This is a genomic window from Lawsonibacter sp. OA9 (assembly GCF_022440585.1).
In genome coordinates, this window is record NZ_JAKNTI010000022.1 from 2053521 (window position 1) to 2168863 (window position 115343).

At 57.7% G+C, this 115343-nt stretch carries 106 protein-coding genes, 1 tRNA gene, 1 pseudogene and 3 riboswitches (2 of these 111 cut by a window edge); of the genes and pseudogenes, 58 read left to right on the forward strand and 50 right to left on the reverse strand.

What is annotated here, in order from left to right:
* From MCG44_RS11160 to MCG44_RS11195, 8 genes are all read left to right on the forward strand, one after another.
* Positions 1-1337 carry the 3' portion of an amidophosphoribosyltransferase gene (locus tag MCG44_RS11160; protein WP_147571569.1) on the forward strand. It extends 88 nt beyond the left edge of the window, so the window shows 1337 of its 1425 coding nt (coding positions 89-1425); the start codon falls outside the window, past its left edge; the stop codon is at positions 1335-1337.
* A gap of 136 nt (positions 1338-1473) precedes the next feature.
* Positions 1474-2520, forward strand: coding sequence for a phosphoribosylformylglycinamidine cyclo-ligase (gene purM, locus MCG44_RS11165; protein WP_240288278.1), 1047 nt, complete (start codon positions 1474-1476; stop codon positions 2518-2520).
* Positions 2517-3173, forward strand: a complete 657-nt coding sequence (purN, locus tag MCG44_RS11170; RefSeq protein ID WP_240288280.1) for a phosphoribosylglycinamide formyltransferase — start codon at positions 2517-2519, stop codon at positions 3171-3173. Before purM ends, purN begins: the two co-directional genes overlap by 4 nt.
* Before the next feature lie 34 nt (positions 3174-3207).
* Positions 3208-3289: riboswitch (ZMP/ZTP riboswitch) on the forward strand.
* A 46-nt stretch (positions 3290-3335) separates the two neighbouring features.
* Entirely contained in the window at positions 3336-4043 is a 708-nt protein-coding gene (locus tag MCG44_RS11175; protein WP_147571576.1) for an IMP cyclohydrolase, read from the forward strand.
* Positions 4044-4070: 27 nt separating this feature from the next.
* On the forward strand, positions 4071-5243 hold the full coding sequence (locus MCG44_RS11180; protein ID WP_240288282.1) for a phosphoribosylaminoimidazolecarboxamide formyltransferase: 1173 nt from the start codon (positions 4071-4073) through the stop codon (positions 5241-5243).
* A gap of 239 nt (positions 5244-5482) precedes the next feature.
* Complete coding sequence (gene purD, locus MCG44_RS11185; protein WP_147571580.1) at positions 5483-6739, forward strand: phosphoribosylamine--glycine ligase; 1257 nt, start codon at positions 5483-5485, stop codon at positions 6737-6739.
* Positions 6736-7401 carry an HAD family hydrolase gene (locus tag MCG44_RS11190; protein WP_240288284.1) on the forward strand — a complete coding sequence of 222 codons (666 nt, stop codon included), beginning with the start codon at positions 6736-6738 and terminating at the stop codon, positions 7399-7401. Before purD ends, MCG44_RS11190 begins: the two co-directional genes overlap by 4 nt.
* Positions 7402-7667: 266 nt before the next feature.
* Positions 7668-8243 carry a DUF4352 domain-containing protein gene (locus tag MCG44_RS11195; protein WP_147571584.1) on the forward strand — a complete coding sequence of 192 codons (576 nt, stop codon included), beginning with the start codon at positions 7668-7670 and terminating at the stop codon, positions 8241-8243.
* Between the two features lie 72 nt (positions 8244-8315).
* Here the strand turns inward: MCG44_RS11195 and nifJ are convergent, their stop codons facing one another.
* Positions 8316-11951, reverse strand: coding sequence for a pyruvate:ferredoxin (flavodoxin) oxidoreductase (gene nifJ / locus MCG44_RS11200; protein ID WP_186851915.1), 3636 nt, complete (start codon positions 11949-11951; stop codon positions 8316-8318).
* A 370-nt stretch (positions 11952-12321) separates the two neighbouring features.
* On the opposite strand from nifJ, the gene MCG44_RS11205 reads away from it, so the two are divergent.
* The 4 genes from MCG44_RS11205 to MCG44_RS11220 all read left to right on the forward strand — a co-directional run bounded on the left by MCG44_RS11205 (position 12322) and on the right by MCG44_RS11220 (position 16219).
* Entirely contained in the window at positions 12322-13830 is a 1509-nt protein-coding gene (locus tag MCG44_RS11205; protein ID WP_240288286.1) for a YifB family Mg chelatase-like AAA ATPase, read from the forward strand.
* Between the two features lie 53 nt (positions 13831-13883).
* Positions 13884-14342, forward strand: coding sequence for a VOC family protein (locus MCG44_RS11210; protein ID WP_240288288.1), 459 nt, complete (start codon positions 13884-13886; stop codon positions 14340-14342).
* A 93-nt stretch (positions 14343-14435) separates the two neighbouring features.
* Positions 14436-15602 carry a tRNA uracil 4-sulfurtransferase ThiI gene (gene thiI / locus MCG44_RS11215; RefSeq protein ID WP_240288290.1) on the forward strand — a complete coding sequence of 389 codons (1167 nt, stop codon included), beginning with the start codon at positions 14436-14438 and terminating at the stop codon, positions 15600-15602.
* Between the two features lie 29 nt (positions 15603-15631).
* On the forward strand, positions 15632-16219 hold the full coding sequence (locus tag MCG44_RS11220; protein ID WP_240288292.1) for a GNAT family N-acetyltransferase: 588 nt from the start codon (positions 15632-15634) through the stop codon (positions 16217-16219).
* Between the two features lie 69 nt (positions 16220-16288).
* Here MCG44_RS11220 and MCG44_RS14940 read toward each other — a convergent pair whose 3' ends face one another.
* The 6 genes from MCG44_RS14940 to MCG44_RS11245 all read right to left on the reverse strand — a co-directional run bounded on the left by MCG44_RS14940 (position 16289) and on the right by MCG44_RS11245 (position 22601).
* A complete protein-coding gene (locus MCG44_RS14940; protein ID WP_263858391.1) occupies positions 16289-16420 on the reverse strand; it encodes a hypothetical protein in 132 nt (43 codons plus the stop codon).
* 127 nt (positions 16421-16547) lie between these two features.
* Positions 16548-17849, reverse strand: a complete 1302-nt coding sequence (gene eno, locus MCG44_RS11225; protein WP_186851911.1) for a phosphopyruvate hydratase — start codon at positions 17847-17849, stop codon at positions 16548-16550.
* Positions 17850-18156: 307 nt separating this feature from the next.
* Entirely contained in the window at positions 18157-19671 is a 1515-nt protein-coding gene (gene gpmI, locus MCG44_RS11230) for a 2,3-bisphosphoglycerate-independent phosphoglycerate mutase (RefSeq protein ID WP_186851910.1), read from the reverse strand.
* Positions 19672-19797: 126 nt separating this feature from the next.
* A complete protein-coding gene (gene tpiA / locus MCG44_RS11235; RefSeq protein WP_147571600.1) occupies positions 19798-20571 on the reverse strand; it encodes a triose-phosphate isomerase in 774 nt (257 codons plus the stop codon).
* Positions 20572-20796: 225 nt separating this feature from the next.
* Positions 20797-22068: a phosphoglycerate kinase gene (locus tag MCG44_RS11240; RefSeq protein ID WP_240288294.1), complete on the reverse strand. Its 1272-nt coding sequence runs from the start codon at positions 22066-22068 to the stop codon at positions 20797-20799.
* A 29-nt stretch (positions 22069-22097) separates the two neighbouring features.
* Positions 22098-22601 carry a tRNA (cytidine(34)-2'-O)-methyltransferase gene (locus MCG44_RS11245; RefSeq protein WP_147571604.1) on the reverse strand — a complete coding sequence of 168 codons (504 nt, stop codon included), beginning with the start codon at positions 22599-22601 and terminating at the stop codon, positions 22098-22100.
* 408 nt (positions 22602-23009) lie between these two features.
* On the opposite strand from MCG44_RS11245, the gene MCG44_RS11250 reads away from it, so the two are divergent.
* Together MCG44_RS11250 and MCG44_RS11255 are read left to right on the forward strand one after the other, a co-directional pair.
* Complete coding sequence (locus MCG44_RS11250) at positions 23010-23627, forward strand: MBL fold metallo-hydrolase (RefSeq protein ID WP_186851908.1); 618 nt, start codon at positions 23010-23012, stop codon at positions 23625-23627.
* A 51-nt stretch (positions 23628-23678) separates the two neighbouring features.
* Positions 23679-24947 carry a competence/damage-inducible protein A gene (locus tag MCG44_RS11255; protein WP_186851907.1) on the forward strand — a complete coding sequence of 423 codons (1269 nt, stop codon included), beginning with the start codon at positions 23679-23681 and terminating at the stop codon, positions 24945-24947.
* Positions 24948-25046: 99 nt separating this feature from the next.
* On the opposite strand, the gene MCG44_RS11260 is transcribed toward MCG44_RS11255, so the two are convergent.
* Positions 25047-26036 (reverse strand): zf-HC2 domain-containing protein, encoded by a 990-nt coding sequence (locus tag MCG44_RS11260; RefSeq protein ID WP_240288296.1) that lies wholly within the window; start codon positions 26034-26036, stop codon positions 25047-25049.
* The gene (locus MCG44_RS11265; protein ID WP_147571612.1) at positions 26014-26526 is read right to left on the reverse strand and encodes an RNA polymerase sigma factor; all 513 of its coding nucleotides are present in this window, start codon (positions 26524-26526) and stop codon (positions 26014-26016) included. Before MCG44_RS11265 ends, MCG44_RS11260 begins: the two co-directional genes overlap by 23 nt.
* Positions 26527-26783: 257 nt before the next feature.
* On the opposite strand from MCG44_RS11265, the gene MCG44_RS11270 reads away from it, so the two are divergent.
* Positions 26784-28184: an MATE family efflux transporter gene (locus MCG44_RS11270; RefSeq protein WP_186851905.1), complete on the forward strand. Its 1401-nt coding sequence runs from the start codon at positions 26784-26786 to the stop codon at positions 28182-28184.
* 48 nt (positions 28185-28232) lie between these two features.
* Here the strand turns inward: MCG44_RS11270 and MCG44_RS11275 are convergent, their stop codons facing one another.
* The 4 genes from MCG44_RS11275 to bioB form a co-directional block, all read right to left on the reverse strand.
* A complete protein-coding gene (locus MCG44_RS11275; RefSeq protein WP_240288298.1) occupies positions 28233-29912 on the reverse strand; it encodes a PepSY domain-containing protein in 1680 nt (559 codons plus the stop codon).
* Positions 29909-30490 (reverse strand): RNA polymerase sigma factor, encoded by a 582-nt coding sequence (locus MCG44_RS11280; protein ID WP_240288300.1) that lies wholly within the window; start codon positions 30488-30490, stop codon positions 29909-29911. Before MCG44_RS11280 ends, MCG44_RS11275 begins: the two co-directional genes overlap by 4 nt.
* Positions 30491-30643: 153 nt before the next feature.
* Entirely contained in the window at positions 30644-31198 is a 555-nt protein-coding gene (locus MCG44_RS11285) for a biotin transporter BioY (protein ID WP_147571619.1), read from the reverse strand.
* A 15-nt stretch (positions 31199-31213) separates the two neighbouring features.
* Positions 31214-32170, reverse strand: a complete 957-nt coding sequence (gene bioB, locus MCG44_RS11290) for a biotin synthase BioB (protein ID WP_240288302.1) — start codon at positions 32168-32170, stop codon at positions 31214-31216.
* Positions 32171-32360: 190 nt separating this feature from the next.
* On the opposite strand from bioB, the gene MCG44_RS11295 reads away from it, so the two are divergent.
* From MCG44_RS11295 to MCG44_RS11330, 8 genes are all read left to right on the forward strand, one after another.
* The gene (locus MCG44_RS11295; protein ID WP_240288304.1) at positions 32361-33521 is read left to right on the forward strand and encodes an S-layer homology domain-containing protein; all 1161 of its coding nucleotides are present in this window, start codon (positions 32361-32363) and stop codon (positions 33519-33521) included.
* A gap of 135 nt (positions 33522-33656) precedes the next feature.
* Positions 33657-33887 carry a DUF2508 family protein gene (locus MCG44_RS11300; RefSeq protein WP_147571622.1) on the forward strand — a complete coding sequence of 77 codons (231 nt, stop codon included), beginning with the start codon at positions 33657-33659 and terminating at the stop codon, positions 33885-33887.
* Entirely contained in the window at positions 33884-34150 is a 267-nt protein-coding gene (locus MCG44_RS11305) for a pro-sigmaK processing inhibitor BofA family protein (protein WP_147571623.1), read from the forward strand. The genes MCG44_RS11300 and MCG44_RS11305 overlap by 4 nt, the downstream gene beginning before the upstream one ends.
* A gap of 188 nt (positions 34151-34338) precedes the next feature.
* Positions 34339-35793 carry a MerR family transcriptional regulator gene (locus tag MCG44_RS11310; protein WP_240288306.1) on the forward strand — a complete coding sequence of 485 codons (1455 nt, stop codon included), beginning with the start codon at positions 34339-34341 and terminating at the stop codon, positions 35791-35793.
* A gap of 133 nt (positions 35794-35926) precedes the next feature.
* Positions 35927-37012 carry a 3-phosphoserine/phosphohydroxythreonine transaminase gene (gene serC, locus MCG44_RS11315; protein WP_240288308.1) on the forward strand — a complete coding sequence of 362 codons (1086 nt, stop codon included), beginning with the start codon at positions 35927-35929 and terminating at the stop codon, positions 37010-37012.
* Positions 37013-37038: 26 nt separating this feature from the next.
* Complete coding sequence (locus MCG44_RS11320; protein WP_147571626.1) at positions 37039-37233, forward strand: hypothetical protein; 195 nt, start codon at positions 37039-37041, stop codon at positions 37231-37233.
* Positions 37234-37242: 9 nt separating this feature from the next.
* Positions 37243-38415 carry a phosphoglycerate dehydrogenase gene (locus MCG44_RS11325; protein ID WP_147571627.1) on the forward strand — a complete coding sequence of 391 codons (1173 nt, stop codon included), beginning with the start codon at positions 37243-37245 and terminating at the stop codon, positions 38413-38415.
* A complete protein-coding gene (locus MCG44_RS11330) occupies positions 38415-38978 on the forward strand; it encodes a rhomboid family intramembrane serine protease (RefSeq protein ID WP_147571628.1) in 564 nt (187 codons plus the stop codon). The genes MCG44_RS11325 and MCG44_RS11330 overlap by 1 nt, the downstream gene beginning before the upstream one ends.
* 52 nt (positions 38979-39030) lie before the next feature.
* Here the strand turns inward: MCG44_RS11330 and MCG44_RS11335 are convergent, their stop codons facing one another.
* A complete protein-coding gene (locus tag MCG44_RS11335) occupies positions 39031-40458 on the reverse strand; it encodes an MATE family efflux transporter (protein WP_147571629.1) in 1428 nt (475 codons plus the stop codon).
* 350 nt (positions 40459-40808) lie between these two features.
* Here MCG44_RS11335 and MCG44_RS11340 point away from each other — a divergent pair, with 350 nt between their 5' ends.
* From MCG44_RS11340 to MCG44_RS14945, 6 genes are read left to right on the forward strand one after another with little or no spacing between them, the layout of a single operon-like run.
* Positions 40809-41189 carry a GntR family transcriptional regulator gene (locus MCG44_RS11340; RefSeq protein WP_186851901.1) on the forward strand — a complete coding sequence of 127 codons (381 nt, stop codon included), beginning with the start codon at positions 40809-40811 and terminating at the stop codon, positions 41187-41189.
* Positions 41186-42046, forward strand: a complete 861-nt coding sequence (locus MCG44_RS11345; RefSeq protein WP_240288310.1) for an ABC transporter ATP-binding protein — start codon at positions 41186-41188, stop codon at positions 42044-42046. Before MCG44_RS11340 ends, MCG44_RS11345 begins: the two co-directional genes overlap by 4 nt.
* On the forward strand, positions 42043-42696 hold the full coding sequence (locus MCG44_RS11350; protein WP_147571632.1) for an ABC-2 transporter permease: 654 nt from the start codon (positions 42043-42045) through the stop codon (positions 42694-42696). Before MCG44_RS11345 ends, MCG44_RS11350 begins: the two co-directional genes overlap by 4 nt.
* A gap of 1 nt (position 42697) precedes the next feature.
* Positions 42698-42853 (forward strand): hypothetical protein, encoded by a 156-nt coding sequence (locus MCG44_RS11355; protein WP_186851899.1) that lies wholly within the window; start codon positions 42698-42700, stop codon positions 42851-42853.
* A gap of 12 nt (positions 42854-42865) precedes the next feature.
* Positions 42866-43033 (forward strand): hypothetical protein, encoded by a 168-nt coding sequence (locus MCG44_RS11360; protein WP_240288312.1) that lies wholly within the window; start codon positions 42866-42868, stop codon positions 43031-43033.
* Positions 43034-43093: 60 nt separating this feature from the next.
* Positions 43094-43219 (forward strand): hypothetical protein, encoded by a 126-nt coding sequence (locus tag MCG44_RS14945; protein ID WP_262669713.1) that lies wholly within the window; start codon positions 43094-43096, stop codon positions 43217-43219.
* Positions 43220-43416: 197 nt separating this feature from the next.
* Here the strand turns inward: MCG44_RS14945 and MCG44_RS11365 are convergent, their stop codons facing one another.
* Complete coding sequence (locus MCG44_RS11365; protein WP_240288314.1) at positions 43417-45180, reverse strand: Na+/H+ antiporter NhaC family protein; 1764 nt, start codon at positions 45178-45180, stop codon at positions 43417-43419.
* Positions 45181-45298: 118 nt separating this feature from the next.
* A riboswitch (Lysine riboswitch) is annotated at positions 45299-45467 on the reverse strand.
* 87 nt (positions 45468-45554) lie between these two features.
* Positions 45555-45959, reverse strand: a complete 405-nt coding sequence (locus tag MCG44_RS11370) for a PaaI family thioesterase (protein WP_240288316.1) — start codon at positions 45957-45959, stop codon at positions 45555-45557.
* A gap of 137 nt (positions 45960-46096) precedes the next feature.
* Here MCG44_RS11370 and MCG44_RS11375 point away from each other — a divergent pair, with 137 nt between their 5' ends.
* Positions 46097-46777, forward strand: a complete 681-nt coding sequence (locus MCG44_RS11375; protein ID WP_240288318.1) for a rubrerythrin — start codon at positions 46097-46099, stop codon at positions 46775-46777.
* A gap of 105 nt (positions 46778-46882) precedes the next feature.
* Positions 46883-47815 (forward strand): alpha/beta hydrolase, encoded by a 933-nt coding sequence (locus MCG44_RS11380; protein ID WP_240288319.1) that lies wholly within the window; start codon positions 46883-46885, stop codon positions 47813-47815.
* A gap of 218 nt (positions 47816-48033) precedes the next feature.
* Here MCG44_RS11380 and MCG44_RS11385 read toward each other — a convergent pair whose 3' ends face one another.
* The 3 genes from MCG44_RS11385 to ftsH form a co-directional block, all read right to left on the reverse strand.
* A complete protein-coding gene (locus MCG44_RS11385) occupies positions 48034-48720 on the reverse strand; it encodes a hypothetical protein (RefSeq protein WP_240288321.1) in 687 nt (228 codons plus the stop codon).
* Positions 48721-48771: 51 nt separating this feature from the next.
* On the reverse strand, positions 48772-49617 hold the full coding sequence (locus MCG44_RS11390) for a hypothetical protein (RefSeq protein WP_240288323.1): 846 nt from the start codon (positions 49615-49617) through the stop codon (positions 48772-48774).
* 71 nt (positions 49618-49688) lie between these two features.
* Complete coding sequence (gene ftsH, locus MCG44_RS11395; protein ID WP_394803824.1) at positions 49689-51899, reverse strand: ATP-dependent zinc metalloprotease FtsH; 2211 nt, start codon at positions 51897-51899, stop codon at positions 49689-49691.
* A 271-nt stretch (positions 51900-52170) separates the two neighbouring features.
* On the opposite strand from ftsH, the gene rlmB reads away from it, so the two are divergent.
* From rlmB to MCG44_RS11415, 4 genes are read left to right on the forward strand one after another with little or no spacing between them, the layout of a single operon-like run.
* Complete coding sequence (gene rlmB, locus MCG44_RS11400; RefSeq protein WP_147571639.1) at positions 52171-52956, forward strand: 23S rRNA (guanosine(2251)-2'-O)-methyltransferase RlmB; 786 nt, start codon at positions 52171-52173, stop codon at positions 52954-52956.
* Positions 52957-52983: 27 nt separating this feature from the next.
* Positions 52984-53154 (forward strand): hypothetical protein, encoded by a 171-nt coding sequence (locus MCG44_RS11405; protein ID WP_186851891.1) that lies wholly within the window; start codon positions 52984-52986, stop codon positions 53152-53154.
* 28 nt (positions 53155-53182) lie between these two features.
* Positions 53183-55423: a hypothetical protein gene (locus MCG44_RS11410; RefSeq protein ID WP_240288326.1), complete on the forward strand. Its 2241-nt coding sequence runs from the start codon at positions 53183-53185 to the stop codon at positions 55421-55423.
* Positions 55424-55456: 33 nt separating this feature from the next.
* The gene (locus MCG44_RS11415) at positions 55457-55978 is read left to right on the forward strand and encodes a GNAT family N-acetyltransferase (protein ID WP_186851889.1); all 522 of its coding nucleotides are present in this window, start codon (positions 55457-55459) and stop codon (positions 55976-55978) included.
* A 54-nt stretch (positions 55979-56032) separates the two neighbouring features.
* On the opposite strand, the gene MCG44_RS11420 is transcribed toward MCG44_RS11415, so the two are convergent.
* Positions 56033-56341 carry a DUF1294 domain-containing protein gene (locus tag MCG44_RS11420; RefSeq protein ID WP_240288328.1) on the reverse strand — a complete coding sequence of 103 codons (309 nt, stop codon included), beginning with the start codon at positions 56339-56341 and terminating at the stop codon, positions 56033-56035.
* Between the two features lie 549 nt (positions 56342-56890).
* On the opposite strand from MCG44_RS11420, the gene ppdK reads away from it, so the two are divergent.
* From ppdK to MCG44_RS11435, 3 genes are all read left to right on the forward strand, one after another.
* On the forward strand, positions 56891-59524 hold the full coding sequence (gene ppdK, locus MCG44_RS11425) for a pyruvate, phosphate dikinase (RefSeq protein WP_147571642.1): 2634 nt from the start codon (positions 56891-56893) through the stop codon (positions 59522-59524).
* 247 nt (positions 59525-59771) lie between these two features.
* Complete coding sequence (locus MCG44_RS11430; protein WP_240288330.1) at positions 59772-61049, forward strand: iron-containing alcohol dehydrogenase; 1278 nt, start codon at positions 59772-59774, stop codon at positions 61047-61049.
* Positions 60983-62353 carry an aldehyde dehydrogenase gene (locus tag MCG44_RS11435; protein WP_240288332.1) on the forward strand — a complete coding sequence of 457 codons (1371 nt, stop codon included), beginning with the start codon at positions 60983-60985 and terminating at the stop codon, positions 62351-62353. Before MCG44_RS11430 ends, MCG44_RS11435 begins: the two co-directional genes overlap by 67 nt.
* Positions 62354-62534: 181 nt before the next feature.
* Here the strand turns inward: MCG44_RS11435 and MCG44_RS11440 are convergent, their stop codons facing one another.
* Positions 62535-62714, reverse strand: coding sequence for a hypothetical protein (locus tag MCG44_RS11440; RefSeq protein ID WP_147571645.1), 180 nt, complete (start codon positions 62712-62714; stop codon positions 62535-62537).
* A gap of 392 nt (positions 62715-63106) precedes the next feature.
* Positions 63107-64300, reverse strand: coding sequence for a coenzyme F420-0:L-glutamate ligase (locus MCG44_RS11445; RefSeq protein ID WP_147571646.1), 1194 nt, complete (start codon positions 64298-64300; stop codon positions 63107-63109).
* A gap of 281 nt (positions 64301-64581) precedes the next feature.
* Here MCG44_RS11445 and MCG44_RS11450 point away from each other — a divergent pair, with 281 nt between their 5' ends.
* Positions 64582-65643, forward strand: coding sequence for a stalk domain-containing protein (locus tag MCG44_RS11450; protein ID WP_186851885.1), 1062 nt, complete (start codon positions 64582-64584; stop codon positions 65641-65643).
* A 165-nt stretch (positions 65644-65808) separates the two neighbouring features.
* Here MCG44_RS11450 and MCG44_RS11455 read toward each other — a convergent pair whose 3' ends face one another.
* The 9 genes from MCG44_RS11455 to MCG44_RS11495 all read right to left on the reverse strand — a co-directional run bounded on the left by MCG44_RS11455 (position 65809) and on the right by MCG44_RS11495 (position 77225).
* Positions 65809-66864, reverse strand: coding sequence for an NADH:flavin oxidoreductase (locus MCG44_RS11455; RefSeq protein ID WP_240288334.1), 1056 nt, complete (start codon positions 66862-66864; stop codon positions 65809-65811).
* Positions 66865-66900: 36 nt separating this feature from the next.
* Entirely contained in the window at positions 66901-69528 is a 2628-nt protein-coding gene (locus tag MCG44_RS11460) for a translation factor GTPase family protein (protein WP_240288336.1), read from the reverse strand.
* Between the two features lie 413 nt (positions 69529-69941).
* The gene (locus tag MCG44_RS11465) at positions 69942-70895 is read right to left on the reverse strand and encodes a C-terminal binding protein (RefSeq protein ID WP_240288338.1); all 954 of its coding nucleotides are present in this window, start codon (positions 70893-70895) and stop codon (positions 69942-69944) included.
* Between the two features lie 167 nt (positions 70896-71062).
* Entirely contained in the window at positions 71063-72346 is a 1284-nt protein-coding gene (locus MCG44_RS11470) for a TRAP transporter large permease (protein WP_240288339.1), read from the reverse strand.
* On the reverse strand, positions 72343-72816 hold the full coding sequence (locus tag MCG44_RS11475) for a TRAP transporter small permease (RefSeq protein ID WP_240288341.1): 474 nt from the start codon (positions 72814-72816) through the stop codon (positions 72343-72345). Before MCG44_RS11475 ends, MCG44_RS11470 begins: the two co-directional genes overlap by 4 nt.
* 70 nt (positions 72817-72886) lie before the next feature.
* Complete coding sequence (gene dctP / locus MCG44_RS11480) at positions 72887-73930, reverse strand: TRAP transporter substrate-binding protein (protein ID WP_240288343.1); 1044 nt, start codon at positions 73928-73930, stop codon at positions 72887-72889.
* Positions 73931-73975: 45 nt separating this feature from the next.
* Entirely contained in the window at positions 73976-75634 is a 1659-nt protein-coding gene (gene ilvD, locus MCG44_RS11485; RefSeq protein WP_240288345.1) for a dihydroxy-acid dehydratase, read from the reverse strand.
* A 12-nt stretch (positions 75635-75646) separates the two neighbouring features.
* Positions 75647-76297: an RraA family protein gene (locus MCG44_RS11490; RefSeq protein ID WP_412531144.1), complete on the reverse strand. Its 651-nt coding sequence runs from the start codon at positions 76295-76297 to the stop codon at positions 75647-75649.
* A gap of 133 nt (positions 76298-76430) precedes the next feature.
* Positions 76431-77225 carry an IclR family transcriptional regulator gene (locus tag MCG44_RS11495; RefSeq protein WP_240288349.1) on the reverse strand — a complete coding sequence of 265 codons (795 nt, stop codon included), beginning with the start codon at positions 77223-77225 and terminating at the stop codon, positions 76431-76433.
* Positions 77226-77787: 562 nt separating this feature from the next.
* Here MCG44_RS11495 and MCG44_RS11500 point away from each other — a divergent pair.
* The 6 genes from MCG44_RS11500 (at position 77788) to MCG44_RS11525 (ending at position 83277) form a co-directional block, all read left to right on the forward strand.
* Positions 77788-78675: a putative ABC transporter permease gene (locus MCG44_RS11500; RefSeq protein WP_240288350.1), complete on the forward strand. Its 888-nt coding sequence runs from the start codon at positions 77788-77790 to the stop codon at positions 78673-78675.
* A gap of 74 nt (positions 78676-78749) precedes the next feature.
* The gene (locus tag MCG44_RS11505) at positions 78750-79286 is read left to right on the forward strand and encodes a DUF1836 domain-containing protein (protein ID WP_186851882.1); all 537 of its coding nucleotides are present in this window, start codon (positions 78750-78752) and stop codon (positions 79284-79286) included.
* 57 nt (positions 79287-79343) lie between these two features.
* A complete protein-coding gene (locus MCG44_RS11510) occupies positions 79344-80216 on the forward strand; it encodes a DegV family protein (RefSeq protein WP_186851881.1) in 873 nt (290 codons plus the stop codon).
* A 51-nt stretch (positions 80217-80267) separates the two neighbouring features.
* Complete coding sequence (prmA, locus tag MCG44_RS11515; RefSeq protein ID WP_147571652.1) at positions 80268-81212, forward strand: 50S ribosomal protein L11 methyltransferase; 945 nt, start codon at positions 80268-80270, stop codon at positions 81210-81212.
* 31 nt (positions 81213-81243) lie between these two features.
* Complete coding sequence (locus MCG44_RS11520; RefSeq protein WP_240288352.1) at positions 81244-82338, forward strand: metallophosphoesterase; 1095 nt, start codon at positions 81244-81246, stop codon at positions 82336-82338.
* 30 nt (positions 82339-82368) lie between these two features.
* Positions 82369-83277 carry a DUF2156 domain-containing protein gene (locus tag MCG44_RS11525; protein ID WP_147571654.1) on the forward strand — a complete coding sequence of 303 codons (909 nt, stop codon included), beginning with the start codon at positions 82369-82371 and terminating at the stop codon, positions 83275-83277.
* A gap of 34 nt (positions 83278-83311) precedes the next feature.
* On the opposite strand, the gene MCG44_RS11530 is transcribed toward MCG44_RS11525, so the two are convergent.
* The 7 genes from MCG44_RS11530 to MCG44_RS11560 all read right to left on the reverse strand — a co-directional run bounded on the left by MCG44_RS11530 (position 83312) and on the right by MCG44_RS11560 (position 88956).
* Positions 83312-83812: a DUF4358 domain-containing protein gene (locus tag MCG44_RS11530; RefSeq protein WP_147571655.1), complete on the reverse strand. Its 501-nt coding sequence runs from the start codon at positions 83810-83812 to the stop codon at positions 83312-83314.
* Positions 83809-84756: a GDSL-type esterase/lipase family protein gene (locus MCG44_RS11535; RefSeq protein ID WP_186851880.1), complete on the reverse strand. Its 948-nt coding sequence runs from the start codon at positions 84754-84756 to the stop codon at positions 83809-83811. The genes MCG44_RS11530 and MCG44_RS11535 overlap by 4 nt, the downstream gene beginning before the upstream one ends.
* 21 nt (positions 84757-84777) lie before the next feature.
* Complete coding sequence (locus MCG44_RS11540) at positions 84778-86004, reverse strand: threonine/serine ThrE exporter family protein (RefSeq protein ID WP_240288354.1); 1227 nt, start codon at positions 86002-86004, stop codon at positions 84778-84780.
* Positions 86005-86237: 233 nt separating this feature from the next.
* Entirely contained in the window at positions 86238-87137 is a 900-nt protein-coding gene (locus MCG44_RS11545) for a DegV family protein (protein WP_240288356.1), read from the reverse strand.
* 535 nt (positions 87138-87672) lie between these two features.
* Positions 87673-87749 (reverse strand) — tRNA-Arg (locus tag MCG44_RS11550).
* 67 nt (positions 87750-87816) lie between these two features.
* Positions 87817-88365 carry a 4'-phosphopantetheinyl transferase family protein gene (locus MCG44_RS11555; protein WP_240288358.1) on the reverse strand — a complete coding sequence of 183 codons (549 nt, stop codon included), beginning with the start codon at positions 88363-88365 and terminating at the stop codon, positions 87817-87819.
* Between the two features lie 75 nt (positions 88366-88440).
* Positions 88441-88956 carry a DUF6512 family protein gene (locus tag MCG44_RS11560; protein ID WP_240288360.1) on the reverse strand — a complete coding sequence of 172 codons (516 nt, stop codon included), beginning with the start codon at positions 88954-88956 and terminating at the stop codon, positions 88441-88443.
* A 117-nt stretch (positions 88957-89073) separates the two neighbouring features.
* On the opposite strand from MCG44_RS11560, the gene spoVAC reads away from it, so the two are divergent.
* Entirely contained in the window at positions 89074-89517 is a 444-nt protein-coding gene (gene spoVAC, locus MCG44_RS11565; RefSeq protein WP_147571660.1) for a stage V sporulation protein AC, read from the forward strand.
* A gap of 51 nt (positions 89518-89568) precedes the next feature.
* On the opposite strand, the gene deoC is transcribed toward spoVAC, so the two are convergent.
* From deoC to MCG44_RS11595, 6 genes are all read right to left on the reverse strand, one after another.
* Positions 89569-90222: a deoxyribose-phosphate aldolase gene (gene deoC / locus MCG44_RS11570; protein WP_147571661.1), complete on the reverse strand. Its 654-nt coding sequence runs from the start codon at positions 90220-90222 to the stop codon at positions 89569-89571.
* 137 nt (positions 90223-90359) lie between these two features.
* Positions 90360-91547, reverse strand: a complete 1188-nt coding sequence (gene metK, locus MCG44_RS11575; protein ID WP_240288362.1) for a methionine adenosyltransferase — start codon at positions 91545-91547, stop codon at positions 90360-90362.
* A 97-nt stretch (positions 91548-91644) separates the two neighbouring features.
* Positions 91645-91743, reverse strand: a riboswitch (SAM riboswitch).
* Positions 91744-91833: 90 nt separating this feature from the next.
* The gene (locus MCG44_RS11580; RefSeq protein WP_240288364.1) at positions 91834-92739 is read right to left on the reverse strand and encodes a 3-hydroxyacyl-CoA dehydrogenase family protein; all 906 of its coding nucleotides are present in this window, start codon (positions 92737-92739) and stop codon (positions 91834-91836) included.
* Between the two features lie 213 nt (positions 92740-92952).
* Positions 92953-93456, reverse strand: a complete 504-nt coding sequence (locus tag MCG44_RS11585; protein ID WP_147571664.1) for a GreA/GreB family elongation factor — start codon at positions 93454-93456, stop codon at positions 92953-92955.
* Positions 93457-93503: 47 nt separating this feature from the next.
* Positions 93504-93665 (reverse strand): hypothetical protein, encoded by a 162-nt coding sequence (locus MCG44_RS11590; protein WP_186851872.1) that lies wholly within the window; start codon positions 93663-93665, stop codon positions 93504-93506.
* Between the two features lie 31 nt (positions 93666-93696).
* The gene (locus MCG44_RS11595; RefSeq protein ID WP_240288366.1) at positions 93697-94941 is read right to left on the reverse strand and encodes an adenosylhomocysteinase; all 1245 of its coding nucleotides are present in this window, start codon (positions 94939-94941) and stop codon (positions 93697-93699) included.
* Positions 94942-95109: 168 nt separating this feature from the next.
* Between MCG44_RS11595 and MCG44_RS11600 the strand changes: the two genes are divergently transcribed.
* On the forward strand, positions 95110-96006 hold the full coding sequence (locus MCG44_RS11600; protein ID WP_240288368.1) for a rhomboid family intramembrane serine protease: 897 nt from the start codon (positions 95110-95112) through the stop codon (positions 96004-96006).
* 59 nt (positions 96007-96065) lie between these two features.
* Here MCG44_RS11600 and MCG44_RS11605 read toward each other — a convergent pair whose 3' ends face one another.
* Complete coding sequence (locus tag MCG44_RS11605; RefSeq protein WP_186851871.1) at positions 96066-96632, reverse strand: hypothetical protein; 567 nt, start codon at positions 96630-96632, stop codon at positions 96066-96068.
* 207 nt (positions 96633-96839) lie between these two features.
* Positions 96840-98420 (reverse strand): NAD(P)/FAD-dependent oxidoreductase, encoded by a 1581-nt coding sequence (locus MCG44_RS11610; protein ID WP_240288370.1) that lies wholly within the window; start codon positions 98418-98420, stop codon positions 96840-96842.
* A 282-nt stretch (positions 98421-98702) separates the two neighbouring features.
* Here MCG44_RS11610 and MCG44_RS11615 point away from each other — a divergent pair, with 282 nt between their 5' ends.
* From MCG44_RS11615 to mtnA, 6 genes are read left to right on the forward strand one after another with little or no spacing between them, the layout of a single operon-like run.
* Positions 98703-99824 carry a tyrosine-type recombinase/integrase gene (locus tag MCG44_RS11615; RefSeq protein ID WP_240288372.1) on the forward strand — a complete coding sequence of 374 codons (1122 nt, stop codon included), beginning with the start codon at positions 98703-98705 and terminating at the stop codon, positions 99822-99824.
* A 55-nt stretch (positions 99825-99879) separates the two neighbouring features.
* A complete protein-coding gene (gene ruvX / locus MCG44_RS11620; RefSeq protein WP_186851869.1) occupies positions 99880-100302 on the forward strand; it encodes a Holliday junction resolvase RuvX in 423 nt (140 codons plus the stop codon).
* Between the two features lie 30 nt (positions 100303-100332).
* Positions 100333-100620 carry a putative quinol monooxygenase gene (locus MCG44_RS11625; RefSeq protein WP_240288374.1) on the forward strand — a complete coding sequence of 96 codons (288 nt, stop codon included), beginning with the start codon at positions 100333-100335 and terminating at the stop codon, positions 100618-100620.
* Positions 100621-100657: 37 nt separating this feature from the next.
* The gene (locus MCG44_RS11630; protein ID WP_240288376.1) at positions 100658-101491 is read left to right on the forward strand and encodes an EFR1 family ferrodoxin; all 834 of its coding nucleotides are present in this window, start codon (positions 100658-100660) and stop codon (positions 101489-101491) included.
* A 5-nt stretch (positions 101492-101496) separates the two neighbouring features.
* Positions 101497-102192, forward strand: a complete 696-nt coding sequence (locus MCG44_RS11635) for a class II aldolase/adducin family protein (protein ID WP_240288377.1) — start codon at positions 101497-101499, stop codon at positions 102190-102192.
* Positions 102189-103271, forward strand: coding sequence for an S-methyl-5-thioribose-1-phosphate isomerase (gene mtnA, locus MCG44_RS11640; RefSeq protein WP_240288379.1), 1083 nt, complete (start codon positions 102189-102191; stop codon positions 103269-103271). Before MCG44_RS11635 ends, mtnA begins: the two co-directional genes overlap by 4 nt.
* A 54-nt stretch (positions 103272-103325) precedes the next feature.
* Here the strand turns inward: mtnA and MCG44_RS11645 are convergent, their stop codons facing one another.
* From MCG44_RS11645 to MCG44_RS11655, 3 genes are all read right to left on the reverse strand, one after another.
* A complete protein-coding gene (locus tag MCG44_RS11645) occupies positions 103326-104639 on the reverse strand; it encodes an alpha-amylase family glycosyl hydrolase (protein WP_240288381.1) in 1314 nt (437 codons plus the stop codon).
* Positions 104640-104720: 81 nt separating this feature from the next.
* Positions 104721-105086, reverse strand: a complete 366-nt coding sequence (locus MCG44_RS11650) for a sulfite exporter TauE/SafE family protein (protein ID WP_147571675.1) — start codon at positions 105084-105086, stop codon at positions 104721-104723.
* Positions 105083-105439 (reverse strand): TSUP family transporter, encoded by a 357-nt coding sequence (locus MCG44_RS11655; protein ID WP_240288382.1) that lies wholly within the window; start codon positions 105437-105439, stop codon positions 105083-105085. Before MCG44_RS11655 ends, MCG44_RS11650 begins: the two co-directional genes overlap by 4 nt.
* Positions 105440-105757: 318 nt before the next feature.
* Between MCG44_RS11655 and MCG44_RS15025 the strand changes: the two genes are divergently transcribed.
* From MCG44_RS15025 to cysK, 3 genes are all read left to right on the forward strand, one after another.
* Positions 105758-110479 carry an S-layer homology domain-containing protein gene (locus MCG44_RS15025; protein ID WP_240288383.1) on the forward strand — a complete coding sequence of 1574 codons (4722 nt, stop codon included), beginning with the start codon at positions 105758-105760 and terminating at the stop codon, positions 110477-110479.
* 484 nt (positions 110480-110963) lie between these two features.
* Complete coding sequence (locus tag MCG44_RS11665) at positions 110964-112247, forward strand: O-acetylhomoserine aminocarboxypropyltransferase/cysteine synthase family protein (RefSeq protein WP_240288385.1); 1284 nt, start codon at positions 110964-110966, stop codon at positions 112245-112247.
* A gap of 14 nt (positions 112248-112261) precedes the next feature.
* On the forward strand, positions 112262-113194 hold the full coding sequence (cysK, locus tag MCG44_RS11670; protein ID WP_240288387.1) for a cysteine synthase A: 933 nt from the start codon (positions 112262-112264) through the stop codon (positions 113192-113194).
* A gap of 74 nt (positions 113195-113268) precedes the next feature.
* On the opposite strand, the gene MCG44_RS11675 is transcribed toward cysK, so the two are convergent.
* Positions 113269-113697, reverse strand: coding sequence for an RrF2 family transcriptional regulator (locus MCG44_RS11675; RefSeq protein ID WP_147573301.1), 429 nt, complete (start codon positions 113695-113697; stop codon positions 113269-113271).
* Positions 113698-113863: 166 nt separating this feature from the next.
* Between MCG44_RS11675 and nifS the strand changes: the two are divergent.
* A pseudogene (gene nifS, locus MCG44_RS11680) lies at positions 113864-115035 on the forward strand (cysteine desulfurase NifS).
* 14 nt (positions 115036-115049) lie between these two features.
* On the forward strand, positions 115050-115343 hold the 5' portion of the coding sequence (gene nifU, locus MCG44_RS11685; protein WP_186851861.1) for a Fe-S cluster assembly scaffold protein NifU. Its footprint extends 120 nt past the window's final position; 294 of the gene's 414 nt are visible here — the first part of the coding sequence; the start codon lies at positions 115050-115052; the stop codon falls past the right edge of the window.

Genomic DNA, 115343 nt, shown 5'->3' on the forward strand with positions numbered 1-115343 from the left:
GCCGGGGCGGTATGTTGATCCATGACCCCCAGGACGGATTCCAGCGCCAGATCCACTCCATCGAGAACACCCCCTTCCGCACCAAGTTCGAGAAGGATCTGTCTGACTTCCACGGTTGCAGCGGCATCGGCTGCATCAGCGATACCGATCCTCAGCCCCTGCTGGTCCGATCCCACTTAGGCCTGTACGCCATCACCACCGTGGGCATCATCAACAATGCCGAGGAGCTGATCCAGCAGTATTTCTCCGACCACGGCCATCAGTTTATGGCCATGAGCTCCGGCAAGGTCAACGCTACCGAGCTGACCGCGGCCCTCATCAACCAGAAAGATGATCTGGTGTCCGGTATCCTCCACGCCCAGGACGAAATCAAGGGCTCCATGACCCTGCTCGTCCTCACCGACAAGGGGGAGATCATCGCCGCCCGGGACAAGTTGGGCCGGCTGCCGGTCCTGGTGGGCCAGAACCAGGAGGGCTGTTGTGTGTCCTTCGAGTCCTTCGCCTACCATAAGCTGGGTTATGCCGACGCCTATGAGCTGGGGCCGAGAGAGATCGTGCGTATTACGGCTGACGGGTATGAAACCCTGTCCCCCGCCGGCGAGGAGATGAAGATCTGCGCCTTTTTGTGGACCTACTACGGCTACCCCAACTCCAACTATGAGGGGAAAAATGTGGAGGTCATGCGCTATCAGAATGGCGAGATTATGGCCCGGGATGAGGTTCTCCACGGTCTTCTCCCCAAGGTGGACTATGTGGCCGGTGTGCCCGACTCCGGCGTGCCCCACGCCATCGGCTATGCCAACCGCAGCGGCAAGCCATTTGCCCGCCCCTTTGTCAAGTATACCCCCACCTGGCCCCGTTCCTTTATGCCCACCAACCAGGACGTTCGGAATCAGGTGGCCAAGATGAAGCAGATTCCGGTACCCGAGCTCATTGAGGGCAAGAAACTGCTCTTCGTGGACGACTCCATCGTCCGGGGAACCCAGCTCCGGGAAACGGTGGAATTTCTCTATGAGTCCGGGGCGGAGGAGGTCCATATGCGCTCCGCCTGCCCCCCCATTATGTACAGCTGCAAATACCTCAACTTCTCCCGTGGCAACTCGGACATGGACCTGTTGGCCCGCCGTACGGTCCAGGAGCTGGAGGGGGACGAGGGCCAGCTCCACCTGGAGGAGTACTCTGACGCCCGCACTGAACGAGGCCAGTGCATGCTCAAGGCCATCTGTGAGAAGCTCGGTTTTGACTCTCTCGGCTACCAGTCTCTGGATGGCCTGCTGGAGGCCATCGGTCTGGACCGGGACAAGGTGTGTACTTACTGCTGGAGCGGCAAAGAATAGGCGTCAGCACGCCATCCCAACCGGAATGTGAAGTCAGAATGGCTCCGGTCCTGCCGGGCTGAACTCCACTGTTCCGTCTGGGGCGCACTCCACAATTCCTGACTTTTAAGTTCTAATTTGATCTGGAGGTCTGAAGATGAAAAACTCCCACTCCGCTTCCTATGCCGCCGCCGGCGTAGACGTCACCGCTGGCTATGAGGCTGTTCAGCGCATCAAGCCTATGGTGGAATCCACTTATATTCCCGGTGTCATGGGTACTCTGGGCGGCTTCGGCGGTATGTTTGCCCCCGACATGGCCGGCATGAAAAAACCAGTGCTGGTGTCTGGCACCGACGGCGTGGGCACCAAACTGCGGCTGGCCATGCTGCTGAACAAGCACGACACCATCGGCATCGACTGCGTGGCTATGTGCGTCAACGACATCATCTGCGGCGGCGCCTCTCCCCTGTTTTTCCTGGACTACATCGCCTGTGGCCGGAATGATCCCGCCCGTATTGCCGAGATCGTCGCCGGCATCGCCGAGGGCTGCCGCCAGTCTGAGTGCGCCCTGGTGGGCGGCGAGACCGCTGAACACCCCGGCGTCATGCCCGACGAGGACTATGACCTGGCCGGCTTCTCTGTGGGCATCGTGGACGAGGAAAATATCATTGACGGCAAGCGCCTATCCACCGGCGACGTACTCATCGGACTTGGCTCCACCGGCGTCCACTCCAACGGGTTCTCTCTGGTCCGCAAGGCTCTGGATGTGGAGCACACTGACCTGACCTCCCCCATGGAGGAGCTGGGCGGCCGGAGCCTGGGCGAGACTTTGTTGGCCCCCACCCGCATCTATGTCAAGGCGGTCAAGGCTCTGCTGAAGGCCGGAGTAGATATTCACGCCATCAGTCATATTACCGGCGGCGGGTTCTACGAGAACGTGCCCCGAATGATGACAGACGGCCTCACCGCCCGCATTGATCTCAAGACCTTCCCCAAGCTGCCCATCTTTGATCTGATCCAGCGGAAGGGAAACATCCCGGAGCGGGATATGTACAACACCTTCAACATGGGCCTGGGCATGATCCTGGCCATCCCCGCTGTTCAGGCGGAGCGGGCTCTCTCCACTCTGACGGATGCGGGCGAGAATGCCTATCAGGTCGGCTCTGTGGTTTCTGGCAGCGACGGTGTGGAGTTAGTCAAATGAAAAATATCGCGGTTTTGGTATCCGGGGGCGGCACCAATCTCCAGGCCCTCATCGACGCCCAGGGGCGGGGTGAGCTGATCAACGGTCGAATCACCGCTGTCATTTCCTCCACCCCCAGCGCCTATGCCCTGGAGCGGGCCAAGGCCGCCGGCATCCCCGGCTATGTGGCGGCCCGAAAGGACTACCCCTCCAGCCAGGCCATGACTGCGGCCCTGGTAGACAAGCTGAAGGGATTGGATATCGACCTGGTGGTATTGGCCGGCTTTATGGTCATTCTGACTGGCGAGATGGTCCGCGCCTTCCCCAACGCCATCCTCAATGTCCATCCCGCCCTCATCCCTTCCTTCGCCGGCCCAGGGTGCTACGGCCTCCATGTCCATGAGAAGGCCCTGGAGTATGGGGTCAAGCTGTCCGGCGCCACTGTCCACTTTGTCAGTGAGGAGTGCGATGGCGGCCCCATCGTCTCTCAAAAGGCGGTGGAGGTCCTCCCCGACGACACGCCGGAGGTACTCCAGCGGCGCATCATGGAGCAGTGCGAGTGGCAGCTGCTCCCCCAAGCCGTGTCCCTGTTCTGTCAGGACCGGCTAAAGGTGGAGGGGCGGACCGTCCGTGTTTTGGAGCATCCAGAACACGGAACGCGGAACGCAGAATGAATTTGCTTTTCTTACCCTTTTTTGCTACAATGTAACTGTGCGATATGACTGACGGTAAGTGGAAATGACCACGGGGAGTATCGCGTAATACAAGGCCGACCGTCTGGGCGCACCAATTCACAGAACTGGTGCGCCCTTTTTTTACAACAAAGGAGGAATACTGTGAAGACACATGATCTGAAGGAGATCCTTTCCAACCATCCCTATCCTGGCCGCGGCATCGTCCTGGGCCGCACCGCCGACAACAGCAAGGCCGCCATCGCCTATTTCATTATGGGCCGCAGTGAGAACAGCCGCAACCGGGTTTTTGAGGAAACCGAGGACGGCATCCGCACCAAGGCATTTGACGAGAGCAAGATGGTGGACCCCTCTCTCATTATCTACCATCCTGTGAGGGTGGTAAACGGGGCCACCGTAGTCACTAACGGGGACCAGACCGACACCATCCAGCGGTTCCTTCTGGATGGCAAGAGCTATATCGAGGCCCTTCGCACCCGCTGCTTTGAGCCCGATCCCCCCAACTACACCCCCCGCATCTCTGGTGTGGTGGAGGCCGACGGCAGTTATCAGCTATCCATCCTGAAGTCGGCTGACGGTGATCCCAGCTGCAACCACCGCTACTTCTATGAGTACGACGCCCCTGTGGCCGGCACCGGCCACTTCATCCACACCTATCAGGAGAACCTGGACCCTCTGCCCTCCTTCGAGGGCGAGCCCCGGAAGGTGGCCATCGAGGCCCCGGACGCTCAGACCTGGGCGGAAGAGCTCTGGGCCAACCTGAACCACGACAATAAAGTATCCCTGTTCGTCCAGTACATCGACCTGGCCAGCGGCGCCAGGGAGACCGTCATCATCAACAAGCATGGCTGAACACCGCCAGAAAGGAAGTACGCTCACATGAATGAACTGGAACTGAAATACGGCTGCAACCCCAACCAGAAGCCCGCCCGCATCTTTATGGAGCAGGGCGATCTGCCCCTCAAGGTGCTCAATGGCAAGCCGGGCTATATCAACTTTATGGATGCTCTCAACTCCTGGCAGTTGGTGAAGGCTCTGAAGAAAGCCACCGGCCTGCCCGCCGCCGCCTCCTTCAAGCACGTCTCTCCCGCCGGAGCCGCCCTGGGCCTGCCCCTGTCCGATACCGAGCGGCACATCTATTTCGCTCCAGAAGGGGACCTGTCCCCTATCGCCTGCGCCTATATCCGGGCCCGAGGTGCCGACCGGCTGTGCTCCTTCGGGGACTGGGCCGCCCTGTCTGATGTGTGTGACGGAGACACCGCCCGCTTCCTGGCCGCCGAGGTGTCCGACGGCGTCATCGCCCCCGGCTATACTGATGAAGCCCTGGAGATCCTGAAAATGAAACGCAAGGGCAGCTATAATGTGGTTCAGATCGACCCGGAGTACCAGCCCGCCCCTATTGAGCGCCGCAACATTTTCGGTATCACCTTTGAGCAGGGCTATAACGACCTGGATATCAGCGAGGAGATGCTCTCTAACCTGGTCACCGCAAACAAGGAGCTGTCCCAGCAGGCCAAAAACGATATGCTCCTGTCCCTCATCACTTTGAAGTACACCCAGTCCAACTCCGTGTGCTATGTCAAGGATGGCATGACCATCGGTGTAGGTGCCGGCCAGCAGAGCCGCATCCACTGCACCCGTCTGGCGGGCAACAAGGCGGATATCTGGTGGCTGCGTCAGCACCCCAAGGTTTTGGGGCTGCAGTTCGTAGACCACATCCGCCGCCCTGACCGGGATAACGCCATCGACATCTATATCTCCGACGAGCACGACGACGTGCTGGCCGAAGGCGTGTGGCAGAACACCTTCAAAGTGAAGCCCGATGTGTTGACAGAGCAGGAAAAGAAAGATTGGATCGCCCAGATGTCCGGCGTCACCGTGGGCTCCGACGCCTTCTTCCCCTTCGGGGACAACGTGGAGCGGGCCAGGAAGTCCGGTGTTCAGTACATTGCCCAGCCCGGCGGTTCCATCCGGGACGATCAGGTCATCGCCACGGCGGACAAGTACGGCATGGTCATGGCATTTACCGGAATCAGACTGTTCCACCATTAAGCACTTTCAGTGGGGGCTTTGCCCCTCTGGATACGGCGTCGGTTCTTAAGGGAGCCGCCGCCGATACCCCCCTTGCCTTTTCAATGAAAAAGATGCTTTTAACCGCCGCACGGCCAGGGGGCATAGTGTCCTGCGGCAAAATAAATTCGCTTTCGGACAGCATTAATATCCTTTCTGCCTTTGGTAGAAACTCCGCTAAACTGGATGGTCTATGGCCGCCCGTATGAAAGGAGCATATTATGAAAGTTTTAGTCGTCGGCGGAGGCGGGCGTGAGCACGCCATCTGCTGGAAGCTGGCCCAGAGCCCTAGGGTCACGGAGTTATACTGCGCCCCCGGCAACGGTGGCATCGCCCAGGTGGCCAAGTGTGTCCCCATCAAAGCCACCGATGTGGAGGGCATGGTCCAATGGGCCAGGGAGAACGCCATGGACTTTGTCATGGTAGCCCCGGATGACCCTCTGGCCCTGGGTATGGTAGACGCCCTGGAGGCGGCGGGCATCCGCGCCTTCGGCCCCCGTGCCAACGCCGCCATCATCGAGGCCAGCAAGGCCTTTTCCAAAGGGCTGATGAAGAAGTACCACATCCCCACCGCCAAATATGAGACCTTTACCGACTTAGACAACGCCCTGTCCTATATTCGGGCGCAGGGGGCTCCCATCGTAGTCAAGGCCGACGGCCTGGCTCTGGGTAAGGGGGTAGTGGTGGCCGCCACTGTGGAGGAGGCCGAGGCCGCCGTCCGAGACATGATGGAGGGCAGAAAGTTCGGTGACTCCGGCTCCACTGTGGTCATCGAGGAGTGTATGGTAGGCCCTGAGGTCACTGTGCTGGCCTTCTGTGACGGGGAGCACCTGGTCCCCATGCTGTCCAGCCAGGACCACAAACGGGCCTATGACGGAAACCAGGGACCCAACACCGGGGGCATGGGCGCCTTCTGTCCCTCTCCCAAGTACACCCCGGAGATTGCGAAGGAGTGCATGGACAAGATTTTTCTACCCACTGTGGCTGCTATGAAGGCGGAAGGGCGTCCCTTTAAGGGGGTCATCTACTTCGGCCTAATGCTCACCAAGGACGGCCCCAGAGTGGTAGAGTACAATGCCCGGTTTGGCGACCCGGAGACCCAGCCCATCCTGTCCATGCTGGACAGCGACCTGCTGGACATCTTCGAGGCCTGTGTGGACGGCACCCTGGACCGGTGCGAAATCAAATGGAAGAAGGGCGCCGCCTGCTGTCTGGTGCTGGCCTCCGGAGGCTACCCGGTGAAATACCAGAGCGGTTACCCTATCTCCGGACTGGATGAGGCGGGCAGGCTGGCCACCGTATTCCACGCCGGCACAAAGATTGGCAAGGACGGCTCGATCCTCACCGCGGGCGGCCGTGTACTGGGGGTCACCACCACCGGGTCCAATCTGGAGGAGGCCATCTCTAGGGCCTATGAGGCGGCCAAGCCCATATCCTTCCGGGATATGCACTTCCGCACCGATATCGGGAAGGTATGAACAAGAAAGAATTGGAGGGCGTAGTATTTGACGCCGACGGCACCCTCTTTGACACCGAGCGTCTGGGTTACTGGGCCTGGGAGGAAGCCGGCCGGCAGATGGGTTGCCCTCAGGCGGCAGACTGCTATCCAGAGGTAGTGGGCCGGGGCCGCGGGGATGTGCTGGCCCTTCTGCCCCGGCTCTTGGGGCCCGACTTTCCTCACGAGCCCTTTATGGAGCTCCGCTCCCGGTTAGCCACCGAGCGGATGGAGCGGGAGGGCGTCCCGGTCAAGGAGGGCGCCCGTGAGGTTCTGGAGTTTCTTCAATCACGGAAGATGCCCTTGGCGTTGGCAACCTCCACCTATTACGACCGGACCATGTACCGGTTGGAGCACTCCGGTCTGGGCCGATACTTCCAGGCCGTTGTGACCGGGGACCAGGTATCCAAGAGCAAGCCGGACCCGGAGATCTATCGGGCGGCCTGCCAGAGGCTGGGCGTCTCTCCGGCCAAGGCGGTTGCTGTTGAGGACTCCCCCAACGGTATCCGCTCCGCCCTCAGTGCGGGGATGACCGCTGTGATGATACCAGACCTGATCCCCTCTTCCCCTGAGTTGGATTCGCTGATCTGGAAAAAATTTGATGATCTGTCCAGCCTACTACACTATTTACAGCGAGAATTGTAAAAAAAACACCCTTCTGTCCTGGTCGCTCCAGGGCAGAAGGGGTATGCATCATAGTTGGAAAGATAAGCAGTATGTTTCTCTCCGGATAGAAATATTTTGAAAAGGTGTACCTTTACAAATTTTTGCTCCACACCTTTCCAGTTCCTAAATATATCACAAGGCACCTGATTGGGCAAGTTTTTTTCAACATTTTTCCATTTCCATCCCCTTTATAAAAGCACACCTTTTTAATTTTAAATCAGAGGATATTGAAAGGACTGTAAAACATGAAAAAACTTATCTCTATCGCGGCGGCACTGGCGCTCTCCCTCACTCTGGCCGCCTGTGGCACAGGCGGCACTCCCTCCACTGGCGGGACCGCTGACAGCAGCGGCAACGTACACGCGGAAGACGGCTATGGCGAGGGACGGATTGCGGACACTGTACACACTTATTTCTTTGATTATACGGTCAACAGCGCCCACATGGCCAAGGAGTACGAGGGATATCTCCCCGCTGAAGGCAATGAGCTTTTGGTGGCTGAGGTGACTGTAAAAAATACCAGCACCTCCAGCATTGAAATGTATGATACCGACTTCCAGGTCCAGTGGAACAGCGATGACGAGAACGCCTTCTGCTATCCCATCACTACTGACCCGGAGACGTTTGAGGAGTTGCCTCCTCTGACTGACGAGCAGCTCCCCGGTACTTACCCTCTGTCGGTGGACGAGGAAGTGACCGGCCTGCTGGTATACGAGGTACCCGCCGGCAACCGGGATTTTTCCATTTCCTATTTGGAGCAGTTTGACGACAACTCTGAGGGCGATACCTTCTTCGTGTTCTTCACAGCGGAAGACCAATAAGTGATATATAAAGAGCCTGTGTCCCGTGGGACACAGGCTCTTTTTGTTGTGGCAAGGATGTGCCGGGGATCTTTATTCCTCGTACATCTTCTGCAGACGGGTCAGCTTCTCGTAGCGCTTCTTGGCGGTCTCCTCGTTCAGGGCGAAGAGCTCCTTGGCGCGGTCGGGGAAGGACCGGGTCAGGCTGGAGTAGCGGGCCTCGTTCATCAGGAACTCCTGATAGCCGCCGGCGGGCGCCTTGCTGTCCAGGGTAAAGGGATTCTTGCCCTCCGCCTTGGCAGCGGGGTTGAAGCGGAACAGGTTCCAGTAGCCGCACTCCACAGCCTTCTTCATCTCAGCCTGGCAGTTGGTCATACCGCCCTTGATAGAGTGCATCTCACAGGGGGCATAGCCGATGATGAGGGAGGGGCCGTGATAGGCCTCGGCCTCGGCAATGGCCTTCAGTGTCTGGTTGGGGTTGGCACCCATGGCCACCTGGGCCACATAAACGTAGCCGTAGGTCATGGCGATCTCAGCCAGGCTCTTCTTGGCCACGGTCTTACCGGCGGCGGCAAACTGGGCCACCTGGCCGATGTTAGAGGCCTTGGACGCCTGTCCGCCGGTGTTGGAGTACACCTCGGTGTCAAAGACGAAGATATTGACATCCTCGCCGGAGGCCAGGACGTGGTCCACGCCGCCGAAGCCGATGTCGTAAGCCCAGCCGTCGCCGCCGAAGATCCAGACGGACTTCTTGGCCAGGTAATCCTTCTCCTGGAGGATTTCCGCCACCAGCTTGCAGGCGTCGCACTGACACAGCTTCTCACCCTTGGCCTGCAGCTCCTTGCCAAACGCCTGGATCTCAGGGTTGGAGTTAGCCAGCAGCTCGTCCACGGTGCACAGGCTGGCCTCCAGAGCGGCCACATAGGCCTTGGCAGCCTCGCCGTTAGCGGTGCCGTCCTCCATGGTATCCAGCCACTTCTGGGCGGCCTCCTTCAGTTCGGGACGGGCCCACTCCACCGCGATCAGAGCCTCGGTCTTAGCGGCCAGCCGGTTGCGGATGGCCTTCTGACCCAGATACATACCCAGGCCATGCTCGGCGTTGTCCTCAAACAGAGAGTTGGCCCAGGCGGGACCCTTGCCCTCAGCGGTAGTGGCATAGGGAGAGGTAGCGGCGGGGCCGCCCCAGATGGAGGAACAGCCGGTGGCGTTGGAGATATACATCCGGTCGCCGAACAGCTGGGTGATCAGGCGGGCATAGGCGGTCTCGGCGCAGCCGGCGCAGGAGCCGGAGAACTCCAGCAGAGGCTTCTTGAACTGGGAGCCCTTAACAGTCAGGTCAGCCACATCCTCCTTGACGGAAACATTGGCCACCATGTAGTTGAAGGCGTCCTGCTGGGGCAGCTCCTCCTCCTGGCCCACCATGGTCAGGGCGCTGGTGGGACAGATGTTGGCGCACACGCCGCAGCCCATACAATCCAGGGGGCTGATGGCGATGGAGAACTTGTACTGACCCTTGCCCTTGCCGGCCTTCACGTCCACGATCTTGGCGGAAGCGGGAGCCTTGGCGGCCTCCTCCTCAGTCAGGGCAAAGGGACGGATAGTGGCGTGGGGGCAGACATAGGAGCACTGGTTACACTGGATACACTTAGAGGAGTCCCAGGTGGGCACGGAGACGGCCACGCCGCGCTTCTCGTAGGCGGCGGCGCCCAGCTCGAAGGTGCCATCCGCATGGGGCACGAAGGCGGAAACAGGCAGGCTGTCGCCATCCATGCGGTCCACGGGGTCCAGAATGCTGTTGACCATGTCCACCAGCTTGGCGGGGCCAGTGTGCTTGCTGACCTTGACCTCGTCCTTGGCGTTCTTCCAGTCGGCGGGCACATCGTACTTCTTGAAAGCGGTGGCGCCCAGGTCGATGGCCTTGTGGTTCATGTCCACGATATCCTGGCCTTTCTTCAGGTAGGACTTGGTGGCGGCATCCTTCATATACTGGATGGCCTCCTCCTGGGGCATGACCTTGGCCAGAGTAAAGAAGGCGGACTGGAGAATGGTATTGGTACGCTTGCCCATGCCGATCTGCTGGGCCAGGTCGATGGCGTTGATGGTATACAGCTGGATATCGTTCTCGGCAATATACCGCTTGGCCTCGGCAGACAGGTGGTGGGCCAGCTCCTCGTCAGACCACTGGCAGTTGATCATAAACACGCCGCCGGGCTTGACGTCACGGACCATGGGGAAGTCCTTGGTCACATAGGAGGGGTTGTGGCAGGCCACAAAGTCGGCCTTATTGATATAGTAGGGGGAGCGGATGGGCTTATCGCCGAAGCGCAGGTGGCTGATGGTCACACCGCCGGTCTTCTTGGAGTCATACTGGAAATAAGCCTGCACGTACTTGTCGGTGTGGTCGCCGATGATCTTGATGGAGTTCTTGTTGGCGCCCACAGTGCCGTCGCCGCCCAGACCCCAGAACTTGCACTCGATGGTGCCTTCCGCGGCGGTGTTGGGCGCCTTGTGCTCCTCCAGGGAGCTGCCGGTCACGTCGTCCACGATGCCCATAGTGAAGTGGTCCTTGGGCTTGTCCTGAGCCAGGTTCTCATACACAGCAAAGACGCTCTTGGGCGGGGTGTCCTTGGAGCCCAAGCCGTAGCGGCCGCCCACGACCACCTTATCGGTGATGCCGGCGCCAGCCAGAGCGGTAATGACATCCAGGTACAGGGGATCGCCCAGGGCTCCGGGCTCCTTGGTGCGGTCCAGAACAGCGATCTTCTTGGCGGTGGCGGGAATGGCGGCGATCAGCTTGTCCGCCTTGAAGGGGCGGTACAGACGGACCTTGATCAGGCCAACCTTCTCACCGTGGGCATTCAGGTAGTCAATGACCTCCTCCGCCACGTCGCAGATGGAGCCCATGGCGATGATGACCCGGTCGGCATCGGGAGCGCCATAGTAGTTGAACAGCTGGTAGTTGGTGCCCAGCTTGGCGTTGATCTTGCCCATGTACTCCTCAACGATCTCAGGAAGAGCGTCATAGTACTTGTTGCAGGCCTCGCGGTGCTGGAAGAAGATATCGCCGTTCTCGTGGGAGCCGCGCATGGTGGGATGCTCAGGGTTCAGCGCACGCTTGCGGAAGTCAGCCACAGCGTCCATGTCCACCATCTCAGCCAGGTCGGCATAGTCCCAGATGGCAACCTTCTGGATCTCGTGGGAAGTACGGAAGCCGTCGAAGAAGTTGATAAAGGGGACGCGGCCCTTGATGGCGGACAGGTGGGCCACAGGAGCCAGGTCCATGACCTCCTGCACGTTGCCCTCAGCCAGCATGGCGAAGCCGGTCTGGCGGCAGGCCATAACGTCGGAGTGGTCGCCAAAGATATTCAGGGACTGAGCGGCCACAGTACGGGCGGATACATGGAACACCGCGGGCAGAAGCTCGCCGGCGATCTTGTACATATTGGGGATCATCAGCAGCAGACCCTGGGAGGCGGTGTAGGTGGTAGTCAGGGCGCCCGCGTTCAGAGAGCCGTGGACAGTACCGGCGGCACCAGCCTCAGACTGCATCTCGATCACCTTGACAGTGGTGCCAAAGATGTTCTTCTGGCCCTGGGCCGCCCACTGATCCACATAGTCGGCCATAGGACTGGACGGGGTAATGGGGTAGATGCCGGCCACTTCGGTGAAGGCGTAGCTGACATATGCCGCAGCATTGTTGCCGTCCATGGTTTTGAATTTTCTTGCCATGAGAGTTCCCTACTTTCTTCATATTTTGGCGGACGGGCGGGGAACGCTCGTCCATGTTCCAGACATTTCTGCCCTAAGCATGCCAATGCCCCGCCCTGTAAAACGCCTATGATAGTTATAGGTGTTTTCTTATGGGAGCACATGACAGTGCCGCCCCCCGGCAGTAGGGGAGCGGAGCAGTATTCTTGACCGCTCCTAGTTTATCATTTTTTCCCCCGTTTGTAAATCCAATGGATGAAATTTTTCTTGCTTTTTTCCTCGACATATATAGAAAAAGCTATACCTTCCATTGAAATTTTTGGGAGAAACAAGTAAAATAGAAATCAAGCAACCCATCCGGGCCTTCGGCCCGGCAACAGGAGGTTTTCCCATGGTCTTCACCATCCGTTCCCTGGGGCTCCATGGAGTGTCCGGCTATTCTGTTTCCGCCGAATGTGATCTGTCCAGCGGACTGCCCGCCTTCAATGTAGTGGGCCTCCCCGACGCTGCTGTCAACGAGGCCAGAGACCGGGTAAGGGCGGCCATCAAAAACTGCGGCTTCACCTTCCCGGTGAGCCGCATCACCGTCAATCTGGCGCCCGCCCATGTGAAAAAGTCCGGCACTCTCTACGACCTCCCCATTTTGGTGGGAATCCTGTGCGCCGGCGGCCAACTGAAGCTGCGCGACCGGGACTGCGCCTTTGTGGGGGAGCTCTCCCTTTCAGGGGAGCTGCGGCCCTGCGCTGGGATGCTGCCTATGGCCCTACAGGCCAAGCGTGAGGGCATCCGCGCCCTCTTCGTCCCAGAGGATAACGCTGCCGAGGCCACTCTGGCCGATGGTCCCGCCGTCTACCCTGTACGGGATGTGGCCCAGCTGGTACGCCACCTGTCCGGCGAGGAAGCCATCATCCCCGCGCCCCCGTGGTCCCCCTCCCCGGAATCCGACTGCTGCCCCGACTTCTCCGAGGTGAAGGGGCAGGACCTGGTAAAGCGGGCTCTGGAGATTGCCGCTACCGGGGGACACAATGTACTCATGTCCGGCCCACCAGGCTCCGGCAAGTCCATGCTGGCCCGCCGACTGCCCTCTATTCTGCCTGCCATGTCCCGGCAGGAAGCGCTGGAGACCACTGAGATTCACTCGGTAATGGGCCTGACCTCCAGAGAGCGGCCCCTGATCGATATCAGACCCTTCCGCTCCCCTCACCACACCGTATCCCCTATGGGAATGGCGGGGGGCGGCTCCAATCCCCGGCCAGGTGAAATTTCTCTTGCACACAACGGCGTGCTTTTTTTGGACGAGCTGCCCGAGTTCCCCAAGGAGGTGCTGGAGGTGCTGCGCCAGCCCCTGGAGGACGGCCAGGTCCAGATCTCCCGGGCCTCCGGCACAGTCACCTATCCCAGCCGGTTCATGCTGGTATGCGCCATGAACCCCTGCAAATGCGGCTGGTACGGCCACCCCTCCGGCCGATGCCGGTGTACGGAGCACGAGGTAAAAAAGTATCTCTCCCGCCTGTCCGGCCCCCTGCTGGACCGTATCGACCTCTTTGTTCAGGTGGATGCCCTGAATTTTGAGGAGCTGTCCCAGCGGGAGCAGGCAGAGCCATCCTCCGCGATCAAGGCCCGGGTGGACCGGGCCAGAGCGGTACAGACCCGCCGAAGCGGCTCCCCCTGCAATTCCCAGCTGGGCCGGGTGGAGCTGGACCGCTTCTGTGCCCTGGATGAAGACTGCCAAAAGCTGATGCGGGGAGCCTTCGACCGCCTTGGGCTCACCGCCCGGAGCTATGACCGAATCCTGCGGGTGGCCCGGACCATCGCCGATCTGGAGAGAAGCGAGACCATCCAGCCCCCACACTTGGCCGAGGCCCTGCAGTTCCGCCCACCGGAGTACCTGCGGCGGTGAGGTAAAACCAGGGCGTTCCCCCGATTACTTGGAAATTTATGGAGGAATATACCATGAAATTAAAAAATCCCATGCTGGTGGTCAGGGACATTGATCAGTCTGTGGAATTTTATAACAGGGTGTTTGGGCTCCATGTAATTATGGATTTTGGCGCGAATAAGACCTTAACAGGCGGTCTGGCCCTCCAGACCGCGGAGACCTATCAGGAATTTATCGGAGACAGGGCCATCTCCTTCGGCGGCAACAGCTTCGAGCTCTACTTTGAAGAAGATGATTTTGACCAGTTTGCTGACCGGCTCAAGGGGTTCCAGGTGGACTATGTACACCCCGTCAAGGAGCATAGGTGGGGACAGCGCGTGGTCCGCTTCTATGACCCTGACCGGCATATCATTGAGGTCGGGGAAAATATGAAGGCGGTCTGCAGGCGCTTTCTGACCAGTGGGATGACGCCAGACCAGGTCGCTGTCCGAATGGACGTACCTATGAAATTCGTAAACGCCTGCCTGCGGTGATCCTACATACCGATGCTCCCCCTTGTCCCCCGGAAAAAAATCTGCTATGATGGTTTAATCACCAGTGTTCAACAGGAAAGGAACCGACCAAATATGAATGAAATGATTTTGCTCAAGCTGGGCGAGCTGGTCCTGAAGGGTCTGAACCGCCGCAGCTTTGAGGATAAGCTCCAGGCCAACATCCACCGCCGCTTAAACGGCCTAGGCCAGTTCCGGGTATATACCCGCCAGTCCACCACCTATGTGGAGCCCATGAATGCGGACTGCGACATGGACGGGGCCTGGGAGGCCATGAAAAAAGTCTTTGGAGTCGTGGGGCTGTCCCGGGCCCGCTCTTGTGAGAAGGACAAGGACGCCATCCTGGCCGCCTGCCGGGAGTATCTGGACAGCCAGCTTCACTCCGCCAAAACCTTTAAGGTAGAGACCAAGCGGGCGGACAAGACCTTTCCCATGACCTCTATCCAGGTAAGCCAGTATGTGGGCGGTGAGCTCCATGAGGCCTATGACAATCTGGAAGTGGACGTCCATCACCCGGAGCTGACCGTCTATGTGGAGATTCGGGACTACGCCGCCTTCGTCCACGCCGACCCGGAGCCAGGCGCGGGCGGCCTGCCGGTGGGCATCAACGGCAGAGCGGTATCCCTGCTGTCCGGCGGCATTGACTCGCCAGTGGCCTCCTGGATGATTGCCAAGCGGGGCGTCGCACTGGAGATGGTCCACTTCTTCTCCTACCCCTATACCTCCCCGGAGGCCAAGGAGAAGGTGCTGGAGCTGGCCCGGCTGCTCACTCCCTGGTGCGGGCGGCTCACGGTCCATGTGGTCCCCTTCACCGCCATCCAGGAGGAGCTGCGCCGCTCCTGCCCGGAGGAGCTGTTCACCATCATCATGCGCCGGTTCATGATGCGCATCTCCCAGGAGGTGGCCAAACGGTGCGGCGCCAAGGCCCTGGTCACTGGTGAGTGTCTGGGCCAGGTGGCCAGCCAGACCATGGAGGCGATGAACGTCACGGGGGCTGTGGCCGCTCTGCCTGTTCTGCGACCGGTTGTGGGGCTGGACAAGGAGGAGATTGTCCAGATTGCCCGGAAGATCGGCACCTTTGAGACCTCCATCCTGCCCTACGAGGACTGCTGCACCGTTTTTACTCCCCGGCACCCCCGGCTCCGCCCCATTCTCACCGAGGTGGAGGCGGCGGAGGAAAAGCTGGACATCGACGCCATGGTCCAGGCGGCGGTGGAGGGCATTGAGCGCGTCCAAGTCTGATGGAAAGAGGGAAAGGAGCACGGTCAGCCATGACGATCCGACTTGCTGTCCCTGGAGATGCTCTGGCTCTGTTGGAGATTTACCGTCAGTATATTCAGACCCCCATTACCTTTGAATATGAGCTGCCCACCTTGGAGGAATTTACCCGGCGCATTTCCGATGCGTTGAAACAATACCCCTATCTGGTGCTGGAGGACCAGGGCAGGCTGTTGGGCTACACCTACGCCCATCCAGAGCGTGAGTGGAAGGCCTATCAGTGGAACGCGGAGCTGTCCATCTATTTGGCCCCTGCCGCTGTTGGAAAGGGCTATGGCAGACGGCTGTACCAAGCTCTGCTGGACCTTTTGTCCCTTCAGGGCGTCCGTACCGTATACGGGGTTGTGACCTCTCCGAACCCGGCCAGCGAGGCCCTCCAAAAATCCCTGGGCTTCCGGTTGATTGGCGTACATAAAAATACCGGCTACAAGGCTGGTCAGTGGCGAGACGTGCTGTGGTTTGAGAAGAGTCTGGCTCCCTACGACGCGGACCCCCAGCCTGTCCTCCCTTTCTGCCAGCTTGACCAGCAGCAGGTAGATCGGGTGCTGGCCGCTTACGGTCACGAGGATCCACCGGCATAGCCGGTGGATCTTTTTGTATACAAAAAGGCAGGACCGCTGAAGCGGTCCTGCCTTTTAACGTAAAATTGCTTACTTCAGGTTGAAGAATGCCTTCATGCCGGGGTACTCGGCGATGTCGCCCAGCACCCAATATGCACCCGGCGCACATTGGGGACCCGAAGGCTTAAAATGCTCGGCGGAAATGAATTCCGCCTGCGCCAAGGTTTTCGCCTTTGCGAAAACGCTTGTACGCGCTGCGCGCGCCCCATCTGCGATGGGGCCCCGAGGAGCTGGGCGACGGGAAAAGCAAAGCCGCCCGTTGGGCGGCTTTGCTCGGAAGCTTGGAAGCTTACTTCAGATTGAAGAAGGCCTTCATGCCGGGGTACTCGGCGATGTCGCCCAGCTCCTCCTCAATGCGCAGGAGCTGGTTGTACTTGGCCACGCGGTCGGTGCGGCTGGGGGCGCCGGTCTTGATCTGGCCGGCGTTGAGGGCCACGGCGATGTCGGCGATAGTGGCGTCCTCGGTCTCGCCGGAGCGGTGGGACACGATGGCGGTGTAGCCGGCCCGGTTGGCCATCTGGATGGCATCCAAAGTCTCGGTCAGGGTGCCGATCTGATTGACCTTGATGAGGATGGCGTTGCCCACCTTCTTCTCAATGCCGGTGGACAGGCGCTCCACGTTGGTGACGAACAGGTCGTCGCCCACCAGCTGGACCCGGTCGCCGATGGCCTTGGTGAGCATGGCCCAGCCCTCCCAGTCTGTCTCGGCCATACCGTCCTCCAGGGAAATAATGGGGTAGGTGTCGGCAAACTTCTTCCACATATTGACCAGCTGCTGCTGGGTCAGCTTCTTGCCGGACTTGGGCTGGACATAGCACTTCTGCTCCTCGTCCCACCACTCGGAGGAGGCAGCGTCGATGGCGATCTTGAAGTCCTCGCCGGGCTTGTAGCCAGCCTTCTCAATGGCGGCCACAATGACCTTCAGGGCGTCCTCATCCTTCTTCAGATTGGGGGCGTAGCCGCCCTCGTCGCCCACGCCGGCAGCGGGGGTGCCATTCTCCTTCAGAACGGTCTTCAGGGTGTGGAACACCTCGGCACAGCGGCGGAGGGCCTCACGGAAAGAGGGGGCGGAGACGGGCATAATCATGAACTCCTGGATCTCCACGTTGTTGGTGGCGTGGGCGCCGCCGTTCAAAATGTTCATCATGGGGACAGGAAGCTGTTTAGCGTTCACTCCACCAATATAGTTATACAGGCTGGTGCCCAGGCTCTCAGCGGCGGCCTTGGCGCAGGCCAGGGAGGCGCCAAGAATGGCGTTTGCGCCCAAGCGGCTCTTGTTGGGGGTGCCGTCCAGGTCGATGAGCATTTTGTCGATAGCCACCTGGTCCAGCACGTTGGTGCCAATCAGGGCCTCGGCAATCTCAGTATTCACGTTCTTCACAGCGTTCTCCACGCCCTTGCCCATGTAGCGGCCCTTGTCGCCGTCACGGAGCTCACAGGCCTCATAGATGCCGGTAGATGCGCCGGAGGGCACGGCGGCACGGCCCATGGTACCATCCTCCAGATACACCTCTACCTCAACAGTGGGGTTACCGCGGCTGTCCAGGATCTCGCGGCCGACTACGTCCACAATTTCGATCATCTGCTTCATATGATTTTATCTCCTTTCATTTTTCCGGCAGCACGCCAGGCGGTACAGGCCGCCCCTGCTATTGAACGCCGCCGGTATCCGTAGGGGCGGCCTGTGGCCGCCCGAATACGCTCAGGTCACAATCAGGGTCTCCCCATCCATCTCTGCTGGCTTTTCCAGCTTTCCCAAACGGGCAGGCCCGTTTGGGGGCCCTTTGATTTTGAGTCCTCGGGGCAAATAAATTGCCCCTCCGGAAATTCCTCGCTCCGCTCAGAATTTAACCGGCCTGGAAAAGCCCCTTTGACTTGGAACTTCAACTTCCCCGGGATCAGGTCACAATCAGGGTCTCCCCATCCATCTCTGCTGGCTTTTCCAGGCCCATGAGGTCCAGCATAGTGGGGGCGATATCGGCCAGCCGTCCATCCCGCAGCCGCACGTTGGCACCCACGATATAGAAGGGCACGGGGTTAGTGGTGTGGGCAGTGAAGGGCTCACCATCTGTATCCACCATCCGTTCCGCGTTTCCGTGGTCGGCGGTGATTAGGGAAATGCCCCCCATTTTAGAGGTGGCCTCCACCACCTTAGCCACACATTCATCCACCGTAGTCACCGCTTTGCAGGCGGCCTCATAAATCCCGGTGTGGCCCACCATGTCGCAGTTGGCGAAGTTGAGGATGATGACGTCATAGGCTCCGCTTAGGATTCGGCGCACCGCCTCCTCCATCACCTCGTAGGCGGACATCTCCGGCTTCAGGTCATAGGTGGCTACCTTGGGAGAGGCGATGAGCACCCGGTCCTCCCCTGGGAATACCTGCTCCACACCTCCATTGAAGAAGAAGGTGACATGGGCGTACTTCTCCGTCTCCGCGATGCGCAGCTGGGTCAGTCCCAGCTTTGAGATATACTCTCCAAAAATATTCTCCAGCTTCTGGCGGGGATAGGCCACTGTGACATTGGGCATGGTGGCGTCATACTCGGTGGTACAGACGAAGTGGACCGGTACAAAGCCGGTCGTACGCTGGACATCTGTAAAGTCCTCGTCCACCATAGTGCGGGTGATCTCCCTGGCCCGGTCAGGGCGGAAATTGAAAAAGATCACCGAATCATTGTCCTGGAACTGGGCCCCCTTGGCGCAAACCACGGGCTCCATGAACTCATCTGTGACGCCGGCGTCATAGGACTTTTGAACCGCAGCCGCGGGGTCCGGCTCATAGGGAGCCTGCCCGCAGACCATGGCGTCATAGGCCCGCTGGAGCCGATCCCATCGCTTATCCCGGTCCATGGCGTAGTACCGGCCCATCACCGTGGCGATCTGTCCCACGCCCAGCTGCTGAAGCTTGGCCTGGAGCTGCTCGACAAAGTGCTTGCCGGAGGTGGGAGGCACGTCCCGTCCGTCCAGAAAACAGTGGACATAAACCTTTTCAATTCCCTGCTCCCTGGCCATCTGGAGCAGGGCAAAAAGATGGGTGATGTGGCTGTGGACACCGCCGTCAGACAGCAGGCCCATCAGGTGCAGGGCAGAACCCCATTCCCGGCAGTTCTCCATCGCCTCTGTATAGGCGGTGTTTTTAAAAAATTCGCCGCTCTGAATATCACGGCTGATGTGGGGCAGGTCCTGGAACACCACCCGGCCCGCGCCGATGTTGGTATGTCCCACCTCACTGTTGCCCATCTGCCCCTCAGGCAGACCTACATCCAGCCCGGAGGCAGACAGACGGCAGCCGGGGCACTCGGCAAAAATACGGTCCAGATTAGGGGTAGGGGCATTGGCTATGGCGTTGCCGGCGGACTGGGCCCCGGTGCCAAAGCCATCCATAATGATAAGAGTCGTAGGTGTTTTCATAACAAACCTTTCTTTTCAGGGTACTCATGGTCACACCGCCTTTGGCGGCCTCCCATTCTAGGGCAGCTTTGCCGCCCGCCTTACACTCACGTTCACGCTGGTCCGGTATGGGCAGCGGCCGCAAGATTACTCCTGATTCGCCGCGTTGATGATCTGCACGAAATCGGCGGGCTTCAGAGAGGCTCCACCGATCAGGCCGCCGTCCACGTCGGGCTGGGCCAGCAGCTCGGCGGCGTTCTTGGCGTTCATAGAGCCGCCGTACTGGATGGTGACGGACCGGGCCACATGGGCGCCATACAGCTTGCGGATGACGGCACGGATCGCCTGGCAGACCTCACCGGCCTGCTCGGCGGTAGCGGTCTTGCCAGTGCCGATGGCCCACAGGGGCTCGTAGGCGATGACCACATGGCGCATTTTTTCAGCGGGCACATTGGCCAGAGCGCACTTGACCTGATAGGCGATCAGCTCCATGGTGACGCCCAGTTCCCGCTGCTCTAGGCTCTCGCCCACGCAGATGATGGGGGTAAGGCCGGCATTGATGGCGGCGTGGACCTTCTTGTTCACAGTAAAGTCAGTTTCGTTATAATACTGGCGGCGCTCGGAGTGGCCGATGATGACATACTTGGCGCCGGCCTCCTTAATCATCTCGGCGGTGATCTCTCCGGTATAGGCGCCGTGGTCCTCATAGTGGCAGGTCTCGGCGCCGATGGCGATATGGCAGTCTTTGAACAGACGGACAGCCGCCTGGATGTTGGTGGCGGGGACACAGAGCACCACGTTGCACCACTTGCCCTTGGGCATAATCGGCTTGATCTCCTCAGCAAATGCCTTGGTCTGGGAGAGGGTGTTGTTCATCTTCCAGTTGCCGGCGATGATAGTCTTACGATAACGACGATTCATGGCGATTACTCCTATCTTTTCCTTTTGTATATTTTGTAATAGAGCAAAGCAGCAGAGAGAGGAAAACAAAAGTACAGGCGTCTCCTGTGTCTCTCTGTTTTCCGCCGTTCACGCTCCTGACTTCGCTCTTTGTTCAGCGTCACCTGCGGGCAAGCCGCTTTGGAGGACTCCGCCTCCCTTTTTTATGACAGATCTCTCTGGTCTGTCGTGGGACGGGACAAAGCCTTACTTGTCCAGCAGGCAGGCCACTCCTGGAAGTTCCTTCCCTTCCATAAACTCCAGGCTGGCACCGCCGCCGGTGCTGATATGGGTCATCTTGTCGGCATAGCCCAGCTGCTGCACTGCGGCCGCGGAGTCGCCTCCACCGATAATGGTAATGGCGCTGGTCTTGGACAGGGCCTCGGCCACCGCCTCGGTTCCCTTAGCGAAAGCGGGGAACTCAAACACGCCCATAGGCCCGTTCCAGATGACGGTGCCCGCGTCAGCTACAGCGTCACAGTAGAGCTTGACCGTTTCCGGGCCGATATCCAGTCCCTGCCAGCCGTCCGGGATCGCCCCGGCCTTCACCACCTGGGTGTTGGCGTCTGGAGCAAATTTGTCCGCGCACACTGTGTCCACAGGGAGGAGCAGCTTAACGCCCTTGTCCTTTGCCTTCTGGACCATCTCCTTGGAGTAGTCCATCCAGTCGGCCTCCAGCAGGGAGTCGCCCACCTTACCGCCCTGGGCGGCGGAGAAGGTGTAGGCCATGCCGCCGCCGATGATGATGGTATCGGCGATCTCCAGCAGGTTGTTGATGACGCCGATCTTGGAGGACACCTTAGACCCGCCCAGAATAGCCACCAGAGGCCGCTTGGGGTTGGCCAGGGCGCCGCCAATGATCTCCAGCTCCTTCTGGATCAGAAAGCCGGACACGGCGGGCAGATAGCCGGCCACCCCGGCGGTGGAGGCGTGGGCCCGGTGGACGGCGCCAAAGGCGTCGGACACATAGACATCTGCCAGGGAGGCCATGGCTTTAGCCAGGGCGGGGTCATTCTTGGTCTCCCCCTTCTCAAAGCGGGTGTTCTCTAGCAGCAGCACCTGGCCAGGCTGGAGCGCGGCGGCCTTAGCCTGGGCGTCGGGCCCTACTACGTCCTCCGCCATGAGCACCGGCCTGCCCAGCAGTTCGCTCAGGCGGGCGGCCACCGGCTTCAGAGACAGCTCTGCCAGGGACTTTTTCCACTTCTCCTCGGTCAGAGAGGCGGGGTCTTTCCCCTTCTCAGTCTGCTTCTTCACATAGGAATCAAAGGTAGCCGCCGGCTTACCCATGTGGGAGCAGGCAATCACCGCCGCCCCCTGGTCCAGCAGATACTGGATCGTGGGCAGGGCGGCCCGGATGCGCTTGTCATCGGTGATAACGCCGCTTCCGTCCTTCGCCATCGGCACATTGAAATCACAGCGCAACAGGACCTTTTTCCCCTTGATATTGATGTCCTTCACCGTCTTTTTATTGTAGTTCATCTCTTGGCTCCTTTCTTAAAACAAAAGGGTTATAGAACTTGGGATCTCCCTTTCTCCGCCATCTCGCCTTCGCCCGACAGCCCCGGAAAGTCGAGCTGCCGCAGCGCCTCATAGGTGAGGACGGCCACTGAATTGGCCAGATTCAGGCTTCTGGCGTCCGGCCGCATCGGGATGCGGATACACCGGTCCGGGTACTGCCGGCGAAATCCCTCCGGCAGCCCCGCAGTTTCCTTCCCAAAGAACAGCCAGCAATTATCTCGAAAGACTGCCTGGGTATAGTCCCGTGGCGCTTTCGTCGTGGCCAGCCACAAATCCGGGGCAGGATTGACTTCAAAGAAGTGGTCCAACCCCTCATAGACCTGAAGATCCACCATATTCCAGTAATCCAGCCCGGCCCGACGCACGGCTTTTTCACTGATATCAAAACCCAGAGGCTTGATCAGATGGAGGCGGCTGCGGGTAGCGGCGCAGGTCCGTGCGATATTCCCGGTATTCTGCGGGATCTCTGGTTCTACCAGCACGATATTCAGCACAGCAGGACCCCCCTTGATTTCGCGGGTATCATTGTATTCCATTTTATCGGGAATTTCAACTGTAATTTGGTCGAAAAATTGCAAAAAATCAAAAAACAGGGCCATTTTTCATTCTGCCCCCAAAAAGCGGGGTTCCTATTTTTTTATTTCTTATTAAACTATTCTTTTCCCGTCCTTGCTCTCATCTTAATGTCCGGTTTTTCTCTTTAATACAGTTCCTATCCTTCTTCTTCCAACCCCATACCCAGTTTTTTCCGCCGCTCACTTAAAAATTTTGGCTCTTTTTTGCTCCTCCTATTCCCCTTTCTTTCAAACTCGTGCTATAATGGTGCCAGGTCTAAAAGATATGGGCATTTTCCACAAATCTATGCTTGCGGGAGCTCTGCTCCCCAAAAGGAGGCGGCATTTATGAAGCTTATCTGGAACGGGCATTCCTGTTTCACCATTCAATCAGAGGATGGCACCCTGGTACTGGACCCCTATCAGGACGGCTCTGTGCCCGGTCTGAGCCCCCTGTCTCTGACGGCCGACCTGGTGCTGTGCAGCCATGAACACCGGGACCACGGGGCCAGGGAGACGGTAGCGCTCACCGGCCGCACCGCCGCTTTTCAAGTGGATCGGCTGGACACCTTCCACGACGATTCCCAAGGCAGCCAACGGGGGAAAAACACCATCCACATCCTCTCCTCCCAGGGACTGCGGGTGGCCCATCTAGGTGATTTGGGCTGCTTCCCCACTCCGGAGCAGATGGACCGGCTGATGGGGCTGGACGCTCTACTCCTCCCTGTGGGGGGCTATTACACCATCGACGCCCAGCAGGCCCATGAACTGGTCCGCGCGTTGAGGCCCCGTGTGGTGGTGCCTATGCATTACCGCTCCGACTCCTTTGGCTTTGATGTCATCGCCCGGCTGGAGGATTTTCTGGACCTGTGTGACCACGTGGTCCGCTATGATGGCAACACCCTGGAGCTGACCTGTGACACCCCCGCCCAGACCGCTGTGCTGACCTATCAGGCGGGAAAATAGACCGGCTCCCATTCCCCGCATACCATAAACCAATGACTGGAGGTCTTTCCCATGTCTCACACTGTCGAGATCCTTTCCGTAGGCACCGAGCTGCTTCTCGGCAACATCGCCAACACCGACGCCCAGACGCTCTCTCAAGGGTTAAGCGAGTTAGGGCTTAACGTCTACTACCACACAGTAGTGGGCGACAATCCTCAGCGGGCCCGGGAGGCGGTGGCTATCGCCAAGAAGCGGGCGGATATCATCATCACCACCGGCGGGCTGGGCCCCACCTGCGACGACTTGACTAAGAACGTGCTGGCCGAGGCGTTTGGTAAAAAGCTCGTCTTTGACGAGCCCTCTGCGGAGCGTATCCGCTCCTACTTTGCCAAGACGAAACGGCCCATGACGGACAACAATCTGCAGCAGGCCATGCTGCCAGAGGGCTGCACCGTCCTGGCCAACGACTGGGGGACTGCCCCCGGCTGCGCCTTTCAGGCCGAAGGGGTCCATGTCATCATGCTCCCTGGCCCCCCCAGCGAGTGCCGCCCCATGTTTCAATACCGGGCAAAGCCCTATCTCCAATCCCTGTCCGAGGGCGTCATCGCCTCCCACACGCTGAAGCTGTTTGGCATCGGTGAGTCAGCGATGGAGGCCCAGCTCCGGGATCAGATGAACGCGATGTCCAACCCCACCCTGGCCCCCTACGCCAAGGAGGGGGAGTGCGAGCTCCGGGTCACCGCCAAGGCCCCCACCGACGCCGAGGCACAGGCCCTGCTGAAGCCTACGGTGGAACAGGTGAAGGCCCTCTTCGGCTCTAAGGTCTACGGGGTGGATGTGTCCTCTTTGGAGGAGGTGGTCGAGGGGCTGCTGCGGGAGAAGGGAATGACCATCGGCGTGGCCGAGAGCTGCACCGGCGGGCTGATGGCCAAACGGCTGACCGATGTGGCTGGAGCCTCCCAAGTCTTTCTGGGTGGCATCGTGTCCTACACCAACCAGGTGAAGGCAGGGATGCTCCATGTGCCCCAGCACCTGTTGGACCAGTTTGGGGCCGTGTCCCCCGAGGTGGCGCTGGCCATGGCAGAGGGGGCCCGGAAAGCCCTGGGGTGCGACATCGCTCTTGCCACCACCGGAGTTGCCGGGCCGGACAAGGACGATTGGGACAACGAGGTGGGCACCATGTTCGTGGCCATCGCCACCCCGGACGGCACCCATGTGCGTCCCTTGAAGCTGGGCAGCCGCCCGGTCCGGGCCCGGCTGCGTACCCAGACCGCCCATCACGCCTTCGATCTGGCCCGGCGGTATCTCACCGGCCTGCCCTATGAGGACGGAGCGGTCTGACAGAAAACGGGACAACAATGGACTGTCGAAAAAGTGGCTATGCCACTTTTTCGACAAACTGGGACGGGGCCTCTGTCTATGACAGAGGCCCCGTTTTCTTTAATCCTTCCGCAGGAAATACCGGACCATGGTCAGCCCCAGCAGGGCTATGATCCCCATATACACATAGAGCAAAAACTGCTCTGCTGTACCGATACCGCCGCCCCAGCTTTCTGTCACCGATCCGTCCCGGTACCGGCCGGTAATGTCATTTCCTTCCCTGTCCAGAAGGCGTATTTCCCGGACATCCAGCCAAAACACCTGATCCTGACCATCCCCGAATTCCCAGCCCAAGTCCCGGATCAATTCTTCCTGGTCATAAAGCCACAGGAAGTCAGGCTCCTCCAGGTCATAGGTCCGGGTGGTGGTCCACCGCTGGATCCCGTCCCAGCTTCCGCCCCAGAATTCCAGCTGGGCGGACAATATCTCCCGGCACCCATACCCGGCAATCATAAACTGTGTCCGGTCCGTCCCCAATCTACCGCAATATACTCCGGCGGTGTAAGGGGATGGAGAATAGGAGGCGCTGACCGGGCGGTATTTGCCAAATATCCCCCGCTTGAGCAGTACAATCCCATTTACATTATTCCTATTGTCCGCCTTGAAAAAAATTGCCAGTTGTCCTTCTATTTCCTGCCAGCCGCCCACATGGATCGGCGTTCCCTCCTGGACTCCCTTTGTATCCCGGCTGTCTGATGGACGGGATACATAATCCTCCACAGCGGCCAGCCGGCCGGCCTCGGTATTGGGATAGTGGAACTCCTGGTCATAGAGCCACCACATACACCACAGGGCCACCACCACTGACAGCGCGGCGGCCAGCAGCCTGGTCCGCTTCACCCGTTTCAGAAACTTCAGCGTCCCCTTTGGCGCCTTCTCCAGCGGCACCTGCGCCCGCATATCCTTCTCCAGCTCCCTGCAATTCTCACAGTCCTCCAGGTGCGCCCGCACCTGAGCGGAAGTTTCCTCCTCCGTCAGTCCCTCCAAATAGGCGGGCAGCAGGTCCCGCACCACACAGCAGTCCAAATTATTGCGACCGTTTTCCACCATATCCACCTCCCATCAGTTTGGCCAGTTCCTCCTTACCCCGGTAAAAGCGCACCCTGGCCCACACCTCGCTCTTTCCCAAAATGTCCCCGATCTCACGGAAGGAGAAATCGCCGGCCAGCCGAAGGTGGATCACCTCCCGTGTATCCCCGTCCAGCCGCTGCATGGCCCGGTACAGTGCCATACGGTCCTCCCTCCGCTCTGTCTCCTCCACTGGATCGTCAGAGGCAGCCAGGGTAGACAGCCGCTCCTCCTCCAGCGGAGCCGTCCTCTTCCGGCGCTCCAGTTCCTTGTACCACAGGCGCTTGGCGATGGCGCACAGCCAGACCTGGGGCGTGCTGTCCCCCCGAAAGGCATCCAGGTTCTTCAGTGCCTGATAGAAGGTCTCTTGGGTCAGTTCCTCCGCGGTATCCTGCTCCCCGGTGATGGAGAACAGATATCGGAACACCTGCCGGGCGTGCTGCTCGTACAGGTCCTCCCCCCTGTGTGCCATGGCCTTCACCTCCCTCTCTCTGACCGTTAGTTCCTTGTCAGGCCCTTTCGTTACAACATTTTACCCGTCTATAAAAAATACTTATTTTTCCATCTATTCGCGCAAAAGGTCGATTCCATCTTGCCTTTTGCCATGTCTATTGCTATAATCTAAAATATAACAATAAAAAACGCAACTGCTTTTTACAAGGTCGTACAGAGCCTCCCTCTGTGCGGCCTTCTATTCCCCAAACCAGTCTGGAAGGATGTGACAGTAAAATGCATCGGCTCGGGACCCGTCCCAAGCGGAGGGGCGATGTGGACATGACGCAGGGAAATGTGGCCCACCATTTAGTCATGTTCGCCCTCCCCCTTCTGGCGGGCAACATCTTTCAGCAATTTTACAACACCGTAGACACATGGGTAGTGGGCAACTTCGTCAGTAATGAGGCCTTCTCCGCCGTTGGTACCGTCACCCCCATCGTCAATATGCTCATCGGCTCCTTTATGGGCCTTGCCAGCGGGGCTGGCGTGGTCATCTCCCAATATTACGGCGCCAAACAGATGGAGCGGGTCAAGCAGGCCGTCCACACCTCCCTTGTCATGACTCTGGTGCTGGGCGTAATCATGACGGCTGCCGGCATCCTGCTCACCCCCTTCCTCCTGGGGCTGATGAAAACGCCCGCGGATGTCTTTCCAGAGGCCACGGCCTACCTCACCATCTATTTCTCAGGGGTGATGGGCCTGATGCTCTACAATATGGGAGCGGGCATCCTCCGGGCGGTGGGTGATTCCAAGCGCCCATTCTATTTTCTGGTGGCGGCGGCCGTGCTCAACATCGGCCTGGACCTACTGCTGGTCATTGTGTTCCATATGGGAGTAGAGGGCGTGGCCTACGCCACCATTATCTCCCAGGGCGTTTCCGCCCTGCTCACTCTGCTGCTCCTGGTCCGCACCAGCTCCTGCGTCAAGCTGGACTGGCGGGCCCTGCGGGCTACCCCCTTCATTTTGAAGCAGATTGCCCGCGTCGGCATCCCCGCTGCCCTGCAGATGGCCATAACCGCCTTTTCCAACGTATTCGTTCAGTCCTATATCAACTTCTTCCAGGCTGACTGCATGTCCGGCTGGACCGCTTATACGAAGATCGATCAGATCATGTTCCTGCCCATGCAGTCCCTGGCCCTGGCCGCCACCACCTTTGTGGGCCAGAATCTGGGCACCGGCCAACTGGACCGGGCCAAGGAGGGCACCCGGACCGCCTTTTGTCTCTCTTTGGGCATCACCGTAGCCCTCTCTGTTGTGACGTTCTGCGCCGCGCCCGCTCTGGTGGCCTTTTTCAACGATAAGCCGGAAGTGGTCTCTTACGGCACCCTCTTCCTGCGGGCCCTGGGTCCCTGCTATGTGCTGTGCTGTGTCAATCAGATCTATGCCGGCGCCCTTCGGGGGGCGGGCAAGAGTCAGGTCCCTATGTACATCATGCTCTTTTCCTTTGTGGTGTTCCGTCAGATCTATCTGTACGTCACAGCGAACTTCATCTCCAACACCGTCCTTCCTATCGCCATGAGTTATCCGGCTGGCTGGCTGATGTGCAGTGTGGTTACTCTGGTCTACTACCACCGGGTAGGTTTGGGCGGCAACCGTCTGGTAGACGACTCCGCCTCCATGCCGTCCCGTCCCTAGACCGCCAAAAGGCCCCGGCGCTCAACGAGCGCCGGGGCCTTTTCTTTTTTAGTCGTCCCAGTCCTTTTCGTATTCCAGGATCGCTCCGGAGGCTCCGTCGATGGTGTACTCATACTCCATGCCGCCGGACCGAAATTCCACCTCATACTCCAGCCGGCCGTCGTCATAGTCCCGCTCAGACCGCAAGCCGGCGACCTGGCTCTCGGACAGGCCGGCGTGCCCCAAGGCGGCAGACTTAGCCGCTTCCGAGCCGATATCCGTACTGGAGGCACTGGCGTGCTTCTCCGTATCATAGGCGACCACGGAGCCATCGACAGCGTCGATGGTATAGTCATATTCGGTGCTGCCTACCCAGAACTCCACCTCGTATTCCAGCCGCCCATCGTCCCAGTCCTGCTTCACCTTTACATCGGTGGCCTGGGACTCGCTGACACCGGCGTGTTTCAGCGCGGCGGACTTGGCCGCTTCTGCGCCCACATCTTGGGTGCCAGAGCCACCAGTGCCGGAACCGCTGTAATTCGGCGCCCGGTGGGTCTCCCGCTCCTGCTTCAGTACAGAGCCGTCGGCGGCGGCAATAGTATAGTCGTACTCGGTGGTATCCACCCAGAACTCCACTTCGTATTCCAACCGGCCATCATCCCAGTCCTGCTGGACCCGCAGCCCGCTGACCTGGCTCTCAGACACGCCGGCATGTTTCAGCGCCGCCTCCTTGGCCTTCTCCTGGCCAATATCACTGGAGCCGCTGCTGGGTTTCGTCCCGGCATCGCCGCTCTGCCCGCTGGCCAGAATATCCTTCTGGCCGCTCAGAACTTCTCCTGTCCAAGCGTCGATATGGTACTCAAACTCTCCCCTGGCTGTCTTAAGCTCCACCTCATAGTGGGGTACGCGGTCGTCCAACTCAGGATCTACATCGGCCACCACAGAGCTCACCGCCATCGTGCCCGCATATTCCTCCGCAGCGATGAACGCCGCCTCTTTTCCAATCGGCATCGCGGGGGCGCCGATCTTGGCCAGGTCCTTCAGCTCCTCCACAGAGAGCTGGGCCAGTTCTTCAAACTTTAAATCGCTGTTCAGCGCGATCACCTGGTTGACCAGACTGGCCTTTCCGGTGGAGATGTTATTTGCCTTCGCCTGCTGGTCCAGCTCCACACTGGCGTCCACTGTCTGGCTAAGGATAGACGCATTGGATGCCTGGGCCTGGAGGACTGCGTCCACGGCACCTGTCAGCTCCTGCTGGAGCTTGACCGCCCGTGCCTGGTCCTTATCCTCCACAGAAATCATGATGGCGGAGGAGATGCTGTCCAGATAACCGTTGCTCACCAGGGCACCGACGATGGCGTTCACCGCCACGTCCAGCTTTGTCCCCTTCAGGTCTGCCCCACCCCCCATACTGGACAGGACTGTACGGGCCTCCTCATTCAGGGGGGTGCAGGAGAGGACTTTCTCCCTTTTATTTACCTTCAACTCAATACTTGGATTCACATCCAGAGAAACAACAGAGGCCACAGCGTTTGCCTGATAATAAAACGCGCCGCCTCCGCCGCCAACCAGCGCCAGGGCCAGACAGGCAGCCATCAGATTGCGTATGGTCCTGCTTGGACGTTTCTTCGTCATAGGGATCACGGTTCCTTTCCGCGCCTCACAGCGGGAGAGCACCCCTTCCAGATCATCGGGGGCGGCAACGGACAGGGCCAGCTCCAGCCGGCGTTCCAGTTCCTTATCTGTCATCGGGCGTCATCTCCTTCCAGCCGTACTTTCAGCTTTTTCAGCGCTCTGTGATATTTGGACAGGACCGTGGCCAGAGGCAGCTCCAACAGCTGCGCGATCTCCCGGTGCTTCAGCCCAGTGACGGCGTGGAGCACCACGATCCGCCGCTCCTGCTCCTCCAGCGCCGCCAGGGCCGTCTGGAGCAGCTCCCGCTCCTCCGGGGAGAGGGCCGGACCCTCGGCCGGAATGGCGTCCCACTCCTCCTCGCTCAGATCCGCCTGACGTTCTCTCTGCCGCAAAGCCATCAGCGCCAGGTTCCGGGCCACCGCCAGGATCCACGCCATGGGCGAGCCCTGGGGGCGGTATTGGGGCGCCTTCTCCCAGATCCGAACAAAGGCGTCCTGGGTGAGATCCTGGGCGTCATGGGCGTTTTTCACATAGGACAAAGTGATACCATATACCGCCGTACGGGTACGGTGGTACAGCTCTGCCAGAGCCTCCCGGCTGCCGGCGGCTATCTCGATCAGCAGCCTGTCCAGCGCCTCCCGGTCCTCTTTGCCCGTTCCTTCCGTTGTCTGTGCCATAAGCAGCATCAGCATGGGCCATTTCTCCTGTCATTCAAGTAATGCACAAGCCGCTCGTTTTATTGCGCGGTGGAAAAAGTTTTTTTGACACCTACCTAGCGTTTGAGTTTAAACCTTTTTTCTAAAAAAAACAAGAGCCGCTTCGGCGGCTCTTGGCCAATTTTTATTTTATCCCTCCGGCTGGAGCCCAGCTTTTTTCAGCCGGTTCCGGAGCATCGGTCCTACCGCAATAGCCACTACCATCTTGACCAGGTCCCCGGGGATAAAGGGGAATACGCACATGGTCAGGGCGGGCAGCAGATCGCTTTCCGCCTGGAAGCAGAACCAGGCCGTGCCAAAGGCATAGCACAGGGCGGTGGCTCCAATCATTCCGGCCAGCTGTACGCCCCGGTTCCGGAATTTATCGATCACAAGGCCGGCGATCACCGCCATGGGGATGAAACCGACGATATAGCCGCCCGTTGGGCCGGCCAGCTTGGCCAGGCCGCCGGAGTACCCGGAGAACACAGGCATTCCCACCATGCCGATGAGCACATAGACCAAATAGCTGACGGTACCCCGTTTCCAGCCCAGAACATACAGCGTGATGTAAATGGCAAAATTCGTAAAGGAGATGGGCACCGGCCCCACGGGAATGGAAAGGGGGCCCAGGACGCAGATGACGGCAGCCATAACCGCGGTCATCGCCAGCGGATAAACTTTATTCCTTGTTTTGGTTTCCATATTTTCTCTCCCTATCTACCGTTCTAATTGATAGCCAAGCCGGATAGCCATTTCCATATCTCCCGCCACGCTGGTGCCAGTGGTGGTCAGCATATCCCCGGTAATCGCGGCATTGGCCCCAGAGCGAAACAGCGCCTCGCCCCCATCGGGAAATCGACCCCGGCCGGCCGCCATACGGATCCAGGCGGTGGGATTTATGTACCGGAACAGGGCCACCGCCCGCAGCACATCCTCCTGGGAGATCGGCTCGACCTGCTCCAGTGGAGTGCCTGGGATGGGGGTGAGCAGATTCAGCGGGATGGAGTCTACCTCCAGCTCCGCCAGGCTCAACGCCATATCGATGCGGTCCTCCCAGCTCTCTCCCATTCCTAAGATCCCCCCGGAGCACACCTGAAGTCCCGCCTCCTTGGCTCGGAGGATGTTGTCTATCTTATCCTGATAAGTATGGCTGGTGCATATCATGGGGAAATATCTACGGGAGGTCTCCAGATTGGCGTGGAAGCGGGTCACACCGGCCTCCTTCAGCGCCTTGAGCTCCTCCAGGGTCTGTAGACCGTGGGAGGCGCACAGGGCCAGACCCGTCTCCTTCCGCAGCCGGCGGTAGGCCGCCAGACCGCGCTCCAGCTCCTGGCCGTGGAGGTCCCGGCCGGCCGTCACAATGGAGTACCAGTGGACGCCGGCAGCCTCGTTTCGCTTTCCCTCGGCCAAAATATCCTCTTCCGGCAGGAAGGGGTACTCCTTCACATGGGTGTTATGGTGGCAGGATTGGGCGCAGAATTTGCAGTCCTCCCCGCACCGGCCGCTTCGGCCATTGATGATCGTACAAAAATCAAAGCGGTCGCCGCACAGCTCTCTCCGAATGGTGTCCGCTCCCGCCCGCAGTTCTTCCAGGTCCGCTGTCAAGAGTTGGGACAGATCGTCCGACCAGTTCAGGCGGCGGCCTGATCGGATCTCCTCAGCTAGTTTTTTCACTTTGATCCCCCCAGATTGTAAACCATTTTCATTGTTTAGTATACGTCTTTCCCCCGCAGTCTGTCAACCGAAAATTTTTTTAGTTGACGATTTGCGTATTTCGCCTTTCGACAACATCCGCCCTTGTAAATCTATTCTCTTTTGGGTATAATTTCTTTCACGTGTTTTCCATGGATGAAAGGAGTCTCCTATGATCAAACAAAACCGATGGTTGTGCCTGTTTCTGGCCTTCCTTCTATTCGCCGGACCGGCTCTGCCTGCTCAGGCCGCGGAAGCGGACTTTGCCTCCTTCCTGATCGACGGGGATGAGATGGACTTTCCCCAGCGCCCCCTGCATATCCAGCTCTACCAGAGAGATCAAACCGGGACGTTTGTTCCCTCCGACCAGGTAGTCGGAAGTTTCCCCCTTAATCGCACCGCAGGGAACACCACCTTTTATATCCAGCTCCATGCTGACGGGGTACAGGTGACAGTGGACTACCTGACCGACGCGAACAGTGATGGTGTCTATGAACTGTTAGACGGACAGGATGATCCCATCTGTGACGTAGTCACCGCCGACGGCCGGCTGACCGCCTGGGACGGGGTGGATCACAGGCTGGAGGAGGGCCAGATCTTTGCCCTCCCCGCCGATCTGCTGGCCAGCCGGGGGCAGGCTGTCCTCCAAGGCCGGCTGGCGGCAGGTCAGGAGGATGTGGACCCGGACCATCTGATCTACCTGCTCTCCCTTTCCTATGTTCCTGCCGGCGGGGGCGAGCCCCAGACGCTCCACTATTACCTCCAGCTGTTCCAGTCGGTGATCATCCCCTCCGATGTGCCCGTTGGCTCCTGGTACTACGAGGCTGTGGAATATGGTCTGGCCCAGGGCTTTTTCTCCGGCACCGGCGAGGACTCCTTCTCCCCCCAGGGCACGGTCACACGGGCCCAACTGGCCCAGATTCTGTGGCGCTTGGGCGGCTCTGAAGAAGGGCGGGAAGTTTCCTTCACCGACGTTTCCTCCGGAGATTGGTTCCTTGACGCCGCCTGCTGGTGCGCCCAGGAGGGAGTCATGTCCGGTGTAGGCGACCAGCGGTTTGGCCCGAACCAGGTACTCAGCCGGGAGCAGTTAGCCCTGATCCTGTACCAATACGCCCGCAGGACCGGGCTCCAGATGGAGGGTGGGCAGTCTTTGGCGCTCTTTACCGACGGTCCCTCTACCTCCTCCTGGGCACGGGAGGCCCTGGGCTGGGCTGTGGACCATCAGCTGCTGTCCGGTTATGAGGATGGTTCCCTCCATCCCGGACAGGGCGTCACCCGTGCGGAACTGGCTGTGGCTCTGTATCGCTTCTGTCAGGATCTCCTGGAGCTTTGACCTTTCCCATAACGGACCTGGCCGGTTTTCCGGCCGGGTCCGTGCTCTTTTTTCCCTGTGTGGTTAAAGGCTGGAATATTTGTCCAAACTATCCATACAATGGTCCACAGGAAGAAATGAAAGGAGCGTGGCTATATGGCGTTTTCTCTGTCCCGCCGCCGGTGTGATAGCGCACAGGAGTTGGAGCGGCAGGAGCTGGTGGCCTCCTTGGCCCATACCCGCACCCTCATCAATCAGGCCTACGGGGGGTTTAATACAGCCAGCGACGGGGACCTCATCGAGTCCTATGTTTTTGAGATCAATGCCCTCCAGGCGCGGTACAACTACCTGCTGCGCCGGGTCAAGCAGCTGGAGGGGGTTTCATGACAGGATTGCCGGGATTCGCAGCCTGGGGGCTGGCCGGACTGCTGGTCTGCACCGCCCTGTTGATCCTCCGCCGCCCTGTGGCCCAGCTGATCCGTCTGATTCTGCGCTCCTCAGTGGGACTGGCCGCCCTGGCCCTGTTTTCCCAGGTTGGTCAGGCATTGGGCGTGACTTTGGGGGTCAACCTGGTCAATGCCCTGGTGCTGGGGCTGCTGGGCGTACCTGGCTTCGGCCTGCTGCTGATGCTCCAGTGGGTGCTAAAATAGATGGCCTGACCAGGCTTTATATAGCCGCCTTTCACACTGCCGCCCGGCTTTTCTGGGCGGCAGTTCTTGTCGTTTTCAGAAAATATTTATATAATTGATTATATTCTTCTTTTTCTCTTGACTGTAAAGGGACTTCATACTTTACACTGGTCCCATCTAAGCCATTCATTTTCAGGAAGGAGACAGCTATGACCATCAAAGAAATAGAAGACCGCACCGGGCTGCCTCGGGCCAATATCCGGTTCTATGAGTCCCAGGGCCTGATCGCCCCAAGCCGTGGGGAAAACGGTTATCGGGACTACTCCCAGGAGGACTGTCAGACTCTGCTGAAAATCAAGCTGCTGCGGAAGCTGGACTGCTCCCTGGAGGACATCCGGTCCCTCCAAGCGGGAGAACGATCCCTGGATCAGCTCCTGGAGCAGAGGCTGGCCCAGCTGGAGGGCAGATACGCCGAGCTGGAACAGGCCAAGGCCCTGTGCCAGAAGCTGCGGGAGGACCGGGCGGACTGGTCCTCCATGGACCCGGCCCGCTATCTCTCCTGGGCCCCTTCCACCCCAGCGGATGAGGTGGCCGACATCCGCTTCCGCATCCCCTGGCGGCGGTATTTCGCACGTTCCCTGGACCTGCTGCTGTATGGCACTCTGTGGAGCGTACTGCTTGCTCTGGTCTTTCGGATCAACATCCTCTGGCGGGGCCCTTTGGGGGATCTGCTGGATACGGCGGCCACCCTGACCCTTATGGCGGCGCTGGAGCCCCTGTTCCTCCACCGCTGGGGGACCACCCCAGGCAAGGCCCTTTTCCGGCTGAAGCTCACCCGGTCAGACGGCAGCTATCTCTCCCTCCAGGAGGGCTTTCGGCGGACCTTGTCGGTAATCATTATGGGGCTGGGTCTGACCATCACGCTTTCCATTCTCGCCCTCATCCCTCTTGTGACTCTGATCCTGGGCTACGTCCGCTGCAAAAAGGGGCGGGAGCAGCCCTGGGCCCTGGAGGACGAGGCCTGGTCCGACGGTACCGACGGCACTCAGGGCTTCTGGGATCAGCCCCGCTCCGGACGCCGCGCGGCAGCCTATCCGGGCATCTACGCGCTCTGTGTGGCCCTCCTTATGGGCGCCGCTCTGTTTGCCGCTATCCCCCGGCACCATGGCGCCCTGACCCCGGAGGAATTTGCCGCCAACTACAACCATCTAGCCACCTTTGCCTCCGCCCCCGAGGAGCCCGGCTATATGCTCCAGCCAGACGGCTCCTGGCTCCGGACGGACCCAAACAGCTTCCCCATCTTTCTCTTTGGCTCCGGCCCTCTGGATATGGACATCCAAAGCCAGCAGGGGGCGGTCACCGGTCTGTCCTTCTCCATGGAGAACCGGGAGCAGGGCGGCGTCCGTTCCCTTTCCACCACTCAGGTATGGCACACGGTGAACGCCCTGCTGGGTCACGGCGAACTGCTGGCCCACCCCTCCCTGAAACCGGTGCTGTCCGCCCTGAAGGAACCCCGTCCCGGCACCCAGAGCTGGACTGTGGACGGCTGGCAGCTCACCCTGGAGCTAGAATTGAAGGGGTATGACAGCCACAAGGGCCAGTTGGTTTCCCTGCCGGGCCAGGAGCAGTATGTCCGATATGACTTCTCCATTCGGCAAATCTAAGAAAAGAGATCGTTTCCTGGCCCCTTTTCCCTGTTCAGCCATTGACACTCCCTTTTCAGTTGTCTATAATTAAAAGTTGCCCCGGTCCCTTCTGCGGAGCGGGGCAATTTTTTATAGGAAAGGGGCTCTTCAAATGAGCGACCAGCGTGTTTACAACTTCTCCGCCGGCCCGTCTATGCTTCCACTGTCCGCACTGGAGCGCGCCGGGTCAGAAATCACCAACTACCGGGGGTCCGGTATGTCTGTGATGGAGATGAGTCACCGGTCAAAAGTTTTCATCCAGATCTTTGAGGAGACCCAGGAGAAACTGCGCCGGATCATGAACGTCCCCCAGGGATATAAGGTCCTGTTTCTCCAGACAGGCGCCTCCGGCCAGTTCTCCATGATCCCCTTGAACCTCATTGGAAAGACGGGAAAGGCCGACTACGCCGTCACCGGCAACTTCTCCAACCTGGCTTACAAGGAAGCCCAGAAGTACGGCCAGATCCATCTGGCCGCCTCCAGCGAGGACCGGGACCACAGCTACATCCCCGCCCAGAGCCAGTTGAAGCTGGACCCAGAGGCCAGCTATTTTTACTACTGCGCCAACAACACCATTTATGGCACCGAGTGGCAATATGTCCCTGACACCGGCAGCGTGCCCCTGGTGTGTGATATGTCCTCCGACATCCTGTCCATGCCGGTGGATGTATCCAAATTCGGCCTTATCTATGCTGGGGCACAGAAAAACATGGCCCCTGCCGGCCTCACTGTGGTCATCATCAAGGAGGAGTTAGCCGGGCATGAGTTGCCCTATACCCCCCTTATCATGAACTACAAGACCATGATCGACAAGGATTCCATGTACAATACACCCCCCTGCTGGTGCATCTATATGCTGGGCCTCACTCTGGACTGGGTGGAGGAGAACGGCGGACTGGCCGGTATGGAGAAGCTGAAGTGGCAGCGGGCCAATATGCTCTATGACACGCTGGACAACTCCAAGCTGTTCCGGTGTCACGGGGAAAAGGGCTCCCGCTCCGGCATGAACGTCACCTTCCGCACCGGCAGCGAGGAACTGGACGCCAAGTTCGTTTCCCAGGCGGCCCAGGCCGGCTTTGTCAATCTGAAGGGCCACCGGAAGACCGGCGGGATGCGGGCTTCTATCTATAACGCTATGCCCGTCGAAGGCGTGGAAAAGCTCTGCGACTTTATCAAGGCCTTCGATAAAGCGAACTGACGGGGCCCCCATAGGAGCCCCGCGCAGTGGGTCCCATGGGGAGAGGAGGCGCAAGGAATCGCAGCGAGGAATACCTGCCAGAGCGTCCCGAGCGAAGCGAACTTTGCGCCAACCACAACGCCAAGCCTGTGGAGGGCGTTGAAAAGCTGTGCGATTTTATCCAGGCGTTTGACCGGAAGGACCGACGCGGCCGACATGGCCGCTCCTATAACATAAAATAAGGTGATCGTATGTACCGTATTAAGACTTTGAACAAAATCTCTTCCGCCGGGCTGGACCAGCTGGACAAAAGCCGCTTCCAGATTGGAACGGAAGTGGAGAACGAGGATGGCATCCTGGTCCGCTCCGCCCCCATGCAGGACTATTCCTTCCCCCCCGCCCTCCGGGCCATCGCCCGGGCGGGCGCCGGGACCAATAACATCCCCATCGACCGCTGCTCCGAGAACGGCATCGTGGTGTTCAACACCCCCGGCGCAAACGCCAACGCGGTGAAAGAGCTGGTCATCGCCGCCATGCTCATCGCCTCCCGGGATATTCTGGGAGGGGCGGACTGGGTCCAGGAGCAGGCCCACACCCCTAAGGTGGATGTGGCCGCCGCTGTGGAGAAGGGCAAATCCGCCTTTGTGGGGCCAGAGCTCTACCGCAAGACCCTGGGCGTTATCGGCTTGGGCGCCATCGGCGCCCTGGTGTGCAACATCGCCCTGGACCTGGGGATGGATGTATACGGCTATGACCCCTTCCTATCTGTGGACGCGGCCCTCCGGCTGGACCGCCATGTCCATGTGGTCAAGGACGTGAATGAGTTGTACCGGGTGTCTGACTACATCACCATTCACGTCCCCTATAACAACAACACCAAGGACTTTATCAACGCCGAGGCCATTTCCAAAATGAAGGGCCAGGTGCGCGTCCTCAATCTGGCCCGCGGCGGCCTGGTCAATGACGAGGATATGATCGCCGCCCTGGAATCCGGCCGGGTCGCCAAATATGTCACAGACTTCCCGGACGAGCGGATTACCACGGTAAAGAACGTCATCGCCCTGCCCCACCTGGGGGCTTCCACCCCAGAGAGCGAGGAGAACTGCGCTGTCATGGCCGCCCGCCAACTCCAGGATTATCTGGTCAACGGCAACATCACCAACTCGGTGAACCTGCCCAACGTGTCACAGGAGTGGAGCGGCATCGCCCGGCTGTGCCTGATCCATAAGAACGTGCCCGCCATGCTGACCCAGATCATGTCCACCCTTTCTGACGACCGCATCAACGTGGAAAACATGACGAATAAGTCCAGAAAGGACTATGCCTACACCATCGTAGATGTGAACACCCGGCTGACTGACGAAGTGGCGGATGAGCTGCGGGCCATCCCCAATATGATCCGTGTCCGGGTGCTGAACCACTGATGCGGCCCCATATCCAGTACAACTCCCCGGTGGTCCTCACCTTCGCCCTCCTCTCCCTCGGCGCTCTGGCCCTGGGGTGGGCCACCGGTGGCTGGACCACCCTGCATCTGTTCTGTGTCTATCGTTCTCCCCTGTCTGACCCCCTGACCTATGTGCGTCTGGTGGGCCATGTGCTGGGCCATTCCGGCTATGCCCACTACTTGAGCAACATGATGCTCCTGCTGGTGGTGGGCCCTCCCCTGGAGGAAAAGTACGGCTCCCGCCGCCTGCTCCTGTGCATCCTGGTCACGGCCCTTATCTCCGGGCTGGTCCAGTTTTTGTGTTTTCCTAAGACAGCTCTGCTTGGGGCCAGCGGCATCGTATTCATGCTGATCCTGCTCTCCTCCCTGTCCGGTATGCGGGCGGGGGCTATCCCTCTGACCCTTATTCTGGTGGCCGTCCTCTATTTGGGAGGCGAGGTGGTTGACGCCATCACCCTCCGGGACAACGTATCCCAGCTCACCCATGTGGTGGGCGGGCTGTGCGGGGCCTGCCTAGGCTTTGCCATGAGCCGGAGGCCATAACGATATCCATAAAAAAGCTCTCTGTCAGATAGGTTTGACAGAGAGCTTCTTTTTATATGGCCTGAGCCTGACCCAATGCCGCTGGCTGCTGCACTGCGGTCTGGGCGTCACTCTCCAGGCGGCGGTGGCTAGCCGCCTCCTGGATAATCCAGTTCCGCCGCTTCCAGTAGACCACCATGGTGACCAGGGGCGGAAACAGGTCGGACACCGTCTCCGCGAAGAAAGCGGCGGTAGCGCCAAAGACTGCTGGCAGCAGGAACAGGGCGGTGAAGTACACGCCCTTGCGGAGCAGAGACAGGGGCAGAGACCACTGCATCATCCCCATGCCGGTGAACCCGTCGATCAAGGTGTACTGGAAGGCCAGTGGGATGAGGCCAATGGTGCATATCTTGATGGCCTGGACCGCCAGAGCGGACACCTGGAGGTCGGGAGTGAAAATGTGGGTAAAGGGGGCGCACAGGAACTGGCCCACCAGGAACAGCACGGTGGTAAAGGCCAGACAGAGGGCCAGGATGTACTTCTGGGCCTCCAGAATGCGGTCGGGGCGGCCAGCTCCAAAGTTATAGCCCAGAATGGAGCCGGTAGAGCCGGTGATCCCCGCCATGGGCATGGTGATAATAAGCATGAAGGACTGGGCGATGGTAGCGGCGGCTACCAGCATATCTCCCTGCTCCGGTCCGCCGTAGTTCTGGAGAACAGCGTTCAGCGCGATAATCATCACATTGTCCAGCGCAATGATGAGGAAGGGAGCCAGCCCAGTGAGCAGGACCCTGGAGATGATCTTCCGGCTGTATCCCCCGAAGGTGATGCGCACCTGGGGTACAGGGCCAAAGAGAAAATGGAGGACAAACAGGCAACTGCCCAGTTGGCTGATTACAGTGGCGATGGCCGCTCCACGTACCCCCATGTTCAGCCCAAAGATGAACACTGGGTCCAGGGCGATGTTGAGCACCGCCCCAAGCATCACCGACTGCATCCCCTTCTTGGCAAAGCCCTGGCAGATGACAAACTGGTTCATTCCGTTGGCCAGCAAGGCGAATACCGTGCCGAACAGGTAGTAGGTGTAATAGTCCAGAGCATAGGGCAGGGTGGTCTCACTGGCTCCGAAAAGCAGGAGCAGAGGCCGCCTGGTCAACAGGGCACCGGCCATCAGGAGCACCGCCAGCACGTTAAGCAGGAGAAAGCAGTTTGCCAGTATCTTTCTGGCCTGGGCCAGGTTACCCTCGCCCATTCGAATGGACATCAGGGGGGAACCGCCGACCCCTACCAAAAAGGCCACGGAGCCGATCATGGTGACCACGGGACCACAGACGCCGGCCCCCGCCAGGGCCAGGTTGCCGATCTCCGGGATATTCCCGATGTAGATGCGGTCCACAATGCTGTACAGCACACTGACAAATTGGGCCAGCATACTGGGAATCGCAATATTCAGGACCAGCTTTCGGATGGGATCGCGGCCCAGATCATTTTCCAGTTTCACGTTCTTCGCCTCTCCACACACTTTTTCTAAGTCTTCTCTAGGCGCTGGCAATTATAGCACCGGCCTCTCTCCTTGTAAATTAGGCAAAACCATAGCATTTCCCGCTTTTTTTCCAGAAAACTGGCCAAAATGCTTAATGGCGGAGGCCGGATGTCTCCCATGCTCCGCCTTCCGCCATACCACTGCCAAAAAATTTTTTACCCGCCCTATTGACAACAGCTTTCTATTGTTATATTGTATATGTAGTATATATACAGAAAACACAAAATAACAGTGCGTCAGAGGGCGGGCGCTGGACCTGGTACCGGCCGGCAGCTCTCCCCTCTCTCCACTGTTAGAAGGGGCATGAGATGGACATCATTCTAAGTAATTCCAGCGTCAAACCCATTTACGAGCAGATCACCGACCAGGTGAAGGAGCAAATCATGGCCGGAACCCTGTCGGCGGGGGATGCCCTGCCCTCTATGCGCCTGCTGGCTAAGGAGCTCCGTATCTCCGTCATCACCACCAAGCGGGCCTACGAGGAGCTGGAACGAGATGGCTTTTTGGAGAACGTCCCAGGCAAGGGCTGCTTCGTGGCGCCCCAAAACCGGGAGCTGCTGCGGGAGGCCCAGCTCCGCCGGGTGGAGGAGAAGCTTACCCAGGCGGTGGAGGAGGCCCGGAAGGGAGCCTTCTCTCTCGATGAGCTCCATGAGCTATTGAATATTCTGTATAAAGGTGACGAATTATGACAAATAGTATTGAAGTGCAAGGGCTCCGCAAGTCCTATGGCGATTTTTCTCTGCGGGATATCAACCTGACCGTTCCCGGAGGGGCCATCATGGGCCTCATTGGCGAGAATGGGGCAGGCAAGACCACTACCATCAAATGTATTTTGAACCTGATCCGCCGGGACGAGGGGACCATCACCCTCCTGGGCCACGACAACCAGAGGGAGGAGCGGGCCGCCAAGCTGGAGATTGGCGTGGTGCTGGACGAATGCTTTTTCCACGACTCCCTCCGCCCCCGGGACATCGATTTGATCCTCTCCCGGATATATCAAGGTTGGGACAGCGCCCTCTACCAGCGTTATCTGTCCAAATTCCAGCTGCCGGAGCGCAAATTCGTCAAGGAATTCTCCCGCGGGATGAAGATGAAGCTGTCCCTGGCTGCCGCCCTGTCCCACCGCCCCAAGCTGCTGATCTTGGATGAGGCCACCTCCGGTCTGGATCCCATTGTCCGGGATGAAATTCTGGACGAGTTTCTCGGATTTATCCAGGACGATGACCATGCCATCCTCATCTCCAGCCACATCACCAGCGACCTGGAGAAGGCAGCTGATTACATCACCTATATCCACCAGGGGCAGGTGGTCCTGTCCGACGCCAAGGATCGTATTCTGGACAATTACGGTCGTCTGGCCTGCACCGCCGCACAGCTGAACTCTGTGGCCCCAGACGATTTGATCCGGGTACGCCGCAGCTCCTACGGCTGCGAGGGCCTGGTGGCCGACCGGGCCGCCTTCCGCCGCCGGTATCCAGAACTGCTGGTGGAGCGGACCACGCTGGAAGACATCATGCTATTCATCGCAAAGGGGGAAGCACAATGACCGGACTGGTTCTAAAAGATATGCTCGTGATGCGAAAGACCCTTAAGACTTATGTGCTGTTTCTGGCCTTTTACCTGCTGCTGGCCGTGATTGGACTCTTTCCCATCTCCACCATCACCGCCGTCACTCAAATCATTATCATGATGCTGCCCCTGTCCGCCTTCTCCTTCGACGAACTGGCCAAGTGGGACCGGTACGCCCTCACTTTCCCCACTGGCCGGAGGAGTCTGGTGGGCGCGCGCTACCTGTTCACCCTGGTGATGGCCGCCGCCGCAACCCTCTACTCCCTGGTGGCCTGCGTGGTCCTGTCCATTGGGAAAGGGCAGAGCGCCATGGCCGAAAACCTGTTGAGCCTGATGGTATCTCTGGGGCTGGGACTCATCATCGCTGATATTCTCCTCCCCCTGTGCTATAAATTGGGGGTGGAACGGGCCCGCCCCTATATGTATATCGTCATTTTCGCCCCCCTGCTCCTGTTCTTCGGCGCCTACAAGTTGGGGCTCTTCGAGGGCATCGACCTCTCCTCTCTGGACCGGATGCCGGAGAGCACTGTTCTGGCCGTGGGCTCCCTACTCCCTCTGATCCCACTCCTGGGACTTGGGCTATCCTACCTCATCTCCTGCCGTATCATGGAACAGAAGGAGTTTTGATATGAAAACCGGGGTCCTGATGGTATGGACGGGCTGCCTGGTATCCATCACCCTGTCTGTCCTGCATTTCGCCTGGATCGCTACCGCCGTGGAGCGGGTGCTGGTCCTGGCACTGCTGGCTCTGGCCGGAGCTTTCGCTCTGGCCCATCGGAGATAAGGAGGAACCTCTATGCCAAAAATTATGCCCCTGATCTGGGCTGGCCGCGCCGTAGCTGTCACCCTGGTGGCGCTCGCCTTTACGGACACCATCCCCAGTGGAAGTTTTCTGTTCTGGCTCCTCTTTGCCCTGGCCGCCGGCCTTGTCCTCCTTGGCGGCGGCTGGCGAAAGCGCCGGTGATTTACATTTTCTCCCTCCCATGCTATAATAGTAAAAAATGATTGAGGGAGTGTGACCGCTATGACCACTAAAGAAGCCATCCGGGAATTGGAGCACATGAAGCAGTATGCCACCGCCAAGTCTATCCCTGCTCTAGACCTTGCCATCAAGGCACTGCAGGAAAAGCTGGAGTGTGAAAAGGTCTAGCTCCCCAGATGTGAAGGCCGGACAGGAATCGGGAAAGGCAAAATCGGGAACGCACAACGTCCCCAGCAGGATTTGAAATCATTGAGAATCTTTCTTCTCCTGCCGCATCTAAACAAAGACGGAGCAGAAGCGACGCTTCTGCTCCGTCTTTGTTTATTTTATTTCTGCTTTCGGTCTGGATATCCCGCCGTTTTACCTCAGGCGCTCCTCCGAGCATTCTTTACGAAAAACAGGAAGCCCAGCATTAGGACGATGCCAACCGGCAGAGCGATGATACCGGGTAGGCCGAAGTAAGCCAACGCACCGGCTACCACATAGGAAATGCCGGCAATAACCGCGCAGGAGATTGCATAAGGCAACTGGGTGGACACATGGTTGACATGGTCACACTGGGCACCGGCGGAGGCCATGATGGTGGTGTCGGAGATGGGGGAACAGTGGTCTCCGCACACCGCGCCGGCCATACAGGCGGAGATGCAGATGATGGCCAGAGGGTTGTCCATGGAAAATACGTTCTGGACAATGGGGATCAGGATGCCGAAGGTACCCCAGCTGGTGCCGGTGGCAAAGGCCAGCAGACAGCCCACCACGAATACGATGACGGGCAGCAGCATCTGCAGGCCCTGGGCGCTGCGGACGAAGTCACGGACAAAGTACTTGGCGCCCAGTGAATCGGTCATGCTCTTCAGGGTCCAGGCAAAGGTGAGAATGAGGATGGCGGGCACCATGGCCTTGAAGCCCTCAGGAATACAGCCCATCATCTCCTTGAAGGTCATGGAGCGGCGGACGAAGAAGTAGATCAGGGCGAACAGCAGGCCAAAGGCGGAGCCCAGCATCAGGCCGATAGAGGCATCAGAGTTGGAGAAGGCGTCCACAAAATTCTCCCCGGAGAAGAATCCGCCGGAGTAGATCATGCCGATGACGCAGCAGACCACCAGCACCACGATGGGCAGCACCAGGTCCATCACAGTACCCTTGGTGTCGTCGATCTCCTCATCCATCATGGCATAGGGGTTGGAGCCGGAGAACAGGTCGCCGTTCTCTACGGCGTTCTTCTCGAATTTGGCCATGGGGCCGAAGTCTACCTTCATCAGCACCAGGCCCAGCATCATCACAATGGTGAGCAGGGCATAGAAGTTATAGGGGATGGCCCGAATAAACAGATTGAGGCCCTGACCGTCCTCGGCGAAGCCGGACACGGCGGCTGCCCAGGAGGAGATGGGCGCGATGATACATACCGGCGCGGCGGTGGCATCGATGATATAGGCCAGCTTGGCCCGGGACACGTTGTGCTTGTCGGTGATGGGCCGCATGACGCTGCCCACGGTTAAGCAGTTGAAGTAGTCGTCAATGAAGATCAGGCAGCCCAACAGGATGGATGCCAGTTGGGCACCGACCCGGGACTTGATGTTCTTCTTGGCCCACCGGCCGAAGGCGGCCGAACCGCCTGCCTTATTCATGAGACACACCATAGTGCCCAGAATGACCAGGAAGATGAGAATGCCCACATTGTAGCTGTCTGACAGGGAGGCCACGATACCGCCGCTGAACACGTGATTCAGCGTCCCCTCAAAGGAGAAATTGGAGTACAGCAGGCCGCCCACCAGGATTCCAATGAACAGGGAGGAGTACACCTCCTTGGTAATCAGGGCCAGGGCGATGGCGATGACCGGGGGCAGCAGGGACAGGGCGGTGTTGTAGGAGCTGCTGGGGGACTGGATATACCCCTCACCCCCACAGGTGGGACACACAAAGGTGCCGCCGCAGGCCTCACATTCAGCGTCAGTGCCCAGGCATACGGAACACCCGCCCGTAAGGCCGCAGTCGGGACACTCGATCATCTTGGTGCCCGATATCTCGGTGGGGTCGTCCGCCAGCACGGCAAAGCTGGTGGTGGCCAGGGCCAGCACCATCATCACCATGATGATCAGGCGCACAGGCCAGGATCTTCTCGTTCTCATTTCTTTTCCCTCCACATGATTCTCTCTCCGGGGCCGCAGCCCCCCGCGCAAACAAAAAAGCCACAGGCACGTCAAGCGCCCATGGCAAAGCCGGACGTCCCCAGGCGGACCCCAGGGACCTTCGGATAGCGCTCCACTTGTTCGTGACAGTCCGCAGGATATTCTCCTGCGGCCCAGGTTCGCCTCTCCAGGCAGAGAAGCCAGCCTTCGGCGGTACACCCTCTCCTGGGGACGGCTGCCTGGCCCTGTCCCACAGTACGCATGAGTACCGCGCCTCTATCCACTATTCATTTGGAATTGCAAGTATCCTACCACGGCCCTTCACTATTGTCAAGCCTCTTTCGAAAAAAAGCCCCTTCTTTTTCAATTTTCTATCAATCCATCATAAAAAAGGTGAAAGTGCCGGTGGCCACCACTACATCCTGGTCGTTGGTGAGCACCACCTGGATCACAGACAGGGTGCGGCCCATCTTCTTGGGCGTGGCTACACAGAATATCTTTTTTCCAGAGGCGGGGCGCAAAAATTCCATAGTGCTTCCCGCGGTGACGCAGACGCCGCCCTTGGAACAGGCGCAGCATCCCCCCACCGTATCGGCCAGGGTGGCCATTGCCCCTCCGTGGACATTCTTATGGGGATTGATGCTGTTAGGTCCCACCACCAGCTCCCCCTTGGCATAACCGGGCTCCACATGGGTCACGGTGATGCCGTTCTCATAGGAAAACTGGTGCGGCGTATTGACTGTGCGGAATATAAAATCGGTCCTCTCCTGGTCAGTCATGGAACCGCTCCTTTGCTCGTTGTCAGGGGACAGTGTATCACAAAAACATCTGTGGGGCAAGGCTGACGGGAAAAATTTCACCGATTTTCCCCCAAACGCATAGATTGGTAAGAACTCATACCCAAGGAGGAATCGCCATGGAAAAAAACTCGAACCCTGCCGCCCTGACTCCCCAGGGCGTGGACCAGGAGGCGTTTGACCGGGTATGGCGCCGTGTGATGCCCGATCAAGCGCAGAGCCCCATCGCCATAGGGCGGGCGGAAGTAGATGAGATCGCCCCCGCCGAAACCGCCCCCCAAGACCAGTGCGAGGCCGCGCCGGTCCCAGCCGAGACCCCGGTACAGCCCGCCGCTTCTCCTACGCCCCCTCCCCCGTCCCGCAGCAAAGCGGAGGAGGAACCCCCCTTCTGCCTCGGCAGCCAGTCCCAGGGGGAGGAACAGACGCTCGCCTCTCTCATGGACCTGGCCAAAGAAGGGGTCTTCATTGCCCAGGCCCTGGTCCGCAGGGGCGGAAGCTGCTCCAGGTCACTGAGCTGTCTGGCTGCCGACCACCGGCGGGCCCTGCGCCAGCTCTCTGCCGCCTACTTTCTCATCACCGGTCAGCGTTACCACCCACCGACTCCCTCTGTGGTCATTAACGCCTCTCTCCCCCTGGCCCTACGGGATCAGTTCGTCTGGGAGCAGCGATGGGAGCGGGCCAATCAGCAGGCCGCTGAGACCACCTCGGATGCCTGTCTCAAGGAATTATACCAGGAACTTGCCCAAGACGGGGTCCTCCATGCCGCCACCATTCGCTCACTGCTGGAACAGATGGGTTGACTGTTTTCTCAGCTTTGGGGTAAACTGGACAGGAAGGTGGGCGGCAGGGCCAGACCGCACGCGCCTCCGCCATCCTCCACATATCGATGAAAGGAGCGCGGTTCTATGACCCAGACCAAGGAGTTCTCCTATCCTTCCTCTGACGGCGTCCATACTATACACGCCCAGGAGTGGTTCCCCCAAAGCAGCCCTATCGCTGTAATTCAGATTGTCCATGGGGTGGCAGAACATATCGGGCGGTACCAGCATCTGGCCCAATTTCTCACCACCTACGGCTTTGTTGTGTGCGGCGAGGACCACCTGGGCCACGGCCTCACAGTAAACGACGGTCGATACGGTTACTTCGCCCCCCGCGGGGGATGGGACCTGGTCACCCAAGATGCGCGCCGCCTACGGGAGATAGAGGGAAAAAAGTTCCCCGGTCTGCCCCATGTGCTGCTGGGCCACTCCATGGGCTCCTTCCTCACTCGGACCTATCTGATTCGCTGGCCGGGAACGGTGGATGGAGCGGTTCTCTCCGGCACCGGCCAGGAAAAGGCGCCCTTAGTGGCCTTCGGTCGGCTTCTCGCCGGGGGGCTGGCCGCCCTCAAGGGCCCGGACTATGTCAGCCCACTGATCTATGAGCTTTCTCTGGGCGCCTACAACAAGAAATTTCAGCCCGCCCGAACCCGCGCCGACTGGCTCAGCAGGGACCGTGACATGGTAGACGCCAACTTAAACGACCCCCTGTGCGCCTTTCAGCCCACGGTATCCATGTTCCGGGATATGATGGAAGGACTGCAGTTCATCGCCAGCAAAAAAAATCTATCCAAAATGGACGTAGACACCCCCATCTATTTTCTGTCCGGTGACCAGGACCCCGTGGGCTCCATGGGCAGGGGGGTACGGAAGGTGGAGGCGATGTTCCGCTCCGCCGGGTGCCGGGATGTGACTGTCAAGCTGTACCCCGGAGGCCGCCATGAGATGTTCAACGAGCTCAACCGCCAGGAGGTCATGGAGGACCTGCTGGTCTGGCTGGAACAGCGGCTCTTTGACTAGAGCCCGGTTTTTCCCCAGTGTTTTGCCTCTTTGTGTCCTTTGGCGTACAGGGAGCCCAGAAAAATACGACAGTAAAAGAGCGGCTGTACGGCCGCTCTTTTACTGTCTTTCCCCTTTGAAGAGGAATACTGCTCTCATCGGAACCGCGACAATCATGGATGGTGAGATACAACGGGTGGTTTAGAGGGGCACAAGGCGCCACCCTAATCCCCCCACCTTCAGTTTGTCGCCAGCTCGCCTGTCAGGATGTGGTCTCTGGTCACGGTCTCTCCCTGGGGCAGGTCCACTGTAATCCTGTTCCAAAGCATCCCCCCCTGTTTCCCCTCCGTTCCCCTGTGGTGGTATCGGACAGAGAATCTGTGTATGGGACAATGGGCAGCCAGGACCTCATATGCCAACATGGCCTGGTCGGCCATTCTCTCCCGCATGACTGCCTCATCGGGGATGGGCTCATCCACACCGCCATAGAACTGCACATCGACGGATATGACGGCCTCGTCCGGCATCTGGGGGCTCCATCTGGCTGACCACATGGTAATATTCTGGTCCGGGACCCAGAGCCCTGTCCGGCGGATGACACTGTCGATGTCCAGTTTCTTCCGCAGGGCCTCTTCCCGTCCCTTATCCTCTACGACCAGCCCGCCATATCCCAGACTCCGCTTCTCGTCGCCGTCGGAGAAGGAGAGATAGTAGCCGCCGCCCACCAAATCATAGCCCGCCCAGTGGCCCTGCGCCCTCCACTCCGGATGGACCTGGGCCGCATATTCCTTCATCGCGCGGGCGGCCATCAGATTGCCGATGACTGGTGGAAAACCAAGAGGAAGGAGGACAAACACAATCAGGGGCCCCACCAGAAGCAAGAGGGTCAGGCCTACACCCAGCCGTTTCTGTCCCAATCCTTCCATAAGGTTCCCTCCCCCTTTTTCGAAAATGATAGCAGAAGGTGGGCTATGCGGTCAATGAAATTGGGATATCTGGTCATTTTCCCGAGATAAGTGGTCCAAAAAATTTCGGACCTTCTCTATCTGTCCCCCTTGGACCGGGATAGTCATTTTCCCTCCCGCAGCTTGCACCTGGAGGGAGTATCCCCGCCTCTCCGGCACCAGCTCCGCGCCGTCCATGCTCTCCCAGGGGGCATACAGGACACAGGTGGAATAGCTGTCGTGGCTGATAGCAGCCAGGCCCCGGTTCATGACTCCCAGAAAATACTCCGGGTCCGGGGTCCTCTGGATCAGCCAGAGCAGGCCGCCCGTCTTTCCCCGAAGGTACAGGCAGTCCTCCAGCCGCTCCCCCAGCCGGTAGCACAGCAAGGCGGTGTGGTACATCCCATAGCTCTCCTCCAGCAGCCAGCCCAGCCGCTCAGGCTCTGGGTGCTCGGTGGGAAAGGCCAGACCGGAGGGCCGCCCCAGCAGCAGGGACAGCACCGGCCGCAGTTGGTCCTCCTTCACCTTGTTGTAGGAGAAAGAGGCTTGATCGCCATTCTTTAAGTAGATGGTCAGGGTACATTTCAACAGCTGGACCTCATAGCGGATGGCAGCCGCCCCCTGGGGGATGAGCAGCCGGGTTACCCCTCCCCGCCACAGGGTCTGTAGGAGGACCTGGCCACGCCACCAGGACACGGCGTGCTCCTCCTCCCCTACTCCCTGCCGTACTTGGGGAATATAGGTCACGTTGCCGGGAGGCAGCCCTTCTCCCCGCCATTCCTCCAAAGCCGGGCGGAAAAGCTGGGGCAGCTCCGACCACTGATAGATACGCTTTGGCCAGGATGCCAATGTGGGTCGCCGGTCCTCTACTAATTTCACGGTCCTGCCCCCTTGATACAAAAGAGGTAAGACGCCTCGGAGAGCTTACGCTCTCCGAGGCGTCCCGTTCATCAGGTCTGGTCCTTGGTATCCTCGTCCTGAGACGGGGCGTGCTCCTGTTGTTCCGCCGGTCCCTGACCAGCGGGAGCGGTGGGTTCAGAGTCCTTTCGCTCCTCTGTGCCCTCCCCCTCAGGCTGACGGCCGCTGGCCTCCCCTTCGTCCAGAGCGGGAGGCTTGACCTCCTCGCTGACGATATGGATGTGCTTGGCCGGCGCCTCGATCACATCCGGTACGGAGGGGCGGAACGCCTTTTCGCTCTTGCGGGTAGAGGCGTAGGCGTCCTCCACCAGAGCGGGATCCCGGCCCTCGATGATGGCCACCATCTCGCCGCCAGTGATGGTCTCTTTCTCCAGCAGATAGGACACTACCTTGTGCATATCCTCCAGATTCTCCTGGATAACCTTTACAGCGTCCTCGTAGCAAACGTCCAAAATTGCTTTGACCGCCTTATCCATCACAGCCGCGGTATCCTGGGCGCAGTCCAGGCCGTAGCCCCCGTCCAGATACTGGTTACGGACCGAGCCCAGGGCCATCATGCCGAACTCCTCGCTCATACCGAACATGGCCACCATGTTCCGGGCGATATTGGTAGCCTCCTGGATATCCTGAGAGGCGCCGTTGGTCATGGTATCCATCACCACCTGTTCAGCGGCCCGGCCGCCCATGGAAACAGATATCTTGGCCATAAGCTCTTCCTTGGTCCGCAGGTTGGTCTTGTCCTCCTCGGGCATCAAGAGGGTATAGCCCAGAGAGCCCTCGGTGTGGGGGACAATGGTGATCTTCTGCACCGGCTCGGCGTTCTTCTGCTTATAGGCCACCATGGCGTGGCCCACCTCGTGGTAAGCCACCAGCTTGCGCTCGAATTGGGTGAGCACAGAATTTTTCTTCTCACTGCCGGCGATGACAAACTCGAAGGAGGCCAGCAGGTCCTCCTGGGTCACCATGCGGCGGCCGTGGCGGACAGCCCGGAGGGCCGCCTCGTTGACCAAGTTAGCCAGGTCAGCGCCCACAGTGCCGGCGGTAGCTAAGGCGATCTTCTTCAGGTCCACGTCCTCGCTCAGACGGATGTTTCGCGTGTGGACCTGGAGGGTGGCCAGACGTCCGGCCAGATTAGGCCGGTCGATGGTGATGCGCCGGTCGAAACGGCCGGGGCGGAGCAAAGCCTTGTCCAGCACCTCGGGCCGGTTGGTAGCTCCCAGGACGATGACGCCCTTGCCGGGGTCAAAGCCATCCAGCTCGGCCAGCAGCTGGTTCAGTGTCTGCTCCCGCTCGTCGTTGCCCCCCATGCGGTTGTCGCGGGACTTGCCGATGGTGTCAATCTCATCGATGAAGATGATACAGGGGGCCATCTTGCTGGCCTCTTTGAACAAGTCACGGACACGGCTGGCGCCCACGCCCACAAACATCTCTACAAAGTCGGAGCCGCTGATAGAGAAGAAGGGGACGCCGGCCTCGCCGGCCACGGCCTTGGCCAGCAGGGTCTTACCAGTACCCGGAGGGCCCACCAGCAGGGCGCCCTTGGGCAGCTTGGCGCCGATCTCAGTGTACTTACCGGGGTTGTGGAGAATATCGATGATCTCCTGGAGGGACTCCTTGGCCTCATCCTGGCCGGCCACATCCCGGAAGGTAACACCGGTCTTCTTCTCCACATACACCTTGGCGTTGGCCTTGCCCACGCCGCCCAGGCCGCCCATTCCTCCCTTGCCGCCTACCCCGCGGAACAGGAACATCATAGCGCCCACCAACAGCAGGATGGGAAGCAGTGTGGAGATGAGCAGGGACAGAATATAGGCAGAGCTGTCCACCGGGTCGCTGCCGTAGTTGGTCACCCCGTGCTCATCCAGCAGGTCGTAGATGCTCAGGTCGGATACTGGGGGCGGGGTTGTGACATATTCCTTCTCCTGGCTCTGGCCCCGGAGTGGGATCTGCATTCCAGCAAAGATTCCTTGGTCCCGCTCCTCTTCCTGGGGCAGATAGGCCTCAGCCTCTTCCTCCATCCCTTCCTTCAGGGTGATGACATACTCGCCGCTCTCCATCCGCACGGACTCCACCAGCTCCGCCACCACCCACTGGCGGAAGATGGAGTAATCCACCTGGACCTGGTTGGCGTTGGCATAGGATGAGGTGCAGCTTTTGAACAGCATGGTCAGTACCAGGGCCCACATAATAATGCTGATGAGGCCCAACGTGTTCTTTTTGTTGTTTCCCTTATCTGGTTTCAAAGGAGAATACCTCCAATTTTCTGCTTGATTTTCTCTTTTCTGTCCAAATCACATTTAGGACTAAATGGTATCATACCACATCCGCACTTTAAAAACAAGAAAAGCGGGTGTAAACTTTCTGTAAAAGGTAAGGGGGTCTGCTCGGACCGCGGAGCCCCTCGATCCCCGATCGGTTTTTTCCCCGTCCTGTATTTTTGACTTCCCCCTTTCGCCTAAATATGATATACTGTTTTTTATCGTTGGAAATTTTGACATCGGAGGGAACTGCCCCATGAATAATAGACCGCCTCTGCGCCGCTCCGCCCCTGTGGAAACGGAGAACGACGGCATCATTGAAGGCCGCAACGCGGTCATCGAGGCCCTGAGAGCCGGCGTGGCCATCGACAAAATATTTCTACTCAAGGGCGAGCGTGACTCGGCCCTGGGGCATATCGCCTCCACCGCCCGGGAGAAGGGCATCGTAGTGGTAGACGCCGACCGGCGGAAGCTGGACAATATGAGTCGAACCCACTCCCACCAGGGAGTCATCGCCCAGGCCGCCGTTCGGGAGTACGCCTCTGTGGACGACATCCTAGCCGCCGCCCGGGATAAGGACGAGCCCCCCCTTATCGTAGTATGTGACGAGCTATCCGACCCCCACAACCTGGGGGCGGTCATCCGTACCGCCGACGCCGCCGGCGCCCACGGAGTCATCATCCCCAAGCGCCGGTCTGCCGGTCTGACCGCCGTGGTCGCTAAGACCTCAGCCGGGGCTGTGGCCCACGTTCCTGTCGCCCGGGTGGCCAATCTGCCCACTGTGCTGAAGGAACTGAAGGAGGCGGGAGTCTGGGTATTCGGCACCGCCATGGATGGGTCCACCTCCCTGTACCATGCCGACCTGAAGGGCCCTGCCGCCATCGTCATCGGCAGCGAGGGGGAGGGGATGGGCCGCCTGGTGGGAGAGAGCTGTGACTTCACCGTTTCCATCCCTATGTTCGGCAAGATCAATTCCCTGAACGCCTCCGCTGCCGCCGCGGTCCTGCTGTATGAGGCTGTCCGCCAGCGAACAGGCAATTAGTCAGACTTGCAGGAGGAATTTTCTATGATGCCAATTAAGCCTTTTAACGGGTTGGAGGCCGCTATTTGCACCATCGCAATGGCTGTCGTCGGGTACCTCGTCGGGAGCCTGCTGGCCATCCCGGGTGCGGGCGCCGTAGTATTTGCTATTGCCACCATGGGTGGATTCCTCTTGAGCGCCATCCATCGTAACCAGTGACTGAATTTCAAATTTCAAGGAGCCTCCCATGAGCGACCGCGACGATAAAAAACGAAACGAGGACGACCTGGCGGAGATCCGCTCCCTCATCGGGGACACGGACACAGGCGGTTTCTCTCTGGAAGATATTTTGGCGGAATACGGGTCCGGCAAGGTTCCGGGCCGGGGTGCGGTCCCTGTTCCCCCCAAAAAGGAGCGGGAGCCGGAGGGACCTGACCTGCCCTGGCCGGAGGCTCCCCGCACCTCCCGGCGTGAGGGGAAGGTAGTTGCCTTTCCCGGGGGCCAGGTACAGCAGCCTCCTGATGAGGAGGAGCTGCCTGATGAGGAGGAGCTGCCTCCCGACGAGGCTTCTCTCCCCAGTGAGGAGCCAGAGGAGCAGTTGGACGGCCCGGCAGCTGACAAAGAAGTGATTCCTTTTCCGGAGGAGGAGAGCGTCCTATCCGCTTTTCTCAAGGACCTGGGCAAAAAGGCCGACGACTATGCGGACCATATGTTTGAGGAGGACGAGGCCATCGACCACTCCGAGGTCCGCCGCCTGGAGAAGCTGATTCCAGGCACGGACCGGGAGGAGGAGCCGGAGGAGGTCCCCCGGTCCCGCCGTCCCAGGCCCCAGGACCCCCCTCCCCCGGACACGGACCCCCAGGAGCTGGCCCGGAGCTATCACAAGGGATTGGGCGGGGCCCGGCTGCGGGTACTGGCTGTGTTCCTCCTCTTTGCCCTCTCCCTGGTCCAACTGCTGGTACCCGCCCTGGGACTTGTATGGCTCCCCCCTCTGGACGACCTGTCCATCCAGCGTTGGATCGCCGTAGGCCTGCTGGCCGCGGGCGTACTGCTGGCCGGTGACGCGCTGGTGTCCGCCATTGGTCGGGCCTTCCATGGCAGGCTTGGGATGGATGTTCTGGCGGCCCTCTCGTGCGCCGCCACTCTGGCGGACGGCGCTGTGCTGGCTCTCCACCCCTCTCGTGGAAATCAGCTGCCATACAGCGCGGTGGCCCTGGCCGGCCTATTCTTCCTGCTCCACGGAGCCTATCACAAGCGGTGCGGCCTGCGGCTCTCCTGCCGAACCGCGGCCGCCTCCGCCACTCCCTATCGGGTCACCCTGGACGAGGGGAAATGGAACGGCCTGGACACCTATACCAAATGGTCCGGCACCCAGGAGGGATTTGGCAGCCAGATCCAGGCTGACGATGGAGCCCAGCGTATTTTTCGCCGCTTCTGCCCCCTGCTGCTGCTGGGCTGCCTGCTGCTTTCCCTGCTGACCTCGGTGGGGATCGGCCAGCCTGAGCATCTGTTATGGTGTCTGTCCGCCACCTTTACCGCCACCTCCGCCTTTGGAGGAAGCTTGATCTACGGCCGCTCCTTCCACAAGCTGGCCCGGCGTCTGGCCCAAAGCGGTGCCGCCCTGGCTGGCTGGCCAGGCATCTCCCGCTCCCGGAGGGGGGACCGAGTTCTCATCACGGATACCGATCTGTTCCCCCCCGGCTATGTAGAACTCAACGGAGTGAAGGTGTTGGGCAACTTCCCTATGGAGCGGGTGGTGGCTTATACAGCCACTCTCATCCGGGACTCCGGCAGCGGCCTGACCAAGCTGTTCCACGACCATCTCCGCGCTCTGGGAGGCCTGATGCGGAATGCCGACCACCTGTGCTGCTACGAGGGGGGCGGCCTGTCCGCCAATATCCGCGGAGACCAAGTGCTGGTAGGTTCCGCAGCCTTTATGAATCTGATGGATATTCCCCTCCCTCAGGGGTTAAACGTAAAGAGCGCCGTGTTCTGTGCCATCAACGGGGAGCTGGCCGGTATCTTTGCCTTGAGCTATTCCCTCCACGACACCATTTTTCCCGCTCTGGAGGAGCTGATGCGTGAGAAGATCGGCCCTGTGCTGGCCACCCGTGATTTTAATCTGATCCCCGCCATGCTTCACCAGCGTTTCAAGCTGGCGGCGGATAAAATGGACTTTCCTCCGGTGGAACGGCGGCGGGAGCTGTCCGATCCGGAGCAGCCCCACAGCGATGTCCTCACCGCTCTGTTGTGCCGGGAGGGGCTGTTTCCCTTTGCCGAGGCTGTGACGGCCGCCAAGCGACTGCGGTGGGCAACCCGGCTGGGCGCCATTATCTGCTGTGCCGGCTCCCTGCTGGGTCTGCTGCTGGCCGCCTATCTCACCTCTGTATCCGCCTATTCCTCCCTTTCCCCTCTGAATCTGCTCGTTTTCATGCTCACCTGGCTGTTCCCGGTATGGTTCCTGTCCGGGTGGGTCCACCGCTACTGATGGGACCTGATCTGAACGAATGAGGTGATCCTTTTGATTCGACTGGCCTGTGCTGACGACCTGGACGCCGTCGACGCCATCTATGACGCCATCCTGACTCTGGAGGAGGCCCGCCCCGTATCCTTCACCAACTGGCAGCGGGGCAAGTATCCCACTCTGGACCACGCCCGCCGTGCCATGGAGGAGCACACCCTCTGGCTGGCCGGGGAGGATGGGAAGTATTACGGCACCTTTATCCTCAACGGCATCCAGCTTCCGGAGTATGCCCAGATCCCCTGGCAGTTTCAGGCTCCGCCGGACCAGGTGGCCGTGATCCACACCCTGATGGTCCACCCGGACTGGTCTGGCCGGGGCAAGGGCCGGGAACTGGTCGCCTTCTGTGAGGAGGAGAGCCGCCGCCAGGGAAAATCTGTCATCCGGTTAGATACCCCGGAGGGCAACACCCCTGCCAATCTCATGTATGCCCGTCTGGGCTACCGGCTGGCTGGGGCTGCCGAGTTTTTCTTCCAGGGATTTATCCATGAGATCCTGAACTGCTACGAGAAGAAGCTGTAATCGGAGATAGAACAGAGCGGCGGGGACACCCAAGGGTGTCCCCGCCGCTCTTTATTAGGCCGCCTGCCGCAAGGCCAGGACCACCAGCAAAAGCTGGACCACCAGCAGCAGAGGGAATCCCCAGCGGAAATACCAGTGCCTCGTCTTATGGTGGAAAAAGCGCATCCCCAGCAGCCCGCCCAGGGCGCCGCCCAGCACGGCGGGCAAAAACAGAGTCTTTTCCGAGATACGCCATTTTTTCCCTACCGCCCTTCTCTTGTCCACCCCCATCAGAAAGAAGGCAGCCAGGTTGACTGCCATCAGGTACAGGATCACAAGCTGTACAAGCTCCGGGGCCATCGCTCTCCCCCTCTCTTTCGCCATGTCGGCTTATATCGGGGTACAGTGTACCTCTTTTTCTCTCCCTTTGCAACCCGCTCTCCCGCGGCTCCCCAGCTCTTTTGGACCTCCTCCCTGCCAGAGCTGTCCTACGGGAAATTATTTTCCCTTTGGTCAAGATTTTTTCTCTTGTTTTACTTTTTAGCTAGACCTTAATCATCCTTTTTCATCCATTCTTCTTATGTTAATTTTCTTTGCTTTAATTCCCCTCCCCTTTACCCATGTTTTCCCATTTTATTTCTCTCTATTTGTTTACTTCGTCATCATGTCCATCCTTTTTATTCCGTTTTACAGAAAACTAAATATTTTTTTGTCCTTTTAGCTCTTTTTTCTCATTTTAATGTTTTTTCAGCAAAAAAGCTGTTGCAATATTTCCTGCAAATGGTATAATGATTCGTCAGCAAAATTATTGTACGCTCCCATGGAAAAGATATCTGGGAGGAAATGGTGGCGGCGTTGCGCCAGTTCTGTTCGGGCTAGGTCCGGGCGGCAGCAGATCGTCGTCGCGTAAGAAGAAAGGAATGAAGTTTACAAATGGCAACGAAATTCGTGTACCTCTTCTCCGAAGGCAACGGCAAGATGAAGGAGCTGTTGGGCGGCAAGGGCGCCAACCTGGCCGAGATGACCAGCCTTGGTATGCCTGTGCCCCAGGGCTTCACCATCACCACCGAGGCCTGCACCCAGTACTATGAGGACGGCGAAAAGATCAACGATGAGATCCAGGCTCAGATCATGGAGTATATCGTCAAGATGGAGGAGATCACCGGCAAGAAGTTCGGCGATCTGGACAACCCCCTGCTGGTTTCTGTCCGTTCCGGCGCCCGGGCCTCCATGCCCGGTATGATGGACACCATCCTGAACCTTGGTCTGAACGAGGACGTGGTGGATGTCATTGCCAAGAAGTCCAATAACCCCCGCTGGGCTTGGGACTGCTATCGCCGCTTCATCCAGATGTATTCCGACGTTGTCATGGAAGTGGGTAAGAAGTATTTTGAGGAGCTCATTGACAAGATGAAGGAACAGCGGGGCGTCACTCAGGACGTGGAGCTCACCGCTGACGACCTGAAGGAGCTGGCCAGCCAGTTCAAGGCCGAGTACAAGTCCAAGATTGGCTCCGACTTCCCCAGCGACCCCAAGGAGCAGCTGATGGGCGCCATCAAGGCCGTCTTCCGCTCCTGGAACAATCCCCGTGCCATCGTGTACCGCCGCATGAACGATATCCCCGGCAGCTGGGGCACCGCCGTCAACGTCCAGTCCATGGCCTTCGGCAACATGGGCGACGACTGCGGTACCGGCGTTGCCTTTACCCGTAACCCCGCCACCGGCGAGAAGAAGCTGATGGGCGAGTTCCTGACCAACGCCCAGGGCGAGGACGTTGTGGCCGGCGTTCGCACCCCCATGCCCATCCAGGAGATGGCCGACAAGTTCCCCGAGGCCTTTGCCCAGTTCCAGGACGTGTGCCAGCGCCTGGAGAACCATTACCGGGATATGCAGGACATGGAGTTCACCGTAGAGAACGGCAAGCTCTATATGCTTCAGACTCGTAACGGCAAGCGCACCGCCGCCGCCGCTCTGAAGATCGCCTGCGATCTGGTGGATGAGGGTATGATCAGCGAGCAGGAGGCTGTTGCCATGATCGACCCCCGCAACCTGGACACCCTGCTCCATCCCCAGTTCGACCCCGCCGCTCTGAAGAAGGCCGCCCCTGTGGCCACCGCCCTGCCCGCCTCCCCCGGCGCCGCCTGCGGCAAGATCGTCTTTACCGCTGACGACGCCAAGGCTTGGGCCGAGCGGGGTGAGAAGGTGTGTCTGGTCCGTCTGGAGACCAGCCCCGAGGATATCGAGGGCATGGTCGCCTCCCAGGGCATCCTCACTGTCCGTGGTGGTATGACTTCTCACGCCGCCGTGGTAGCCCGCGGCATGGGCACCTGCTGCGTGTCTGGCTGCGGCGCCATCAAGATGGACGAGGCCAACAAGCAGTTTGAGCTGGACGGCCGCACCTACCGTGAGGGCGACTGGATCAGCCTGGACGGCTCCACCGGCAACATCTACGGTGAGGCCATCCCCACTGTGGACGCTTCTATTTCCGGCGAGTTTGGCCGCATCATGGCTTGGGCTGATAAGTTCCGCCAGCTGAAGGTCCGCACCAACGCCGACAACCCCCGTGATACCGCCCAGGCCGTCAAGTTCGGCGCCGAGGGCATCGGCCTGTGCCGCACCGAGCATATGTTCTTTGAAGCCGACCGTATCCCCGCCATTCGGGAGATGATCTGCTCCGATACCGTGGAGCAGCGCGAGAAGGCTCTGGCCAAGCTTGAGCCCATGCAGCAGGGCGACTTTGAGGCCATGTACGAGGCTCTGGAGGGCCGTCCCATGACCATCCGTTTCCTGGATCCCCCGCTGCACGAGTTTGTTCCTACCGAGGAGGCCGATATCGCCCAGTTGGCCCAGGATATGGGCAAGAGCGTGGCCGACATCAAGGCCATCATCGCCAGCCTGCACGAGTTCAACCCCATGATGGGCCACCGCGGCTGCCGTCTGGCGGTCACCTATCCTGAGATCGCCGCCATGCAGACCCGGGCTGTGATCAAGGCCGCCCTCAATGTCCAGGCCAAGCACCCCGACTGGAAGATGGTCCCCGAGATCATGATCCCCCTGGTAGGCGAGGTCAAGGAGCTGGCCTTCGTCAAGAACGTGGTAGTCAAGGTGGCCGACCAACTGATCGCTGACGCCGGCTCCGACATGAAGTACCTGGTGGGCACTATGATCGAGATTCCCCGTGCCGCCCTCACTGCCGACGAAATCGCCAAAGAGGCCCAGTTCTTCTCCTTCGGCACCAACGACCTGACCCAGATGACCTTCGGCTTCTCCCGTGACGACGCCGGCAAGTTCCTGGAGTCCTACTACTCCAGCAAGATCTATGAGAGCGACCCCTTCGCCCGCCTGGACCAGAACGGCGTAGGCCGCTTGGTGGAGATGGCCTGCAAGCTGGGCCGTCAGACCCGCCCCGACCTGAAGCTGGGCATCTGCGGCGAGCACGGCGGCGACCCCTCCTCTGTGGAGTTCTGCCACAACACTGGGCTGGACTATGTGTCCTGCTCCCCCTTCCGGGTGCCTATCGCCCGTCTGGCCGCTGCCCAGGCCGCGATTAAGAATCCCCGCGCCTGATCCCTCCCCTGGTTTCTGAATCCGGTCCTCTTCAATAAGAATAACAGGCACACCGTCCAGTGGACGGTGTGCCTATTTCTTTGGTTCCGCCTTATTCCCGGCCAGGTTCTCCCCTGTCCTTTTCCTTTCCCGGTAGCCTGTTCATCAAAAATTATTTCAATTTTTTTAATTAAATTGATTGACGCTCCCCTGGAACAGTGGTATCATCAGTCCGTTCAATTTTGAAGAAGTAGGATTTGATATCACTATGCATCCTCTGAAAAAGCTTCCCTGCCGCACTTTTCAGCTGGCCTTCCGGCTGGCGCTCCCCTTTCTCCCCTATCGGGAGCCCAAACAGTTGGACGGACTGGACTCCATCCCTCCGCTGCTCAAGAGGAGTGGGGTGGGCTCCGTCCTGCTGGTCACCGACCGTTCCGTCCGCTCCCTGGGCCTTACGGCCCCTCTGGAGAAGTCCTTGGCCGAGGAAGGCATCATCTGCGCTGTCTATGACGGCACTGTGCCCAACCCCACTATCCAAAATGTGGAGGAGGGCCGGCAGCTCTATCTGGACAGCGGAGCCCAGGCCATCATCGCCGTGGGCGGTGGCTCGGTCATGGACTGCGCCAAGGGCGTGGGGGCCCGGATCGCTCGGCCCCATAAGCCGGTGCGGAGAATGAAGGGCCTGCTGCGGGTGCTTGTGCCCACCCCTTTGACGATTGCTGTTCCCACCACCGCCGGTACGGGAAGCGAGGCCACCCTGGCCGCTGTCATTACTGACCCGGAGAAAAAGCACAAGTACCCCATCAACGACTTTGCCCTCATCCCCGACTACGCGGTGCTGGACCCGAAGATCACCCTGGGCCTGCCCCCCTTTATTACCGCTACCACAGGAATGGACGCCCTGACCCATGCCATTGAGTCCTACATCGGCCAGACCACTACCAAGCTGACCCAAGCTATGTCCGAGGAGGCCGCCCGCCTCATCGTCCACAATCTGCCCCGGTCCTTTGCCGATGGCACGGATCTGGAGGCCCGCCGGGCCATGCTCCGGGCCGCCTACTGCGCTGGTGTGTCCTTTACCCGATCCTATGTGGGCTATGTCCACGGGCTGGCCCACTCCCTGGGAGGCCAGTACGGCGTCCCCCACGGGCTGGCTAACGCCGTCATCCTGCCCTATTTTCTGGAGGAATACGGCCCCGCCTGCTGGGAAAAACTGGGTAAGCTGGCCAAAGCGGCTGGGCTGGCCCAGGAGGGGGACTCTGCCCAGCAGAGCGCCCTGGCCTTCATCGCCTGGATCAAAGAGGCCAATCGGACCATGGGCATCCCGGAGACGATTGCCGAGCTCCGGGCCGAAGATATCCCCGCTATGGCCCGCCATGCGGACCAGGAGTGCAATCCCCTCTATCCCGTACCCCGGCTCATGGATCGTCAGGAGTTGGAGGTCATGTATCAAAAGCTGATGGCAAAGGAGGCGTCCCCATGGATATCCAAGCCCTCGTCCAGGACCAGCGGGCCCATTTCCAAACTGGCCAGACGTTTAGCCTAGCTGTCCGCCGGCGGGCTTTGGACAAGCTGCGTCAGGCCATTCTGGCCCATGAGGCGGACATCAATAGCGCCCTGGCGGCCGACCTGAACAAGTCCGCCACCGAGAGCTATATGTGTGAGGTGGGGATGACCCTGGCCGAGCTGAACTATGTAAGGAAGCACTTGGCCCGCTGGATGCGGGACCGAAAGGCAGCCACCCCCTTAGCCCAGTTCCACGCCAAAAGCTTCACGGTGGCCGAGCCCTATGGAGTGGTCCTTATCATGTCCCCCTGGAACTACCCCTTTATGCTGACCCTGGAGCCCCTCATCGGGGCCATCGCCGCGGGCAACTGCTGTGTGGTGAAGCCCTCAGCCTACTCCCCCGCCACCTCCAACCTCATCCGCGCCATCCTGGCGGAGTGCTTTCCCCCGGAATTCGTCTGTGTGGTAGAGGGAGGCCGGGCGGAAAACCAGGCCCTGCTGGACCAAAAATTTGACTATATCTTTTTTACCGGCGGGGTGGCCGTGGGGCGGGAGGTCATGTCCAAGGCGGCCCGCCACCTCACCCCCGTCACCCTGGAGTTGGGGGGCAAAAGCCCCTGCGTGGTGGACGCCACCGCCAAGCTGGACCTGGCTGCCAAGCGGCTGGTATTCGGCAAGCTGCTCAACTGCGGCCAGACCTGCGTGGCCCCTGACTATCTGCTCATCGATGGCCGGGTGAAGGACCAATTTCTATCCCATGTCAAAAAGTGGATGACCGCCATGTATGAGCAGAATCCCCTGGACAATCAGGGCTATGTGCGGATGATAAACCGCAAGCACTATGACCGGGTGATGGGCCTCATTGACCCGGCCAAGGTGGTCTATGGCGGCCGTGGGGACCCGGACACCTTGAAAATACAGCCCACTATCTTGGACGGTGTGTCCCCGGAGGACCCGGTAATGCAGGAGGAGATTTTCGGCCCCCTGCTCCCTGTCCTCACCTATGACACCCTGGACCGGGCGGTGGAGTTCATCAACAGCCGCCCCCATCCCCTGGCCCTATATCTGTTTTCCGAGGATCGGGCCGCCCAGGAGCGGTTCCTCCGCCAAGTCCCCTTTGGCGGGGGCTGCGTCAACGACACCATTATCCATCTGGCTACCAGCCGGATGGGCTTTGGAGGTGTGGGTGACAGCGGCATGGGCAGCTACCACGGCAAACTGAGCTTTGATACCTTCTCCCACCAGAAAAGCGTTGTGAAGAAGTCCACCTGGATGGACCTGCCGGTGCGCTATGCACCATATACCGCCCTTCAGGAGAAGCTGCTTCGCCTCTTTCTGCGCTGAAACCGTCCTCTTTCCGAGGCCTCCTATGGCCCAGGGCGGCCCGCATTTGTGGTCTTGCTCCTGCGGGTCCGAAGCCGCCAGCAGGACAAAAGGCCATTGCGGATGAAATCTGATAACAAAAACACCCATCTGATTTTACTCAGATGGGTGTTTTTTATCATGGTCGAATCATTCGAAGGGGTCACATGTTCTTTCCGCGCTCGATTGGGCCATTTTCTTTTTCGTATTCGTCAAGGTGCTTCAGCAGTACATATTCAATATAATTCGTCATAGAGCGGTGTTCAGCCGTAGCCAGGACCCCGATCCTATCAAATACATCGTCCGACATACGCAACGTAAACACTCGTTTGATAGTGGCCATATTGCCCGCCCCTTTCTATTTTCGAATATATCATAGTGTAATAACACAAAAATATATACAGTCTATTGACAGCTAAGTGCTATCACTTTATAATGTTGAAAAAATGTGAAAGGGGTTGAGTATCGTCGAAAAGTTGCAACAACTTGTCCGCCTGGGCAAAAAGCTCTCGAGTGTCGGCTCCGAACTCAGGCTTGCCCAAAAGGGACCGGAAAAATGGCGGATGACTATGGACTAAGCTCTCCTCAGGCCATCGACTTTTCCAAACACTGCGACAAACTGTCATCCAGATTCACCGCATTGGAAGATGATTATTTGACTTTGCGCCAAGAACTTATCCAGCAGTAAAAAAGCCCCGCCAGTCATGACTGGCGGGGCTTTTTTACTGCTCAATTTTACTCCGTGGTATAGTTGTCAAAATAGCCCTGAATATAGACGATAGGAGTTCCCTTGTCGCCGGAGCCGGAGGTCAGGTCGCACAGGGAGCCGATCAGATCCGTCAGGCGGCGGGGGGTGGTGCCCTCAGACACCATCTGGCCCACCAGGTCGCCGTCCTTCTTGTGAATGCGTTCCTTAATGGCCTCCTTCAGGGCATCGCCGGACAGGTCAGCAAAGTCGTTATCCGCCAGATACTTCAGCTTCAGCTCGTTGGGGGTCCCCTCCAGACCGGCGGTATAGGCGGGAGATACTACCGGGTCGGCCAGCTCCCAGATCTTGCCCACCGGATCCTTGAAGGCGCCGTCTCCGTACACCATGACCTCCACATGCTTCCCGGTCTTTTCCAGCAGCTTCTTCTGAATGGCCTCCACCAGATCCTGGCACTCCCGGGGGAATAGCTTGACCTGGTCCTCCGTAGCCTTGTTGGAGCCCAGCAGGCCGTACTTGGCGTTATAGCCGCTGCCGTCAACTGGGGCAGTCATAATCTCGTCCAGGCCAAAGACCTTCTCCGCCCCGCCCTGCTTTAGCAGACGCTTGGTGCGCTGACGAGTGTGGATGTCACAGCACAGCACATTCTTGGTGTATCCCAAGATAGCTCGCGGATCGTTGGCAAAGATTACCTCCACCTCAGCGCCGCTCTCCCGAATCAGCTGCTGATAGTATTCCACATAGTCCACGCCGGTGAAGGGGTGCTTCTCATAGCCGAACAGTTCCCGGTATTTCTCCAGAGACAGGACATCCTTATAGGGGTCCACGCCGCGCTCATCCAAGGCGTCCAAACTGACCAAGTGGTTGCCCACCTCGTCCGAGGGATAACTGAGCATCAGGACGATCTTCTTGGCCCCCTTGGCGATGCCCCTTAGGCAGATGGCAAAGCGGTTGCGGCTGAGAATGGGGAAGACAACGCCCACAGTCTGGCCGCCCAGCTTGGCCTTCACATCGCCGGCGATATTGTCCACCGAGGCATAGTTGCCCTGGGAGCGGGCCACGATAGCCTCAGTCATGGCAACCACGTCACGGTCCCGGATGGCGAATCCGTCGTCAGCGGCCGCCTCCAGCACGGAATTGGTGACGATCTCCACCAGGTCATCACCGCTGCGGATGATAGGGGCCCGCAGGCCGCGGGAAACGGTACCGACCATACGACTCATGTTGGAACACTCCTTATCGTTTCATGTGTATCATTTCATCAGATGGGGAACATCTGCCCCCAATTTTTTAGTATAGCAAGAAATGTTCAAAAAGTAAATAAAAAATAGCTCTCCCTGGGCTTCTTTGGCATCCAAAGTTTCACGGACAAAGGCGCCGCCCCTCTGTGCAAATGGACGGCCAAAAAATTTTTTGGACTGTGCGGGAACTTTTCTCTCCCTAATACGTCTATTAAAAGCAAAGGGACAGGAACGCCCCACAAAAAGGAAAAGGAGCGATTATAATGAACAAGAAGCTAACTGCCGTCGTACTGAGCGGTGCCGTCGTCTGGTTGATGGGCGCCCACGCGCTGGCCGCACAGCCGGCAGGCCAGTCTGATATCATTCCAATCTCCGCCCCTGTGGAGGACATCGCCATGACAGACAGCGCGCTTTACTACGGAACCGTGTCCGCCATCTCCACGGAGGAGGACGGAACCATTTCCCGCTTGACTATGGAGTCTGAGGCCCATGGACAGTATGTGATGAATCTCTCCCCAGACACCGTATGGGTAGACGCTGGAAATAAAACCGCCGCTGATCCCTCCACGGTGAAGGTGGGCGACAGACTGTATGTGTACCACAGCCACGTCTCCACCCGCTCTCTCCCTCCCCAGTCCGCCGCCTTCGCCGTGGTCGTTAACGTGCCCCAAGATATGGGTGCGCCCCACTACCACGTCGTAAATAATGTGGTGTCCCAGGAGGATGGCTCTGTGAAGTTCTCTGTGGACAATGGAGGACTCATTCTCTCCGTATCCGTAGATGCCGGCCTGTCCGCCTACGAGGGGGACGCCCCCGCCCTGGCTGATATCCAGGCCGGTGACCGCATCATGGCCTGGTACGATATCGTACTCACCTCCTACCCCGGTCAGAGTGGCGCCAGCCATATCATGCTCCTGCCCGCTAAGGCCGAGGATCTGCCCAAGCCTGAGGAGGGCGCCCAGCTGACTATGGAGCTGGACGGCAAAGTACCCAACATGGTAGGCCGCTATGAGAGCGGCGTGGCTATGGTTCCCGTAGCCGCCGTCGCCCAGGCTCTGGGCCTGGACGTGACTTACACCCCCAATACAGACGAGGGCGCTTTGGTCACCGTGGAGAGCGACCAGTTCCGGGTCAGCCTGTACCTGGACCGGCAGATCATCACCGGCGTTACTAAGATCGAAGGGGCCGTAGGCGCCACCGGCCCCCTGGACTATGGCAAGGCCCCCTATGTGGTCGCCCCTGGCACCACCTGGGCGCCCGCCGAGATCTTCAAGATGCTGGGCAGGACTGTCACCCTGGAGGGCACCAATCTTATCATTGAGTGATTTGAGCCTGAATCAAGAAATAGACCATACAAAAAGGGAGCCGCTTCCTGGTGAAGCGGCTCCCTTTTCCAATGTCCGGCCCGCTGGGGGGCTGACAAGTGAGACTCCAAACACAGGTACACACACGGGGTGATGCCAGGTTTATTAACATAAGATTTTATTTGCCTAGTCCTTTTGGTGGTACGGCCCGAATACTATTTCCAGTTGTTTGAGCGGCTGTGTGTGCTGTACGCAGCGTACAGGGCGTTGGCGATAAATTTTATAACACCCATTACAGGCAAAGCAGCGGCTCTCCGCCTCTGGATTTTCCTTCATGTGGGAGATAAAATCAGGCTGGCAGATCAGGCTTCGGCTAAATGACACAAAGGGGAACCCGGCTTCCAGCACCTGTTCCGCTGTCTTACGGGAGAAAACTCCTCCTACTGGAATCAGCGGCACCTCAACGCCCTCTCTGGCCTCCATGATCTCATGGAGAAAGAATGGCTTTTTCTCCCCTGCCCGGGTGGCAAAATCAAGTCCGCTGATCTCTATTCCATCTACGCCGGCCCTCTGGCAGAGCCGCAGAAGAGCACGCAGATCTCCGCATCCATTGGAGTCCACCTTGACCAGCAGCGCGAACTCCGGCCCACAGGCCGCGCGCACGCCAGCCAGAATTCTTGCCGGCAGGCGGAAGCGATTCTCCAGGCAGCCGCCATAGCTGTCTGTCCGGTGATTCTCCTGGGGGTTCAGAAAATTGGACAGGAGATAGCCGTGGGCATGGTGGACCTGCACCCCGTCCAGTCCGGCCGCCTGACATATCCGTGCTCCGTCAATGAACTGCTCTACCAGTTGGTCCAGCTCTTCCTCCGTAAAATCATCCGGTCCCTTTGGACGGCATCCGTTGACTTTCTCCATTCCCTTCAACCCGCTGTGACTGATCTGGGCCACAATCCGGCCACCAGCCCGGTGTACCTCCTCCGCGGCCTGGCGCAACAGGACATGGTCGATCCGCCGGTCCAACACCACCTGTCCCTCGTCGGCGCGCTGAGAGCGGTCTACCGTCATGTGGCCGGTAATAATAAGACCTACTTCCTGCTCGGCTAGCTCTCTCTGCACCTGGACCCAAGCTGGCGTGATCTGCCCATCCGGGGTCGAGAGGTGTTCATTGGTCGCTGAGCGGACCGTCCTATTTTTTAAGTGGAGAGGCCCAAGCCGGGCCGTTTCAAACAGTTTGTAATGCATAGACTCCTCACCATCCATCCAAATATTCCTGTGGGCTTACAGGTCTTTCCCAGTAATACGGGCAGTGCGCCCCAGCTTGTTCCACTCCCGGTTTCCCTGGTTGTGCTGGGCCACCAGCTTGGCAATCTGCCCCTGGCTCTCCTCCACCTCCGTCTTGAAGGCTCTGGCGGACAGGCGCAGAGCCCCGTGGCCCAGAATGATCATCTGCTCCAGCCCGTCGGAGGTGGCCACCCGCACCCGATGGTCTCTCCCCAGGTCATAGGTCGTTTTTTCAATATAGGCGTCGGCAGTTTCCGCCTCCTTGGTGTACACCACATAGATACCGTTGACCTTTTCCACCGAGCCTGGGTTCCCCTTCACTTTATAGGCGTCAAAGACCAAAATGACCACACAGTTTCGAAAGCCCTGGTAGTTGGACAGGATATCAGCCAGCGTAGAACGGGCGGCAGCCACGTCCTGCTGCGCTATCCGCTTCAGCTCCTCCCAGGCGAAAATGATGTTGTATCCGTCCACAAGCAGGTACTCCGGCCCAGTCTTTTGGGCACGGATGGCGTACTTCTCGTCGCTGAGGCTGGTCCGCGCCGGCTTTTTCTGGGGTTGGAAGGCCCGCGGCTCCACCTTGCCATAGGTCCGCTCGAAAATGGCCTGGAGTTCCTTGTCCTGCTCCAGACTTCCGCTAGAGTAGGTCCGCTGTCTGCCGGCGGGAGGGGCCTCAGCCTGCCGTGGGCGCTCCAGCCCTAGGCGCAGGCCGCTGTCCACGTGCATATGGTCCCGTACCTCGCTCCATTTCACGTTGACGCCTGCCCCATGGGAACAGAACACAGAGTCGGGGGTATTTTCCACATCCCGCTCCGGGTCGTAGCTAAATTGGGCAACGATGCTCTCCTGGTCAGCACAGGGTTCATAGCCCCGAAGCGCACAGTTTAAGCGGCCACGGCCTCGGGTGTAGGAGGCCACCTCCCGCCAGTAGTTCCGCAGGCCAGCCACCGGCCCGTGACCGGAGAGGAGGACCAGCTCTCCCTCCTGTTCTGGGGCGTCCACAGCTCCCCCCATGGCCTGGAGGTCGGTCATGGCCCGGCCCACACAGTCCGGGGGCAGCTCCAGTTGGAATTCGTAATGGGGCTCCAGCAGAATACTCTCCGCCTGCATCAGCCCCTGGCGCACCGCTCGGTAGGTGGCCTGGCGGAAGTCGCCCCCCTCGGTGTGTTTCAGATGGGCCCGGCCGGCCACCAGTGTGATCTTCATGTCCGTTATGGGGGAGCCGGTGAGCACTCCCTGGTGCTCCTTCTCTTCGAGATGAGTGAGAATCAACCGCTGCCAGTTCAGGTCCAGCTGGTCCGCCGAGCAGGAGGAGGCAAAGCGCAGCCCGCTTCCCCGCTCCCCCGGCTCCAGCAGCAGGTGTACCTCGGCATAGTGGCGCAGGGGCTCGAAGTGGCCTACCCCCTCCACTGGGCCAGAGATTGTCTCCCGGTAAACGATGGATCCAGCTCCGAAGGACACCTCCACCCCGAACCGCTCCCGGATCAGACGGGTCATCACCTCCAGCTGTATCTCGCCCATAAGTCGGAGATGTATCTCTCCCAGAGCCTCGTTCCACACCACCCGGAGCTGGGGGTCCTCCTCCTCTAACTGCCGCAGGTTCCGCAGCATGGCGTGGACATCACACCCATGGGGCAGGACCACCTGGTAGGTGAGAGGTGGCTCCAGCTCCGGCTCCCACCGCCCGGCTTCCCCTCCAAGCCCATCCCCAGGCCGGGTATGGGTCAGGCCGGTCAGGGCGCACACCGTGCCAGCTGGCGCCTCGTCCACAGTCTGATATTTGGGTCCGGAGTAGATCCGGATCTGGTTGACCTTCTCCTGCCAGCCCTCTCCTCCCAAAGCGGTCCGGACCCGGAGCGTGCCGCCGGTGACCTTCACATAGGTCAGCCGGTCGCTGCCGTCCCTGGCGATCTTGAACACCCGCGCTCCAAACTCCGGACCATACTGGGGAGCAGAGGCGTAAGCAGCCAGGCCGTCCAGCAGCTCCCCCACCCCCTCCAGCTTGAGTGCGGAGCCAAAGAAGCAGGGAAAGATGAGCCGACGGGTCACCAGATCGGCCGCATCCTCCTCTGTGACTTCCATTCCCTCCAGATAGTGTTCCAATAACGCCTCGTCGCAGGCGGCTAGATCCTCTTGAATTGAGCCGATCCCCTGAGAGAAATCCAGGCAGCCGCTGTCCAGTCTGGCCTGGAGCTGGGCCAGCAGGGCGTCTCGGTCGCTGCCCGCCAAGTCCATCTTATTTATAAATAGAAACGTGGGTATTTTGTGCTTGTCCAACAGCTTCCACAGCGTGCGGGTATGGCCCTGGATGCCGTCAGTGCCGCTGACCACCAAAACGGCGCAGTCCAGCACCTGGAGAGATCGCTCCATCTCCGCGGAGAAATCCACATGCCCTGGGGTGTCCAGCAGGGTGAAGGCTGTTCCCCCATAGGAGAACTCCGCCTGCTTGGAGAAGATGGTAATGCCTCTCTCCCGCTCCTGAGTATCTGTATCCAGAAAGGCGTCCTGATGATCTACCCGCCCCAGCTTCCGCAGGGCACCGCTCAGATACAGCAGCCCCTCGGAGAGTGTGGTCTTGCCGCTATCCACATGGGCCAAAACCCCCATGCAAATTCGTTTAGCCATTTTTTTCCCTGGTCCATCACCCATTACATTCACTCCCCACCTTAAGAGGATATACAAGCATTTAATAGAAAATTATAACACAGGAAAAAACATCAGTCGATAGATATTTTTATAAAAGCGTAAGAATGCGGAGACTGGTAAAAATGAGGATCTGCTTTTGTAGAATCTAGAGGAGATTTATGTGTAAAAACATCTATATATGATGTAACTTACGGATTAATCGTCAGATAACAGTTTTCATTGTATGTAAAAACTCCCATCTGACTTTTTGTTAGAAGTCAGATGGGAGTTCTCTTTTGTCGCTAAGGGTTCTCCTTTGCTAATACACTCGATTTTTCCACAAATTAACTTGGAGGAGCTAGAAAGGTATCCTTTTCGATACAAAAATCGAACTAGCTGAACACATTCATGAATCAGTTATGGCTCACTGGATGGTGCAAGGGTTTTCCTTTCAGAGCCCGAACCACCTCTTCCGCTGCGCTTTTTAGCAGGGTATGCATGGCCGTTTCTGAGTACCATGCGCAGTGGGGTGTAAGGATGATCTGCTCCAACCCCAGCAGAGCAGAATCTGCTCGAATAGGCTCCTCGTTGAGCACGTCCAGTGCCGCCCCGGCTATGTGTCCGCTCAGTACTGCCTCCCTCAGTGCCTGTTCATCCACCAGCGGTCCCCGAGCAGTATTGATGAGAATAGCCCCCGGCTTCATCTGGCTCAGTGTCTCCTGATTAATCATATGTTTGGTGTATCGGTTCAGAGGGGCGTGTAAGGAGAGGAAATCGCTATACTGCAGAACTTTCTCCTGGGGCAGCAGCCGGATGCCGTATTTAGTTGCCTCCTGCTCCGTCACACAGGGATCGCAACCTATAACATCCATGTCGAATACCTTAGCCTTCCGGGCTACTGCTCGGGCAATATTACCACAGCCCACCAGTCCTAATGTTTTACCATGGATGGTATCGGAAGGCTTTGTGATGGCGTAGTCCCACTCAGCCCGCTGGACCATTTGCTCCAGCATACAGAATCTTTTGGCGCTTGCCAGTAGTAGAAGTATCACATAGTCGGAGACCTCCTCAATGCAATAGTCGGGAACGTTGGCCACGGGGATGCCCCTCTGAATGGCGGCCTCTACGTCAATGTTTTCTACCCCTACAGCACTACGAATGATAATCTTACAATTTTTCAGGTTGTCAATAATCTCTTTGTCAATGTGGGCGTAGTGCGTCATCACACCATCGGCAAACTCCGTAGCTTGCATGATCTCCTGCTTATTCTTACACTGGAGAGGGATAAATTCCACTCTTGCCGCCTGGTATACATCATTAAAAGGCTGCAGGGTGTCATAGGCATAGTCAGTCAAAACAACTCTCATTGCCTTGCTCCTTTCTCTTTATCGGACCTTATCACATAGGTGTTAGCCAAGCGCAGCAGTCCGTTGAGGTTGTTTGGTACGATGGCCGCATGGCAAGTCTCCGGCAAAGCGGCTCTCCCCTCAATCAGCCAGACCTTTGCATCTTAAATCTTCGTCCTTATTATATATCAGCTTGCCAGCAGATCAGGCAGGAAGGTAGAAATCTGGGGCACAAAGACCAGCACCAGCTGTACGGCAAACATGACTAGTAGGAAGGGGATAATCTTGCGAGTCATACCGCTCAACTTTGCTCCGCTGACCCCTTGGGCCACAAACAAATTGATACCTACAGGCGGAGTCATCATACCCAGCATAGTTCCAACGGTCAGCACAATGCCAAATTGCAACGGGCTTACCCCCATGGACATGAGAGGTGGAAGGAAGAGAGGAGTATAAATAAGCACCTGAGATGCTGTCTCCAGGAAGGTACCAGTAATAAGTACCAGTACAGCGAATAGGGTCAGCAGCACATAAGGACTATTAGATATTCCCAGGATAAGCTCGCCTACCATCTTGGGGATATTTTGAATTGTCAGGTACCGGGAGAAGGCAATGGCAAAAGCCAGGATAAATACGGTGGTACCGGAGGTAACCGCTGTTTTATACAGCAGCCCCGGTAGATCTTTCATCCTCAGTTCTTTGGTCACAAAAAGGCCAATAATTAGCGAGTAGATCACTGCAACCACAGCGGCCTCAGTAGCAGTAAAAATACCGCTATAAATGCCTCCTAGAATAATGACCGGAGAGAGCAGAGGCCAGATGGCCTGCCGGAAGGATTCTCCAACCCGCCGCCAGGAGAATTTGCCTTCATCCGAACGGTAGCCATTCTTTTTTGCGATTACATAGGTAGTCACAGCCAGTGCGGCGGCCATAATGAATCCTGGGATAAACCCAGCCATAAACATTTCACCGATGGATACCTCACCGGCGATACAGTAGAGCACCATAGGGATAGAGGGCGGAATAAGCACGCCTAGGGAACCTGCACTAGCAATGAGGGCGGCGCTAAAGTCCCGGTCATAGTGTTTTTCCACCATGGGAGGAACCATCATGGCCCCTACAGCAGCTACCGTACCAGGGGAGGAACCGGATATAGCCGCAAAGAAGGTGCAGAACAGCACCGCAATGATGCCGAGCCCACCAGAAACATTGCCTACCAGGCTGGAGGCAAAGTGCATCAGCCGCTTAGACAGTCCGCCCGTCTCCATCAAATAGCCAGATAGAATGAACATGGGAATAGCGATGTAGGTATAAGAGTCAAGCCCTGTAAACGCCAACTGAGACATAAAGGCCAGCGGCATCCCAGTGGTCAACACGCCGGCCATTGTAGAGATACCAATACTGAAGGAGACAGGAACCCCCAAAAATACTAGCGCCAGGAACACGACCATCATCATAATAAAGGTACTCATGTCTCATCCTCCCCCTTCTTCATTAGATGTACGATCCGTTGTAGAAACCGTGCGGCAATCAGAACAAACATGACAGCCACCAGTACATACAGTACCGCCATTGGCAGACGCAGGGCAGCAGATTGTTGATTCATGCGGTCAGCATTCAAAATCATGTCTTTTAGGTTAAAGGCAATAACCAAAGAAATCAAAGCGCATAGAAGTTGTACTACGATATTCAATGCCTTGCTTGCCTTGGCGGGTAATACGCTGTCGATAATCTCTACCCGAACATGCTTGCCCTCACCTGCCGCGGCACTGGCCCCTACATAGACCAGCAGGATAAACAGATACCTGGACAATTCCTCTGTCCAAGCCAAGGGTAGGCTGAACACAAAGCGAAATAGCACCTGTAGAAAGCATACCAGAATCAGCAGAGTAAACAGTATAGTTGTGAGATAATATTCCAGTGGTTTTTTTGACTTTTTCACAGGTTCACCTCTTTCTTAAATTGTTCGAGGCAGTACCGTTTCGTCACAGCACTGCCTCGAAATGGCCTTGTTACGCGGCAGCCTCAATGGCCTGCATCATCTGCTGATACATCTCAGGATTGATAGCATTGCCGTTACGATCACGGACATCGGCCACAGCGTCACGGAAGCCATCCTTGGCCTCTTCAGTCAGTTCAGTCACCTGTAACCCCTCAGCAATCATGGCTTCCAAGGCAGTCTCATCTTCAGCAGTACATGCCTGGCTCATATATTCAGTAGCAATGTCCACGCCCTCACGGATAGCGGTCTGCTCAACCTCGCTCAAACTCTCGAACCAGTCCTTGGCGCACACAAAAGTGACAAAGGTAAAGACATGACCGTCCAGAGTCAAGTATTTCTGAACTTCGTGATACTTATTAGAGTAAATGTTGCTACAGGGGTTCTCCTGTCCGTCCACCACACCTTGCTGCAGAGCAGAAAATACCTCGCTGCTATTCATGGGGGTTGGGTTAGCGCCCATAGCCTCAAACATCTCCAAGTGGATGGGAACGGTCATAGTGCGGATCTTCAGGCCCTTCATGTCCTCCACTGTCTCGATGGGGCGTATATTATTGGTAACATGGCGAAATCCGAAATCACCAAAACCCAAGCCCACATAGCCAAGCTCATCCAACTTATCCAGAAGAGCCTGGCCAAACTCACCGGTCATTACCTCGTCTACCTGCTCAATGTCATCAAACAGATAAGGCAGGGAAAGTAAACTGTATTCTGGGCAAAAATTGCCGATGATATCGCTGCCACAGGGAAGCATCTGGGCCACTCCCAGAGACAGGCCCTCAAACACTTCCTGGTCGTTGCCAATCTGGTTGGAAGCATAGAGCTCTACCTTGATAGAACCGTTTGTCGATGTCTCAATGTGCTCCTTCATTTTCTCGCAAGCTACGTACTCAAAGTGCGATTCAGGTACACCAATGGAAACCTTCATAGTCTTGGCTTGGGTATTGGTGGAGGTAAATGTATCACCACTAGAAGTGGACGGGGCTGGACTACCTCCGCAGGCCGTCAGTGAGAGCGTCATAGAAAGGCTCAGGATAAGTGCGATTATCTTTTTCATGTTCTCTTCCTCCTTAAAATATTTGAAAAATTTTATCTTCTCCGATTACTCCACAATGGCTCCCTTAGCTGCTGAGGTGCTGATACGTTGATAGGTTCGCAGATATCCCCGTTTGATCTCCTTTTGGGGGAGTTCTAGCCGTGCCCGCCGCAACTCCAACTCCTGTTGGGACACGTGAAGGGAGATCGAACGCGCCTCAATGTCGATTTCAATCTCATCCCCGTTCTCAATTAGGGCAAAATCACCCCCCTCGTATGCTTCAGGGGAGATGTGGCCAACAAAAAGTCCACGGTTCGAACCAGAGAAACGCCCATCTGTAATCAGAGCACAACTGTCGGATAGGCCCATTCCCTCCAGATACTTCATAGTCTTATACATTTCGGGCATTCCGGGTCCCCCTTTAGGGCCTTCATACATCAGTACCATGCAGGTGCCTGGCTTTACGTCCCCCCGGAGCACCGCCTCATAGGAGGACTCCTCTGTATGAAATACCTGTGCCACCCCCCGGTAGTGGAACATATGCGCCGGTACAGCAGCCGGCTTGATTACACATCCATTCGGGGCAATGTTACCTTTGAGTACTGCCACACCACCGCTCTGGGAAAATGGGTCGCTTAAAGGACGGATAATCTCCCGGCGAGTGGTATCTGGAAACTTTTCCAGGTTCTCTTCCACTGTGTGTCCAGTCACTGTCATCTCTTCTAAGTGAAGCAGAGGCCGCAGTTCTCTGAGGATAGCAGGTACGCCGCCCGCCTCATAATAGTCCACCATATCATGCTCCGACGCAGGATAAATTGAAGCTACCTGAGGCACCTTCCGGCTGAGGGAATCAAAGGCCTCCAACTCCAACTCTCCCAGTCCCGCCTCATGGTAAATAGCTTGGAGATGTAAAATTCCGTTGGTAGAGCCCCCCATGGAAAGCAGGTGGATCATCGCATTTTCAAAGGTGTTGCGGGTAAGGATATCCTTGCTAGTAATACCACGGTGTACCAACTCCATAATAGCCTCACCGGTTCGCACCCCCGCTTCCATTCGAGCTGCCATCACGGCAGGAATGGCAGCTGTACCCGGTAGGGCTAACCCCAGACTCTCAGCCAGAGAACACATAGTGTTGGCCGTACCCAGCATAGCGCAGGAGCCAACACAGGGTTCAGCCAGATTTTCAATACGTGCAAACTCCGCCTCATCTATTTTCCCCTGGCGCTTCCAACCAATGGCCTCGGTAATAATATTGCCATCATAATGTTTTCCTTTGTAACAGGCGGGCATCATAGGGCCGCCGTTGAGAAAAATAGCAGGCATCTCCAGCCGCGCGGCAGCCATAAGCATCCCTGGGACGATTTTATCACAGGAGCCCAGCAGAACTAACCCATCGAAACGGTGGGCCCGGACCATACACTCTACAGTAGACGCGATCAGGTCCCGGGTAGGAAGAATGTAACGCATTCCCTCATGTCCCTCAGCTATGCCGTCACAGGGAGCCACCGTAGAAAATACCATGGGAGTTCCACCAGCAGCCAAAATCCCTGCTTTTACCTGTTCGCACAGTTGATTGAGTATATAATGTCCGGGGGTAGCGTTAGTATAACTGTTAGCAATGGCAATCACCGGTTTACGGAGCTGACTGTCAGAAAAGCCCATAGACTTATATAGTGCCCGCTTGAGTGCCCCCTGTTCACCAGATAGGATATTATTTTCTTTCATGGCTTCACCTACTCACATGATGCCGTATTTTTCAAAGGCTGCCTTGGCAGACATTCCCGACTTAATGGCTTCCCCCACCGTCTTTTCCCCAGTGGCTTTTTCATAAGCCCGCTGGATGATTTCACTCTCTTGGGCTTGGGGAATTACCAGTACGCCGTCGATGTCACCAAAGATTATATCCCCAGGATTCACTCGAACCTGTCCCACCAAAATGGGTACCCGGTAATCCAGTACCTTGCCCCGAGGAGCCTGATCCTGGGCATAACTGCCATAGCTAAAGGTGGGAATTTCCAGGTTCAAAATTCCCCATGTGTCTCGGATAAACCCGTTGACTGCAAAGCCGGCCGCCTTAAGGTGTTTAGCTCTAGTAGCCATCAGCTCTCCCACCAGAGCGTAGGTATCGGAGGATCCAGAACAGACATAGACCTCGTCCTCTTTTAAATCATCTAGAGCATCCAGCATCAGACCAAAGGAACTTCCCAATGCTGGATTGTGGGTACCGCAGCCGTCAGAAACCAGATCGCTCTCTAACACGGTCATCGCTCTGCCTGCCAGTATCATGTTCTCTTTCAATGGCCTAATCCTCTGGGGCAGAAACTGATTCTGCAGTCCTATCTCATCCATGATATCCCCTACCACGGCAGTGTAAAGGTAGGTTTTCATTAGTGCAAATAGTTCTTTGTCATTCTTCCATTGTCTCATCTAATCGCCCCTATTAGTTTTGTTGTACAAAACTCTTTTTTATTTTATATCTATAGTAAAAACATGATTTCCCATGTCTTTACTATAAACAACTTTATATAATACCCGCCCCAAACTCCTGGGATACCTGGGCTGTAATCCGCCGCAGAGCTTTGTGGCAGCTATCATCCAACTCTTGGGTAAAGCACTGAATCACTCCCGTCAGACTCAAAGCAGCCATGATTTCATGTTTTGCATCAAAAATGGGATAAGTAATACACTTTAGGTACTCCTCATTCTCCCCTACATTAACGGCATAGCCTTGTTGCCGGACCTTCTCCAGCACCATTTCGTATTCCCGCCGGTCAGTAATGGTATTGGGAGATTTACGTGCAAAACTACAGGTGTCTAACAGTCTTTTGCGAGTTTCAGGATCGGCAAAGGCACTGATTACCTTACCAACACCAGTACAGTGCGGTTCAATCTCCCCTCCAATAATGGAGTATAGATCATAGACAGAAAAATTGCTGTTTGGAAGCACTCGATCAATCAGCACAATTTTGTCCTCTTGAAGCACTCCCAGGTGGGCGACCAAGTTCAACTCCCGTGTAACACTCTCTGCATAGCTCCTTACCACAGAGGCTAAATCGTTAAATGAGAAGGCACTGGCGGAGAGCATATAAATCGCTACCCCCAACTGATACCGCTTCGTTCGGCCGTCGTAGCGCACAAAATGTTCTGCTCGTAAAGTCTCTAGAATACGTAGCATAGTCCCTTTGCGCATATCAGCCCGGTTGCTAATCTCTGTCAAGGTCATCTCTTTATGTTGGTTATCAAACAGTTTTAAAATTCGCAGTGCACGTTGGACAGATGCAATAGTATAATCATTCTTCTTTTCCATATTTTTCATAGTTTTGTTCTATAAAACTCTTTTTCTTTTTTTGCTTATTCTACACCTTGCTTTATTTACTGTCAATACAGAATCTTTTTTTCGACTATCTGAACAGATTTCCTATTCGTTTTTTGGCTTTTTCACACAACCACTGGAGCGGGCATTTCTACTTGCAAAGCTTGCCAAAGGTTCAGCACTTAGAACTTCCACCGAATCTGCTGTATTTGCTCATTCAGATATGGACTTAGTGTATTGTCAAAAATGTCTTGTCTTCTTCATTTAGCCAGGGAGAACGATTACTCCAGTTGTTATACCCAATAGGCCTTATGTACTCGAGATATTTTTCGAAAAACCGTCATCTTCTATAATACGATTTTTAGTGAAACCGTCTGTCCACATATACTTAGCCCTCCCTTACGATCTTTCTCATTTTTATCCAGCATACAATGTCCCCGGTCCACTGTCAAGGTAGTTCCCTTCCCATTTTTTCCACTTTCCGGCTACTTTCTCTGGACTTTTACATAGAAATGCGGTATACTATGTCGTTCTTACCATAGATCGCATTGGCAGGAGGTCCCCTGTGTATCAATTTTTATTTATCTTTTTCGTCTACGCCTTTCTGGGCTGGTGTACCGAGGTCAGCTATGCCGCCCTGGTCACGGGCCGCTTTGTCAACCGGGGATTTCTCAACGGCCCCTGGTGCCCTGTCTACGGCTTTGGAGTGGTCATCGTGCTGGCCTTTCTGGAGCCTCTGAAGAGCAACCTCCTGCTGCTGTTCCTGAGTTCCGTTGTCTTGACCTCCGCTCTGGAATGGGCCACTGGCTTTGTGCTGGAAAAAATATTTCACCAGCGCTGGTGGGATTACTCTGACCAGCCCTTCAACCTCAACGGCTATATTTGTCTCCGGTTTTCCATTGCCTGGGGTCTGGCCTGCTTGTTCGTAGTCAAGCTCCTCCACCCCTCAGTCCTACTGGTCATCCGGCTGGTACCAAGGGGACTTGGCTGGACGCTGCTGGCCCTTCTGGCCGCTGTCATGGCGGTGGACCTGGCCGCCACGGTCCGTACCATCGCCAAGCTCAACCGCCGCCTCTCTCAGTTGGACCAGCTGGCTGCCAAAATCAAGGACGCCTCCAACGATTTTGGAGAGGACCTGGCCGAGCGAGTGCTGGATGCCGCTGAGAAAGGATCCGACTGGAAGGAGGAACTGGAGGAGCTCACCGACCGCCTTGCCCAGCGCCAGGAGGGCTTGCGGGAGGACCTGGGCGATTTCAGGGAAGACCTTCAGGATCATTTGGAGGAGCGCCGGGAGCAATACCGCCGCCAGCTTCAGGATTGGAAGGAGAGTATTCAGGAGCTGCTGGACCGGGACAGCTTTGGCCAGCACCGGCTGTTCAAGGCCTTCCCTGGGCTCCGTTCCACCCGGTACAAGGAGGCGCTGGAGCGGCTGCGCCGACGCATGGGCCAGTAGCAAATATTCCGTTGTAATTTTTTCCGCTTTATGATAGCATAATGATAATCATAATCAAAAAGGAGGCCATTTCTGTGGAGGAACTGCTGGATCTCAAGGACCGTATGGAGCGGGAGCGTCCCACCCCCTGGGAGGAGTTGCCGGACCTGGCCCTGTATATGGACCAGATCATCGCCTATATGCCCCGGCAGCTGATCCGCTTTGGCGAGGGGGAGTCCCTGACCTCCGCCATGGTCAACAACTATATCAAGGACGGGTTGGTCCCCCGTGCGGACGGCAAGCGGTACGGCCCGGTCCACCTGGGCTACCTCACTGCGGTGTGCGCCCTGAAAAAGGTACTCTCTGTCCGGGATACCGGCGTTCTTATCAGCGCTGGCCGTAAGGCCAAAGGGCAGGACCCAGAGGCGCTGTACAACTACTTCTGTTCCGCTCTGGACCGGGCTTTGACCGATACTGCCCAGAGCTTTGACGCCGATGCCCAGCGAGAGGATCTGCCCCGCATCGCTCTAGACCTGGCCCTGCGGAGCTATGCCAACCAGCTGGCCTGTGCCCGGATCCTGGATATCCTCCAGTCCTTCGGACCGGCGGAACACAAAAAGCCCAAGAAATGACCTGTTGAAGACATCTTCTCCCCATTTCTTATCCTCTTCCCAAGGAGCGTGTTTATTATGTCAGACTTTGTTATCCTTACTGACTCCTCTGCCGATCTCAGCGCCGATATGGTTCGAGATCTGGGCGTTCAGGTCCTGCCGCTCAGCTTTGAGATGGACGAAAAGATCTACCATAACTACCCCGACAACCGGGAGATGGACCCCCACCAGTTTTACGAGCTGCTGCGGAACGGCCATACCGCCACCACTTCCGCGGTCAACGTAGCCCAGTATACGGAGCTCATTGAGCCCTTACTCCAGGCGGGACAGGATATCCTGATCCTGGCTTTCTCCTCCGGTCTGTCCACCACCTTCAGTTCCTCGGCCATCGCGGTGGATGAATTGCGGGAAAAATACCCTGAGCGCAAGGTGTATACTGTGGATACCCTGTGTGCCTCCCTGGGACAGGGCATGTTGGTGTGGCTGGCCGTTCAGGAACAGCGGAAGGGCCGCTCCATCGAGGAGGTCCGGGACTGGGTGGTGAGCCATAAGCTATCTATCTGCCACCAGGTGACGGTGAACGACCTCCACTTTCTGAAGCGGGGCGGCCGTATCTCCGCCACCACCGCCGTCGTGGGCTCCATGCTTCAGATCAAGCCCATTATCCATGTGGACGACGAGGGTCATCTCATCAACATCGGCAAGACCCGTGGCCGTGCCGCCGCATTGAAGGCCCTGGTGGATAAGATGGAGCTGACCGCTGTTGACCCCGCCGACCAGACCGTGTTCATTAGCCACGGCGACTGTTTGGAGGACGCCGAAATGGTGGCTCAGATGGTGCGGGACCGCTTTGGGGTCCAGACCATCTATATCAACTATGTGGGCCCTGTGATCGGCGCCCACACTGGTCCGGGCGTGGTGGCTCTGTTTTATGTAGGTTCTGAGCGCTGACCACACCCTACGCCGCAGAGCGGTGAAAAATGAACATTCAGGAGGATCAACATGGCCGATATCAAATGGCTGGAGATCACCGTCAATACCACCCCCGACCAACTGGACCAAGTGTCCGCCAAGCTGACTGCCGCTGGTATGGATGGACTGGTCATCGAGGATGAAGGAGATTTTCTCCAGTTTCTGGAGCAGAACCGGCAATACTGGGACTATGTGGACCAGGAGCTGCTGGACCGGATGAAGGGAGTCACCCGGATCAAATTCTATGTCACGGATGACACCGACGGCCGGGAGCAACTGGCCCGCTATACCCGTGGACTAGATCAAGAGTATACTGTCACCCCCCTTACGGACGACGACTGGGCATATAGCTGGCAGAAATACTACAGGCCTCTTGCGATTGGCCAGCGGCTGTATGTGGTTCCCCAGTGGGAACGGGAGGAGCCTATCCCCCAAGGCCGCAGCCCGCTGTATCTCAACCCCGGCCTCACCTTTGGAACCGGGTCCCACGCCTCCACCCAGTTATGCCTGGAGGGAGTGGAGGAGCACACCGCCCCCGGACGGCCAGTGCTGGACCTGGGCTGCGGCAGCGGCATCCTCTCCATCGCCGCTCTGTGCCTGGGGGCCAGCACCGCAGTCGCCGTGGACATTGATCCCAAGGCGGTGGACGTGGCCTATGAAAATGCCGCCCTCAACGGCATCGGGAAGGACCGGTATACCGTCCGGGCCGGGGATGTCCTCTCTGACCGCTCCCTGGCCGGCGAGTTGGCCCGGCAGCGGTACCATCTGGTGCTGGCCAATATCGTAGCCGACGTCATTATCCCCCTATCCGCCCAAGTCCCCCGCCTGTTGGAAGAGGACGGGGTGTTCCTGTGCTCCGGCATCATCGACACCCGTGCCCACGAGGTGGAAGAAGCCCTTGTAAAAAATGGACTGACCGTCACTCGCCGCCGGGAGAAAAACGGCTGGGTGGCTCTGGAGTCTAAACTGGGCTAAACCCCAACCTCCGCAGAAAGGAGCCCCTCCTATGGACCGCGCCATTGTCATTCGTCCCCAATTTCCCTCCAATAGAAGGGTCATCGCTGTCAGCGATATTCACGGCAACCTGCCCTTTTTTCAGGCTCTAATGGACCAAATCAGGCTGTCCCCTGAGGATATCCTGGTGTTGGTGGGGGATATGCTGGAAAAAGGGCAGGACAGTCTGGCTCTGCTGCGCCATCTTATGGAGCTGCCACGGACTCACACCGTCTATCCCCTGTGCGGCAACTGCGACGGTCTGGTCCACCGCTTCTTTGAAACAGACGAGCTGGATGAGCACTTTTTTTCCGTCTATCTGCCCCAGCACCCCGAATCCACTCTCCGGCAGATGGCTCGGGAGGGCGGCTTTGAACAGCTGGAGGATCTGCCCCGGCTGCGTGAGGACCTGCGGCGGGCTTTTCCACGGGAGCGGACCTGGCTGGCTTCGCTGCCCACCATTCTGGAAACCGAGCATCTGATCTTTGTCCACGGGGGTATTCCCTCCCTGGAAAGGATGGAGGAGTTGGACCGCTGGCGGTGCATGAAAAACGACGATTTTCTGGGACAGGGCCGGTCTTTTCCCAAGTGGGTCATTGTGGGCCACTGGCCAGTGACGCTATACGACCCCAACATTCCCTCCGCCGCCCCCATCCTGCTCCGGGATCGGAAAATCGCCTCTATCGACGGCGGCTGTGTGCTGAAGCTGGACGGCCAGCTCAATGCCCTGATCCTCCCCTCTGAGGACTCGGAGGAATTCAGCTGGGACGCCTTTGATGGACTGCCCGTCGCCGTTGCTCTGGATGGGCAGTCCCCCTCCTCCGACTCAGTCAACGTCCGCTGGGGCCGAAGCGGCCTGGAACTGCTGGAGAAGGGAGAGGACACCTCCCTATGCCGCCACCTGGAAACAGGCCGGGTGTTGCCCATCCTGAACCGTTACCTCCGCCGTGGACCCAATGGCCTGTGGTGCGAGGACTCCACCGACTATGCGCTTCCTGTATCCCCTGGCGACCGGCTGACCGTTGTAGCTTCCACCTCACAGGGATATTTGTGCAAAAAAGAAGGACGTACTGGCTGGTATTATGGCCGGTTATCGGATATACTGTAAAAAGAAATAAATAGACAAGGATTTGGATCTATGTTGGATTTCCACCCCCTGCAGCTGGAAGACTTCCCCAGACTGCGCCCATTTTTCGGATACAGCGGAAGCCGTATCTGCGACACCACCCCTGGCACCGTCTTTATCTGGCGGGATATGTACAAGACCGAGTGGGCTATCTATGACGGCTCCCTCTATTTCAAAGTGGACTACCCTGGACTGGGCCCCACCTTTACCCTGCCCCTGGGCGGCGGCCGGACGGAACACTACCGTCAGATTGCCGACTACTGCTGCCGGCGGGAAATGCCTATCCAGTTTTATCCGGTTTCCAAGGATGAGCTGGAGCGCCTTCAGGACTTTTTCCCTGCCAGCACCGCCGCCACAGAGCGGGACAATTTTGACTATCTGTACCGTGCGGAGGATCTGAAGTATTTTCGGGGGAAAAAGCTCAGTGGCCAGCGCAACCATGTAAACAAATTTCTCAAGACCTATGGCAGCTGGCTGTTCCGCCCCATCGCTCCAGAGGATATTCCATCGGTCAAGGGCTTTCTGGACCGCTATGCCAGCCGGGTAGACAAATCCGCGGCCTCCTTCCATGAGGATATCGCCAAGACTCATGAAGTGCTGGACAATTACCAGACCTATGACCTGCTGGGCGGTATGCTGCTGGTGGATGGGCAAATCGCCGGGTTCTCCCTGGGAGAGATCATTGGCGACACCCTGTTTACCCACATCGAGAAGGCGGACCGGGATTACGAGGGCTGCTACCAGATGCTGGTCGCCCAGTTCGCCCAGCATTTCGCTACGGAAGGCATCGCCTTCATCAACCGCGAGGATGATGCCGGTGATCTGGGCCTTCGTACCAGCAAGCTGTCCTATCACCCCATCGCCCTGTTGGAGAAGTACACCGTCACGGTGGAGGAGCCCTGCGCCTTCTGCCAAAAGTAAAAAACACCGGGTCCAGATTGGACCCGGTGTTTTTTCACGATTTGGAATGGTAAGCGTCGATGGCGGCGGCCTCATAGTCGTTGGCCACCAGCAGCAGGACGGTGTGTTGAAGCTGCTTCACCAGCGCGTTCTCCAGCTTGGGGATCTCGGCGGGGCGGTAGTCCTCGTTAGCGGTGATCTGACCGGCCACATAATCTTCCAGGGCCTCCACCGCCTTGGAAGCCTGCTCCTCGCTGTCAAAACAAAGCACCGCCATCTCCTCGCAGGTAGCGCCGGCGGAGCGGATCACGGAGGCATCGTACATATTCTCCCGCTCCAGGCCGTAGTCGGCCAGCTTATACAGAGCGAAGGCGGTGTCGGCGTCTACCTCCTCCAGGGACTCGGAGAAGGCGCCGGCATCCACCACACTCTGGACCTCGCTAACGCCGTAGAGGGCGGGGCTGCCAGAGGGGTCCTCCTTGCCCTCCCTGCCGCCGCAGGCAGCCAGGGTCAGTAGCAAGACCAGGGCTAGGGCGGCGGTCAAAAATTTTTTCATCGCGCTTCCTCCTTCGGATATAGGGTGTCATAGTCCACAGTGTGGGTCTGCAAATAGGCCAACCACTTCTGACAGTAAGCCTTACTTAGATGAATGCCGTCCTTGCTGGCATCCGCGGGCAGCTCCCCGTTTTCATCGACGAACTCAGAGTACAGATCCAGAAATACCACCTGCTTCTCCTCCGCCGCCTTCTTCATCAAATCGTTATACACTCGGAGGTGTTCGTTGGTCAAATAGTCCCGGCCCCCAGTCTGAGCGATGACACCCTCATTCAGCGGAATCAGCCCCTGAATATAGATCACAGCATTGGGCTGCAGCGTCCGAATCTCGTCGATGGCGCTGCAATAGCTGTCGTAAAAGCCCTGATCGTTAAAATATCCCAGCTCGTTGACGCCAAGAGAAAGGTAGACCTTGCCGTACTGTTCCAGTGCCAGCGCCTCCAGCAAAGTATACTTCTCCCCATTGATAGTCAAAGCCTTCTTCTCCCCCAGCTTGAAGATAGAAAGGCCATTGGAGGTCAGATTCTTGCCCGTCCCTATACCGCTGTATATCATAAATCCATCGGTACGGGAATCTCCCACGAAGGCCGCGTCATCAAAGTAGCTGTTATCCACCGGATCAGACTGGGGAGCGGGCTGGGAAAAGTCATAGCCCGCTTCCGGCTCATCCTTCTCCTCCGGTTGGTCTGGCTCCTCTGTCAGATCGCCTGACGGGTTGGAGCTGTCAGGGGGTATAGCGGAGGAATCGTCCACCTCTGATGCAGCGCCGCTCCCACTCCCCGTCCCCGGCTGGGTCGAAGTATCGTTCCGCCCCCCGGAAGCGTCTCCGCCGGTATCCTTTGGGGCTGACAGCCCCATCCCTACCGCGAGGGCCAGAACGACAGCCGCCGCTAAAATCAGGAATATGGTCCAATAGGTCCGGTATTTTCTACGACCTCTATACATATCGTACCTCCAAAAATCAACCTATCGCCCCAGGGGGGCAAATCTGGGCAGGATCGCCCGTAGAACAGAAGATGTAAGCATAGCCCCCACCGACAGGGCGGCGGCCATTCCAAACGTGTGCAGCAGCGTAGTTAGAAACAGCTGGGTATAACCACTCACACAATACTGCATGGCGTGGTAGATACCCGCTCCCGGCACCAGAGGCAATAGTGCTACCTGGAGGTACCCCGTTACTGGGCAGCGGCGCAGGCGAGCCATCCATTCAGAGTATCCTCCAATCACCACAGCCGCCAGAAACGCAGAAAGGATATCGTTGGCAGACAGCTCCATGGCCGCCAGATAGGCCAGCCAACCCAGCCCGGCCCCAAAGCCGCAGATCAGCACCCCCCAGCCCTGGATATTGAACACCAACCCAAAGCCTACACAGGCCAGCATAGCCCACAGGCAGGGCAGCAGATCGATCCCCTCTGTTTGCCCGCCCCCACCTCCTGGAGCGCCCTGACCCAGCAGCAGGGGCAGAGCAGTACCCAAGGCGATGGCGGTGGCCACCAGAATGACCTCTGCTGTCCGGTTCAGCCCGGAGAATACATCACCGGCCATAATTTCCCGCATAGCATTCGTCAGGGCCATACCAGGCACCAGCACCATCAGCGCGCCGATGGAGATGGCCTCCAGATCCTTTCCCAGCCCCAGTGTGACCAAAAGAAGCGCCAGTCCGGAAATGAGCGCGGCACAGATGGTCGTACGGAAAAAGGTATTAGAGCCAATGAAACGCTGTCCGTAGAGCAGACAGACACCGGCGGCCAGACCGCACAAGGCTGCGGCCAGCCATTCCAACAGCCCTCCGCCAAAAAACAGAGCAAAGAAGGCCGCTGTAGCCCCATAGGCCAATACTAAAATTTTAGGGGAAAAGCCGCGGAGCCCCCTTGGCAGATCGGCTACCAACTCCTGTGCCTCAAGGACCGGGACAGGCTGATTACACAGGTAGCGGCAGAGCTGGTTACACCGCTCCAGCAGTTCAATATCCGTTCCGTGGGCAGGGATGCGGCACATACGAGTCAATGGATGCCCCTCTGGAGTGTTGACACTGACGATTAGGCAGTTGGGGATGGCAAATACCTGTGGCTCTACGCCGTAGGCAGTCAGCAGGCGGCGGACGGACTCCTCGACACGGTATATCTCCGCCCCGCTCTCCATCAATCGGCAGCCCAGCTCGGTGCCTAAATTGAGCAGCTTGTCGTAATCCATCGAATGTCCCCTCTCCACTAGAACAGGATATCATGTTTTTACAAAATTACAAGTAACAATCCAATTACATTTTTGCCCACCTGGACATGCTGTATCGCCTATTCGCTGGGGCGGCTGCTCCAATGGCCCTCTTCCTCCCTTTTCTAAATAATGGGCGCTATGAAAAAGCCGCCCATGTGTCTAGCATGGGCGGCTCCATAAGATTTGCCGGATCGAAATCGTGGCTCGCCGGTTCAGGGCCTCACCACTCTGCGCATCAGCCCCACTCCAATAGGGGTTGGCCCGGTATGGACGCCGATGGTCACACCAATCTGATAAGGGCGGAAATCAGGCATATCAAATCCCCGTGTCGCAAGACCCTCGCGGATCTGCTGGGTGAATAGGTCATATTCCTCCCGATCCAGTCCGTAGCCAGTGGCCACTCTGTAATCGTCCAAATCCAATTCCTTGCGGTCCACATAGCGGAAAAACAGATCCCGCACCCGCTGAAGGGATTTTTTTCTCCCTTGGGCAATTCCGTCGGACACCAGTTCCCGGTCCTGATAGCCAATGAGGGGCTTAACCTTCAACAGTGTACCAGTAGCCGCGGCCGCCTTACCGATGCGGCCGCCGTGGCGGAGGTACTCCAGGTCATTGGTGGTAAAAAAGATGCGGCCAGTAGACCGTATCTTCTCCAGAGCATCTATGGCTTCCCCCAACGTGCTGCCCCGGTCCCGAAGGACCACCGCTTCCTCTACAAGCAGCCCCTGCAGCACAGTGGCCGACTGGGAGTCCATTACATAGATTCGGGCCTGAGGGTATTCCTCCAGCAGTACTGTCCTGGCATTTCTAGCGCACTGGGCCGATCCGCTGAACGACTCGTTCAGGCAAATACACAGTACCGGCATCCCTGCCTGGGCCTGTGGACGAAATGCCTCCAGATAGTCCTCCAAAGTAGGCATAGAGGTTTTAGGAAATACTCCGGGATTGTCCGCCATCTTCTGGTAAAAGTCGTGGGTGGAGATATCCCGCTCCTCCCGGTAATAGACCTCATCCCCCAGCGCCACATAATAGGACACCATATCCACACCAAGCTGCTGGAGCCTCTCCCGTCCTAAATCACAGGAGCTGTCACTGACAATATGAAAGTTCATACAGTCCCTCTATTTCCTCCTTTTCCCCATGTCCACACCCCGCCAGGCGGTGACAAGGGGCCTACTAGCAGATAGGTATTAGGGTAATCATACACCCGCTTACAAAAAATCTCAACTAGTTTTTATTTTTTATGATGAACCGCTGTTGCTCATTATAAGCGGTACTGACCCGGCAATAAGCGGCGATCCTTAATTGCTTGCTCCAAATAGTATCTTTTTCTTTCTCCTGTGAAATTTCGATCATATACTCAGACATAGCAAAACCCCATGATATCACTGACCAGTAGTATATCATGGAGGTTTCATCATAGAAAAAGCTGCATTTCAGCCTTGATTTCAAGACTGAAATGCAGCTATTAACTTGTAAATAACGGTTAAAACCGATATTTTTATAATGGTGAAAAGCGCCGCCCACAGGGCGCCCCTAATCGAAGCCCAACGCAGTGGGTTCGATTTGGAAAGGAGGAGCAGCGGCGTAAGCGCGCTCTGACTTATAAAATAAGTCGGAGCAAGCGATACAACGCTTGCTCCGACGTGGCACGCCCGAAGGGACTCGAACCCCCAACATTCAGAACCGGAATCTGACGCTCTATCCAATTGAACTACGGACGCATCTCTTAACAGCGCTCCGTTATTATATCAGAATCCTCCCCGTTTGTAAAGAGGATTTTCCCCTGTTTTATTTTTCATTTTCCAGACGACGCCACCAGCATATCTTCACCGGCGGCTGGGCCTCCCCACACACTGCGGCTACCCAGCCCGCTCCCCCGTAAGTCCGGAACCAGAGGCCATCCATCTGCCGGGTTTCCCCTTCTCCCATCATCGGGACCCGGATGGACCGGATGGTCCCCCTCAATCCCTGCCCGCTCTCTTTGACCCGGCTCTCTTTCAGTGACCATAGCAGGGAAAAGGACCTCCACCAGTCCGGCTGCCCTTCCAGCCAGGCCAACTCTTCCGGACCACAGACCCGGGCGGGCAGTCCGGGCCGCCACTCTCTGACCATCTGGACGTCTGCTCCGACCGGGGCGTTATCCAAAGCGCAGAGGGCCAGATGCCCGCTGTGGCTCAGATTGAATTCCAGCCCCTCCTCATGAGGAAAATAGGGCTTTCCGCCAGGTTTCCGGTCCAGTTCCGGCATCCGCGTCAGCCCCCGGCTCTCCCGGAGAGCCAGGGCCAACAGCTGATAGGCATCCTGCCGCTTCTGGATCTCCATGCCAAACAGTTCCACTGACCACCCGCCTCCTCTGTGCCATTGTACCATTTCCTTCTCAAGCAGGCAAGGGGGCTCACGGGGACCCCAGCATCAACAGGGGATCTGGTACCAGGCCCCAGTCTTGGACAAATCTATGAATAGGATATGGTCCGGGGGCCACAGTGTAAACAGGGCGATCAGGATGCCCATTCCCACCACGAGCAGAATGGGCACCATCCACTTTGCGCCATGGAAAGGTCCGGAAAATCGGGTGGAAAACCAGAAGCCGAAAACCATCACAGCCACAAAAATTGCAATATCCACCGCCATAGCTTCTCCCCCCAGGACTATGTGGTAGAGATAGCCTAGCAGCAGCATGAGTCCGCTCATGATCGGCAACGCCAACAGCCACGGTCTGATACCACCCGGCCTGCCACGGTTCAGCCAAAGGGCGGCAGCCAGATAGGGCCAGTATATCAGTTTGATATGCTCCCACAGGCTCTCATTGATTGGAGACAGCAGAGCCGTCACTGGGTTAGGCAGCCACTCATACAGAAAATGCAGCCCAGTCCCGGCCAGCATGGCCAGCAGGCAGGTCAGGATCAACGCGCGCTTGCCATAGAACATCTGGATCACCTCTCCGCTTCACCTTATGCGGAAGAAGAAGGATTTATTCTTCTAGATGGTATATTTTTTCTTTCTGGAGTCAAACTAGGGAAAATCTATTTTCCACGGGGTGTTTTTATGGACATGACCAATCAGGACTATGGCAAGCTGGTAAACGACCGCTCCAAGCCATCTCCTATGGGAAAAAATCTGGTATGGGCTTTTCTGGTGGGGGGCGCCATTTGTACCATTGGGCAGGGGCTCTCCAACCTCTATCAGAGCTGGGGGCTTGACAAAGACCAGGCGGGGACGGCGGTGTCTGTCACCCTGATCTTTGCGGCCGCCCTGCTCACTGGCCTGGGCTGCTTTGACAAACTGGCCAAACGGGCCGGAGCCGGTACCCTGGTCCCGATTACCGGCTTTGCCAACGCCATGGTCTCCCCAGCCCTGGAATTCAAAAGCGAGGGACTCATCACCGGCACAGCGGCCAAGCTCTTTGTAGTGGCCGGGCCCGTGCTGGTCTTTGGTATCTCTGCCAGTGTCATTTACGGCCTTATCTTACTTTTGTTCCAGCTGGTATGAGGCGGTAAAAAAGCTGTCTGTCCCATATGGGACAGACAGCTTTTTTACTCTTCAGCCCTCCTGGCGGGCCAGGGCCACAAGGGCACTGGCTCCGATGCGGTCGGCACCGGCCTCGATCATGGCCTGAGCCTGCTCAAAGGTGCGGATCCCGCCCGCCGCCTTGACGCCGATGTCAGGGCTGATATGTTCCTTAAACAGCTTCACATCCTCCACAGTGGCTCCACCAGTGGAAAATCCTGTGGACGTCTTAATAAAGTCGGCTCCGGACATGGACACCACCCGGCAGGCGGCTACCTTCTCCTCCTGGGTCAACTGGCAGGCTTCCACGATAACCTTCAGGATGCGGCCCTTGCAGGAGGCCTTTACCGCCTTGATTTCAGACAGCACGCCCTCCCAATCTCCTGATTTGGCCTGCCCCAGATTAATGACCATATCGATCTCGTCAGCGCCGTTGCGGATAGCGTCCTCTGTTTCAAAGACCTTTACCTCCGGGGTGGAATAGCCGTTTGGGAAGCCAATGACGGTGCAGATCTTCAGCCGGTTCCCCACATAGTCCGCCGCCTTCTTTACATAGCGGGGCGGGATACAGACAGAGGCGGTGGAATAGGCCAGCCCCTCGTCACAGACAGCCTTCACCTGTTCCCAAGTGGCAGTTGTGGTTAGGATGGTATGGTCCACCCGGTTCAAAATTTCCTGATGCTCCATCGGTTATGTTCTCCCTTACAAAAATCGGACTTGGTCCGGACAAATATCTCGCCGTCCCATTCTATACCAGTATACCCGATTTTGTCCAGCCTTAATTCGACCTTATCCGAGGATTCCCCGTTTCCAGTGTCAGCGGCTCACACACCGAGGGCGGCCTTCAGCTCCTCTACCCGGTCCAGCTTCTCCCAGGGCAGATCCAAGTCGCTCCGGCCAAAGTGACCATAGGCGGCTATCTGCCGGTAGATGGGCCTACGCAGGTCCAGGTCCCGAATGATGGCGGCGGGGCGCAGGTCGAAAACCCGCCCTACCGCCTCCTCCAGCCGGGCGTCAGAGAGGGTGCCGGTGCCAAAGGTGTCCACCCGGACGGAAACAGGACGGGCTACCCCGATGGCGTAGGCCAGCTGGATCTGGCAGCGGCGCGCCAGTCCGGCAGCCACCACGTTTTTGGCCACCCACCGGGCGGCATAGGCGGCGGAGCGGTCCACCTTGGTGGGGTCCTTGCCGGAGAAGGCGCCGCCGCCGTGGGGGGCGGAGCCGCCGTAAGTATCTACAATGATTTTCCTACCGGTGAGTCCGGAGTCCCCCTGAGGTCCTCCTACCACAAAGCGGCCGGTGGGATTGACATAGATCTTGGTGTTCTCATCCATAAGCTGGGCGGGGATAATGGGTTTGATGACCAGCTCGATCATATCCCGCCGGATCTGCTCCAGCTCGACCTCAGGGCCGTGCTGGGTGGACACCACCACCGCGTCCACCCGGACGGGCCGGTTGTCATCGTCGTACTCCACGGTGACCTGGCTCTTGCCATCTGGACGCAGATAGCTCGCCTTCCCCTCCTTGCGAACCTTTGTCAGCTGCATGGCCAGCTTCTGGGCCAGGGAAATGGGCAGCGGCATCAGCTCAGGCGTTTCATCACAGGCGTAGCCAAACATCATCCCCTGGTCGCCGGCGCCATTATCCAGCCCGTCGTCCATGGTGCCCTCCTTGGCCTCCAGCCCCTTGTTTACCCCCATAGCAATGTCCGGAGACTGCTCGTCAATGGAGGTAATGACGGCACAGGTGTCACAGTCGAAGCCAAATTTGGCCCGGTCATAGCCGATGTCCTTGATTACTTGACGAGCGATCTTGGGGATATCCACATAGCAGTTAGTGGTAATCTCGCCCATCACATGGACCAGCCCCGTGGTCACGGTGGTTTCACAGGCCACCCGTGACATAGGGTCCTGCTCCAGCATGGCGTCCAGCACCGCGTCGGAGATTTGGTCACAGATCTTATCGGGGTGTCCTTCGGTTACAGATTCAGAGGTAAACAGTCGCTTTGCCATGATATTCTTTCCTTTCTTTCGTTCCCCTTGGAGTACAAGGGCCTGGGAGGATGAAAAAACGCCCCGCGGCAGGCGGAGCGTTGCAGTTTGGCTTGCATCCTCATCTTGCGATACTCTACCGCCGGATTTGGCACCTTGCCAGAGGCAGGTTGCCGTGGTTTCATAGGGCCGGTCCCTCAACCACTCTTGATAAGGCTATTTAGTTTTACTGATTGATTATATCAACTTTTCTCCCGTTGTCAACTGGTTTCCGCAAATTTCTCCACAGGCCTGGTCCCTTGACCTATCAGCCCTCCAAGGAGTGGCGGCGGGTCAGCACTGGGTTGACCCCCAGCTTTTTGCCGTTCTCATACAGGTAGAAGCCGGCCCCGCTCTTGCGGCCCAGATAGCCGGCGGTGACCATCTTACGAAGCAGCAGGGAGGGGTGATACTTGGCGCCGATCTCCTTGTCCATCACGTTCATCACGTTGAGCAGGATGTCCAATCCAATCATGTCCGCCAGCTCCAGGGGACCCATGGGGTGGTTACAGCCCAGCTTCATGCCGTTGTCCACGTCCTCCACCGAGCCGATAAAAGAGCCCACGATGACACAGGCCTCGTTGAGCATGGGCAGCAGGGCCCGGTTGACGATAAAGCCGGGCTTGTCATCGGCCAGAATCAGGGTCTTGCCCATTTTCTCGCCCACCTCCTTGATGTCCTCCAGCACATCCTGGGCGGTGAGCAGGCCGAAGATGACCTCGCACAGCTTCATCTTGGGCACTGGGGAGAAGAAGTGCATCCCCACCACCCGGGAGGGACGCTTGGTGGCGGCGGCCAGGGCGGTCAGAGAGATGGAGGAGGTGTTAGAGGCAAAGATGGTGTGGTCGGGGCATATCTCCTCCAGCTGGCGAAAGACCGCCTGCTTGGCCTCCAGGTTCTCAAAGATGGCCTCCACCACCAGGTCTGCCTCCCGCGCGGCGGACAGACGGGTATCGATCTTCAGCCGACCCATGCAGTCCTGAAACTCCTCCTCACTCATGGTTCCCTTTTCCACCATGTGCTTCAGCCGGCTCTCAATGCCCATCTGGACCCGCTCCAGCGTCTCCTGCCGCTGGTCATTGAGGATGACATGATAACCGCTGGTCATAGCAGTCTGGGCGATGCCGCTGCCCATCAGGCCAGCCCCCACCACAAAAATATTCTGGATTGCCATATAAAAACTCCTTTTTCATCCGTATTTCAGTTCCGGACTACTCCCGCCCTTCCAATTACGGGAGGTCCAGGTTCTTGCGGGCCCTATCTTAGCATAGCAACTGTCGCAAGTCTTAGCATAAATGGCCATAAAATATGCAAATATTGTCCTAAAAATATTGATTGGGATGGCTGACAGCCATCCCAATCGTTTTTCCGATTTTTTCGCTCTTTTTTAATAGCGGTTCAACTGTGCCGAACCGTCGTCCGTCCCCTTCTGTATGGCCCTGACCACGGCGTAGTATCCGTAGTCCTGATTGACCTGGACGTAAAACCGCTCCCCCACTTTTTTGCCCAGCAGAGCCGCCCCCATGGGAGATTCCTTACTGATAAGCCCGTTGAGCACGTCCTGGCGGACCGTAGTCACCACCTGCCAGCTCTCTTCCTCCCCGTCCTCCTCCAGATAGATGGTCACCTTGTCGTACAGCCCCACCGTGTCTGGAGCGGAACGGTCCTCGATAACACGCGCCGTCTTAATCATATTTTCCAGATATCGGATGCGGCTCTCATTTTTGTTTTTCTCCCGCTTGGCCGCCTTATACTCGAAGTTCTCGCTCAAATCGCCGAAGGAGCGGGCCACCTTTACTTCCTCCAGAAGCTGTGGCCGGAGCGTGACACGGCGGTAGTCCAGTTCCTCCCGCATTTTTTGGATATCCATTTTGGTCAATTCATTATGCATGACAGGTCCCTTCTTTTCTTCCCGATTCGGGTACTCTGTGACAGCCCCTATTTATTTTTATTGAAAAAGCCATACAGCGTCAGGAGCACAGCGGGGATGGGCAATAGAACGCCCAGCACCGCGAACAGGGCCGCCTGATCCACAACTCCAAACAGATAACACCATACGCCAAGGAGCAGAAGAAAGATCCCCATTAACATCTGCTTCACCTATAGCCCCCCTGTTCCATGTCCTGCCGTTTCAGGCCTCCCAGCCCGCCAGATAATCCCTCTGCTCCTGGGTCAGCTCGTCGATGGCCAGCCCCATGGCAGCCAGCTTTACCCGGCCGATCTGGTCGTCGATCTCATCCGGGACATTGTACACCTTCTTTTCCAGCTCTCCCCTGTGCTTCGCCAGCCACTCCAGGGACAGGGCTTGGACGGCAAAGGACATATCCATGATCTCCGCCGGATGGCCGTTCCCGGCGGCCAGGTTGACCAGCCGCCCCTCGGCCAGCACATTCAGCGTGCGGCCGTCGGGCAGGCGGTAGCCCCGGATGTTGGCCCGGCGGTCAAACCGCTCCGCCGCCATCTCCCCCAGGGCCGCCACATCCACCTCACAGTCAAAGTGACCGGAGTTACACAACAGGGCGTTGTCCTTCATGACCTGGAAATGGCGCTTCACGATGATGTCCTTGCAGCCGGTGGCGGTAATAAACAGGTCACCCAGCCGGGCTGCCTGATCCATTGGCATCACCCGGAAGTTTTCCATGGTGGCCTCCAGCGCCTTGAAGGGGTCCACTTCACAAACGATGACGTTGGCCCCCATGCCCTTGGCCCGCATAGCAATGCCTTTGCCGCACCAGCCGTAGCCCGCCACCACTACCGTTTTGCCCGCCACCATCAGGTTGGTGGTGTGCATGATGGCGTCCATGGTGGACTGGCCGGTGCCGTATTTGTTGTCGTAGTAGTGCTTGGCCTTGGCATCGTTCACCGCCATCATGGGGCAGGGCAGAATGCCGGCCCGCTGGCGGGCGTACAGTCGGTGGATGCCAGTGGTGGTCTCCTCACAACCGCCGATCAGCCGCTCCCCATACTGGTTGCACCTGTCCCCCAGCAGACTGATGAGGTCGCCACCGTCGTCCACGATCAGGTGGGGGCGGCACTTCAGGGTTTCCACCAACAGATTCTCATACCCTGCCATGTCCACCCCATAGACTCCATAGGTGTCCACGCCCAGGTCCGCCATGGCGGCGGCTACATCGTCCTGGGTGGACAGGGGGTTACAGCCGGTGAGATGGACGTCGGCCCCCCCCTCCCGAAGGACCAGGCCCAGGTTGGCGGTCTTGGCCTCCAGATGGACAGAAACAGCGATGGTCAGCCCGGCAAAGGGCTTTTCCCGGCGGAACCGCTCCTCGATGCCGGACAGGGCAGGCATGAAATCCCGCACCCAGCGGATCTTCTGACGGCCAGATGGGGCCAGGGACATATCTTTCACGATGCTCATGGCATTTCCTCCATATCCTTGTTCTCCGGCCTATTCTATCACACTTTTATTCCCGGCAAAAGGAGATTTTTCTTTTCCGCTATTTGTTTACACTTTGGACGTAGACATTTCTTCTAAAAACGGTTACAATGTCTTTTATCTGACATCCAACAGGAGGAGGGCTTCTTCATGAGAGCCATATCCCGCGGCTTGAGCCGATTCTGCTACAACCATCCCAATCTGGGCATTCCCGATCTAATCAAGTACATCGCTTTGGGCAATGTGTTTGTCTATATCGCAGATATGCTGACCAACGGATGGGTCTCCATGTTCATCCGGTTTTACCCCGAGCTCATCCTTCAGGGCCAGGTGTGGCGCCTCGTTACCTTTATTTTTTCCCCCCTGAGCGTGGGCGGAGGGTTCTGGGGCCCCTTCTTCTTTGCCGTTACCACCTATTTTTACTACTGGATCGGCTCCTCTCTGGAGCGTCAATGGGGCTCCACCCGATTCACAGTCTTTTATGGCCTGGGCGTGCTGCTGAACATTGTAGTAGGCATCGTCACCTATCTGCTGATGCCCATAACTTCCAACCTGAGCGGCTATTATTTTGAAACCGCCACGATGTATTATGTGAATCTCTCCATGTTCTTTTCCTTTGCCACTCTGTACCCGGATATGCAGGTGCTGCTCTATGGCATCATTCCGCTGAAGGTCAAGTGGCTGGCCTGGCTGGACGCCATATTCTTTACCTACGACATCTTTGGCTACCTGACTGGCCACACACCCCTGCGGGCCCTTCTTCCCGTTATTGCCATCCTGAACTACCTCATTTTCTTCTGGGAGGACCTGATGTCTGTTCTGGGCCGGGGCAGCGAGCGAATCCGCTACAGGACCTCCCCCCAGACCATCAACTTCAAGAAGGCCCAAAAGGATGTAAAAGAGCGGAAGGGATATCTCCACAAATGTGCCGTCTGCGGTCTGACCGACGCGGACGATCCCAATATGGAGTTCCGCTACTGCTCCAAGTGCAATGGCTACTACTGCTACTGCATGAAGCACATCAATGACCACACTCATGTGCAGTGATGGCAGCCATTTTTGTCCAAAAATCAAGAGGGGCGCCCTACGGGGTGCCCCTCTTAATTTTATTCAGTTCGCTGCTCTATCCTGCGGTACAAGATAGGCACGTCATAGCCAAATGTCCGCTTTCCGTTAACTTCCATCGTCTCAGATACCGCTAAACACTCCGGAGAAAAGCGTTCAAACAAAGTAAATTTAAGCACAGGAGTGAACATACTGACACTGCCGCCCTCCCAAATGTCACCCTTTTTCTCATAGAGGGCCGGACTAAATTTGTCTGAACACTTCAAGCTGCTGTACTCTATCTCATCCATCTCCTGATAGGTGAAGTGCTCCTTTTCGCAGCCCTCTGGCAGTTCATAAGAAGTCAGCTTGACCCTATCGCCTTCCTCTGTGAATAGGAACAGGTGAGGGGATGCATGGGTCTTTCCTTCTACCGTGTAGTAACTCTCTTCCACTAAGAAAACGCCCTCAAAGTTTTCCGGAAGGTTCCTGATCTTGCTGTTGCATACGGTATTGATATGCTGGGCAAAAGGAAATTGGAGGTCCCCCTTACGCCGCATTTCCTCGAACTGCTGGGCGTTATCAAAACTTCCAGATAAAAGGGTCAAAAATTCATCCAACTGGTCCATATAAGCTCTCCTTTTGAAAATATCAGAATCCAGCTCCTGTCTGGTATCTGGATCGGCCCCTCCACACAGAAGAAGTCCTGTGGGGGGCCTTTTCTTTTCTGTCCTTGGGCGAAATAAATATTCGCCCTGCGGAAATTCTCCGCTTCGCTCCACATTTACGGCCTATCGGCCGCCCCATCCCCGATAGGGCCCCGGCGAGGGGGCGGCTCATCCCCGCGCCACCGCTTCGGCCACGCGAATACCGTCCACCGCCGCACTGACAATGCCCCCCGCATAGCCCGCCCCCTCGCCACAGGGGTACAGGCCATGGAGAGGGGACTGACAGCCCTCATCCCGTAAAATGCGGACAGGAGAGGAGGAGCGTGTCTCCACCCCGGTCAGCACCCCATCTGGTACAGAGAAACCCCGCAGCTTTCGGTCCATCAGGGGCAAGGCATCCCGCAGGGTATCCGACACAAAGTTGGGTAAACAGCCCTCTAAATCAGTCCAAGTCACTCCGGGTTGATATGTGGGAAGAATGGCGCCAGGGCCCTGTGAGGGCCGCTTGTGCAGAAAATCCTCCACTCGCTGGGCAGGGGCCCGGAAGCCTCCACCCCCCAGTTGGAACGCCGCCTTCTCCCATCGCTCTTGGAACCAGACTCCAGCCAGCACATCCGCCTCTGGAAAGTCCTCCGGCCCTACTCCCACTAACAGTCCACCGTTGATATTGGCCCCATCCCGGGCCCGCAGGCTCATACCATTAGTGACCACGCCCCCCTGCCGGGAGGCGGCCGCCACCACCTGCCCACCGGGGCAGACACAGAAGGTGAAAGCCGACCGGCCGCTGGGCAGGTGGCAGGCAAGTTTGTAATCCGAGGGCGGCAGCTTGGAAAAGGCTGGGCCGTACTGCTGGCGGCTCACCGCCTGCTGGTCGTGTTCGACGCGCACCCCAATAGCAAAATTTTTTTTCTCCATGGGCACCCCCGCCTCCTTTAGCATGGTAAAGGTATCCCGTGCGGAGTGGCCAGGGGCCAGGACCAGGGCGTCAGCAGGCAGGCGATAGGGCCCTGTCGGGCCCTCCACCCGTATGCCAGCCAGGACTCCGCCGCTGACGGTCAGTCCAGTCAACCGATGGCCAAACCGGACATCACAGCCCAGGGAAATAAGCTCCCGGCGGATATTTTTCACCACCTGGCGCAAAATATCGGTTCCGATGTGGGGTTTATGGGAATACTTGACATCGGCGGGGGCCCCCGCCTCCACCAGCACGTCCAGCACAGCGGAGATGCGGGGATCGTGGGTCCCAGTGGTCAGCTTCCCGTCGGAGAAAGTACCGGCTCCCCCTTCGCCAAACTGTACGTTAGACTCCTCGTCCAAAATCCCAGTGTCCCAGAAAGCCCCCACGTCCAGGGTCCTCCGGTCCACATCCCGCCCCCGCTCCAAAATGACAGAGGGAATACCGTTGCGGGCCAGAAACAAGGCGGCAAAGAGTCCTGCCGGGCCCATGCCCACCACTACCGGAGGCAGGGCCGCCTTCCGTCCCACACCGGGGAAGGCGTAGGGTCTCCGCTCCGTCAGAGAGATGTTTCGACCGGGGGCGGAACGGACCATGGAAGCCTCGTTGGCCATGGACAGCTCCACGGTATAGACATAGTGGACATCATCTTTCCTCCGCGCGTCAATGGACTGGCGGACGATGTCCAGCTCCCCTAGTGCCCCAGGGCGCACACCCAGCGTCCGGGCCGCGCGCTTTCTGAGCTGATCCAGGTCCCCGTCTACTGGCAGGGCCAGCCCTCCGATCCTTATCATCTCAATCACCTCTTTTCAGAGTATTGTATCACAGCCGGCGGCAAAGCGGAAGTTTTGGATCGCTCTTTTTCTCCTTTTCCTCCGCCTGGAGCTCGCATCCCGCCGCTCTGCCCAGAAGAGCGAATCCCCGTCTTTTTCCCAGAATTTGTCGAAATATGTTGAAAAAAGCAGTTTTTCCCATTTATTCTCTTTTTATGCCCCCGTGCCGAGGAAAAATCGCCGCATTTGTACCGGGGGGCCGACCGTCAGCAGAATACAAAGAAAATGGAGGCAATGAAAATCATGGCAAGAAAAACTGTGGAGCGCAATATCTCATACGACGACGCCCGGGATCTGTACTACGTCAGTATGGACCTGGGCCGTGATGAGGAGGGCAGGCGGATCAAGCAGTACCGTACCTTTCCCACCCTGACCGCCGCCCGGGCGGGACTGCGGGATTTCCTGGCCCATCGGGATCAGGAGCGCCAGACCCCCCGGCATCAGCTCACCCTGTCCGAGTGGCTGGAATACTGGATGGACACCATCGTGCGGCCCAATCGGGCGGAAACCACGGTGTATTCCTATCAAAAGATCATTGACAATCACCTGGGCCCAGCCCTGGGGGATATGCCCCTTCTGAAGCTGACGCCTAAGGACATCCAGCAATACTATACCCAGGTACAGCGGGATAACAGCCTCTCCTCCAACACCATGCGTCGGCACCACGACCTTCTTTCCTCCTCCCTGCGGACGGCGGTGCGGCAGGATATGCTGCTGGTCTCTCCCATGGACCGGGTGGAGCCCCCCAGGTCCAAGCTTTATGAGGCGGACTTCTACACCCCGGAGGAGCTGAAACGGCTCTACGCCCTCCTCCCCGGCCACCGGCTGGAACTGTCTGTCAAGCTGGCGGGCAGCCTGGGTCTGCGGCGGGAGGAGCTGTGCGGTCTGAAGTGGGAAAATGTAAACTTTCAGCTCCGGGTCATCTATATTCGGGAGGCCCGCACCGCCTTCGGCGCCACCATCATCCAAAAGGAGACCAAAAACCGCGCCTCGGTCCGCACACTCTATCTCCCCGAAGATATCTTCCGGCTGCTGAACCAGGAGCGGGCGCGCCAGAACGCGCTCTTCCGCGGGCGGGAGGAGCCTGGCCATGTGGTGCTGGACCACAAGGAGCTGCCCTACTCGCCCAACGCTCTGTCCCTGGCCTTTACCCGCTTCGTGCGAAAAAATGACCTGCCTCGGGTCACCCTCCACGGCCTGCGCCACTCCTTTGCCACCATTGCCTCCTTCCAGGGCGTGTCCCTCTTCGATATTGGCAAAGCCCTGGGCCACTCCACCCCCGCCACCACCGGCCGCATCTACACCCACCTCATCGACCGCACCCACGAGGAGACTCTGATGCGGGTGTCGGACGCGCTGAAATAACCGTTGTATTCCCTCTAAATTTGCGGTATCATTTGAGAGAGAGGAGGGAGTGTCTATGCGTATTATGGCCATTGACTACGGCGACGCCCACACCGGCGTGGCCATCTCTGACCCCACCGGACTTTTGGCCGGGACCACCACTACTATCCACAGCCGGAAGGGCGGGGTGGTGCTGGAGGAGCTGAAGAAGCTGGTGGATGCCTACCGGGTGGAGGAGCTGGTCATGGGCTTTCCCCGGAATATGGACGGCACCGAGGGCCCTAGGGCCCAGCTATACCGGGACTTTGCCGGCCAGGTGGAGGAGGTCACCGGTCTGAAGCCCATCCTGTGGGACGAGCGGAGGACCACCGTGGACGCCCACCGTATCCTTTTTGCGGCAGGACAGAACGCCAAAAAGCGGAAAAAGACAGTGGACGCCGTGGCGGCCTCCCTGATTCTGGAGGGCTATCTGAATTTCAAACGAATGACTCAACAATAGGAGTTCAACAGATATAAGGGGGAAAGAAATATGTACGGTATCAATGTGATCTACACCATGAAGTCCGGCAAGCGGGAGGAATTTCTGGCCGGAGTGGCCGCAAGCGGCGCTCAGGCGGCGGTGCGCGGGGAGGAGGGCTGTCTGCAATACGACTATTTCACCTCGGTGGATGACCCGGACAAACTGCTCCTGCTGGAGAAGTGGACCACTCGGGAGGCCCAGAAGGTCCACATGGGCCAGCCTCATATGGCGCTGATCCAGGAGGTCAAGGATCGCTGCGCGGCCGATACGATTCTGGAAACTTACGACCTGCCGTAAGCGGTTCAGGTTGAAAATGGTGAAGGAGGAAATACATATGGAAATCAAAACTGTTTGGGCCGTCTATTTCAGCGGCACCGGCACCACAGAAAAGGTAGCTACCCACCTTGCCAAGTCCCTGGCCGGGCAACTGGGAGCCCAGTACAAGTCCCATGACTACACCCAGCCCAAGGGCCGGGAAAACGCGCTGCAGTTCGGTCCGGATGAACTGGTGGTATTGGGTACTCCGGTCTATGCCGGACGAGTCCCCAACATGATGCTGCCCTTCGTCCAGAACAGCATCCACGGCGAGGGCACCCTGGCCGTCCCCGTGGTCCTCTACGGAAACCGGAACTTCGACGACGGCCTGATGGAGCTCAAACAAGTGATGTCTGCCAACGGCTTTCTGCCCATCGCCGGGGCCGCCATCGTGGGCGAGCACTCCTTCTCCAAGATCCTGGGCGCCGGCCGCCCCGACGGGGAGGACATGGCTCTGGTGGACCAGCTGGCCCGGCAGACCGCCGAGAAGGTCAAGGGGCTGACGGCCCTGCCCGAGGAGCCAGTCCAGGTGGAGGGCTGCGACCCCATCCGCCCCTACTACACTCCCCGAGACCGGAACGGCGAGCCCATCAAGGACTTCCTGAAGGCCAAGCCCGTCACCGACCTGGACAAGTGCGTTCGGTGCGGCCTGTGCGCCCGGCTGTGCCCCATGGGGGCCATCGATCCCAACGATGTGAGCCAGGTGGTGGGCAAGTGCATCAAGTGCTGCGCCTGTGTGAAGAAGTGCCCCATGGGGGCCAAGTACTTCGACCATGAGGGCTACCTATACCACCAGCATGAGCTGGAGGACCTGTACGCTGCCCGCCGGGCGGAGAGCAAGATCTTTATCTGAAGAACATGGGAGACTGGGGAATGGAACAGGACCGGGAAACTCTGTGTCAGGTGTGCCTGCTGCTCTATCAGCGGGGCTATGTGGTTAGCAACGACGGCAATGTTTCCGTTCGGATTGGGGAAGACCAGGTACTCATCACCCCTTCCGGTGTAAGCAAGGGCCGGCTGACCCCTGATATGCTGGTAGTATGCGACCTGGAGGGCCGGGTGTTGGCAGGACACCTCCACCCCTCCTCTGAATCTGCTATGCATCTGCTTGTCTACCGGGAGCGCCCCGATGTAGGCGCGGTGGTCCATGCTCACCCGCCGGCGGCCACCGCCTTTTCCATCTGCCGCCGCCCCCTGGCCCAGCACTATCTGACCGAAACCATTAGTGGGCTGGGGGAGGTGCCTGTGGCCCCCTTTGCCCTCCCCTCCACCAGTCAGGTCCCCGACAGCCTGCGCCCCTATGTGGCCGGCTGCAATGGGGCCCTGCTGGCCAACCATGGGGCCATCGCCTGGGGCAGAGACCTCTGGCATGCCTTTGACCGGATGGAGCAGGTGGAGCAGACCGCCAAGATCTTTGCCCTCGTTCACCAACTTGGAGGCGGGGTGGAACTGTCACCAGAGCAGGTAGGGGCTATCCGAGGGCTGGAGGGGCACTACCGGACGCTGTCCGGGTCCAGAACTCCCCACGAGGAACAGGGAGGTGGAAGAACATGACGCAGCCTTATCCAGACCATATCCGGCTGGGCCCAGGAGAAGACATCGTTATCCTGCTGGATCAGACCCAGCTGCCCAACCGCCTGGAGGAACGGCAGGTCCGTTCCCTGTCCGAGATGATAGAGGCCATCCGCTCCCTGCGGGTCCGGGGCGCCCCTGCCATTGGAATCTTTGCCGGGTACTGCCTGTATGCCCTGTCCCGTCAGCTGGAGGCGCGGGGGTGGAAGGGCCCGGCCCTGCTGGCTGAACTGGAGGGGCTGGGGGCCGCTCTGGCCGGGGCAAGGCCCACCGCTGTCAACCTGTCCTGGGCCGTGGATCGGATGCTGCGCGCAGCCCGGGGCTCGGCTGGCGAGCACATGTCGGAGGCGCTGGGCAGGGAGTGCCGGGCCATCCATCAGGAGGACCAGGATATGTGCCACAAAATCTCGGAGTACGGTTTGTCCCTTTTACAGTCAGGAGACGGGGTACTCACCCACTGCAACGCCGGCCCTCTGGCTACCTCCCGCTATGGCACCGCCCTTGGTCCTATCCTGCTGGCCCAGGAGCGCGGCATTTCTCTACGGGTATTCGCGGACGAGACCCGGCCTCTGCTCCAGGGAGCTCGGCTCACCGCCTGGGAGCTTCAGCAGGCTGGGGTAGACGTGACCCTCATCTGCGATAATATGGCCTCCATCGTCATGAAAAACGGCTGGGTCCAGGCCTGTTTCGTGGGCTGCGACCGGGTAGCTGCCAACGGGGACACGGCCAATAAGATCGGCACCAGCGGGGTGGCCATCCTGGCCCGCCACTATGGGGTCCCCTTCTATGTATTGGGGCCTACTTCCACCATCGACCTGAGCTGCCCTGACGGGGATCACATCCCTATCGAGGAGCGGGACGGGGAGGAGATCCGCTCTCTGTGGTACCGGGAACCCATGGCCCCCTCCGGGGTAAAGTGCTATAACCCCGCCTTCGACATCACTCCCCATACGCTGATTTCCGCCATTATCACCGAGAGGGGCATCTGCCGCCCTCCCTACTCCCTCTCCCTGCCAGCCCTGTTTTCTCCCTCTCAAGGCGAACCATCATACAGCCCATAACGAAGCGGCCGCCAATCTGGCGGCCGCTTCGTTCTCTATTTTTCTGGGCGGCCCTCACCGCTCCATCTTCCAGAACCGGACGCTGTACGGCGGCAGCTCGCTTCCTCCGCCGAAGTCGTGCTTTTCCCCGGAGATCAGATCCCAGGCCAGACCACAGCCGGCGTCAAAATGGGCGGTATAGGGCTGGCTGTCCCCGTTGACCGCCACCAGCACCCGCTCCTGTTCACATTTCCGCTCGAAGATGATCTGGCGGTTGGTCAGCACTACATTCCGGTAATTCCCATAACACAGAGCCGGGCTGTTTCTCTTGGCCGCCGCCAGTTTGGCGATATGCTCCGTCAGCTGGTTCCACTCCGGCCTCTCCAATGCCGGACGGAGCGCGTCGTCGCTGTCCGGTCCCTTCCGGCCCTCCAGCCCCCACTCGCTGCCGTAGTATACCGCCGGCACCCCAGGCATCCCAAACATCAGCCCATAGGCCGGGGCCAGATGATTTCGGTCGGTCAGTCGGGAGGCGATGCGGTCCACATCGTGGTTATCCAGGAAGGACAGCAGGTGGGCCCCCTTATATAAGGTCCACTGCTCCGGCCCGAACTGCCGGGCAAGGGAGTGGCCGATCTCAAACATATTCCTGGAGTTGAAGCTGGACCACAGCCCCTTGTAGCACTCGTAGTTTGTCACTGAGTGGCACAGCTCCGGCCCCATCCACCGGTTATAGTCCCCGTGCAGCGTCTCTCCCATCAGCACAAAGTCCGGTTTCAGCCCTTGGGCAAAGGCTCTCAACCGCTTCAGGTACTCCGGGGGTAAGCAGTAGGCCACGTCCAGCCGCAGCCCGTCGATGCCGAACCGCTCCATCCAGGACCGGATGGCGTTAAATTGGTGTTCTATCACCGCCGGATTCCACAGATTCAGCTTGACCAGCTCGTTGTGGCCCTCCCAGCCCTCGTACCAGAAGCCGTCATGATACTCGGTATCCCCGTCAAAGCTCAGGTGGAACCAGTCCCGGTATGGACTGTCCCATTTTTTCTTCTGTACCTCCTGAAACGCCCAGAAGCCCCGTCCCACATGGTTGAACACCCCGTCCAGCATCACCCGGATGCCGGCCTGATGGAACGTCCGGCACACCTGGGCCAAATCTTCATCGCTCCCCAGCCGAGGGTCCACCGTAAAATAGTCCCGGGTGTCATAGCCGTGGCGGTCGCTGTCAAAGACCGGGTTGAGCAGCACCGTGTCCGCTCCCAGCCGCTTGATGTGGTCCACCCAGTCCAGCAGCCGCAGGATGCGGGGGGTCCTCACCCCGTCGTTTTCCTTCGGCGCGCCGCACAGGCCCAGAGGATATATTTGATAGATGACCGCTTCGTCAAACCACATTGACAGGCCCTCCTTCCATCCCGCCCTTAGGGGCAGATATGGTCCTATCATATCCTATCCGACGCCTGGGAGCAAGCATTTTTACTCCTTTGTACGCCCAAACAGCTCCATCAGCCCCACCACGATGAGAAACGCTCCGAAGAATTTGCGCAGCAGCCCTACCTCCATAGCGGTGGCCGCCCACGCCGCCAGGGCGGCGCAGACCAGCCCTGCCCCGATGGCCGGGAGGAGCACTGGTTTCTCGATGTAACCGTTTTTGACATGGGCGGGCAGGGCCATCAGCCCAGCGGGCAGGAAATAGAGCAGGTTGATGCCCTGTGCCAGATGCTGGTCCACGCCGGCGAAGGCGGTCATATAGACCAGCAGGAGGGTGCCTCCCCCCACGCCGAAGCCGGACAGCACTCCTGTGGCAGCCCCCACTGCCAGGGGCAAAACCCATTCGCTCATAAAAAGCTCCTCACTCCCCCATAGATAAGCAGAAGGCCGAAGGCCCGCTTCAGCCAGACCATCTGTACTCCTTTGAACCACTTTCCCCCCGCCCAGCCGCCGACAGTCCCTCCCACCAGGTATGGCAGCGCGGCCCAGAAGTCCAGCCCGCCCCGCAGAAAGTAGACGCACACGGACAGGGCGCACAGGGGCAGGATGACCGCCACCGAGGTGGCAAAAGCCCTCCGCTGGTCCAGACGGCAGTACCCGGTGAGCAGCGGAACGAACACCGAGCCCCCTCCGCCACCAAAGAAGCCGTTGGCGACTCCGGCCAGTCCGCCGGCAATCAGATATCTCCATGTTTGACCGCGCAAAAAACCGCCCCCTTTTGGACCTAGTGTGCCAAAAGCGGGGCGGTTTATGTAAAAAGTCAGCTTGAATAAAAAGAGGGAACTACTCCTTCCGGAGCGGGTAGGCATAAATTTGAAAAGGTGTACCTTTACAAATTCAGAAATAAGATGAAAATTATTGTCAAATGGTTGCTTTTCTTCCCTGTTAATGCTATATTCTAATGTTGTATAGGTGTGCTCTCAAAACTTTTTGTAGGTACACTTTTTAAAACAAGTGAAGGAGGATGACAGTCAAATTAGTATATGTTTATTCCTTATTTTTTATGTAGAGGAGGAAATTTTGTGAAGAAAAAACTTTTGGCAGGATTCATGACTTTGTGTATGCTGTTGTCGCTTCTTCCCACTGCAGTGTTTGCGGTTGAAACAGAAGCTGAACCCAGCACGGAGCAGACCGTTTCGGACCCGGTTGACGTTGTGACCCAGACCGAAAGAAGTGGGGACAAATCGGAGCCTATGCAAACAACGGTGGGCGAGATCGATACCGCAGAGGCATTGCAACAGGCAATTAATGTTGCCCCAGACGGTGTCCAAACCGATATTATCCTAACTGATGGTTTTTCCATTGATACAGTGATTACGATTCCAGAAGGAAAAGAAATCTCTTTTGATTTGAATGGAAAGACTCTCACTGTTACAGAGAATTTTACTGGGCGTCCTTTCAAAATTGAAGGGACTCTGATTGTAGAGGGGGACGGAACTATTGATACCACTTCTGCAAAAGAAACGTATGGCGTATTTGACAATTACGGAGTGCTGACTGTTCTCAATGGCACTTATAAAAGCTATTTGTATGCAGGCGGAGCAGTTATTAAAAACCGCCCCGGCTCACAGTGTACAATCAGAAATGGAGCTTACTACGGCTCCCCAACGGCGGTATATAATGAGGGAATCACCAAAATTTATGGTGGTACCTTTGAAGGTCGCTCTTGCAGTTCGTGTGATAATAAAAACTGGGGGTACACCATTCAAAGCCACTGGACTGACAAATCGGCCGCAAAGCCTGAGTTGTATTTTTATGATGGTAAAGTGATTGGTGTTCAGGGGGCCTTCTCTACCTCTGCCGGATACTCAGAAATTCGTGGTGGCACTTTTACGACCGTTTCCTGTGAGACGCACAGTGGCGGAAACAGCGCATTTTATGCGGCCTATATCGCCGGCGAATCCGGAGAGGTGGAAGCCCATATCTACGACGGCATCTTCACGGCCTGCACGAAGCAGGCGCTATTTGTGGGTAATAGTGGGGATGGCGGAGAGAAAAAGTCTGCAATCGTCTTTGTACATGACGGTACCTTTGTTTCCCAGGCATCCGGTCAGCCCGCAGTTTATGTAGATAATCCCCTGGGTGGGCTAGAGATTTATGAGGGTAAATTCTCCAGTAATGAAGTTAAGACCAACCCCAAAAATAAGCAGTTGTCTGATTATACAAATCCCTCCAGTAAAGTGGAAGAGAGTGACGGGAGTTTTATTGTTGTCCCATTGACAGCTGAAAACTCTGTGGCAGAAGTTGGAGGTAAATATTACGCCACTTTGCCCGACGCCATCGCCGCCGCCAAGACCGGCGATACGGTGAAGCTGGTAAAGGATATCACCTCATCCAGCACCATTCAGATTTCCCAAAAGACTGATATTAAGTTGGACCTGAACGGGAAAAAACTCACGGTTACAAGCGGCGACGCCCTTCTTAACAATGGTGCGCTGACCATTCTGGATTCTCTGTCCGGCGGAAAGATCATTTCTGAGAAATCAGGTACAATCGGGGTCGGCAGCAATTCTACCACCACGATTCAGTCTGGTGAGTTTGAATCTGTGGAGGGTGCAGTATTTACTGGGCTCTCGACTGGCGCAACGATTACCATTGAGGGCGGCACTTTCAGCGCCTCTGATAATGCGGTTATTGCGGGTAACGGATCGAACCGGACTGGTGATCCCAATGTGATCAACATCAAGGGCGGTACCTTCAATGGCAGCATTAAGACTGCGGGTTATGTTGCCTGCGGTATCTATGCCCCCTGGAAGGATCAGATCACAGTTTCCGGTGGTACCTTTAACATTACCGGCGGAGCTGGCATTGTTGCCCGTGGAGGAACTATCACCGTCACCGGCGGCGAGTTTAAGACGACCGGAAATGTCACCGGCAAGGTCGGAGATAGCCGAGTTGTAGTTCCCTGTGCCGCTCTGGTATTTGACAGTGCGGCAAAGTATCCAGGTATGACCGAAACTTCCAAAATTGCGGTTTCCGGTGGTACATTTACCTCTGATTCTGGAGTCAACGCAGTGCAGACTGTGGCTGATGATCCCGCGGACACTTCCCGCGTTTCCATCATCGGCGGCACCTTCTCTTCTGATCCCAAATCCTACATTTCCACCGGCTATACTGCCAAGGAAAACACTCCTTCTGAGGGCCTCTGGACGGTAGAGGCCTCCAATGGCATGGTGGCCGATGTAGAGAAGCCTGCGGGCGGCACCTCTGCTTCCGCTACTGTCGGTGGCAACTTCTCTGTCAACCAGGGAGAAACCGGAACCGAAGGAGACGGTCAGGTGAAGCCTGAATCCGGTTCTGTCACTGTAAATGTGGCCACCGGCGAGGCTGGAGCTCCTGACGAAAGCGTCAAGCAGGTCACCGTATCTGTGGACAACAACGCTCTGACCTCCGTTCAGTCGGCCAAGGTCGATGTGGATATCGTCACCGACGTGGGCACCGTCACTCTGGACAAGGACGCATGGACCACCATCACCGACAACGCCGATGGCGGCAGCGTGGCCCTGACCGTGGAGGAGAAGATCGGTGGCGGCTGGACCGTGTCCGCCGTTAACGCCAGCGGCGACCCCGTGTTCTCCGCTGAGGACGACAGCCGCAAGGGCGAGATCACCGTTTCTGTACCCTATACTCCCGCACAGGAGTTAGCACAGGGCGACAAAGTCGTGGTCTACTATGTGAGCGAGGACGGCCAGCTGGAGTCTATGACCACCATCTATGAGGCCGGCACTCTGTCCTGGACCACCGACCATCTGTCGGACTTCATCGGCGTGATTATCGGAGAGGACGACGAGGCCGTCTGGGTGTCCAATGGCGCCATCACAACCGGGAAGCTGGCCACCGCTCTGGCTGATCCTAAGTTTGACGGCGGCAACATCTATCTGGTGAAGGATGCCGCTTTGGACAGCGCCAAGTTCACCATCAGCAAGAATATCACCATCCTCAAAGACGAGAATGCTGCGGCTGTCCCCGCCATCACCGCCACCGTCGCCGCTGGTCCTACTACCGGCGCCTTTACGATCACCGAGAACGTCGCTCTGACCTTGAACGGCGTGAAGCTGACGGTTAAGGGCACTGCTGATACCGAAGGAAAGGGCGGCAATTACGACGGCACCGGCTTCATTCTGAATAACAGCGCCAATGGCAACGGCGGCAAGCTGATCCTGAACAATGCCGAGGTGGAACTGACCGGGCTGCAGCGCGGCATGGTGTTCCAGGTGGCCGCTGAGAATTTGGCCAGCGTCGAGATGATCAACTCCAAGCTGACCATCCAGAACATCGACGGCAACGCCTCCAACGGCGGCGTGTGGAATATCAAGGATCATTCCACTCTCACCGTAAACGGCTGCGGCGACTATGGTCTAAGCGTACAGGATATCACCGTAGATAATTCTACCGTCAATGTCACGAATGTAGACAAGACCGGCGTGGTCGCCCAGGATGTAACTGTGTCCGGCGGCGGCTCCATCTCTGTGACCAACAGCGGCAAGGAATTGCCCTGCAAAGACTGGCAGGGCAACGACATGAACGCCGTGGTGGAATTGAAGTCTGACGGATCTTTGACAGTAGACGAGAATTCCAAGCTCACTGCCAGCGGCAACAAGGATAAGGACGGCAAGCCCGTTGACAAGATCGATATCAACGGTGGCACTCTGGACAACAAGGGCGCCATCACCGGCGAGATCGTCACCACCGCACCCGCAGGCTCCCACACCGTCAAGGTCGTGGTGAACGGCCAGGTCATTGACATTCAAACCGTGACCAACAACAGTTCCTTCACCCTGCCTGCTGCCCCTGCCGGAGGCAACTTCCAGGGCTGGTATGACGGAACCACAGTTCATGCCGCCGGTGCGACAGTGACCATTACCGCCGATGTGACCTTTACCGCCAGTTGGTACACCTCCGGCGGCGGTGGAGGCGGCGGCTCCAGCAGCTACTCCATCAGCGTGGACAAGAACATTGACAACGGCAGCGTGACCGTGTCCCCCAAGAGCGCCTCCAGCGGCCGGACGGTGACCATCACCGTCAAGCCCGACGAGGGCTATGAGCTGGACGAGCTGACCGTCACCGACAAGAATGGGGACGAGATCAAGCTGACCGACAAGGGCGATGGCAAGTATACCTTCAAGATGCCCCGGTCCAAGGTGACCATTGAGGCCTCCTTCGTGGAGATCGACCACCAGGATACCTGCCCCTCCGCCGGCTTCCGGGATGTGGACGAGGACGCCTGGTACCATGAGGCGGTGGATTACGCCCTGGACAACGGCCTGATGTCCGGTGTGTCCGGCCGGGAGTTCGCCCCCGGCAGCACCCTGACCCGTGCCATGGTGGCCCAGATGCTGTACAGCCTGGAGGGCAAGCCCGCGGCCGGCAGGGCTGACTTCGCTGACGTGGCGGAGGGCGCCTGGTACGCCGACGCCATTTCCTGGGCGGCCGGTGAGGGCATCGTGTCCGGCTACGGGGACACCTTCGGCCCCAACGATCCCATTACACGGGAGCAGCTGGCGGCCATCCTGTACCGCTACGCCCAGAACGAGGGGTACAAGACCAGCCAGAGCGGCAAGGGTACAGAGGGCTATCTGGACGCCTCCTCCATCTCCAGCTATGCCGTGAAGGCCATGGACTGGGCGGTGAACGCTGGTCTGCTGTCCGGCAAGGGGAACGGTATCCTGGCGCCTACCGCCGGGGCCACCCGTGCCGAGGTAGCACAGATCTTCATGAACTTCTGCAAGGATATTGCAAAGTAAGATTTTGAGGTACAGCAAAATGAGGAAATTCCCATAAGGAAGTCTTCCCATGGAGAACCCTCACGACAATTTAGATCTGCTTTGAAGGAGCCGGTGTGGATTCTACCACACCGGCTCCTCCTGATTTTTGGTCCAGGATTCTTCAATTTTCGTTTTACTTTCCTCGGACTGGGGCATACTAGCGGCCACTCTCTTTTGAATAAAGCATAATACCTATTGACATAGTAGGTAAATTATGTTATTATCTGCCTATCATTTATGGAAAGGAGTTTGCTTTATGCAAAGTATATTTCAATCACTCTTGCGTAGCAATTTCCGATGTGGACGAATGTTGTGCTTCCGGACGTGTGATCTGGCTAGGCGCATAACATTTTCTTGTTTGTGTCTTTGGTAAATACGATATCAATAGGTCCAGATACCTGTCCGGGAGTTGTGTGCTAACCCCAATTTTCCATATCAGGGAATAATGAAAGAGGTATCTGTTATGAACAACTACAAATTTGAAACGCTGCAAATTCATGTTGGGCAAGAAAAGCCAGACCCTGCTACCGATGCCCGCGCTGTCCCTATTTACGCCACCACATCGTATGTGTTCCACGATTCTGCCCATGCCGCCGCCCGGTTTGGGCTGGCTGACGCGGGAAACATCTACGGTCGTTTGACCAACCCTACCCAAGGAGTGTTTGAGGACCGTATCGCCGCACTAGAGGGCGGCGCGGCTGGATTGGCTCTGGCCTCTGGTGCGGCGGCCATCACCTATACTATCCAGGCTCTTGCTAAAAAAGGTGAACATATTGTAGCGCAAAAAACCATCTACGGCGGCACATCCAATCTGTTGGCTCATACGCTACCCTTATATGGGGTGGAGACTACCTTCGTTAACATTCATGATTTGAGTGAGGTAGCTGGGGCTATTCAACCCAATACCAAGGCCATCTACATCGAAACACTGGGCAACCCCAACAGTGACATTCCAGATATCGACGCCATCGCACAAATTGCCCATTCCCATGGTCTGCCCCTGGTGATTGACAACACCTTCGGGACACCCTATCTGATCCGGCCAATCGAACATGGCGCGGATATCGTCGTCCACTCCGCTACCAAGTTCATTGGCGGACACGGCGCTGCTTTGGGCGGCGTCATTGTGGACGGCGGCACCTTTGATTGGGCAACGTCGGGCCGGTATCCATGGCTGTCCGAGCCAAATCCCAGCTATCATGGCGTTAAATTCACCAAGGCCGCCGGAAAGGCTGCCTTCGTCACCTATATCCGCGCAATCCTCTTGCGGGATACCGGGGCCGCTATCTCTCCCTTTGCCGCTTTCTTGCTGCTCCAAGGGACTGAAACGCTGTCCCTGCGGCTGGATCGCCACGCAGAGAATACTCAGAAGGTGGTTGAGTACCTGACAAGCCATCCACTGGTGGAGAAGGTGAACCACCCCTCCCTGCCCGACCACCCTGACCACGCTCTATATCTGAAATACTTTCCTAATGGAGGCGCATCCATTTTCACCTTTGAGATCAGAGGAGGCAAAGAGCAGGCGTGGCAGTTTATTGATGGATTGGATTTGTTTTCCCTATTGGCGAATGTGGCCGATGTGAAATCTCTGGTTATCCACCCGGCTACCACAACTCACTCCCAGCTTACTGAGGAGGAACTGTTAGATGTAGGAATCAAACCTAACACCATTCGGCTTTCTATTGGCACAGAACATATTGACGACATCATCGCAGACCTTGAAAAAGGCTTCGCACAGGTAAAATAGGGGGAGGAGAGAAGATGAACAGGATTTACGCCGCGGCTGACCAGCTAATCGGGCATACTCCGCTCTTGGAACTGACACACATTGAAAAGGAACTGGGTCTGGAAGCGAAGATCATTGCCAAACTGGAGTATCTTAACCCAGCTGGAAGCGTAAAAGACCGCATCGCCAAGGCCATGATCGACGATGCGGAGGCAAAAGGCCTGCTAAAACCCGGCAGCGTCATAATCGAGCCTACCTCCGGTAATACCGGAATCGGCCTTGCCAGCGTTGCTGCCGCCCGCGGCTATCGCATCATTATTGTCATGCCGGAAACTATGAGTGTAGAGCGGCGGCAGATTATGAAGGCCTACGGCGCGGAGTTGGTACTGACAGAGGGAACCAAAGGCATGAAGGGCGCCATCGCCAGGGCAAATGAGCTAGCCGCAGGCATCTCTGACAGCTTTGTGCCGGGACAATTTGTGAACCCCGCCAATCCCGCCGCCCACTATGCCACCACTGGGCCGGAGATCTGGATAGATACCGAAGGTGTCGTGGACTACTTTGTTGCCGGAGTGGGCACCGGCGGCACTGTTTCCGGCGTGGGAAAATTTCTAAAGGAGAAAAATCCCGATCTCAAAGTCATTGCCGTGGAGCCGAAAGACTCTCCGGTACTCAGTGGGGGGTGCGCCGGATCCCATAAGATTCAGGGCATCGGCGCTGGCTTTGTTCCTGATACGCTGGATACTTCCATCTATGACGAAATCATCCCGGTGAGGAATGAGGATGCCTTTGCTTTGGGCCGGCTGACAGGCAGAAAAGAAGGCGTCTTGGTTGGAATCTCTTCCGGAGCTGCCCTGTGGGCCGCCTTGGAAATCGCCAAGAGGTCGGAGGCCAGGGGAAAAACAATCGTGGTGCTGTTCCCTGACACCGGAGACCGGTATCTCTCCACCCCCCTCTTTTCAGAATAACCAAAATCATATCATCGCATTGAAAAAGCCGCCGCATATGCGGCGGCTTTTTCAAGCGCACATAGTATGCATGGTCAGATCGGGCAGGCTACCTGTCCATCAGCTCTTATCAAATCAGCAATGGTAATACTATCGAAATAGTCATTGACCATCTGGTTCAATTTCTTCCACATCGGCAGGGTACGACATTCCGCCGCACGACGGCATTCATTGCTGCCGGAGCCCAGACAGGCCACGGGAACCAGGCTGTCCTCTGTACAGCGCAAAATTTCTCCCACCGTATACTGCTCTGGACCACGATTCAGCCGGTACCCTCCGCCTTTGCCTCGAAGCCCCGTCAGCAGATTCCCACGTACCAACAATTTCAGGATGATTTCTAGATACTTTTCCGATATCTCCTGCCGCTGGGCAATTTCCCGCAGGGGAATATAGCCGTCCGAAGGATGTTCGGCCAAATCAATCATCACCCGAAGCGCATAGCGGCCTTTTGTCGAAACGATCATTATCATATCCCCCTTTCGATAATCCTATTATACAACAGGGTTAATCATATATCAATGGCTTCATCAAAAAGTCATGGCTACTACTTGAAACTCAAAAAACATAGTGATATAATAGGTTTATAAAACCTACATTCCTACTATGATTAAGAAAGGAGCTAGATACCCCATGATCTACGCGGATAACGCCGCAACAACAAAACTTTCTCCTGTGGCGCTTGCGGCGATGACGCCTTATTTCACGGAGGACTATGGAAATCCATCCTCTTTATATAATCTCGCTACTCACTCGAAGGCGGCTTTGGACAGGGCCAGAGCTGACGTGGCGCTGTGTCTGAACGCTCAACCAGAGGAAATATTCTTTACTTCCGGAGGCACTGAGAGCGACAACTGGGCGCTACGCGGAGTGGCAGAAGCTCTTAACAAAAAGGGGAAGCATATCCTGATCTCCGCCGTGGAACACCACGCTATTCTTCACACAGCCCAATGGATGAGAAAGCAGGGGTTTGATGTGGAGGAGCTTTCGGTAGACGAATTTGGTACTGTACAACCGGAAGTCCTGAAAGACGCTTTGCGGCCTGACACGATTCTTGTTTCCATTATGATGGCCAACAATGAAATTGGGACGATTGAACCAGTTAAGGAACTTGCTGCCATTGCCCACGAGAATGGTACGCTATTTCACACAGATGCCGTACAGGCGGCAGGCCATATCCCGGTGGACGTAAACGATCTGGGGGTAGACTTACTCAGTCTATCTGGGCATAAATTTCATGGTCCGAGGGGGTGGGTGTCCTGTATATCAAATCCAGAACTCCTATTCTACCGCTGATCCACGGCGGTGGTCAGGAGCGAAACCGCCGTTCTGGGACAGAGAACGTGGCTGGCGCGGTGGGGCTTGCCGCCGCCTTAAAAGAGCGGTGTGCCGTTTTAGAGGAAGAAATTCCCCGTATCTCCACGCTGCGGGACAAACTGATCCAAGAGGTCTTAAAGTTTCCCCGAACCCGCCTCACCGGCGACCCGGTAAACCGCCTGCCATCCATCGCCTCATTTACTTTTGAGGCCATTGAGGGAGAATCCATTTTACTGAAGCTTGATGCGAGAGGCATCTGCGTTTCCAGTGGCTCCGCCTGTTCCTCCGCTTCTTTGGAGCCCTCCCATGTGCTTCTGGCCATTGGCCTCCCCCACGAGATCGCCCATGGCTCTGTACGGATCAGTCTGGGAAGTGATGTAACGGAAGATGACGTGGATACCATCATTCTGGCACTCAAGGAAGTTGTTGATCATCTGCGGGCCATGTCCCCCGTTTGGGATACCACGGCCCAAAAGGCGACTTGGTAAAGGAGAAGAATACCATGATTTATTCTGATAAAGTTATGGACCATTTTAATCATCCTCGGAATGTGGGGATCATTGAGGATGCGGACGGAGTTGGTACCGTAGGCAATCCAGTGTGCGGCGACATCATGAAAATGTATCTCAAAATTGACCATGGCGTTATCACAGATGTCAGGTTCAAGACCTTTGGCTGCGGTTCTGCCATCGCTACCTCTTCTATGGCAACTGAGATAATAAAGGGCAAGACCATCGAAGAGGCATTGACTATGACCAACGCCGCTGTTGCGGAGGCATTGGACGGTCTTCCCCCT

Excerpts from the sequence above, each read along its gene's own strand:
- MCG44_RS11545 (WP_240288356.1), bottom strand. The coding sequence starts at position 87,137 with ATGAACTTTCATATTGTCAGTGACAGCTCCTGTGATTTAGGACGGGAG.
- MCG44_RS11305 (WP_147571623.1), top strand. The coding sequence starts at position 33,884 with ATGACAGGATTGCCGGGATTCGCAGCCTGGGGGCTGGCCGGACTGCTG.
- MCG44_RS11520 (WP_240288352.1), top strand. The coding sequence starts at position 81,244 with ATGGACCGCGCCATTGTCATTCGTCCCCAATTTCCCTCCAATAGAAGG.
- ruvX (WP_186851869.1), top strand. The coding sequence starts at position 99,880 with ATGCGTATTATGGCCATTGACTACGGCGACGCCCACACCGGCGTGGCC.
- MCG44_RS11605 (WP_186851871.1), bottom strand. The coding sequence starts at position 96,632 with ATGGACCAGTTGGATGAATTTTTGACCCTTTTATCTGGAAGTTTTGAT.
- MCG44_RS11450 (WP_186851885.1), top strand. The coding sequence starts at position 64,582 with ATGAACAAGAAGCTAACTGCCGTCGTACTGAGCGGTGCCGTCGTCTGG.
- MCG44_RS11615 (WP_240288372.1), top strand. The coding sequence starts at position 98,703 with ATGGCAAGAAAAACTGTGGAGCGCAATATCTCATACGACGACGCCCGG.
- gpmI (WP_186851910.1), bottom strand. The coding sequence starts at position 19,671 with ATGAAAACACCTACGACTCTTATCATTATGGATGGCTTTGGCACCGGG.
- tpiA (WP_147571600.1), bottom strand. The coding sequence starts at position 20,571 with ATGAATCGTCGTTATCGTAAGACTATCATCGCCGGCAACTGGAAGATG.
- MCG44_RS11265 (WP_147571612.1), bottom strand. The coding sequence starts at position 26,526 with ATGGCACACAGGGGGGAGGACCTGTACGAGCAGCACGCCCGGCAGGTG.
- MCG44_RS11370 (WP_240288316.1), bottom strand. The coding sequence starts at position 45,959 with ATGACTGACCAGGAGAGGACCGATTTTATATTCCGCACAGTCAATACG.
- MCG44_RS11420 (WP_240288328.1), bottom strand. The coding sequence starts at position 56,341 with ATGGCGAAAGAGAGGGGGAGAGCGATGGCCCCGGAGCTTGTACAGCTT.
- MCG44_RS11285 (WP_147571619.1), bottom strand. The coding sequence starts at position 31,198 with ATGGAAACCAAAACAAGGAATAAAGTTTATCCGCTGGCGATGACCGCG.
- MCG44_RS11445 (WP_147571646.1), bottom strand. The coding sequence starts at position 64,300 with ATGAGTCGTATGGTCGGTACCGTTTCCCGCGGCCTGCGGGCCCCTATC.
- MCG44_RS11220 (WP_240288292.1), top strand. The coding sequence starts at position 15,632 with ATGACGATCCGACTTGCTGTCCCTGGAGATGCTCTGGCTCTGTTGGAG.
- MCG44_RS11295 (WP_240288304.1), top strand. The coding sequence starts at position 32,361 with ATGATCAAACAAAACCGATGGTTGTGCCTGTTTCTGGCCTTCCTTCTA.
- metK (WP_240288362.1), bottom strand. The coding sequence starts at position 91,547 with ATGGCAAAGCGACTGTTTACCTCTGAATCTGTAACCGAAGGACACCCC.
- MCG44_RS11210 (WP_240288288.1), top strand. The coding sequence starts at position 13,884 with ATGAAATTAAAAAATCCCATGCTGGTGGTCAGGGACATTGATCAGTCT.
- MCG44_RS11595 (WP_240288366.1), bottom strand. The coding sequence starts at position 94,941 with ATGAGCATCGTGAAAGATATGTCCCTGGCCCCATCTGGCCGTCAGAAG.
- purN (WP_240288280.1), top strand. The coding sequence starts at position 2,517 with ATGAAAAATATCGCGGTTTTGGTATCCGGGGGCGGCACCAATCTCCAG.
- MCG44_RS11325 (WP_147571627.1), top strand. The coding sequence starts at position 37,243 with ATGTACCGTATTAAGACTTTGAACAAAATCTCTTCCGCCGGGCTGGAC.
- MCG44_RS11560 (WP_240288360.1), bottom strand. The coding sequence starts at position 88,956 with ATGTTCTATGGCAAGCGCGCGTTGATCCTGACCTGCCTGCTGGCCATG.
- eno (WP_186851911.1), bottom strand. The coding sequence starts at position 17,849 with ATGAAGCAGATGATCGAAATTGTGGACGTAGTCGGCCGCGAGATCCTG.
- ilvD (WP_240288345.1), bottom strand. The coding sequence starts at position 75,634 with ATGAAAGAAAATAATATCCTATCTGGTGAACAGGGGGCACTCAAGCGG.
- MCG44_RS11385 (WP_240288321.1), bottom strand. The coding sequence starts at position 48,720 with ATGGAAGGATTGGGACAGAAACGGCTGGGTGTAGGCCTGACCCTCTTG.
- MCG44_RS11625 (WP_240288374.1), top strand. The coding sequence starts at position 100,333 with ATGTACGGTATCAATGTGATCTACACCATGAAGTCCGGCAAGCGGGAG.
- MCG44_RS11340 (WP_186851901.1), top strand. The coding sequence starts at position 40,809 with ATGGACATCATTCTAAGTAATTCCAGCGTCAAACCCATTTACGAGCAG.
- MCG44_RS11495 (WP_240288349.1), bottom strand. The coding sequence starts at position 77,225 with ATGAAAAATATGGAAAAGAAGAATGATTATACTATTGCATCTGTCCAA.
- MCG44_RS11360 (WP_240288312.1), top strand. The coding sequence starts at position 42,866 with ATGCCAAAAATTATGCCCCTGATCTGGGCTGGCCGCGCCGTAGCTGTC.
- MCG44_RS11650 (WP_147571675.1), bottom strand. The coding sequence starts at position 105,086 with ATGAGCGAATGGGTTTTGCCCCTGGCAGTGGGGGCTGCCACAGGAGTG.
- MCG44_RS11645 (WP_240288381.1), bottom strand. The coding sequence starts at position 104,639 with ATGTGGTTTGACGAAGCGGTCATCTATCAAATATATCCTCTGGGCCTG.
- MCG44_RS11180 (WP_240288282.1), top strand. The coding sequence starts at position 4,071 with ATGAATGAACTGGAACTGAAATACGGCTGCAACCCCAACCAGAAGCCC.
- MCG44_RS11270 (WP_186851905.1), top strand. The coding sequence starts at position 26,784 with ATGCATCGGCTCGGGACCCGTCCCAAGCGGAGGGGCGATGTGGACATG.
- MCG44_RS11665 (WP_240288385.1), top strand. The coding sequence starts at position 110,964 with ATGAACAACTACAAATTTGAAACGCTGCAAATTCATGTTGGGCAAGAA.
- MCG44_RS11585 (WP_147571664.1), bottom strand. The coding sequence starts at position 93,456 with ATGCATAATGAATTGACCAAAATGGATATCCAAAAAATGCGGGAGGAA.
- MCG44_RS11540 (WP_240288354.1), bottom strand. The coding sequence starts at position 86,004 with ATGGATTACGACAAGCTGCTCAATTTAGGCACCGAGCTGGGCTGCCGA.
- MCG44_RS11490 (WP_412531144.1), bottom strand. The coding sequence starts at position 76,297 with ATGAAAACCTACCTTTACACTGCCGTGGTAGGGGATATCATGGATGAG.
- MCG44_RS11260 (WP_240288296.1), bottom strand. The coding sequence starts at position 26,036 with ATGGTGGAAAACGGTCGCAATAATTTGGACTGCTGTGTGGTGCGGGAC.
- MCG44_RS11440 (WP_147571645.1), bottom strand. The coding sequence starts at position 62,714 with ATGGCCACTATCAAACGAGTGTTTACGTTGCGTATGTCGGACGATGTA.
- spoVAC (WP_147571660.1), top strand. The coding sequence starts at position 89,074 with ATGGACATGACCAATCAGGACTATGGCAAGCTGGTAAACGACCGCTCC.
- prmA (WP_147571652.1), top strand. The coding sequence starts at position 80,268 with ATGGCCGATATCAAATGGCTGGAGATCACCGTCAATACCACCCCCGAC.
- thiI (WP_240288290.1), top strand. The coding sequence starts at position 14,436 with ATGAATGAAATGATTTTGCTCAAGCTGGGCGAGCTGGTCCTGAAGGGT.
- purM (WP_240288278.1), top strand. The coding sequence starts at position 1,474 with ATGAAAAACTCCCACTCCGCTTCCTATGCCGCCGCCGGCGTAGACGTC.
- MCG44_RS11460 (WP_240288336.1), bottom strand. The coding sequence starts at position 69,528 with ATGGCTAAACGAATTTGCATGGGGGTTTTGGCCCATGTGGATAGCGGC.
- MCG44_RS11530 (WP_147571655.1), bottom strand. The coding sequence starts at position 83,812 with ATGAAAAAATTTTTGACCGCCGCCCTAGCCCTGGTCTTGCTACTGACC.
- MCG44_RS11330 (WP_147571628.1), top strand. The coding sequence starts at position 38,415 with ATGCGGCCCCATATCCAGTACAACTCCCCGGTGGTCCTCACCTTCGCC.
- MCG44_RS11455 (WP_240288334.1), bottom strand. The coding sequence starts at position 66,864 with ATGCATTACAAACTGTTTGAAACGGCCCGGCTTGGGCCTCTCCACTTA.
- cysK (WP_240288387.1), top strand. The coding sequence starts at position 112,262 with ATGAACAGGATTTACGCCGCGGCTGACCAGCTAATCGGGCATACTCCG.
- MCG44_RS11410 (WP_240288326.1), top strand. The coding sequence starts at position 53,183 with ATGAGCGACCGCGACGATAAAAAACGAAACGAGGACGACCTGGCGGAG.
- MCG44_RS11580 (WP_240288364.1), bottom strand. The coding sequence starts at position 92,739 with ATGGCAATCCAGAATATTTTTGTGGTGGGGGCTGGCCTGATGGGCAGC.
- MCG44_RS11375 (WP_240288318.1), top strand. The coding sequence starts at position 46,097 with ATGGAAAAAAACTCGAACCCTGCCGCCCTGACTCCCCAGGGCGTGGAC.
- mtnA (WP_240288379.1), top strand. The coding sequence starts at position 102,189 with ATGACGCAGCCTTATCCAGACCATATCCGGCTGGGCCCAGGAGAAGAC.
- nifJ (WP_186851915.1), bottom strand. The coding sequence starts at position 11,951 with ATGGCAAGAAAATTCAAAACCATGGACGGCAACAATGCTGCGGCATAT.
- purD (WP_147571580.1), top strand. The coding sequence starts at position 5,483 with ATGAAAGTTTTAGTCGTCGGCGGAGGCGGGCGTGAGCACGCCATCTGC.
- deoC (WP_147571661.1), bottom strand. The coding sequence starts at position 90,222 with ATGGAGCATCAGGAAATTTTGAACCGGGTGGACCATACCATCCTAACC.
- MCG44_RS11240 (WP_240288294.1), bottom strand. The coding sequence starts at position 22,068 with ATGAACTACAATAAAAAGACGGTGAAGGACATCAATATCAAGGGGAAA.
- dctP (WP_240288343.1), bottom strand. The coding sequence starts at position 73,930 with ATGAAAAAGATAATCGCACTTATCCTGAGCCTTTCTATGACGCTCTCA.
- MCG44_RS11405 (WP_186851891.1), top strand. The coding sequence starts at position 52,984 with ATGCCAATTAAGCCTTTTAACGGGTTGGAGGCCGCTATTTGCACCATC.
- MCG44_RS11300 (WP_147571622.1), top strand. The coding sequence starts at position 33,657 with ATGGCGTTTTCTCTGTCCCGCCGCCGGTGTGATAGCGCACAGGAGTTG.
- MCG44_RS11535 (WP_186851880.1), bottom strand. The coding sequence starts at position 84,756 with ATGTATAGAGGTCGTAGAAAATACCGGACCTATTGGACCATATTCCTG.
- MCG44_RS11525 (WP_147571654.1), top strand. The coding sequence starts at position 82,369 with ATGTTGGATTTCCACCCCCTGCAGCTGGAAGACTTCCCCAGACTGCGC.
- rlmB (WP_147571639.1), top strand. The coding sequence starts at position 52,171 with ATGAATAATAGACCGCCTCTGCGCCGCTCCGCCCCTGTGGAAACGGAG.
- MCG44_RS11465 (WP_240288338.1), bottom strand. The coding sequence starts at position 70,895 with ATGAGAGTTGTTTTGACTGACTATGCCTATGACACCCTGCAGCCTTTT.
- MCG44_RS11365 (WP_240288314.1), bottom strand. The coding sequence starts at position 45,180 with ATGAGAACGAGAAGATCCTGGCCTGTGCGCCTGATCATCATGGTGATG.
- MCG44_RS11190 (WP_240288284.1), top strand. The coding sequence starts at position 6,736 with ATGAACAAGAAAGAATTGGAGGGCGTAGTATTTGACGCCGACGGCACC.
- MCG44_RS11275 (WP_240288298.1), bottom strand. The coding sequence starts at position 29,912 with ATGACAGATAAGGAACTGGAACGCCGGCTGGAGCTGGCCCTGTCCGTT.
- MCG44_RS11630 (WP_240288376.1), top strand. The coding sequence starts at position 100,658 with ATGGAAATCAAAACTGTTTGGGCCGTCTATTTCAGCGGCACCGGCACC.
- MCG44_RS11280 (WP_240288300.1), bottom strand. The coding sequence starts at position 30,490 with ATGCTGATGCTGCTTATGGCACAGACAACGGAAGGAACGGGCAAAGAG.
- MCG44_RS14945 (WP_262669713.1), top strand. The coding sequence starts at position 43,094 with ATGACCACTAAAGAAGCCATCCGGGAATTGGAGCACATGAAGCAGTAT.
- MCG44_RS11250 (WP_186851908.1), top strand. The coding sequence starts at position 23,010 with ATGAAGCTTATCTGGAACGGGCATTCCTGTTTCACCATTCAATCAGAG.
- MCG44_RS11610 (WP_240288370.1), bottom strand. The coding sequence starts at position 98,420 with ATGATAAGGATCGGAGGGCTGGCCCTGCCAGTAGACGGGGACCTGGAT.
- MCG44_RS11510 (WP_186851881.1), top strand. The coding sequence starts at position 79,344 with ATGTCAGACTTTGTTATCCTTACTGACTCCTCTGCCGATCTCAGCGCC.
- MCG44_RS11600 (WP_240288368.1), top strand. The coding sequence starts at position 95,110 with ATGAGAGCCATATCCCGCGGCTTGAGCCGATTCTGCTACAACCATCCC.
- MCG44_RS11310 (WP_240288306.1), top strand. The coding sequence starts at position 34,339 with ATGACCATCAAAGAAATAGAAGACCGCACCGGGCTGCCTCGGGCCAAT.
- MCG44_RS11350 (WP_147571632.1), top strand. The coding sequence starts at position 42,043 with ATGACCGGACTGGTTCTAAAAGATATGCTCGTGATGCGAAAGACCCTT.
- MCG44_RS11435 (WP_240288332.1), top strand. The coding sequence starts at position 60,983 with ATGGATATCCAAGCCCTCGTCCAGGACCAGCGGGCCCATTTCCAAACT.
- MCG44_RS11380 (WP_240288319.1), top strand. The coding sequence starts at position 46,883 with ATGACCCAGACCAAGGAGTTCTCCTATCCTTCCTCTGACGGCGTCCAT.
- MCG44_RS11195 (WP_147571584.1), top strand. The coding sequence starts at position 7,668 with ATGAAAAAACTTATCTCTATCGCGGCGGCACTGGCGCTCTCCCTCACT.
- serC (WP_240288308.1), top strand. The coding sequence starts at position 35,927 with ATGAGCGACCAGCGTGTTTACAACTTCTCCGCCGGCCCGTCTATGCTT.
- MCG44_RS11675 (WP_147573301.1), bottom strand. The coding sequence starts at position 113,697 with ATGATCGTTTCGACAAAAGGCCGCTATGCGCTTCGGGTGATGATTGAT.
- MCG44_RS11470 (WP_240288339.1), bottom strand. The coding sequence starts at position 72,346 with ATGAGTACCTTTATTATGATGATGGTCGTGTTCCTGGCGCTAGTATTT.
- MCG44_RS11635 (WP_240288377.1), top strand. The coding sequence starts at position 101,497 with ATGGGAGACTGGGGAATGGAACAGGACCGGGAAACTCTGTGTCAGGTG.
- MCG44_RS11205 (WP_240288286.1), top strand. The coding sequence starts at position 12,322 with ATGGTCTTCACCATCCGTTCCCTGGGGCTCCATGGAGTGTCCGGCTAT.
- MCG44_RS11345 (WP_240288310.1), top strand. The coding sequence starts at position 41,186 with ATGACAAATAGTATTGAAGTGCAAGGGCTCCGCAAGTCCTATGGCGAT.
- MCG44_RS11355 (WP_186851899.1), top strand. The coding sequence starts at position 42,698 with ATGAAAACCGGGGTCCTGATGGTATGGACGGGCTGCCTGGTATCCATC.
- MCG44_RS11430 (WP_240288330.1), top strand. The coding sequence starts at position 59,772 with ATGCATCCTCTGAAAAAGCTTCCCTGCCGCACTTTTCAGCTGGCCTTC.
- ppdK (WP_147571642.1), top strand. The coding sequence starts at position 56,891 with ATGGCAACGAAATTCGTGTACCTCTTCTCCGAAGGCAACGGCAAGATG.
- MCG44_RS11255 (WP_186851907.1), top strand. The coding sequence starts at position 23,679 with ATGTCTCACACTGTCGAGATCCTTTCCGTAGGCACCGAGCTGCTTCTC.